This is a genomic window from Sphingomonas benefaciens, from assembly GCF_052907485.1.
On the sequence record NZ_JBREIC010000001.1, the window covers coordinates 228181 to 338447 of the forward strand.

The window sequence follows — 110267 nt, forward strand, 5'->3', positions numbered from 1 at the left end:
CGACAAGGCGTTGGCGGTAGGCGGTGCGGGGCAGCCGAGCGATGATCGCGGCGTGGTGCGCGCGGTAATGGCGCTGGCGCGGTCGCTCGACCTGCCCGTGATCGCCGAGGGCGTGGAGACGGAGGCGCAGCGCGCCTTGCTCGCCGCGGAGGGCTGTGCCTATGTTCAGGGCTTCCTGCTCGCGCCGCCGCTCGACGAGGCGGCGCTGATCCGATTGCTGGAGACGCCTCGATGATCGCGCTGCTGCTCGCTGCCGCCACCGCCGCCCCGGCGACCGATCCCCGCGCCGGCATCGAACGCGCGATGCAGGATAGCGCCACGGCCTGGACACGCGGCGACATCCCGCGGTTTCTTGCCGTCTACGCGGAGGATGCGGTGTTCGTCACCAAGACGGGGCTGGTGCGCGGCAAGCGGGCGATCGCGGCGCGCTACGATGCCGGCTACGGCAAGGACCCGCGCAAGCGCGGTGCGCTGTCGTTCCGCATGCTCGGCAGCCGGCCGATCGACCCGACCCACCAGATGCTCTGGGCGCGGTGGACGCTGACCTACCCCGGCGGCCGCACCGACAGCGGCATGACCTCGCTGGTCTTCGAGCGGCAGGCGGGCGGTTGGAAGATCATCGCCGACCACAGCAGCTGAGCCTGGCCGGCGGCCGGCTCAGCCCGCCGCCTTCGCCAGCCCCTTCGACAATTGCAGCGCGCCGTGCAGCCGCGCCTTGGCGTCCGGCCAGGCCCGCTGCAGCACCAATTTGCTGTCCGGCCTGAGCTTGGCGACGCCGTTGAGCCGCTCGACATAGGCGAGCAGGCCGCGGACGTTCGGCGGCGTGTCGTTGTGGAAGGCGACCAGCACCCCGCGCGGGCCGACGTCCATCTTGGCGATGCACGCCTTCTTGGCATTGAGCTTGATCTCGATGACCCGGATCAGATTGTCGGTCGCGTCGGGCAGGGGGCCGAACCGGTCGATCATCTCCGCCGCGAACGCCTCGATCTCGCGGCTCTCGTCCAGCTCGTTGAGGCGCCGGTACAGGCCCATGCGCAGGTCGAGGTCGGGCACGTAATCGTCCGGGATCAGGATCGGCGCATCGACGGTGATCTGGGGCGAGAAGTCACGCGGGCGATCGCTGGCGAGGCCGCCGGCCTTGGCGTCCATGATCGCTTCTTCCAGCATCGACTGGTAGAGTTCGTAGCCGACCTCCTTGATATGACCGGACTGTTCGTCGCCGAGCAGATTGCCCGCGCCGCGGATGTCGAGGTCGTGGCTGGCGAGCTGGAACCCCGCGCCGAGCGAGTCGAGGTCGCTCAGCACCTTCAGCCGTTTCTCCGCCGTGTCGGTCATCTGCCGTTCGGGCGGGGTGACCAGATAGGCATAGGCGCGCGTCTTTGACCGGCCGACGCGCCCGCGCAACTGATAGAGCTGGGCGAGGCCGAAGCGATCGGCGCGGTTGACGATCATCGTGTTGGCGGAGGCGATGTCGATGCCGCTCTCGATGATCGTGGTGGAGATCAGCACCTCGAACTTCTTGTCGTAGAAGGCGCTCATCCGCTCCTCGACCTCGGTCGCGCTCATCTGGCCGTGGGCGATGACGTAGCGGATCTCCGGCACCTCGTTGCGCAGGAATTCCTCGAGATCGGGCAGGTCGGCGATGCGCGGCGTGACCAGGAAGCTCTGTCCGCCGCGATAATGTTCGCGCAGCAATGCCTCGCGCAGCACCACCGGGTCCCACGGCATGACATAGGTGCGCACCGCGAGGCGATCGACCGGCGGCGTCTGGATCACCGACAGTTCGCGCAAGCCGGACATCGCCATCTGCAGCGTGCGCGGGATCGGCGTCGCGGTCAGCGTCAGCATGTGCACGTCGGCGCGCATCGCCTTCAGCCGTTCCTTGTGGGTGACGCCGAAGCGCTGCTCCTCGTCGACGACGACCAGCCCGAGCCGCTTGAACTCGACGGTCTTGGCGAGCAGCGCGTGCGTGCCGATCACCACGTCGATCGATCCGTTGGCAAGGCCCTCCTTGGTCGCCTTCACCTCGCTCGCCGTGACCAGTCGCGACAGGCGGCCGATCTCGATCGGAAAGCCCTCGAACCGCGCGCAGAAATTGTTGAAATGCTGACGCGCGAGCAGGGTCGTCGGGCAGACCACCGCGACCTGCATGCCGGCCATCGCCGCGACGAAGGCCGCGCGTAGCGCGACCTCGGTCTTGCCGAAGCCGACGTCGCCGACGATCAGCCGGTCCATCGGCTTGCCCGCCGCCAGATCGCCGAGCACGTCGTCGATCGCGCGGTCCTGGTCGTCCGTCTCCTCATAGGGGAAGCGGTCGACGAAGCTCGGATAGCCGCTGGGGTCTGGCTCGGCGATCTCGCCCGGGCGCAGCGCGCGTTCGGCGGCGGTGCGGATCAGCTCGCCGGCGATCTCGCGGATCCGCTCCTTCATCCGCGACTTGCGCCGCTGCCACGCCTCGCCGCCCAGCCGATCGAGCGCGGTCGCCTCCTCGCTGCTGCCGTAGCGCGACAGCACTTCGAGGTTTTCGACCGGCACGAACAATTTGTCGCCGCCGGCATATTCGACCGCGACGCAATCGTGCGGGCTCTGGCCGACCGGGATCGAGGTCAGGCCGAGATATTTGCCGATGCCGTGGTCGCTGTGGACGACGAGGTCGCCCGGCGTCAGCGTTGCCAGCTCGGCGAGGAAGGCGTCCGCCGACTTCTTGCGCTTCGCCCGCCGGATCAGCCGGTCGCCGAGCATGTCCTGTTCGGTCAGCACCGCGACGTCGGGCGCGGTGAAGCCGTGGTCGAGCGGCAGCACGACCAGCGCCACGCCGGCGCTCTTGCCGGTATCGGCGACGCCCAGCGCCTGCTGCCAGGTTTCCGCCGCCCTGGCGCCGGTCAGGCCATGATCCTTGAGCAGATTGCCCAGCCGCTCGCGCGCGCCGACCGAATAGCTGGCGAGGATCGGCTTCTTGCCCTCCTTGCGCAGGCGGCCGATGTGCTGGACGACCGCCTCGTAGACGTTGGCGCCGCCCGAGCGTTCGGGCGCGAAGTCGCGCGCGCCGTCGACGCCGAAGTCGAGCACCGTTCTGCTCTCCGGCTCGTGGAACGGCGTCGTCACGTGCATGTGCCGCGCCTCGACCGTCTCGCGCCATTCGCGTTCGCCGAGGTAGAGCGCGGTCGAGCCGAGCGGCCGGTAGCTGCCCGGCTGCGCGCCCTCCGCCCGCTGCCGGTTCTCGTAATAATCGGCGATCGCCTCCAGCCGGCCCTCGACCGCGCCCGCCACACCCGCGTCGCGCACGATCACGTCGTCGGGCCCGAGATGGTCGAACAGGGTCGCCAATTTGTCCTCGAACAGCGGCAGCCAATGTTCCATGCCCGCCAGCCGTCGCCCGTCGCTGACCGCCTGATACAGCGGGTCCCCCGTCGCGGTGGCGCCGAACTTGTCGCGATAGCGGCTGCGGAAGCGCTTGATCGAATCCTCGTCGAGCAGCGCCTCGGATGCGGGCAGCAGCACGAAGCCGTCGATCCGCCCGGTGGTCCGCTGGTCCTCCGGGCTGAACGTCCGCACCGTCTCGATCTCGTCGCCGAAGAAGTCCAGGCGCAGTGCCTGTTCCTCGCCGCTCGGATAGAGGTCGACGATGCCGCCGCGCACCGCATATTCGCCGTGGTCGTGCACCGTGTCGGTACGGACATAGCCGTTCGCCTGAAGCAACTGCGCGAGCTTGTCGCGGTCGATCCGCTCGCCGGGCGCCAGCCGCGCCACCAGCTGCCGGATGCGGAACGGCGTCAGCACCCGCTGCGTCGCGGCATTGGCGGTGGTCAGCAGCAGCTGTGGCGTCTTCACCTGCCGCTGCAGCCGATGCAGCGCCGCGACCCGCTCCGCCATGATGCGCAGCGTCGGCGAGGCGCGATCATAGGGTAGGCAGTCCCATGCTGGCAGGCCCAGCACTTCGAGCTCGGGCGCGAAGAAGGCGGCGGTGCTGGCGATCGCCCGCATCTGCGCCTCGTCGGACGCGACGAACACGACGCGCCTGCCCTTCGCCGCTGCGGCGCGCGCCAGATCGGCGAGCACCGTGGGCTGGAAGCCATGCGGCACGCCCGACAGGGTCAGGATGGTCTTGGCGGTAAGGATCGTCTGAAGGTCGGGCATCGTATCTTTCGTCATGCCGGACTTGTTCCGGCATCCACGGTGCCGCGTAAGCCCAGCGCTGCGGCGCTAGCGGATCGGTGGACCCCGGAACGAGTCCGGGGTGACGACGGAAATCAGTGGTGCGTCAACGCGCCACCGGCACGTAGGTGATCGCGCGCATGCGATCCATCATCGGCCCCTGCCAACGGTCGGGGCAGGGCAGCGATCCGATCGCCCAGCCCATGATGTCGACGTCCTGCTCCTCGAGCAGCGCCTCGAACCAGTCGAGCTCCGCCGGCGAAAGGCGCGGCCCGTGCGCGTCGAAGAAGCCGCCGATCATCAGATCCGCCTCCTTGGTGCCGCGGTGCCAGGCGCGGAACTTCAGGCGTTTGAGGCGGGTGGCGTGATCCATGCAGCATTCCCAATGGCGTAACGCCCGGCGGGTGCTGGCGGCACACGTCGGGTCGGCTATAGCGGTCATGTAGTCATGCGCCCGCTCATCCTCAATCCGCTGTTCGCCGAAGTCACCGCGCTGAAGGGTGTCGGCCCCGCGCTCGCCAAGCCGCTCGAACGGCTCGGCCTCGCGCGCGTCGTCGACGTCGCCTTCCATCTGCCGAGCGGCTGGATCGACCGGGTGGCGCGCGACGAACTCGACGAGGCCGACGCCGGCCGCATCATTGCGATCCAGCTTACCCCGGTCGATTATCGGACCAGCAGCGGCCGCGGGCCGACGCGGGTGCAGGCGGTCGATGCCCGCGGCAATTATGTCAGCCTCGTTTATTTCGGCGGCTCGTCCGGCTGGGTGAAGAAGCTGCTGCCGCTGGGCGAGCCGCGCCGCGTGTCGGGCAAGCTGGAGCAATATGGCCAGACCCTCCAGATCATCCACCCCGACCTGGCCGAAGCCGACGAGCCGTTTCGCGCCCGCGAGCCGATCTATCCGCTGTCCGAAGGGCTGACCTCGCGTCGCCTCGCCGCGCTGGCGCAGCAGGCGGTCGAGCGCGCGCCGGAGCTGGCCGAATGGATCGAACCCGGCCTGAAAGGGAAGCGCGGCTGGCCAGAGTGGCGCGACGCTTTGACCGCGATCCACGACGACCCTGCCGACAAGGTCGCGCGCGAGCGGCTCGCCTATGACGAGATCTTCGCCAATCAGCTGGCGATGACGCTGGTCCGCGCCGACACCCGCAAGCGCCGCGGCCGCGCGCTGCACGGCGACGGGCGGCTGCGCGACCTGCTCAAGCTGCCCTACACGCTGACGGGTGCGCAAAGCCGCACGATCGCGGAGATCGAGGGCGACCTCGCCCAGACCGCGCCGATGCTGCGCCTGTTGCAGGGTGACGTCGGCGCCGGCAAGACGTTGGTCGCGGCGATGGCGCTGCTAATCGCGGTGGAGGCGGGCGCGCAGGGCGCCATGCTCGCGCCGACCGAGATCCTCGCCCGCCAGCATTATGAGACGCTTCGCAAGACGCTCGCCGGCCTGCCGCTCAACGTCGCCGTGCTGACCGGCCGCGACAAGGGGCGCGCGCGCGAGGCGACGTTGATGGGTCTGGCGAGCGGCGAGATCGACATCCTCGTCGGCACGCACGCCATCTTCCAAGAAGCGGTCGCCTACAAGGATCTCGCGCTCGTCGTCGTCGATGAGCAGCACCGCTTCGGCGTCGCCGAGCGGATGATGCTGCAGGCCAAGGGGCGCACGCCGCCGCACCTGCTGGCGATGACCGCGACGCCGATCCCCCGAACTTTGACGCTGGCGCAATATGGCGAAATGGACGTCAGCCGTCTCGACGAGATGCCGCCCGGCCGCCAGCCGATCGAGACGCGCGTGGTCAGCGAGGACCGGCTCGACGAAGTGGTCGAGGCGCTCGGTCGCCATATCGCGGATGGGGGGCAAGCCTATTGGGTTTGCCCGCTGGTCGAGGAAAGCGAGAAGAGCGACCTCGCCGCCGCGGAGATGCGCGCCGAACAGCTGCGGCTGCGCTTCGGTGAGCGCGTCGGCGTCGTCCACGGCCGCATGAAGGGGCCGGAAAAGGACGCGGTGATGGAGGCGTTCGCCGGCAACCGCCTGTCCGTGCTGGTCGCGACCACGGTAATCGAGGTCGGCGTCGACGTGCCCAATGCGACGCTGATCGTGATCGAACATGCCGATCGCTTCGGTCTCGCCCAGCTCCACCAGCTGCGCGGTCGGGTCGGGCGGGGCGGGGGGCTGTCGCGGTGCCTGTTGTTGCGCGGGTCGACGCTCAGCGAGACGTCGCGGGCACGGCTGGCGCTGATGCGCGACACCAACGACGGCTTCCGCATCGCCGAGGAGGATTTGCGCCTGCGCGGCAGCGGTGAATTGCTCGGGACGCGCCAGTCCGGCGAAATGGCCTTCCGCCTCGCCACGCCGGAGATGCTGACCGACCTGATGCAATGCGCGCAGGACGACGCGCGCCTGCTGATCGACCGCGACGGCGGGCTGGAGGGCGCGCGCGGCGAGGCCGCCCGGATCGCCCTCTACCTGTTCGATCGCGATGCGGGCGTGGCGCTGCTCCGGTCCGGCTGACGCGGGCGGGCACCGCGCCGCCGCTCAGCCATGGTGCCCGTGATGACCGCCACCGCCACCGCCATGCGGCGCATGTGGGGCGTGCGGCGGCGCATGGAAGGCGACGCGCGGTGCCGGCCCGTGCGAAGGGCCGCCCCAGGCGTGCCCGCCCATCGCCATCGCATCCGGCCGGGGCGCCGGCGGACGCTGGTCCCAGCCGCCGCCATGGGCCGGCGGTGGCGCGCCATGCCAGGCCGGCGGCGACGCGGGCGCGGCCATCCCCCCGTCGCGCTGCCCTGGCGCCGCGCTGCCACGATGCACGACCGGCATCGGCGCCGCATCGGCCGATCCGTCGATCCGTGCCCCGCCATGGACGGCCGGCATCGGCGAAGCGGCCGCAAACCCCTGCGGCCGCGCGGCGGCAAAGGATCGGTCGCCGCCGCCCGCTGCTTCGCCGTGCGATTGCCAACCGTGCGGGGCTGGTCCGCGGTCGAACGCCAGCGGGCGCGCGGTCGCGACCACCGGCGGCTGACCGTGATTGGCGCGCGCGAACAGCCGCGGATCGCTGCGTGCGGCGGCGAAATGGGCGAACTGGTTGGGCGTCGCGGCGACATGGGCCTCGTGCGCGGCGATCCAGTCCTGCCGGCCCGGGCGGGCCTGCACGCCGCCGGGGCCGCCGTTGTAGCTGACTCGGGTGATCCGGTTGATCACCACGTCCTGCTGATAGACGTTGGTGATGTGGACGTTGGTCACGTTGTTGACGACGCGATTGTAGAAGACGTGGCCGCGGTTCCAATAGCCGCCCTGATAGCCGAAGCCGGTATAGCCGAAGCCATAGGGCACGCCGCCGTAGAAGCCGACGTGCGGGCCCCAATAGCCGCCATGGAAGATATAGGCGCCGCCGCTCCATCCCCACCACGGCGGCGTCCACAACAGGCCCGGCCGGGGCGCACGTACCCAGGTGCCGGGCACCCAATAATAGGCATCCTCGATATCGTCCCAGGCCCAATAGCCGGGCGTCCAGATGAAGTCGGCACCGGGCAAAGGCGGCTGGACGTAGACGGGCAGCGGCGGCGGCGGCGTGCCGACGCTGATGTCGATCGACAGTTGCGCCGACGCCGGCGGGGCAGCGAGCAGGCCGGCGGCCAGACCCAGTGCCGCGAACTTCACAATCTTCACGCTAACCGCTCCTCACCCGTATCGGGCGGGCAGATTGGGCATGGCTCGGCTGAACACTTTATGACGGATCGGCCCCATGACGAAGATGTCATGGCGAATTCATGATGTTGCGCGGTGATGTTTAGAGTTGGGGTGAGAGTATAGGCGCAAGTAGTTGCTGCGGCCGGAGGGTAAACGTGACTGGAAACCTGTCCTACAGGCGCCGACCATGTTAGTCGGTAGCCTGGCTCTTTCTCATCGCTGTTTCGGGATCAGGCTGCTCGGCCCGTTGCGGTGAGGTGTCACAGGTGCGACTTTTGAGACTTTCCGGCGCGCCGTCGCATGGGGGCGCCCGTCCGACCACCCACCTCGCCGCGCGTCAGGGCTGCATCGCAGCCAGCACGGCGTGATATTGGCCGGCGGCGATCGGGCGTTCGAACTGGCAGCCGATCCGCCCGCCCAGAGCCCAGCGCACCGCGACGGGCATCTCGCCGACCAGCGGCAGCTGCACGCGAATCCATTCGCCGACGCTGACCGGCGCATCGCTGCGGATCATCAGGCCGCCCGGCGACAGATTGACGACGAGCACCGTGACCGTACGGCGATCGGCGAGCAGCACGCGGCCCCGGAAATGGACCTCGTCGCGGGGTTCGGCCCGCCCGTCGTACGTCTGGTTCAACGCTCCGAGCACATGCTGGCGCCTCATCACGATCTGCCCATTCAGACCGTTGTGGACGTTTACTAAAGACGCACCCTTTACAGAGACTTACCGCAGCACTCGGTTCGTCGCATCAGCCGGCGATCAGCAGCCCGTGGTTCTTCTTGCCGGCCGACAGGCGGACCGGCTCGGGCCCGACGGTGATCACCTGCGCCTCGTCAGTGATCTTGTCGGTGCCGAGTCGGGCGCCGCCGCCGGCAATCAGCCGTCGCGCCTCGCCCTTCGACTTGGCGAAGCCAAGCGCGATCAGCGCGTCGACGACGCCGATCGACCCGCCGGCGACGGTAACGGTCGGCAGGGCCCCGCCGCTCGTGCCTTCCTCGAAGGTGCGGCGCGCGGTCTCCGCCGCCTCCTCCGCGGCGGCGCGACCGCGGCACATGGCGGTCGCCTCGTTGGCGAGCACCTTCTTCGCCTCGTTGATCTCGGCGCCCGGCAAGGCCTCGAGCAGCGCGATCTCCTCGAGGGGCAGGTCGGTGAACAGCCGCAGGAAACGGCCGACGTCGCGATCGTCGGTGTTGCGCCAGAACTGCCAGTAATCGAAATGCGAGAGCTGGTCCTCGTGCAGCCAGACCGCGCCGGCCATCGTCTTGCCCATTTTGCCGCCGTCGGCGGTGGTGATCAGCGGCGTGGTGACGCCGAACACCTCGATCCCGTCCATCCGCCGGGCGAGCTCGATACCGTTGACGATATTGCCCCATTGGTCGCTGCCGCCCATCTGCAACCGGCAACCGTGGCGATGCGCCAGCTCGCGGAAGTCATAGGCCTGCAGGATCATGTAGTTGAATTCGAGGAAGCTGAGCGATTGCTCCCGGTCGAGGCGCAGCTTGACCGAATCGAAGCTGAGCATGCGGTTGACGCTGAAATGCTGGCCGACCTCGCGCAGGAAGGGGATATATTCCAGCCGGTCGAGCCATTCGGCATTGTCGAGCATCACCGCGTCGGTCGGCCCGTCACCGAAGGTCAGGAAGCGCTCGAAGATGCGCTTGATCGAGGCGACGTTGGCCTTGATGCCGTCCTCGCCGAGCAGCTTGCGCGCCTCGTCCTTGAAGCTCGGATCGCCGATCTTGCCGGTGCCGCCGCCCATCAGCACGATCGGCTTGTGCCCGGTCTGCTGCAGCCGGCGCAGCAACATGATCTGGACCAGGCTGCCGACGTGCAGCGACGGCGCGGTCGGGTCGAAGCCGATATAGCCCGGCACGACCCCCTTGGCGGCGAGCGCGTCGAGCGCATCGGCGTCGGTCAGCTGGTGGATGTAGCCGCGCGTCGAGAGCGTGTTGAGCAGGTCGGAAGCGTAGGTCATGCGCGCAGCCGTTACACAGCCGGTGCGGCCCCGTCACCTGTCGCGACGATCGCGCACGGCGGCGGCTAGCGCCGCGGCAGCTGGCTTTGCGGATCGACCGGAGTGCGCCCCTTGCGCAGCTCGAAATGCAGCTCCGGCCGCTCGGCATAGCCGGTGTCGCCCGACAGCGCGATGGTCTGGCCGCGCTTGACGCTCTGGCCGCGCTGGACGAGCAGCTTGCTGGCATGGCCGTAAACGCTGGTCCAGCCATCGCCGTGCTTGACGATGATCAGCCCGCCGAGCGCGGCGATGCCGTCGCCGGCATAAGCGACGACGCCATCGGCGGCGGCACGCACCGGCGTGCCGATCGGCACGGCGATCTTGATGCCGTCATTGCGCTCGCCGCTGCGGCCCGGACCGAAGCGGGTGACGACGGCGCCGTCGACCGGCCAGAGGAAGCCGCCGCGCGCAAGCTGCGCCGGGGCGGCGACGACGGCGGACGGCGGCAGGACGCGCCGCGGCGTCGCCACCGGCTTGGCGGCGGCCTGGCGCGGGGCGGGGGCGGGCTCGCCACCGGTCAGGATGTCGTCGATGTCGAGCTTGAAGGCGGCGGCGCGCTCGGCGGTGGAAGGCGCACGGCCGGGGTCGCCGGGGATCAGGATGCGCTGGCCGGCGGCGAGGATATAGGGTTCCTGCAGCGCATTGGCGGCGACGATCCGCGACCATTCGACGCCATAGGCGCGGGCGATGGCGATGCCGGTCTCGCCCTGGCGGACGAGGTGGTAGCGGCCGCCGGGGATGACCAGCTGCTCGCCGGCACGCACCGGAAAGGGCGGGGCGAGGCCATTCGCGCGCGCGATCGCCGCCGCACCCGCACCGGTGCGCTCGGCGATGCGGCGCAGCGAGTCGCCGGGGGCGACGGTGTAGCGCTGGTCCGCGATGACCTTGGCGTCCGGCGTCACCGGCCGCGCCTCCCACGCCGGGCGGGCGGTACGGGGCATGCTGACCGGCTGGTCGGACTGACGCGACGGCAGGTCGTTGTCGCGCTCGACGGGAGGAGGGCGGTCGTCGGCCGGATAGGCAGGTGGCGGTGCCGGCTGGTAGGGACCGGACGGTGGTGCGTCGACGCTCGGAATGCAGCCGGCGAGCGCCAGCGTCAGCGAGGCCAGACCGGCGACGCCCGACCGCCGCATCATGTCAGCGCCGCGGCTCGAGACGGTTGCGGCCGCCCAGATAGGGCTGGAGCACGGTCGGTACCGCGACCGACCCGTCCTCCTGCTGGTAATTTTCGATCACCGCGACCAAAGTCCGCCCGACGGCGAGGCCGGAGCCGTTGAGCGTATGGACGAACCGGTTCGCCTTCTCGCCCTCCGCCCGGTAGCGTGCGTTCATCCGCCGCGCCTGGAAGTCGGTGCAGGTCGAACAGCTCGAAATCTCGCGATAGCGCGCCTGGCCGGGCAGCCAGACGTCGAGGTCGTAGGTGCGCGCCGCGGAAAAGCCCATGTCGCCGGCGCACAGCAGCATGCGCCGATAGGGCAGTTCGAGCGCGTCGAGCACGCCCTCGGCACAGGCGGTCATCCGCTCGTGCTCGTCGTCCGACGCCTCGGGGGTGACGATCGACACCATCTCGACCTTGTCGAACTGATGCTGCCGGATGTAGCCGCGGGTGTCGCGCCCGGCGGCACCTGCCTCGGATCGGAAACAGGGGGTCAGCGCGGCGAAGCGCAGCGGCAGCTCCGCCTCGCTCAGGATCGCCTCGCGGACGATGTTGGTCAGCGACACCTCGGCGGTGGGGATCAGCCAGCGGCCATCGGTGGTGCGGAACAAATCCTCGGCGAATTTGGGGAGCTGACCGGTGCCGAACACCGCCTCGTCGCGGACGAGCAGCGGCGGCGCCACCTCCTCATAGCCATGGTCGCGGCTCAGCCGGTCGAGCATGAACTGGCCGAGCGCCCGCTGCAGCCGCGCCGCGTCGCCGCGGACCAACGTGAAGCGCGCGCCGGCGATCGCCACCCCCGTTTCGAAGTCGAGGCCGATCGCCGGGCCGATCGCATCATGCTCGCGTGCCGGGAAGGGGAAGTCGCGCGGCGTGCCGCGGCTGTGCACCAGCACATTGTCATGCTCGTCGGCGCCGGCGGGCACGTCGGCGGCCGGGCGGTTGGGCAGGGCGGCGAGCGCGGTGTCGAGAGCTGCCGCGGCGTCCGCCTCGCGCACCTCCAAACCGGGCAGGGCGTCCTTGAGCGCGGCGACCTCGGCCATCAGCGCCTGCGCCCTGGCCTCGTCCTTCTGTGCCTTGGCTTGGCCGATGCCCTTCGACAGTTCGTTGCGGCGGGTCTGCGCGTCCTGCGCCGCGGCGATCGCGGCACGGCGCGCGTCGTCGAGCGCGACGAGTTGGTCGGCCTGCGGGGCGGCGCCGCGGCGGGCGAGATCGGCATCGAAGGCGGCGGGGGCTTCGCGAATGGCGCGGATGTCGTGCATGATGGCGACGGCTATGGCCGCGCCTCCTTTGCCGCGCAAGCCGGCAACCGTGCCCGGTCACCGGCGTTACCCTGTCGGTTCAACGATCAGGAGATGAGAGATGCAGGTCCCGCACAACGCCTTCGTGCTGGTCGCGGACGGGCGCAAGGCGCTGTTCTTCCGCAACGAAGGCGACAGCGATTATCCCAACCTCCAGGTCGAACATGCCGAGGAACATGCCAATCCGGCGGATCGCGACCAGAAGACCGACGCGGCCGGCGGTGCCAGTTCGACGCAGAGCGGCGCCGACGCGCCGGCGGTGGCGCAGGGCGGATCGAACCACGCCAGCGGCGGCGGTGCGCAGTTTGCCCCGTCGCGCGGGTCGATGGGCGAGACCGACTTCCACCAGCAGGAGGAGGATCGCTTCGCCGCCGAGACGGCCGAGATGCTGAAGAAGCGGGCGCTGTCGAACGCCTTTGAGACTCTGATCATCGTCGCGCCGCCCAAGACGCTGGGCGAGCTGCGTAAGCATTACCATAAGGAGGTCAGCAACCGCCTCGCCGGCGAGCTGGCCAAGGATCTGACCGGCCATACGGTCGCGGACATCGAACAGGCGCTGCATAACGCCTGACACGGCGTCATTAGGATAAACGAAGGGGCCGCCGGACTATCGTCCGCGACCCCTTCGCCCCCTCGAAACGATTCCGCTCAGGCAGCGGCGGGCTTGGCCAGCTTGCGGCGCGCGACCAGGGCCGCGGCGGCGGCACCGAACAACAGCACCATCGGCGGCGCCGGCACCGGGGCGGGCGGGCCGCCCGACGAGCCCGGCGGGCCCGGCGGCGGGCCGTGGTGGCCGCTCGACGTCCAGCCGCCGTTCGACGACCAGCCGCCGCTGGTGCTCCAGCCCTTCGAACTCGAACCGTAATTGTTCTGACCCTGACCCTGGCCCTGACCCTGGCCCTGGTTCTGGCCCTGGTTCTGGTTCTGGTTCTGTCCCTGATTCTGGCTTTGCTCGTTGTTATTGGTGTTGGTGTTCTGATTGTTGTTGGTGCTGGTGTTCTGATTGTTGTTGGTGCTCGTGTTCTGATTGCTGTTGTTATTGTTGTTGGTGCTGGTGTTCGAATTGTTGTTGCTGTTGTCGATGCCGATATCGACATTGGCACCGCCAGTCGAACTGGAGCTCGACGTCGAGCTGGACACGTTCCCCGAGGACGAACTCGACACGTTGCCCGACGATGACGAGCTGCTCGAACTGCTGCTGGAGGTCGAACCGCCGCTGGAGGTCGAGGAGATGACGACGCTGCCGCTCGATCCCGACGAGCTGCCCCCGCCGAAGAAGCCGCCGCCGAAGAAGCCGCCCCCACCGCCGCCCCAGCCGCCGCTGCCGCCGACCACCACGGGGACGCCGCCACCGCCGCCGCTGACGAAGCCCTCACCGCGCGGCAGGGGCAGCGGCACCGGCGCCGCCTGGCTGGCGACGGTGACCACAGCAGGGGCGCAGCTCGCCGTTGTGGTGGTGACGATGCGGCGACGGACAGCGCCGCGGTGCATCGCGACTTGGCGCCGCACCACGCGCTTGGCGACCGGATGTTTGACGTAGGTCAGTTTGCTCGGACGTTCCGCGACATGCACCGCGCCGCCACCGATCAGCGCCCCGCCGCATGCGCAGGCGCATAATTTTGCCAAGGCCATTCGCACGGACATGTCATTCTCTTTCGCTGCCGGCGCTGGAGCACCGTCCGTCCCGTCGTGACGATCGCTCGCCCATGCAGCAGCAAGTGCAAATCAAAGGTTTAAGTGCAAGTTCGTTAACCACCTTAGTGCGTGTCGAGACGGGATTCGCGCAGGCCCGCCAGCGGGTTAACGCGTTAATGTGCCAAGGCGAGACATCGTCGGCGTCGGCGGATTGACGTCGCGACGGCCGGAAGCGCGGAGCGTAATCGCCTTGCGCCGCGCCAATCAGCACGATTTGCAATTAAATGTCGCGAAATGGCAGCAATCGGCAACTCTGCTCGCTTGTGGCCGAGGCCCGGCATGATTATAGGCGCGATCACCATTGGGGGCGGTCCCTGGGCACTCGGGGCCGGAGGGAGAGTGGTATGGTAGCGCAATTGCATCGCGTACACGACGATACGGCCAACCCATTGCCGGCAAACGATGCCGAGGACGGCTATCGGCCAAGCGCCGATGAGCCGTTCATGAGTCTGCGTCAGCAGGCCTATTTTCGCGCCAAGCTGATCCGCTGGAAGGAAGCGATCCTGCAGGACGCGGCCGGCACGCTCAATCAACTGCAGATCGACTCGCTGCGCGAGCCTGATCTGACCGATCGTGCGTCGAGCGAGACGGACTGGTCGATCGAGCTGCGCACCCGCGACCGCCAGCGCAAGCTGATCGCGAAGATCGATGCGGCGTTGCGCCGGATCGAGGAAGGCGAATACGGCTATTGCGAGGTGACCGGTGAGCCGATCAGCCTCGGCCGGCTGGAAGCCCGTCCGATCGCAACGATGACGCTGGAGGCGCAGGAGCGTCACGAGCGCAGCGAGAAAGTGTCACGCGAAGATTGAGCGGCGAATTGCCCCCGATCGGCGATCACGCGCCCTCGGCCGCCGATCTCGCGAATCGTCGGGGCCTTCCGCGCGAGCCGGTTGCGTTGTCTGCTGCGGTGCGGTTCGAAGGCGACTCTCATCCCCATGACGTTTTGGTCCGCAATCTATCGGCCGATGGCGCGATGATCCTGTGCCCCCGGGTCATGGAGATCGGCACGACGCTCACTCTGTCGCTGCCCGCGGTCGGCGAGGTGGCGGGTACCGTCGCCTGGTGCGCGGAACAGCGGATCGGCGTGGCATTCGCGGAACCGATCGATCCGTCTCAAGCTAGCGGCTGACCGATCGGACGGTGAAAGCCCCTCCCGCAGCGGGGGAGGGGCACAACGGTCAGAGCTTCGACAGCTCTTCCTTAAGGCGCAGCTTCTGGCGCTTGAGGTCGGTCAGGATCGCCGCGTCGGGCATCGGGCGGTGGACTTCATCGGCGATGCGGCGATCGAGCGCGGCGTGCTTCGTTTCCAGAGCCTGTTGATGCGCGGTATGCATATCGGTGTACCTTCTGAATGCATCGTTGGGGGACGCAGTAAACCACTGTGGCGGCCAAATGTCCTCCCCTGATTCGGCCGAACGCGACGACCGGCGGCGACGATGCGGTGACCCGTCGGCGGCTGCAGGAGCGATGCGTATGCTTGCTGGCGGATGGTCCCGACCGTAGAGAAGAGGGGCAAGGGGGCATCATGGACGACGCGCAGATCATCGCCAGGCTGGACCTTCTCCGCACCGAGCATCGCGATCTCGACGCGGCCATTGCCGCGCTGGCGACGACGGCAACGCCGGATCAGCTGCAAATCGCGCGACTGAAGAAGCGCAAGCTGCGGCTGAAGGACCAGATCAGTGCCTTGGAAGACGAATTGATCCCGGACATTATCGCGTGACGGCGACCCGGATCGGTACAGATGGGGCCATCTTGATGCTGGGACGGAATGCCGGCCTATGCCACCGGTGACCGTATGACGATCCGTCGCCGCGAATCACCGATCCACACCCGCTTGCTCGACACGCTCTATACGGAGGCGATGCTGCTCGCCGACGAGGCGCGCGGTTATTTCGACGAAGACGGCCGTGCCGAGCGCGACGCGCTCGATCCCCTGGTCCGGGTCGGCTTCTCGTGCGAATCGCTGAAGGTGACGACCCGTCTGATGCACGTCATCGCCTGGCTGCTGACCCAGCGCGCGGTTGACGCGGGCGAGATGCGCGAGCGGGATGCGCTCGATCCGGCACGGCGGCTGGGCCATGCGCCGCAGTTCGACGCCGACCTGTTGCAAGCGCTGCCGCCGCGTGCCCGCTCGCTGGTCGCGGCCAGCGCCGATCTCCACCGCCGCGTCGGCCTGCTCGATGCGGCACAGGATATGATGGCGGCGCCGAGCCCGGTGCATGGCCTGCACGACCGGCTGGCGCAGGCGTTCTGACTAGAGCGCGCCCGGCCCGATCATCGATCAGCGACGAAGCCGATCGTGGGCGGCGCGATATTCGTCGCTGAGTCGCGCGACGAGATCGGCGGCCGGCATCACGTGATCGACGACGCCGATGCCCTGACCGGCGCCCCAGATGTCGCGCCAGGCCTTGGCCTTGCTGCCATTGCCGCCGCCGAAGTCCATCGTCTTGAGGTCGCCTTCGGGCAGATGGTCGGGATCGAGTCCCGCTGCCTCGATCGACGCACGCAGATAATTGCCGTGCACGCCGGTGAACAGGTTGGAATAGACGATGTCCGCCGCCCGCGCCGCGACCACCGCATCCTTATAGGCGGGAGCGGCATTGGCCTCGTCGGTCGCGATGAAGGGCGAGCCGATATAGGCAAGGTCGGCACCCATCGCCTGCGCGGCGAGGATCGCGCCGCCGGTGGCGATCGATCCGGACAGGGCGAGCGGGCCATCGAACCACTGGCGGATCTCCTGCACGATCGCGAAGGGCGACAGCCGGCCGGCATGACCGCCGGCGCCGGCCGCCACGGCGATCAGGCCATCTGCGCCCTTTTCCACCGCCTTGCGCGCAAACCGGTCGTCGATGACGTCGTGCAGCGTGACGCCCCCCCAGCCGTGCACCGCGGTGTTGAGATCCTCCCGCGCGCCGAGCGAGGTGATGACGATCGGCACCTGCCATTTGGCGCAGGTGGCGAGATCCGCTTCGAGCCGGTCGTTGGACTTATGGACGATCTGGTTGACCGCAAAGGGGGCCGCCGGCGCGTCGGGATGGTCACGATTGTAGGCGGCCAGTTCCTCGGTGATCCGATGCAGCCATTCGTCGAGCAGCGTCTGCGGCCGCGCATTGAGCGCCGGAAACGAGCCCACGATCCCCGCCTTGCACTGCGCGATCACCAGGTCCGGGTTGGAGATGATGAACAGCGGCGAGCCGATGACGGGCAGGCGCAGGCGATCGAGCGGGGCGGGCAGGGTCATGATCGGTTTTCTAGCGCAACGGATCACCCTGTCCAGCGCACGATGGCCGTGCCGAGCGCTTGCGAGGCGCCGGCAAAGGTGTAGGAACACGCTCATACACTGACTGAGGATGTCCGTCGCTCATGAAGCTCTCCGTCTCGAAGCTCTCCTTTGCTGCTGCACTCGCCTTTTCGGTCTCGGCCCCCGCCCTGGCGGCGGGTTCGCTGCCCAAGACGGTGGTGCCCGTGCTCTACGACATCACCGTCACCCCCGACGCGCAGGCAATGACCTTCTCCGGCAGCGAGACGGTGACGGTCGACGTCAAGAGCGCGACGCGGACCATCGTGCTCAACGCCGCCAATCTGACGATCACCAACGCCACCGTCGATGGCAAGCCGGCGACCTATGCGCTCAACCCGGAAGCGCAGCAGCTGACGCTGACGCTGCCCGCGGCGGCGGGCGTTGGCCGCCATCAGGTCGCGCTGCGCTGGACCGGGACGATCAATCAGTCGGCCTCCGGCCTGTTCGCGATCGACTATACCAATCAGGACGGGTCCAAGGCGCGGATGCTCGCGACCCAGTTCGAGGCGCCGGACGCGCGCCGCTTCGCGCCGATGTGGGACGAGCCCGCGTTCAAGGCGAAGTTCCGGTTGAAGGCGGTCGCGCCCAAGGGGCAGCTCGCCTTTTCCAATATGCCGGCGACCAACATCGCCAGCCAGGCAGACGGCAAGCAATTGTACAGTTTCGCCGAGACGCCGGTCATGTCGAGCTATCTGCTGTTCCTCGGCATGGGCGATCTCGAGCGCAAGACGGTCAAGGCCGGCAACGTCGAGATCGGCGTGATCTCGCGCCGCGGCGTCGTCGATCAGGGCGATTACGCTTTGGCGTCCGCCAAGCGCCTGCTGACCTATTACAACGATTATTTCGGCACGCCCTATCCGCTGCCCAAGCTCGACATGATCGCCGGTCCGGGATCGAGCCAGTTCTTCAGCGCGATGGAGAATTGGGGCGCGATCTTCTATTTCGAGCCGGAGCTGCTGTTCGATCCCAAGCGGGCGACGGAAAGCGGCCGCCAGCGCATCTTCACCGTCGTCGCGCACGAGATGGCGCACCAGTGGTTCGGCGACCTCGTCACCATGGCCTGGTGGGACGATCTGTGGCTGAACGAGGGCTTCGCGTCGTGGATGGAGGGCAAGGCCTCCAACGACCTCAATCCGTCGTGGAATGCGGGTGCGGAAGAGGTCGCCGGCGCCCGTGAGGCCGCGATGGGCATCGACGCGACGGCGGCGACGCATCCGATCATTCGCAAGGTCGAGACGGTCGACCAGCTGGCCGAGGCCTTCGACGGCATCACCTACTCGAAGGGGCAGGCGGTGATCGGCATGCTCGAATCGACGCTCGGTCCCGACGCCTTCCGCAGCGGTATCCGCCGCTACATGGCGAAGTACAAATACGGCAACACGGTCACCGACCAGCTGTGGGAGGAGCTTTCGGCGGCGTCGGGCACGCCGATCGCCGGCATCGCGCATGACTTCACCTTGCAGGGCGGCGTGCCGCTGGTCAGCCTGACCAATGCGCGCTGCGTCAACGGCACCACCAGCGCGACGCTGGCGCAGGGGCGTTTCGGTCTCGACCAGCCGTCCAAGACGCCGCAGACCTGGCACGTGCCGCTCGTTGCGGGGACGGTCGGCGGGGGCGAGACCCGCGCCGTGGTCACCGGGCCGGCGACGACGATCACCGTGCCGGGCTGCGGGACGCTGATCCTCGACAAGGGCAAGGGCAGCTACACGCGGGTTCTCTACGATCAGGCCGGCCACGACGCGATCGTGCGCGACTATACCAAACTGTCGCTGCGCGACCGGCTGGGCACGCTGGGCGACGATTATGCGCTCGCCGCCGGCGGCTATCAGGACCTGTCGCGCTTCTTCGACGTGATGGGGCAGGTGACGCCGGCCGCCGATCCGATGGAGCTGGAGGTGGTCGCCGGTCGGCTCGGCAGCCTCAGCGGGCTGTTCGCCAACACGCCGCTCGAACAGCCGCTGCGCGAGCGCACGGTCAAGGTGCTGGGACCGGTGCTGCAGCGGGTCGGCTTCGCCGCCAAGCCGGGCGAAGCGGCACCGATCTCCAACCTGCGCGAAACGCTGGTCGGGCGGTTGGGCGCCAACGGCGATCCGGAAGTGACGGCACAGGCGCGGCGCTACGTCGCGCAACTGGCGACCGATCCGACGGCGATCCCGCCCGCGATCCGCAGCCCGATCCTGTCGACCTTCGCAATCAACGCGACGCCGGGGGAATGGGACCAGCTGCTCAAGCTGACCATGGCGGAGACCAACCCGGTGGCGAAGAATCGCTACGTCGGGCTGCTTGGCTATACCCGCGACACGGCGGTCGCTCAGCGGGCGCTGGAACTGCTGCGCAGCAATCAATTGACCACGCCACAGAAGGCCTCGCTGCTGCGCAGCGTTTCGGCCTTCCACCCCGACATGGCGTTCGACTGGGCGGTGGCGAACCGTGACCTGGTCAACGGCTTCGTCGAGGAAAGCCAGCGTGCCGGCTATATCGTCGCGCTCGGCGGGGGATCGAACGACCCGGCGATGCCCGGCAAGATCCAGGCCTATGCCGACCAATATATTCCGGAAGCCTCGCGCGGCGGCGTCAAGCGGACCTTGTCGAGCATCGCCGTCCGCAAGGCGGCGGCCGATCGCCTGCGTCCGGCGGTGGCACGCTGGCTGGGGCAGTGAGGCCGGTGCGCAAGCGCGAGTCTTGACAGAATTGACGCCTGGACGGTGATTCTCCGCTCCCGACGGCAGCCGGTCGCGGAGGCGGTTGAACGGTGAGAAAGAGCGTCGGTGAGCCTAGGCACACCGACGCTCTGTAGGACAGTGGTTTCTTCGACCTTCCCGCCGGCGGTGGTGGCAGCGTGTCGGCGCCGACGGAGCGGGGTTCCACGCGACGTCGCGTTTGCTAAGCCCGCTCCGCCGGCCCGTTCCCCGTAAGCGAGAGAATATTCAGCCTAATTGAACCTCGCTCGAGGGTGCTGCGCGCGGGCAGGCGTTATCGCGCCGGCAGCCCCGTTACGCGCGCCATGCCGTCGTCGCCGAACGACACCAGCCAGTTGCTGCCATCCTCGCAGGTCGCAGCCCATGCGGGCAGGCCGTTGACACCCTGCGGCTGGCGGCGGGTACCGGCCACGCCCTGACATTGGTGGCCGGCATCGCGGATCGCGCGCAGCATCACACCCTGGCGCTGACCTTCCGACAGTGCGCCGACCTTGGCGGCGAAGCCACCCGGCTTGGGGGCTGCGGCAGCGGCTTGATTGCCGGCGGGTGCCGGCTCCGTCGAGTTGCAGGCGCTTGCGAGTAGCGCCAGCGCCATCGGCGCCAAGAGTCCGATCGTCCGGTTCGTCATCATCGTGCCTCCCTTTGCATACGATGCAACAACGCCTGTCCGAGCCAAAGGCCGCGTGTCGCCCCGCGGCGCTGACCCGCGCGCATGACACTATAGTGTCCGATTTATGAAGGCGACTGTCGCGTAACGGTAGCCCAACTGACACGGACGGCTGCCACAGCGCTGAGGAAGATGTGACACGAATTGTGACGTGTGAAGGAGCATCTTCTTGTCAGTACAGATGAACACCGCCGGCGTCGCCAAGGCCTATGATCGTTGGGCGCCGGTCTACGACCTCGTCTTCGGCCCGGTGTTTCGCCAGGGCCGCGCCGCGGCAATCCGGGCGGCGGAAGGCGTCGGCAGGCGCATCCTGGAGGTCGGCGTCGGCACCGGCATCTCGCTGCCCGGCTATTCGGCGGATAGCCGCATTGTCGGCGTCGACATTTCCGAGGACATGCTGGGCAAGGCGCGTGATCGGGTCCGCCGCCTGAAGCTCGACAATGTCGAGGCGATCGAGGTCGGCGATGCCGAGGCGCTCCATTATCCGGACAACGCCTTCGACTGCGTGGTCGCGCAATATGTCGTGTCCGCGGTGCCGCACCCGGAGCGGGCGCTCGACGAATTCGCCCGTGTCTGCCGCCCCGGTGGGGAGATCGTCGTCACCACCCGCGTCAGCGCCAGCGGCGGGATGCGCGGCAAAATCGAAAAGGGGCTGATGCCGATCACCAGCCGGCTCGGCTTCCGCACCGACTTTCCGTTTTCGCTCTATGAGGATTGGGCGGCGGGGCGTGCCGACGTGACGCTGATCGAGGCGCGGCCGATCCCGCCGCTCGGTCACTTCTCGCTCGTCCGTTTCGCCAAGACCGCCTCGGTACAGGATCAGGTGCAATGACCAATTTCCGCGCGCAGCTCGCCGAACAGCGGTGGGACGATCATCGCTATTATCATCACAGCCTGGTCAACCAGAGCCTTCACTTCGTCAGCGCCTGCACGTTCCTGACGGCCTATGCCTTGCTGTTCGTCGACACCGCGGTGGCGAGCCTGCTCGCCTGGGGAGTGGCGATGACGAGCCGCCAGGCGGGGCATTTCTTCTTCGAGCCCAAGGGCTACGACCATAAAAACGACGCGAGCCACGAACATAAGGAAGAGATCAAGGTCGGCTACAATCTGGCGCGCAAGGTCGTGCTGATGAGCCTGTGGGCGGCGATCCCGGTGGCGCTGTTCCTGGCGCCGACGCTGGGCGGGCTGCTGGCCGCGCCGGACGGGTGGCAGACGACGCTGCGCCGCGTCGGGACCGCCTGGCTGTTCCTCGGCGCGGGAGCCATCGTCTTCCGCTCGGTGCAGCTGTTCTTCCAGCGCGACATCGAGACCGGGCTGGTCTGGGCGACGAAGATCGTCACCGACCCGTTCAACGATTTCAAGATGTACAAGAGTGCGCCCGGCCGATTGCTGCGCGGCGAGCGGTTCGACGACCCCGACGCGGTCGCACACGGCTGACGCGTCGGCATCGTGGCGGAGCGGGAGGGGCGGCGCCGCGGCCGCCCCTTCTCGTGTCAGCGGCGGCCCAGCCGCACGGCGATCGATTCGCGCAGCAGCCGCCGCCGCACCAGTTTGTTGGTGATGCCCTCGGGATGCCAGAACCAGCCATCCGCCTGCATCGCCCGTACCGCGACGACGAAACGTTCGACGATCTCCGCGAACAGCGTGTCGTCGATGTCGAGGCTGAAGATCAGCCGCCCGGTGCCGACCCAGCTCAGTGCCAGCCCCTCGGCGCGGAGGTAATATTGCAGCATCCAATTATAGGCCGATGGCGCGTCGTAGAGGACGGTCCAGATCGTCTGGAGATTGGCGACCCGCACCGGCAACTTCTCCGCGGCGAGCGCGGCGTTGAGCCGGGCCGCGCGGTCGTGCCAGCGTTCGTCCAGACCGTCGTACAGCGCCTGCCCCTCGGGCGTGTCGAGGTACCGCAGGAAGGCGTTCATCGCGCCCATGACATAGGGATGGGCGTTGAACGTGCCGCGCGCGAAGCAGATGTCGACGGGGCGATCGTCGCGCCAGCGCTTCATCAGCGCGGCGCGGCCGGCGAGCACACCGACCGGCAGGCCGCCGCCGAGCGTCTTGCCATAGGTGACGAGATCCGGCGTGACCCCGAAATATTCCGCGGCACCGCCACGCGCGAGGCGGAAGCCGACGAACACCTCGTCGAGGATCAGCACGATGCCGTTGCCGCGGCACACCTCCGCCAGCCGGCGCAGCCAGGCGCCATAGGCCTCGCGATCCGCCGCCGCCGTGCGGCCGCCGTCGACCAGCTGGCCGTCGGATGGCGCGGCGCCATTGGGGTGCATCGCCTGCAGGGGGTTGACCAGCACGCAGGCGATGTCCTTGCGGCTGGCGAGCACGCGCAACGTCTGCTCCGACTGATCCGCGAGCGTCAGCGTGCCGTCGGCGGGAACGGGGTTGCCGATCCCCGGCTGCACGTCGCCCCACCAGCCGTGATAGGCGCCGGCGAAGCGGACGATGCGGCGACGGCGGGTGTGATAGCGGGCGAGCCGCACCGCCTGCATCACCGCCTCCGTACCGGACATATGGAACGAGACCTCGTCCATGCCGGATATCGCGCAAATGCGGGCGACATTGTCGGCCGTCACCGGGTGCAGCCCGCCGAGCACCGGACCCAATTGCTCGACCAGCGCCGCGCCCTCCCGGATCATCCGCTTGTACGCCTCATAACCGAGCAGGTTGACGCCGTAGGAGCCGGTCAGGTCGATCAGCCGGTTGTCGTCGAGATCGTAGACGCATGGCCCCTCGGAACGGGCGAGGAAGGCACCGGTGCCAAGCGTCTCGCGCACGCGGCGGCTGAACTGGAAGGGCACGCGATAGACGCCGGTGAACTGCAGGTCGGACAGGCCGTCGCGGGCTTCGCGGGTAAGGGCGAGCGTCCTGGCGAAGCGCTCCGCGTACAGGGCGCCGAGGCGCTCGAAGCCGGCGTGGCGGCGGCTGGCGATCTCCTCGGGCGCGTCGTCGGCGCGGAAGAAGCGATCGGGGCCGTATTCGTAAAAGGGGATCAGGCCGGCGATACGCTTGGCCATGCGGACATGGCCGCCGAGCGAGCGATGCTTGGCGCGCGACAGCGCGAGACGCTGGCGGCCCTTGGTGGCGGCGAGCAGACCGGCGCCCGCGGCGATCGGATAGAGGAGGAGCGACATGACCGCGCTTGAGCGCATCCGGGTGACGTCACGATGACAGCCCCGAAGGGCCTGATGCGGCTGCTGTTACAGGAGGACATTAATTTCCTGCTCACCAACCGCCTGCCGCGGCGATTCGCCACCCGGATGGTCGGGCGGATCGCTGCGGTCGAGCATCCGCTGGTGGCGCGGCCGGCGCTGGCGCTGTGGCGCTTTTTCGGCGGGGTCGATCTGTCGGATGCGGCGACGACACGCTTCCGCTCACTGCGCGATGGCTTCACGCGGGCGCTGCGGCCGGGCGCGCGGGCCTTCGATCCCGATCCGGCGACGATCGCCTCGCCCTGCGATGCGATCGTCGGTGCGCATGGGCGGATCGACGGCGATCGCCTGTATCAGGTCAAGGGCTTCCCCTACCGGCTCGGCGAGTTGATCCCCGATGCCGCGGTGGCGGACAGGTTCCGCGACGGCAGCTTCGTGACGCTGCGGCTGACCGCGGGCATGTACCACCGCTTCCACGCGCCGCACGATCTGACCGTGGAGGGCGTGACCTATCTTTCGGGCGACTGCTGGAACGTCAATCCGATCGCGCTCAAGCGGGTCGAACGGCTGTTCTGCCGCAACGAGCGGGCAGTGATCGAGGCGCGGTTGGCGGACGGCACGCCGCTGCTGCTGGTGCCGGTTGCGGCGATCCTGGTGGCGAGCATCCGGCTGTCCTTCCTCGACACCGAGCGATCGTTGCGGGACGTCGGCTCGGCGCGGGTGGCCTGTGACGCGCGCCTCAGCAAGGGCGACGAAATGGGCTGGTTCGAACATGGTTCGACCATCGTCGTGTTCCTGCCGGCCGGCGTCGGGCTGGCGCCGGGTCTGGTCGAGGGGCAGGCGATCCGGGCCGGCAAGGCGCTGGCGTCGCGCTAGCCGTTGCGCTCGCGGCGCAGCTGGTTCCAATAGTCGAGCCGTTCCTGCAGGCGCTTCTCGAAGCCGCGACCGCTCGGCGCGTAGAAGGTCTGCGGCGGCAATTCGGCCGGCCAGTAATTGGCGCCCGAGAAGCCGTCCGGCGCGTCATGATCATAGGCGTAATCGGCGCCATAGCCGATCTGCTTCATCAGCTTGGTCGGTGCGTTGAGGATATTGTCCGGCGGCATCAGCGATCCCGTCTCCTTCGCCGTCCGCCACGCCTTCTTCTGCGCCATATAGGCGGCGTTCGATTTGGGCGCGGTGGCGAGATAGAGGCAGGCCTGGGCGATCGCCAGCTCGCCGTCCGGCGAGCCGAGGAAGTCGTAGGTGTCCTTGGCGGCGATACACTGGACCAGCGCCTGCGGATCGGCGAGGCCGATGTCCTCGACCGCGGCACGGGTCAGGCGGCGGAGCACGTAGAGCGGCTCCTCGCCGGCGGTCAGCATGCGGGCGAGATAGTAGAGCGCCGCCTGCGGATCGGAGCCGCGGATCGATTTGTGGAGCGCGCTGATCAGATTGTAATGCCCCTCACGGTCCTTGTCGTAGACCGCCACGCGCCGCTGCAGGAAGGCGGACAGGCCGGCGGGATCGAGCGGCGCGGACAGGTCGACGGAGAACAGGGTTTCCGCCTGGTTGAGCAGGAAGCGGCCGTCGCCGTCGGCCTGCGCGACCATCGCCGCGCGCGCCTCCTGGGTCAGCGGCAAGGGGCGGCCCTCCAGCGCCTCGGCGCGGTCGAGCAGCTTGCCGAGCGCCTCGGCACCCAGACGGTGGAGGATCAGCACCTGCGCCCGGCTGAGCACCGCGGCATTGAGCTCGAACGACGGATTTTCCGTGGTCGCGCCGACCAGGGTGACGGTGCCGTCCTCGACATAGGGCAGGAAACCATCCTGCTGCGCGCGATTGAAGCGGTGGATCTCGTCGACGAACAGCAACGTGCGCCGGCCGAGGCGGGCGTGGTCGCGGGCCTCGGCAAAGGCCTTCTTGAGGTCGGCGACACCCGAGAAGACGGCGGAGATGGCGACGAAGCGCAAGGACACGGCGTCGGCGAGCAGGCGCGCGATGGTGGTCTTGCCGGTGCCCGGCGGACCCCAGAGGATCATCGACGACAGCCGCCCGGCGGCGACCATCCGCCCGATCGCGCCGTCGGGGCCGGTGAGATGCTCCTGCCCGACGACCTCGTCGAGCCGCTGCGGGCGCAGCCGGTCGGCAAGCGGGGCATCGGCCGCGGCCGGGGCGGGGGTCGGCTCCGGTTCGAGGCCGGTGAGCAGGTCTGCCATGGTGCCGAGATAGGGTGTGGCGGCGACGCCGTCACCTGGGCTGGCAGCCGGAAGTTCTCGAAAGTCGCGCGTATACGCCATGGTCCCAGCATAATGAGATATATCGCAGACAGTCTTGACTCTTTTGATCTGCGATATATCTTCGCGACATGGGACGACAGGAGACCATGATGTTCGGACACAGACACGAAGGGCACCGCATGGGGCGGGGCCATGGCCACGGACGCGACCATGGCTTCGGACCGCGCGGCGGCTGGGAGCAATGGGGCGAGCGGCTGGAGCAGGGCTTTGCCGAGCTGTTCGGCGAGCACGGCCGGGGAGGCGGCGGCGGGCGGCGGCGGATGTTCGACGGCAGCGAACTGCGCCTCGTGCTGCTGAAGATGATCGCCGACACGCCGCGCCACGGCTACGAACTGATCAAGGCGGTCGAGGAGCTGACCGGCGGCGCCTATGCGCCGAGCCCCGGCGTGGTCTATCCCGCGCTGACCATGCTCAACGAGATGGAGCTGATCGAGGAGCAGGCAAGCGAGGGCGCGCGCAAGCGCTTCGCGGTGACCGAGGCGGGACGGGCGCATCTGGCGGAGCGGGCCGAGCTGGTCGCCGCGCTGATGGCCAGGCTGACCGGGCTGGGCGAGCATCGGGCGCGCACCGACCGCGTGCCGATCCGGCGGGCGATGCGCAACCTGCGCACCGTGCTGCAGAACCGGCTGGAGGCCAACGATCTGTCGGAAGAGGCGGCACATGATGTCGCCGAGCTGATCGACGAGGTCGTCCGCAAGATCGAGCGGCTGAAATGAGCGTCTCGGTGGCACGCGTGCCGACCCATTCGGCCAGCCGCTATCTCCAGCAGCTCGCCAAGCATTGGAGCCACAAGATGGAGGTCCGCTATTCGGAGGAGGAGGGCGAGATCGCCTTTCCCAACGGATCGCGACTGCAGATGCGGGCGGACAGCGAAACGCTCGACCTGATCCTGACCGTGGCGGAGGGTGAGGACGAGGCGCGGATGCGCGAGGTGGTGGCGAGCCACCTCGACCGCTTCGCCTTTCGCGAGGCGCCGCTGACCTTCGACTGGCGGGCGGGATAGGTCGGACCCTCGCTCATCACCGTCATTCCCGCGAAGGCGGGAATCCAGATTGGCTGACGTCAGCATTTAGTCCGAAACGTCAGCGGTTCTGGATCCCCGCCTTCGTGGGGATGACGACGTTGCGGGCGTTAGTGCTCAGCGCGTTGCCGTACGTAGCTTTTCAGCCTGAAGCTTCAAATACGCGTCGAGCACCGCCTGATTCGCCGTATCCCATTTGTAGCCGGCCGCGGCGGCGTGGCCGGCGTGACCCATGTTGGTGCGGAGCACGGGATCGCCGGCGATGCGGGCGATCGCATCGGCATAGCCGGCAATGTCACGGGGGCTGACCAGATAGCCGGTGACGCCGTCCTCGACGAGGTCGACCGCGCCGGTCGCGCGCGCGGCGACGACCGGCACGCCGGCGGCCATCGCCTCGGTGGTGACGTTGCCGAACGTCTCCGTAATGCTGGGATTGAAGAAGATGTCCATCGACGCGACCGCCCGGCCCAGCGCGTCGCCCGACTGGAAGCCGGCGAACACCGCACCCGGCGCGGCCTCGGCGAACCATGCCTCCGCCGGGCCCTTGCCGATCACCAGCGCCTTGTGGCGCACCCCGCGACGGCGCAGTTCGGCGAGCACGTCGGCAAAGACGTCGAGGCCCTTTTCCTTAACCAGCCGGCCGAGGAAGCCGATCGCCACCTCGTCGTCGGCGATGCCGAGCGACCGGCGCCAGTCAGGGCTGCGGCGGTCGGGACGGAAGCGGTCGTGGTCGATGCCGCGCGACCACAGCGTCATCGGCGTGGTCACGCCCCATTCGCGCATCGTCGCGCCCATGCTGGGGCTGGGCGGCATGACCAGACCGACGCGATTGTAGAAGCGCGTCATGATCGCCTTGATCAGCGGTTCGATGAAGCCGATCTTGTAGTAGCGGAAATAGGTTTCAAAGCGGGTGTGGAACGAGGCGACGACGGGCACGCGGTGCCGCCGTGCCCAGGTGACCGCGCCGTGATTGAGGAACTCGGGCGCGGAGACGTGGACGATGTTGGGCGCGAAGGCCTCCAGATCGGTGCGCGTCGCCGCGGGCAGATATCGGCCCAGACGATATTCGGCGCGGCCGCCCGGCATCGGGATCGCCGGCACCGAGACGAGATCCCCGGTCGGCGGAAAGGCGGGCGGATCGATGGTCGGCGAATAGACGCGCACCGTCACGCCCTGGCGCAGCAGATGCCCGACCAGCAGGTTGAGCGCCTGATTGGCGCCGTCGCGCGTGTAATTGTAGTTGCCGCTGAACAGCGCGACGCGAAGATCCGACGGTTGCATGACGGCGTCGGCCATAGCGCGGCGATTGCGGCACGACTATGTCGGGGCGCAACCGACGAGGGAGTTGACGACCATGGCCGACCTATCCGCCTTTCCGATCACGCAGCGCTGGCCGGCGCAATATCCCGATCGCATCCAGCTCTACTCGCTGCCGACGCCCAATGGCGTCAAGGCGTCGATCATGATCGAGGAGACGGGCCTGCCGTATGAGGCGCATCTGGTCGATTTCGCCAAGGACGACCAGAAGTCGGACGCCTTCGTCTCGCTCAACCCGAACGGCAAGATCCCGGCGATGATCGATCCGGAAGGGCCGGGCGGCGTGCCGCTGACGCTGTTCGAAAGCGGTGCGATCCTGCTCTATCTGGCGGAGAAGACCGGCCAGCTGCTCGGCCAGGGGCCGGCGGACCGGTGGCAGGCGATCCAGTGGGTGATGTTCCAGATGGGCGGCGTCGGTCCGATGTTCGGCCAACTCGGCTTCTTCAACAAATTCGCCGGCAAGGATTGGGAGGACAAGCGGCCGCGCGACCGCTACGTCGCGGAGGCGCAGCGGCTGCTCGGCGTGATGGACCGGGTGCTGGCCGATCGCAGCTGGTTCCTCGGTGACCATTATTCGATTGCGGACATCGCCATGCTGGGCTGGGTGCGCAACCTGATCACCTTCTACGAGGCGCGCGAGCTGGTCGGCTTCGACCAGTTCGGCAATGTCGCGGCCTGGCTGGAGCGGGGGCTGGCCCGACCGGCGGTGCAGCGCGGCCTCAACATCCCGCCGCGAGGATAGGCCTAGCGGAAATCCTCCCCGCTCGCGGGGAGGGGGCCGCCGAAGGCGGTGGAGGGCTTTCCACGGGCGTTGCGCTGCGTGGACGGCCCCCTCCGTCAGCGCTGACGCGCTGCCACCTCCTCGTGCCGGGGAGGATTGCTGTTCCCTAATCGTTCCTGCGTCGCTATATCCGCCGCCATGGCGAAGCCCCAGAAACGATATGTCTGCCAGGCCTGCGGATCGGTGTCGCACCGCTGGGCGGGGCAGTGCGCCGATTGCGCGGAATGGAACACCTTGGTCGAGGAAGCGCCCTCGGTGGTCACGCCGTTCCACGCCAAGCACAATCTGCAGAGCGGCGGGCGGGCGGTGCAACTGGTCGGGCTCGACGCGGACATCGCGCTGCCCGAACGGATGGCGACGGGGATCGCCGAGCTGGACCGGGCGCTCGGCGGCGGCTTCGTCGAGGGATCGGCGACGCTGATCGGCGGCGATCCCGGCATCGGCAAGTCGACGTTGCTGTTGCAGGCGGCGGCGAAGCTGGCGAGCGCTGGGCGGGGCGTGGCGTACGTCTCCGGCGAGGAAGCGGCGGACCAGGTGCGGCTGCGGGCGCGGCGGCTGGGGCTGGGCGCGGCGCCGGTGCAGCTGGCGGCGGCGACCTCGACCCGCGACATCCTCACCACCCTGTCGATGGGCGCGCCGCCGGCGCTGCTGGTGATCGATTCGATCCAGACGATGCATTCCGACACGATCGAGGGCGCGCCCGGCACGGTCAGCCAGGTGCGCGCCTCGGCGCAGGAGCTGATCCGCTTCGCCAAGGAGCGCGGCACCGCGCTGGTGCTCGTCGGCCATGTCACCAAGGACGGCAGCATCGCCGGGCCGCGCGTGCTGGAGCATATGGTCGACACCGTGCTCGCGTTCGAGGGCGAACGCAGTCACCAATATCGAATCCTGCGCGCGATCAAGAACCGTTTCGGCGGCACCGACGAGATCGGCGTGTTCGCGATGCAGAACGAGGGGCTGAGCGAGGTGTCCAACCCCTCGGCGCTGTTCCTGACCAACCGCGAGGAGGGGGTGACGGGGGCGACCGTCTTCCCGGCGCTGGAGGGGACGCGGCCGGTGCTGGTCGAGATCCAGGCGCTGACCGTCCGGCTGGCGAGCGGGGCGACGCCGCGTCGCGCGGTGGTCGGCTGGGACAGCGGCAGGCTGGCGATGATCCTCGCCGTGCTGGAGGCGCGCTGCGGCCTCTCCTTCTCCTCGGCGGAAGTCTATCTCAACGTCGCCGGCGGCTATCGCGTGCAGGACCCGGCAGCCGACGTCGCAGTGGCGGCGGCGTTGGTGTCCGCGCTATCTGAACGGCCGGTACCGGTCGATGCGGTGGCGTTCGGCGAGATTTCCCTGTCGGGGGAGATCCGCCCGGTGGCGCATGGCGCGTTGCGGCTAAAGGAGGCGGCGAAGCTCGGCTTCGAACGGGCGCTGGTGCCGGTGGCGATGACCAAGGGTGGCGAGGACGGCGGGCTGAAGCTGGCGGGATTCCGCACGCTGGCACAATTCGTCGACCATATGCTCGGCCGGGGATGAGGCGAAGGGGGCGGGCGGCTGGGCCGCGCCGCCCCGCTGGGCGTCTCGATACGGCCGCTATTCCTTGAAATGCGGCGGGCCGAGATCGTCCGGCGCCTGCTCGACCGTGCCGGCACGGCCGGTCAGCGGATAGCCGTCGCCGCCGCCGGCGTCGCTGTTGAGATCGTCGCCGGGATTGCCGCCGCCGGCGGACGATCCGCTGCCGTGCACCTCGCCGGTCTCTGGGTCGAAATAGGCGCGGCGGCCGTTGTCGGCGGGCAGGTTCGGATCGCGCGGCGGCGGTGAGTCGCCGGGGCGCGCGCCGACCGTGCCGCTGGGGTTGTCGCGTCCCATCGCGGCCTCGCGCTCGCGATTATAGTCCTGGCCGAAGGTGCCCTGATCGGCGTCGAACGGGCCGCGGTCGCCGCGCTCGGGATCGACCTTGCTGTCGTTCATCATCGTCTCCTCGGGTCTGCCGGGGTCAACGTCCCGCAGGGTCAGGAATATCCATGGGCCGGGCAGGGGAACGGCGGGCGGGGTGCCGGGGCCTTTCCTTTTCGCGCCGGCGATATATATACCGATCGATATGGAAAGTGATCTGGCCCTGGCGCCGGCCCCCGCGTCCAAGGGGCGGCCGCGCGAATTCTGCACCGATGCCGCGCTCGCCGCGGCGCTGCGCGTATTCTGGAGCAAGGGCTATGAGGCGGCTTCGCTCACCGACCTGACCGAGGCGATGGGGATCACCCGGCCGAGCCTCTATGCCGCCTTCGGCAACAAGGAGGCGCTTTTCCACAAGGCGCTCGACCTCTACGAGCAGGAGAAGCTGGCCTATACCCGCCGGGCGCTGGAACAGCCGAGCGCGCGGGCGGTGGCGGAGCATATCCTACGTGGCGCGCTGGCGGCCCAGATGGGGCGCGACGAGCCGCACGGCTGCCTCGGCGTGATCCACTCCATGGCCTGCGGCGACGAGGCGCAGGCGATCAAGGCGGCGGTCATCGCACGGCGCCAATCGTCGCAGCAGGCGCTGGTCGACCGCTTCGCCCAGGCGCAGCGCGATGGCGACCTGCCCGCGACGATCGATGCGACCGGCCTGACCCATTTTCTCTATGCCCTGTTGCAGGGGATGGCGGTGCAGGCGTCGTCAGGCGCGACGCGCGCCGATCTGGAGCGGGTGGTCGATACCGCGCTGCAGATCTGGCCGGGCCGCTGAGCGGAGCGCCCGACGGGCGAAAATCTTTTTCTACCGACCGGTACATAATGCTTGACCGAGGGTGAACGGGCTTCTATACCGATCAGTATAGAAGATCGGTAGCAAGCGAAGCGAACCGCCGGTCGGCTTTCGGCAAGATGACAGGTTGACCGCGGCAAGCGCGTCCCTCCCGACGGGAGCGGCGGGGTCGGCGCGCAACTGGCGAAGAGGGAGGTACACATGGCCTATCTGGCATTCGCGGAGCCCGGCATGGCAGGCTATGCCCGCGTCGAGGCGGTGCGGCGGCTGACGCTGGTCGAGGACCGGCCGAGCCTGAGCGAATTGGAGCGGTCGGTGATCGCGCTGGCACGCCGCGACGGACCGTCGAGCCTGCGCGCGCCGGGCGTGCTGTCGCGGCTGCTCGAATGGGTGTTCGGCATCAAGGCGAGCACGCAGCTCGCCGATCCGAAGCTGGAGGCGCTGCGCCGCATCGCGGTGCTGAGCTGGCGCCGCGGCTATTCGGTGCCGTCGGCCGAGGTCCGCGCCTTCCTCGCCTCGGGCTATTCGCCGGCGGAATATGAGCTGGTCGTCGACGGCATCGCCGCGGCGCGCGAGGCGGAGGCGCATCGCCGCGCCTGAGCCGACCGGCTGTCGTACCCCCTCACTGCGATCGCGTCCGCGCCACGGCGCGGCGCCATCCCTCGACTAAATGCGCGCGCTGCGCGTCCGCCATCCCCGGCATGAACCGCTGCCCCCGCCGCCAGGTCGCGGCCAGCGCGGCGCGATCGGGCCAGACGCCGGTCGCCAGCCCCGCCAGAAAGGCGGCGCCGCGCGCGGTGGTTTCGAGATGCTCCGGCCGCTCGACCGGCACCTCCAAAAGATCGGCGAGGAATTGGCAGAGCCAGTCGTTCGCCGCCATGCCGCCGTCGACGCGTAGCGCGGCCGGCGCATCGCCGCCGTCGTCGGCCATCGCCTGCATCAGGTCGCGCGTCTGATAGCCGACCGCCTCCAGCGCCGCGCGGGCGAGATGCGCCTGGGTGGCGCCCAGCGTCAGGCCGAAGATCGCGCCGCGCGCCTCCGGGTCCCAATAAGGCGCGCCGAGCCCGACGAAGGCGGGGACCATATAGACGCCATGGCTGTCGGGGACGGTGGTGGCGAGGTCGTTGGTCTGACTGGCATGGGTGATGACGCCGATGCCGTCGCGCAGCCATTTGACCGCGGCGCCGGCGACGAAGATCGATCCCTCCAACGCATAGGTGGTGCGGCCGTCGAGCCGCCAGGCCGGCGTGGTGAGCAGGCGGTTGCCCGACGCGACCGCCTCTTCGCCGGTGTTGAGCAGCAGGAAACAGCCAGTGCCATAGGTCGACTTGGCCATGCCGGCCTCGAAACAGGCCTGGCCGAACAGCGCCGCCTGCTGGTCGCCGGCGATGCCAGCGATCGGGATCGCCGCGTCGAACAGGCCGGCGGCGGTGTCGCCGAAGACATGGGCATTGTCATGGACCTCGGGCAGCAGCGCCATCGGCACCCCGAACAGGCGGCAGAGATCCGCGTCCCAGGCGCCGGTGTGGATGTTGAACAGTAGGGTGCGGCCGGCGTTGGTGACGTCGGTCGCATGCACCGCGCCGCCGGTCAGCCGCCAGAGCAGGAAGCTGTCGATGGTGCCGAAGGCGAGCTCGCCGCGCTCCGCCCGCGTCCGCACGCCGGGCAGCGTGTCGAGCATCCAGGCGAGCTTGGTGGCGGAGAAATAGGGGTCGAGCAGCAGGCCGGTCCGGGCGCGGACCATGTCCTCATGCCCCTCGGCGCGCAGCCGGGCGCAGACATCGGCGGTGCGGCGATCCTGCCAGACGATCGCGCGATGGACGGGCGCGCCGGTTGCGCGGTCCCACAGCACCACCGTCTCGCGCTGGTTGGTGATGCCGATGCCGGCGATGCCGGCCGCGCCGACGCCGCTGTCGGCGATCGCGCGCCGGGCGACGGCGAGCGTGTCGCGCCAGATGTCGTCCGGATCGTGCTCGACCCAGCCGGGCTGCGGATAATGTTGCGCGAATTCGACCTGAGCCGTGGCGACGGGTTGCGCGCGCACATCGAAAACGATCGCGCGCGTCGAGGTGGTGCCCTGATCGATCGCGAGGATATGCTGCGGCGGTGCCACGCGGGCCTCTCCCTGTCGGCTTTGCGGTTGACCGGGCCTGTGTCATGCTGGCGGGCGTGAGCGTCAATCGAAAGCTGGCGGCCGCCGCGCCGGACACGGTCGACCTGCTGGTCGTCGGCGGCGGCATCAATGGCGTCGCGATCGCGCGCGATGCGGCCGGACGTGGCCTGTCCGTCTTGCTGGTCGAGCAGGACGATCTGGCCAGCCATACCTCGTCGGCGTCGACCAAGCTGATCCACGGCGGCCTGCGCTATCTCGAATATGGCGAAATCCGGCTGGTGCGCGAGGCGCTGATCGAGCGGGAGACGTTGTGGGGGATGGCGCCGCACATCATCTGGCCGCTGCGCTTCGTGCTGCCGCAGACCCATTCGCCGCGGCCGGCGTGGATGGTGCGCGCGGGGCTGTTCCTCTACGACCATCTCGGCGGGCGACGGCGGCTGCCGGCGACCGAGACGATCCGGCTCGACCGCGATTTGCGCGGTGCCGGATTGAAGGACGGCGGCCGCGCCTTCGTCTATTCGGATTGCTGGGTGGAAGACAGCCGGCTGGTCGTGCTGACCGCGCGCGATGCGGCGGATCGCGGCGCGACGGTGCTGACGCGGACGCGGTTCGAGGGGGCATCGCGCGACGGCGACGGCTGGCAGGCGCGGATCGCGGGCCGGGCGGTACCGCTGCGCGCGCGCGCGCTGGTCAATGCGGCGGGACCATGGGTGGCGGAGGTGCTCGGTCGCCTGCCGCACGGCTCGAGCGATCGCGGCGTCCGGCTGATCAAGGGCAGCCATATCGTCGTGCCGCGCCTGTACGAGGGCGAACACGCCTTCCTGCTGCAGAACCCGGACGGGCGGGTGGTGTTCGCCATCCCCTATGAGGGGCGGTTCACTTTGGTCGGCACGACCGACGTCGCATGGAGCGGCGCGCCGGGGCCGGCGGCGATCGATGCCGACGAGACGGCCTATCTGCTCGCGACGATCGCGCGCTATTTCACCGGCGCGGCACCGGCGGTGGTGTGGAGCTATGCCGGCATCCGGCCGCTGTACGACGATCATGCGGCGAACGCCTCGGCGGTGACGCGCGACTATGTGCTCGATCTCGACGGCGACGCGACGAGCCCGCCGTTGCTCAGCGTGTTCGGCGGCAAGATCACCACGCACCGCCGGCTGGCGGAACAGGCGATGGACCGGCTGGCGGGCTGGTTTCCGGCGGCGGGACCGGCCTGGACGCGGGGCGCCGTCTTGCCGGGCGGCGACTTCGCCGCCTTCGACCCCTTGGTGGCCGCGCTCGCGGCCCGCTATCCGCGATTCGAGGCGGGCTTCCTCAGGCGGCTGGCGCGTGCCTATGGCACCGGGGCCGAAGCGATATTGGACGGCGCAGAGGTGCCGGCCGATCTGGGCGATGACCTGGGCGGCGGGCTGTGGACGCGCGAGGTCGATCATCTCTTCGTGCACGAATGGGCGCGGACGGCGGAGGATGTGCTGTTCCGGCGCAGCAAGCTCGGCCTGCACGTGCCGGAAGGCACGGCGGATCGGCTGTCGGCCTATCTGGCCGCCGTCATCCGCAGTTGACGCGCAGGCATCGCTCCCGCAACCGGGACTGCAATACAGACCCATCCCCAGGGAGAGAATCATGACCTCGCGAGGCTTTACGCCCTTCGCCTGCCGGCGCGCCGCGCTGCTGTTGACGCTCGCGCCGATCGCGCTGCTGCCGGGAGCCGCGATCGCGCAGGCGGCCGCGCCGGCCGCCGCCACGGCCGCGGTGGTGACTGCGCAGCCCGACGGCGTCGCGGTGCGATTGGGGGCGGAGACGATCCGCGTCGTCGCGCTGACCGACGCCATCCTGCGCATCCGCATCGGCCAGAACGGCGCCATGCCGGAGGATGCGAGCTGGGCGGTCGACGCCGCGGTCCGCAAGCAGCGGGCGCGGGTGACACCGACCGCCGACGGCTTCACCACCGCCGCGTTGCGCGTCGCCTTTGCCGCGGACGGGCGGATGACGGTGACCGATCCGGCCGGCAAGGTCATCTCCGCCGACGCCGCGCCCTTCCGCCGCGACGGCAAGGGCTTCGGCTTCGCCAAGGCGATGCCACAGGGCGAGCATTATTTCGGGCTGGGCGACAAGACCGGTGGGCTCGACCGGCGCGGCAAGAGCTTCGTCGACTGGAACACCGACGCCTTCGGCTTCACCAGCGCGGAAGATCCGATCTACAAGTCGATCCCCTTCTTCATCGGCGTCGGCGGCGACGGCGGCAGCTACGGCATCTTCCTCGACAACAGCTGGCGGACCTGGTTCGACTTCGGCCATCGCGACGACGGGGTGCTGGCATTCGGCGCGCCCGACGGGCCGGCGGATTATTATCTGATCGCCGGGCCGACCACGGCCGAGGTGACGCGGCGCTATACCGATCTGACCGGCAAGGCGCCGCTGGTGCCGCAATGGGCGCTCGGCTACCAGCAGTCGCGCTACAGCTACATGACCGCCAACGAGCTGAAGCAGGTGGCGGCGCGGCTGCGCCAGGAGCGCGTGCCGACCGACGTGCTGTGGCTCGACATCGACTTCCAGGATCGCAACCGCCCGTTCACCGTCAATACCCAGGCCTTCCCCGACATGGAGGGGATGATCCGCGACCTGGGCAAGGACGGCTTCAAGGTCGTGACGATCACCGACCTGCATGTCGCGCACGCGCCCGACCAGGGCTATGCGCCCTACGACAGCGGCACCAAGCAGGACCGGTTCGTGCATCGCGCCGACGGATCGGTCTATGTCGCGCCGGTGTGGCCGGGCCCGTCGGTCTTTCCCGATTTCACCCAGACGGCGACCCGCGACTGGTGGGGCGGCCTGTTCGCCAAGCAGGTGTCAGACGGCGTCGCGGGCGCGTGGAACGACATGAACGAGCCGGCGATCTTCGAGACGCCGACCAAGACCATGCCGGCCGACGTCCGCCACCGCATCGCCAGCGACGATTTCGCCAGCCGCATCGCGACCCACGCCGAAATCCACAACGTCTATGGCATGGAGAATACGCGCGCGACCTATGACGGGCTGCGCAAGCTGGCGCCGAACGAGCGCGCCTTCGTGATGACGCGGGCGAGCTATGCCGGCGGCCAGCGTTATGCGGTGACTTGGACCGGCGACAATCTGGCGACCTGGGACCATCTGAAACTGTCGGTGCAGCAGATCATCAACCTTGGCCTGTCCGGTTTCTCCTATGGCGCGGCCGACGTCACCGGCTTTGCCGGCGGGCCGAGCCCGGAACTGTCGACCCGCTGGTTCGAGATCGGCGCCTTTTACCCGGTGTTCCGCGACCATTCGGCCAAGGGCACGCCGCGCGTCGAGCCCTGGGTCGACGGGCCGGAGCATCTGGCGATCCGCCGGCGTTTCATCGAGGAACGCTATCGGCTGATGCCCTATCTCTATGCGCTCGCCGACCAGAACAGCCGGCTGGGCGACCCAATCCTCCGGCCGGTCTTCTACGATTATCCGTCGGCGTTGCGCATGTCGTGCGACCAGAGCTGGGCGTTCACCGTCGGCCGCTCGCTGCTCGTCGCGCCGCCGCCGCGGCCGGACCAGCCGATCGCCTATGACGTCTGCCTGCCGGCGGGCGGCTGGTACGATTATTGGACCGGCCAGCGCGCGGGCACGCCCGAGACGCAGGAGGCGGGGCAGATCCAGTCGGCCAGCCAGGCGACCGGCGAGGCGACCGCCCGCGGCGACCGCGTCACGGTGACGCCGCGGCTCGATTACCTGCCGGTCTTTGTCCGGGCCGGCACGATCCTGCCGCGCCAGCCTTTGGTGCAGAGCACGAGCGAAACGCCGAACGGGCCTTTGCAGCTCGACGTCTATCCGGGCGACGATTGCCGCGGCGACCTTTATGCCGACGACGGCCATTCGATGGACTTCCGCAAGGGCGTCTATTTGCGCCAGGCGGTGCGCTGCACGGTGACGCCCGATGGGCTGACGCTCAGCTTCGCCGCGCGCGAGGGGCGGTTCAAGCCGTGGTGGTCGGCGATCACCGTCGTCGTCCACGGCTGGCAGGGCGAGGGCGTGGTGACCGGCGCCCGCGGCGTGACGGCGGCCGCGGATGCGGCGAGCCGGACGCTGCGCTTCACCCTGCCCGATCAGCGCCGGCCGGCCGATCTGGTCATCGCACGGCGCTGATCGGCCACGGCGTGCCGCGTCGCCGCTCGACAGCGGCGGGCGGCGCGGGCAGTCAGGAGGGGAAGGGGATGCCATGCTCGCGATCGGTTTGATGTCCGGAACGTCGCTCGACGGGATCGATGCGGCGCTGATCGAGACGGACGGCGAGGCGGAGGTGCGCGCCATCGCCTTCCGCGGCGAGCCCTATTCGGATGCCGCGCGCGAGCAGCTGGCGGCGGCGACGGCGCTGGCGCTGACCTTCGACCGGCCGCGGCAGAGCCCCGATATCGTCGCGGCGGGCGAGTTGATCGACCGTGCGCATGCGCTGGCCGTCCACAAATTGCTGCGCGACGCGGGGGTGGCGGCGGCCGACGTCGCGGTAATCGGCTATCATGGCCAGACGATCGCGCACCGGCCCGACCGCGGCTGGACCTGGCAGATCGGCAGCGGCGACACGCTGGCGCGGGCGACCGGCATCACCACGGTCAGTGACCTGCGCAGTGCCGATGTCGCCGCGGGCGGGCAGGGGGCGCCGCTGCTGCCCGTCTATCACGCCGCTTTGGTGGCGGACCTGGCCAAGCCGGTCGCGGTGCTCAACCTCGGCGGCGTCGGCAACATCACCTATGTCGGTGCGGACGGGTCGTTGATCGCATTCGATACCGGCCCGGCAAACGGGCTGATCGACAGTTGGGTCGAGGCGGAGAGCGGCGCGCGCTACGACGCGGAGGGTGCGCTGGCGGCGGCGGGGCGGGTCGACGAGACGGTGCTGACCGCGATGCTCGACCATCCCTATTTCGATGCACCACCGCCCAAGTCGCTCGATCGGAACGACTTCACCATCCAGCCGGCACGTGGCCTGGCGGCGGCGGACGGGGCGGCGACGCTGACCGCCTTTACCGCGGCGACGGTCGCGGAGGCGCTGACCCTGCTGCCCGAACGGCCGCGGCAGCTGATCGTCGCGGGCGGCGGCCGGCACAATCCGACGCTGCTGCGGATGATCGGCGAGCGCACCGGATTGACGCCGGTGGCGAGCGACACGCTCGGCTGGAACGGCGATGCGATGGAGGCGGAGGGCTTCGCCTATATGGCGGTGCGGACGCTGAAGGGCCTGCCGATCAGCTTTCCCGGCACGACCGGCGTGCCGGCGGCGATGCCGGGCGGGGTGGTGAGCCGGGTTTAGGCGGCGCGTTCGTCGGCCGTCATTCCGCGCCGCGGCGGTCGTCCTTTCGACTGGCGTCATTCCCGCGCAGGCGGGGATCCAGAAACGCGACGGCCGCGCCTCTTGCGCTGAGGTCGGCGTGTCTGGATCCCCGCCTGCGCGGGGATGACGGTCTAGGTGCGGGGGCGCCCTGCCGCTCTAGTGTAGGGCAGCGGGCGCGGAGCCCGGCTGCCCTACCGCTTCGGCATCTCGCGGACGGCGACGTTCTGCGGGCAGCCGTCGATCTCGCGCAGCACGGCATAGAAGGCTTGAGCCATCGGCATCTCGCCGAGCTTGCGGGGCTTTGCCTTTGGCGTGCGGGAGCCGACCTGCGAGGCCTGGGGGCGTTCGCACTGACGGGGAGGCGGCTTGGCGGGCTTCGCGGACTGCGCCAGGGCCGGTGGCGCGACGAGCAGGACGAGGGGGAGCAGAACGCGCATCGGAAACCTCCTGTGCCGCGATCCTAACACGTCCGATCCGGTCCGACTAGCGTTTGCGGGTCAGTTCGCGCATCGCATCGTCGAGGCCGGCGAGGGTGAGCGGATACATGCGGTCGGTCATCAGCCGCCGGATCAGCCCGATCGACGGCGTATAGCCCCATTGCGCTTCGGGAATCGGGTTGAGCCAGACCGCGGCGGGGTAGGTGGCGGCGAGCCGCTGCAGCCACGTCGCCCCCGCCTCCTCGTTGAAATGCTCGACCGATCCGCCCGGCTGGGTGATCTCATAGGGGCTCATCGACGCGTCGCCGACGAAGACCAGCTTATAATCGTGGCCGAACTTATGAAGCAGGTCGGCGGTCGCGGTGCGTTCCTGGAAACGGCGGCGATTGTCCTTCCACACGCCCTCATAGGGGCAATTGTGGAAGTAGAAGAATTCGAGGTTCTTGAACTCCGCGGTCGCGGCGCTGAACAATTCCTCGCAGAGCCGCACCCAAGGGTCCATCGAGCCGCCGACGTCGAGGAACAGCAGCACCTTGACCGCATTGCGCCGCTCGGGCCGCATGCGCACGTCGAGCCAGCCCTGGCGGGCGGTGCCCTGGATCGTGCCGTCGATGTCGAGTTCATCCGCCGCGCCCTCGCGCGCGAAGCGGCGCAGGCGGCGTAGCGCCACCTTGATGTTGCGGGTGCCGAGTTCGCGGGTGTTGTCGAGGTTGCGGAAGTCGCGCTGTTCCCAGACCTTGATCGCGCGCTTGTGGACACTCTCGCCGCCGATGCGCACGCCCTCGGGATTGTAGCCGCTGTTGCCGAACGGGCTGGTGCCGCCGGTGCCGATCCATTTGCTGCCGCCCTGGTGGCGGCCCTCCTGCTCGGCGAGTCGTCGCTGCAGCGTCGCCATCAGCTCGTCCCACGAGCCGAGCGCCTCGATCCTGGCCATCTCCTCCGGGCTGAGATAGCGCTGCGCCACCGCCTTCAGCCAGTCGGCGGGCAGCTCGGCGGGGGCGGTGCCGTAGCTCGCCTCCAGGCCGCGGAAGACATGCGCGAAGACCTGGTCGAAGCGGTCGAGCAGGCCCTCGTCCTTCACATAGGTGGCGCGGGCGAGATAGTAGAAGGCGTCGGGGCTCGGCTCGATCACCTCCGCCTCCAGCGCCTCGAGCAGCAGCAGATGCTCCTTGAGGCTCGCCGGGATGCCGGCGCTGCGCAGCGCGTCGAGGAAGGTCAGGAACATGGCTGACGGTCTAGCGGCTTTGCCGATCGTCGCGCCAGCCCCGCCGGCGGATCGGCATGACCGCTATTTCGCCGCCACCACCGGCAGTTCGATCGCGCTGCCGTGCGCGCCGCCGTAATCCACCGTGATCGTCGCCTTGCGGTAATCGCCCGGCCGGGCGTTCATGATGCTCGGCACGAAGGTCTGCGGGTTGCGGTCATAGAGCGGGAACCAGCTCGATTGGACCTGCACCATGATCCGATGACCCGGCAGGAAGACGTGGTTGGCGTGCGGCAAGACGATGCGATAGCGCAGCGCCTGATTGGGCGCGATCGGCTTCGCCGTCGCAAAGCCCTCGCGATAGCGGCCGCGCAAGATGTCCATCGCGACCGGCAGCTGATAGCCGCCCATTTCCGGCTTGTCGGTATATTCGGCCGGATAGACGTCGATCAGCTTGGCGACGAAATCGCCGTCGCTGCCGGTGGTGCTGGCGAGCAGATCGACGACCGCCGCGCCGGAGATCGCCACCGGCCGGGTCAGCGCCGGGGTCTGCCAGACGAGCACGTCGGTACGATCGGAGAAGGGGCGCTGATCGTCGACCAGCCACTGCCGCCAGGTCGATCCGGTCGCATAGGTCGGCCGGATCGGGCGCAGGCGATAGGGGATCGGCTTGGCCGGATCGGAGACGTAGCTGTCGCGCCCGTTCGCCGTTGACGCATTCCAGTCGAGCGCGCCATTGCCGGCGAAATAGAGCTTGGTCATCGGCGCGGTGCAGGTCGCGTCGCAGGCGAGCGGCCAGGTCGGCAGCGTCTGCCAGCGGTTGCTGCCGGTCTGGAAGGCGGTGACCGGCGCCAGCGTGTCGCCGGCGCCGTCGCCCTTCAGATGCGCGTCGAGGAAGGGCAGCAGCACCTCGCGCCGGAACCACAGACCGGTGTCCGAATCGAAGCGGATCGCGCCCAGCGTCGATCCGTCGCCATTTGCGCCGCCATGCGCCCAGGGACCAAGGACGAGATGGTTGACGTGGTTCGGATCGACCTTGCTGACCGCGCGATAGGCGGCGATGGCGCCGTAGATATCCTCCTGGTCCCATTGCGAGGCGACCCACAGGGTCGGCACGGTCTGCGGCTGCTTGGGCAGGATGTCCTCCAGCGCCTGCGCCTGCCAGAACGCGTCATAGGCGGGATGGGCGAGCATCCGGTTGATCCAGGGCAATTGCTGCAGGCCGTGACTGCGGACGAAATCGCTCGCCGAGCCGGCGCGCAGGAAGACGTCGTAATCGTCATAGGCATCGCGCCACAGGTCGCCGGCATTGCCCTTCGCCGCGTCCTGCCCGTAATAATAATCGAAGCCGATCAGGCGGAAGGCCCCACCGTGGAAATCGTCGTCGTTCATCCAGGTGTTGATCACCGGGTTCATCGGCACCGACGCCTTCAACGCCGGATGCGGCTTCACCAGCGCCATCGCCGCCATCATGCCGTCATAGCTGGTGCCGATGATGCCGACGCGGCCGTTGCTGTTCTTCAGGTTCTTCACCAGCCAGTCGATCGTGTCATAGGCGTCGGTGCTGTGATCGACCTTGGTGCCGTTGAGCGGCCCGATCAGCGGGCGTTCGTTGACGTAATCGCCCTCCGACCCGTATTTGCCGCGCACGTCCTCGTAGACGCGGATGTAGCCGGCATCGAGCAGCATCGCATCGGAGGCGCGCACGGTCATCGCGCCGTGCGACGAGCTTTCCCGCTGCGTCGCGCTTTCCGCGCCATAGGGGGTGCGCTGCAGCACGATCGGCGCGTCGGTCAGCCCCTTGCGCTGGACGATCACCGCGTGAAGCTTGACCCCGTCGCGCATCGGAATGTCGACGCTGCGCCGCTCGAAATCGAAGGCGCCGTCGACCGGCTTGAACGTCTTGGGGATGTCGGAGCCGAGTTGCTGCGCCTGGCCGCCGGCCGCGAGTGCCGCAGCGAGCAGGGGGGCGGCGAGCAGGGACAGGGTAAGGGCGCGGCGCATCGGCAGGTCCTGTAAGCTTTTGTTGCTACAGGGATGACACAGGCGCGACGGGCGTGGAAGCGGCTAATCCATGTCGGTCGCACGAGCGCCCGTCGCGAAGCGGACCTAGCGCCGGCCGGCACCGGGGACATAGGCGTCGATCAGGGCGCCGACATAGTCAGGGTTGCGCGCCGACAGGCCGGCGGCGGCGCGTCCCTCGCCGTAGATGAAGCCCTTGATCGCGTAGATGCTGCCGCCGAGCCCGTCATTGTCGCGGAACCAGACCTTGACCTCGCTCCAGTCGTTGCCGGGCGAGACGTCGTACAGCGTGACGTCCTGTTCGGCATGGCCGCGCTCGCCATTCTGGCGCGACCAATTGGCGTGAGTGAGCATCAGCACGCGCCGCTCGACGATCCGGCTGACCACCGCGACATGGCCGAGCGGCAGGCGCGCCGTCTTGGCGAAGACGATGACCGAACCGACCGCGGGGCGATGACCACGCTCGTAGCGGCCTTCGGCCTGGTCCCACCAGGTCCAGGCATCGCCGTAGATCTGGATGCCGGAGGCGGCGCGGGCGAAGGGGACGCATTGGCCGACATAGTCGAGCAAGCTGCTCGCCATCGCGGCAGGCATGGTCGCCACCGCCACGATCGCTGCCACGGCCGAGATGCCGCATTTGGGAAGAATGCCCCGCATGACGCCTGCCATAGTCCGGCGGAGGTGACTGGCGGGTTGGCAGTTATGGTTAACGCGCCTCCGGGACGACCGGATGGAGGTCGGTCGCGGAGCAACGTCTTGCGCTCCAGACGTTACGAAAGCGTAATGGGATCAGTGGCGTTTGGCGGTATGGTGCAACTTAAAAGCGGAGTGCCGCGCCAATGCCGCACCAATGCCACTGCGCCGCGCCTGCCGTTCAGCGTCCCTGCCGCTTCGCCATGAAGGCGAGCCGCTCGAACAGCATCACGTCCGCCTCGTTCTTCAGCAGCGCGCCATGCAGCGGCGGGATCGCCTTGGTCGGATCGCGGTTCTGCAGCACCTCGAGCGGCATGTCCTCGTGCAGCAGCAGCTTGAGCCAGTCGAGCAATTCGCTGGTCGACGGCTTTTTCTTGAGCCCGGGGACGTCGCGCACCTCGTAGAAGAGATCGAGGGCGCGGCTGACCAGCAGCTTCTGGATGCCCGGGAAATGGACGTCGACGATCGCCTGCATCGTGTCGCGGTCCGGGAAGCGAATGTAGTGGAAGAAGCAGCGACGCAGGAAAGCGTCGGGCAGTTCCTTCTCGTTGTTCGAGGTGATGACCACGACGGGCCGTTCGGTGGCGCGCACCGTCTCGCCGGTTTCGTAGACGTGGAATTCCATGCGATCGAGTTCGTGGAGCAGGTCGTTGGGGAATTCGATGTCCGCCTTGTCGATCTCGTCGATCAGCAGGACGGGCGGCGTCGGATTGGTGAAGGCCTCCCACAATTTGCCTCGCCGGATGTAATTGCCGATGTCGTGGACGCGCGGGTCGCCGAGCTGGCCGTCGCGCAGCCGTGCGACCGCATCATATTCGTACAGGCCCTGATTCGCCTTGGTGGTCGACTTGACGGTCCATTCGATCAGCGGCGCGCCGATCGCCTGCGCGATCTCATAGGCGAGGACGGTCTTGCCGGTGCCGGGCTCGCCCTTGACCAGCAACGGGCGACGCAGCGTCACCGCGGCATTGACCGCAACCTTCAGATCGTCGGTCGCGACATAGCTCTGGGTGCCCTCGAAACGCTGCATGCCCGGTCCTTCTGGAAGATCGGGTATGGCGATAGGCGCGATGGCGGGGCGACGCAAATCCCGTCGGCCGGGGTGGTCAGCCCTCGCGGGCGCTGGCGCGGGCCTCCAACAAATTCCACAGCGCGCGGTGCTGCGCGAACAATTGCTGCGCGCCGAAGCAGACGGCGCGTTCAGTCGCTGGCGAGGCACCGAGTTCCGCAACCCGCGCGGCGGTGACCGTTTCCGGCGGAAAGCCGAGCGCCGGTGCCTCGATGCCGAAGCGGCTCGCGGCCTGATCCAGCAGCGCGCGGATCACCGCCCAGTCGACGACGAGCGCGGCGACGGCGCCGGTGGCGCAGCCCCGCCGTTCCGATCGGGCGAGCATCTCGATGGCGTGGCGGCTGGTGAGCAAAGCGGTTTCGCTTTCCGCCTGACCGGGGGTCGAGGGCAGGGGGCCAGCGGCGGCGGCGAGATGCGCGATATAGCTGCGCTCGCCGACGAAGGCCTGCGCGATCGATTCGAGCCAGTCGCACGCATCGGGCTGCGCGCAGGCGTTACGTGCGTCGGCCGCGAGACCGGGATGGTGGCCGTGCACCGCACAGAGCGCATGCACCGCATCCGACAGGTCGCGCGCGGGCGGCGATTGTCCCAGCAAATGGGTCACATAGGGATGACAGGCGCTGCCATCGGTTGCGGACAGGCGGAGGACGGCTGTCCAAGCGCTCGTGTGCCAGGCCGTTCGTGCCGTGTCCAACATGCTACCCCGATGCGAGCATTGCGGCGGGCACCGTTGCCCGACCCGTCGCTTGTCGACTTCCGACCTATACGAAGCAAGTAAAGACGCGGTTGATGACGCGCTAACCAAAGCCCAAGAAAGCTTTACCGCGGCGAGCCGTGGCGTATGAACGCCGTCACGAGGGGTGGGGGCGACAGGGATGCGGGCATGGTTGGTGGGAGTGGCATGGGCAACGGCGGGGCTGATCGTGGTGAACGCTGATGCCCAGGTCCGCGCGCCCGCCGCGGTGGACGCCGACGTTGGCGCGCTGACGCTGCGGCGCGTCTTCGCCAGCCCCGACCTATCGGGGGCGCAGCCAAGCGAATTGCGCCTGTCGCCGGACGGCAGCCTGCTCACCTTCCTGCGACCGCGCGCCGACGAGAAGGAGCGCAGCGACCTATGGGCGCGCGACACCCGCACCGGTGCCGAGCGGATGCTGGTCGACAGCAAGACGGTCGGCAGCGGCGCCGCGTTGAGCGAGGCCGAAAAGATGCAGCGCGAGCGCGCGCGGATCGGCGGAGCCAAGGGGATCGTCACTTATGACTTCGCGCCCGACGGCCGGTCGATCCTGGTACCGATCGACGGCGATCTCTACCTGGCATCGCTCGACGGCGGCGTTCGTCGGCTGACCGACCGGCCGGGCGGCCAGCTCAACCCGGTGATCTCCCCCAAGGGCGCCTTCGTCAGCTTCGTGCGCGACCAGAATGTCTTCGTCCAGCCGCTCGACGGCGGTGCGGCGCGCGCGCTGACCACGGCGGGCGGCGGCACCGTCCACTTCGGCGAGGCGGAATTCGTCGCGCAGGAGGAAATGGACCGCCGCACCGGCTATTGGTGGAGCCCCGACGAACGCTACGTCGCCGTCGAACGGTTCGACGAAGCGCCGGTCCATGTGGCGACGCGCGCGTCGATCGGCGCGACCGGGACCAAGACCTACGATCAGCGCTATCCGGCGGCGGGCACGCCCAACGTGCTGGTCGAGCTGCATGTAATGCGGCCGGACGGCTCGGGCCAGGTTAAGGTCGACCTCGGCGCCGATCCCGACATCTATCTGGCGCGGGTCGACTGGACGCCCGACGGCAAGACGCTGCTGGTCCAGCGCCAGAGCCGCGACCAGAAGACGCTCGACATGCTCGCCGTCGACCCGACCACGGGCCGCTCGCGCGTGCTGTTCACCGAACGCGCGCCCGCGACAAGCTGGCTTCACCTCAGCGACAGCTACCGGCCGCTCGGCGACGGCAGTCTGATCTGGCGCTCCGAGCGCGACGGTTATGGCCATCTCTACCGCTGGCAGCCGGACGGGCGCTGGACCCAGCTGACCGAAGGGCGGTGGGTCGTCACCGGGCTGGTCGGCGTCGACGAGCGTGCCGGGCGCGTCTACTTCCTGGCCAACAAGGACGACGTGCTGGAGCAGCATATCTATGCCGTCGATCTCGCCAGGCCGAAGATCGTCACCCGGCTGACCGAGGCCGGCTGGACCCATGCCGCGACGATGGACGCGGCGGCCAGCCGCTTCATCGTCCGGCGGTCCAATCCGGCGCAGCCGACGCAGGTCTATCTGGCCGATACATCGGGCAAACGCGTCGCCTGGATCAACGAGAATGCGATCCGGCCCGGCCATCCCTATTATCCCTTCCTTGCCAGCCACCGGCCGACGCAGTTCGGCACGATCAGGGCCGCCGACGGCTCGGTGCTACACTGGGAGATGATCACCCCGCCGCTTGAGCAGGGCAGACGCTATCCGGTGTTCTTCCAGCATTACGGCGGCCCGGGCAGCCAGACGGTGACGCGCGGCTGGCAGGGGGCGCTGCCGCAATGGCTGGTCGATCAGGGCTATATCTTCTTCCAGATCGACAATCGCGGCTCGCCCAATCGCGGCCGGGCGTTCGAGAACCAGATTTATCACGCGATGGGCACGGTCGAGGTCGCCGACCAGAAGGCGGGCGCGGACTATCTGAAGACGATGCCGTTCGTCGATCCGGCCCGGATCGCCACCTATGGCTGGTCGTACGGCGGCTATCTGTCGCTGAAGATGCTGGAAAAGACGCCGGGCGTCTATGCCGCGGCGGTGGCCGGGGCGCCGGTCACCGACTGGCAGCTGTACGACACGCATTACACCGAACGCTATCTCGGCGATCCCGCCAAGGATCCGCAGGGCTATGCCGAATCGGCGGCGGTGGCGGATGCGTCCAAGATTCGCGAGCCGCTGCTGCTGATCCACGGCATGGCCGACGACAATGTCTTCCTCGACAATTCGACGCAACTCGCCGCGGCACTGCAGGGCAGCGACACGCCGTTCGAGATGATGTTCTATCCCGGTCAGACGCATCGCGTCGGTGGACCGGGGATCAGCGAGCATCTGTGGCGAACGATCCTCGACTTCCTCGACCGCAACGTGAAGAACGCTCCCGCGCCTGCCGCGGCGCATTGACCGGAGCCCCGCCATGCCGCTGATCGCCCTTGCCCTGCTCGCCGCCGCGCCGGCGACCTGTTCGCTGACCCAGCCCGACGCCTGCCTGACCACGGCCGAGCTGCTCGCGGCGCCTGGGGCGACCGACGCCATCCGTGCGGTGGTCGGCGGCCAGCGCGCCAATCTGCTCAGCGATGGCCTGCCCCCGGTCGCCGACCAAGCGCTGGCGGTGCTGGGCGGAGAGGCGGACAAGCCGCAGCGGATCGGCGGCGCCTGGCTGTTCACCGCCTGCCGCCAGGATGCCTGTGGCGAAAAGGGCGCCGTGGTGGTCGATGCGGCCGGCAAGATCGCCGCGGTCGGCGTGGTTCATGGTGCCTGCGGCGTCGAGGTGCAGAAACCCGGCTGCGGCCGCCGGCTGTCGTTGTCGCTCTACGGCGGCGACGCGATGGTCCGTTACCGCCGTGCCATCGTGGAATGGGCGGAAAAGGTCAGCGATGCGGGACGGCTCGACGTCTATGAGGATGGCATCAACGAGCCGGTGATCGCGATCGAGGGCGAGTTCGACGGCGACCGGCTGCCCGATCGCGCCGCCGTGGTCGCCAATGCCGGCGGGCAAGGATATCGTCTGGAGGTGGTGCGCGGCGCCGACCCGCGGCATCGCGCGCTGGTCACGGCGGTTTCCGACCCCAACGGCTTCCAATTGGCGCAGGGCGACCATGGTACGTTGCGCTTCGGCCCGAACGCGGCGATGCAGGCGCGGTGGGCCGGCGACCATTATGTGACCGGCAAGTGACGAACCGGCGCCGCCGCTGCGCGGTCGGATGCGCGAAGGCAGCTAAGCAAGGAGCATGGCGATGCTGAAGGCAACGACCCGGCGCGCGCTGCTGGTCGCGATCGGGGCGACGATCGCCGTGCCGGCGGCGGCGCAGCGCCGGCCGCCGCTGGTCCTGGCCGCGGCCAGTCTGCAAGGATCGCTCGACGCGGTCGCCGACGCCTGGGCCCGCCAGGGCCATCCCCGTCCGGTCATCTCTTATGCGGCTTCCTCGGCCCTGGCCCGGCAGGTCGAGGCGGGCGGGTCGGCGGACCTGTTCCTCTCCGCGGACCAAGCGTGGATGGATGCCCTCGCCGCCAAGCGGCTGATCGTGCCGGCGAGCCGCGCGACCCTGTTGGGCAATCGTCTGGTCATCGTCGCGCCGGCGACGCGTGACGTCCGCATCCCGCTCGCACCGGCGGCCCTGGCGCGGACGCTGTCGGCCGGGCCGCTGGCCATGGCCGATGCGCCGGTGCCGGCGGGTCGCTATGGCGAGGCGGCGCTGCGCGCGCTCGGCGTGTGGCAGCAGGTCGCACCGCATGTCGTGCGCGGCGACAGCGTCCGCGCGGCGTTGACGCTGGTCGAGCGCGGCGCGGCCCCGCTCGGGATCGTCTACGCCACCGATGCGCAGGCGTCGCCTCGAGTCCGTATCGCCGGCGTCTTTCCGGCGCGCAGCCATCCGCCGATCACCTATCCGGTCGCGCGGCTGGCCACGTCGAGCAATCCGGAGGCGGAGGCGTTCCGCCGCTATCTGCACGGCGGGACGGCGCAGGCGATCTTTCGCCGCTATGGCTTCACCGCGGCCCGTTAGAGCGTGCTGACGTCACAGGAATGGGCGGTCGTGGCGCTGTCGCTCAAGGTCGGCGGCACCGCCATCCTGGCGACGCTGCCCGCCGCCTTCGGCCTTGCCTGGCTGCTCGCCCGCGCGCGTTTTCCCGGCAAGCTGCTGCTCGATGCGGTCGTGCACCTGCCGCTGGTGGTGCCGCCGGTGGTCACCGGCTGGGTGCTGCTGCTCGCCTTCGCACCGGCGGGGCCGATCGGTGCGCCGTTGCAGAGCTGGTTCGGCGCGAGCGTGCTGTTCCGCTGGACGGGCGCGGCGATCGCCGCGGCGGTGATGGCGCTGCCGCTGATGGTGCGCGCCATGCGGCTGTCGATCGAGGCCGTCGACCGGCGACTGGAAAGCGCCGCTCGAACCCTGGGGGCGACGCCGGCGCGCGTGTTCTGGACGATCACGCTGCCGCTCAGCCTGCCCGGCGTGCTCGCCGGCGCGGTGTTGGGCTTCGCCCGTTCGATCGGCGAATTCGGCGCGACGATCACCTTCGTCTCCAACGTGCCGGGGCAGACCCAGACTCTGCCCCTGGCGATCTATTCGGCGCTGCAACAGCCTGGCGCGGAGACGATGGTGTGGCGGCTATCGGGGATCGCGGTGGCGCTCAGTCTGATTGCCCTGCTGGTCTCCGAGCTGCTCGCGCGGCGTGTGCGGCGGGGCCTGCATGTCCTTTGAGATCGACGTCGCGCGGCGGCTGGGCGAAGTAGAGGTGGCGCTGTCGCTGGTGGCGGGGCCGGGGCTGACGGTGCTGTTCGGTCCGTCGGGGGTCGGCAAGACCAGCGTGCTCAACATGGTCGCCGGTCTGCTGCGCCCGGACCGTGGCCGGATCGTGGTCAACGGGCGGGTGCTGTTCGACGCCGCGACCAGAATCGATCTGTCCCCGGAGGCGCGGCGCGCCGGCTATGTCTTTCAGGAGCCTCGGCTGTTCCCGCACCGGCGGGTTCGCGGCAATCTGCTGTATGGCGCATCGGACGAGTACGGCCTGGCGCCGCTGGCGGCGATGCTGGGGATCGGCCATCTGCTCGACCGCTGGCCGCGGACGCTGTCGGGGGGCGAGGCGCGACGGGTGGCGATCGGCCGCGCATTGCTGCGCGATCCGGCATTCCTTTTGCTCGACGAGCCGCTGTCGTCGCTCGATCGGGCGCGGCGGGACGAGATCATGGCGGCGATCGAGCGCGTGCGTGACGCCGCCGGACTGCCCATCCTGATGGTAACGCACGATCTGGAAGAAGCGGAAAGACTCGCGACCCGTATCATTCGGGTGTGATATTAGATCAGAGGTCGCACCGTTTAAACCGCTGTGACGACGATCAGCAATTGCCGGGCTTGCTCATCGTGCCCTATCGAGCAAGACGGATCGGTTGCGATCATCGCTATGTACCTCCCTTGACTCGCTCTCACAACTTTCCACGGCCCGAAGCCACCGGGGGTGTCGGGACAAGTTCTTTACGCTGTCCAGCTTGGCCACGTCATCCATTGAGCGCTTGTTGCAGATCGCTTTTCCCGCAATGCGCTGAGGTGGCCGGAAGGGGCATGCCGCTGCCGGCCGGTCGCTTGCAGTGAGCCGAAGCTCGGCCCGCGCGGACCGAGCTCTGATCGCGATTCATGGCCCCCGATCAGCGGCGCATAGACGCGATCGCGAGCCCACCACCCATGACCAGCGCGTCCTCGACGAAGCCGGTCGCGGTCTGGCCCCAGCGCTTCATCGCTGCCTTCCGCAATGCAATGCCCGCGTAGGACGCGCCGATCGCCGTGACCGCGGCCAGTGCCGCGGCCGCCATACGTTGCTGCTTAGGCGCGAAGGCCGCACCGGCATAGGCCGCGGTCAGCGTCCGGCCGATCAGCCCGGCGGGCACCGTACGGTCTGGCGCGGTCTTCATCTTGTCGCCGGCCATCTCGCTCGCCGCGGCGATGATCGCTCCCGAGGTGCCGAGCGGCCCGCGAAACAAGGCGCGTCCCGGTGCGTCGGCGGGCAATGTGTCACGCTGCGCGGCAGTGGCGACGGCCGCCAGTGGGGTCATCGCGCGCTGGCCCGCGACGAGGCCGATGAGAAACGAGCGGAGCATGGCGGGACCTTTGGGTAGGGAATGACAGCCAATTCAACTCGCGACGGACGCCGTGGTTTCCCGCTCACGCGGCGCGCCATGCTCCCTTCGGTGCGAGCAGGACGGCCAGCAGGTAGAGTCCGCCGGTGATCAGCAGCAGGTTGTTGTAGCCGGTGAACAGCGAGGCATATTCCAGACAGCCGCCGACGATCGTGCCGAGCAGGTTGATGGCGAGCGCCGCCTGGGAATCACCGGCGTCGCGGAAGCGCTTGGCGAAGGCGACGTTGGCAAGGAAGATCGGCAGGAAGGCGAGCACCGTGGCGGCGATCAGGCGCGGCGCATAGGGGAGCGGCAGTAGCCATTCGGGACGGATCACCCAGGCGAGCGCCAGTGACGCGGCGATACCGGCGAACACCACCGGCAGGCGCGGCGTACGAACACGGCGGGTCGTCTCGATCGCGGCCAGCACGACCAGCAGTACTCCGGCAAAGACCAGTGCGTTGACCAGCCAGGTCGTGCCGAACAGCAGCGCGAAGGTCGCCACGTTCTTGGTCTCGAGCAGCAGGAATGCCGCGCCGAGGAAGAACAGGTCGGCATAGGGTCGCATCTGGCCGAGCGGTCCGCCAAGCAGCCTAACGGCGACGAGCGAGGTCAGCAGGATGGCGATCAGTGTGACGGCGTAGAAGGGTGGGAAGGCATCGCCGCGGAAGTAGAGGAACGGCCGATCGTCGGTCGCGGGTGCGACCACCGTGGCGTCGTGCGGGCGCCAGCGACCGGCGCACCGCTGGCGCGCGGGATCGAGCGCCACGCTGATCACCGCCTGTGCATCGCCGAAGGTGTCGACGCAGGGCGCATGGCTGAAAGCGGCTGCGGCGGTCCCCGCGAGGCGGTTGATCAACCAGGGTTCTCGATAATAATTGTACATCGCGAACGCGCCGCCAGGTTTCAGGTGGCGGCGCACCGAAGCCATCGCCTCTTGCGTGAACAGGAACGATTCGAGGCGGATCTGCGAGGCACCGCTGACCAGGGTCAGCGAATCGGGCAGTGCGAACAGGATCAGATCGTAGCGTTTGTCGGTGCTCTCCAGGAACGCGCGGCCGTCATTGGTATGACGCACGACCTTGGGATCGGCATAGGGCCGGTCGATGTTCCGTTCCGCCCCGATCGCCAGGATGCGCGGGTCGATGTCGACGGCGTCGACGTGTGCCGCGCCCTGGCTCAGCGCGATCGCGACGTCCGAACCCGATCCGGCGCCGACGATCAGCACGTCTTGCATCGGATTGCCCGGCAGGCGCAGGTACGGCGTCTGGTAGATCCGCTCGCCATGGTCCAGCTTCCAGCGGGCCGGCGCCATCAATTGGTGGGGAACGCCACTGACGTTGATCTGCAGGAAGCCGGGGCCGTGGTTCGGCTGCTCCTCGGTCGTCACCTTGTAATAGGGCGACCAGCTGGTGCCGGGCGTGAAGGTTTCGACGCCGAGCACGAGGACGATCGTCGCCGCAGCAACACCGGCGATGAGCCGGTTGCCGGGCTGCGTCAGCACCAGCGCGGTGCCGGCGGCGATGATGCCCCAGGCGAGCGAGGGCGCGTGAGCGACGCTGAGCAGCGTGAACACCGCAATGCCGACCAGCGACCCCATGATATCGTAGCGATAGGCGGTCAGTGGATCGAGGCGCGCGAAACAGCGCCCGACCAGCTCCGCGGGACCGGCCAGGATCGTCGCGGTGAGCGCGAACAGGATCGGCAGCACCAGCCACGCCGGGGGCCCATGCAGCTTGAGTGAGGTGAAATAGATGATGTCCGCCCCGCTCCGTTCGATCGTAACCGGAAAGGTCAGCACGCCGAGCACCAACAGCGCGAGCAGCGGCAGCGTCAGCGGCCATACGGACCAAGGTTTACGCGAGATCAGGAAGCCCGCTCCGACGCCCAGGAACGAGCCGAGCAGGATGAAATTGGAAAAATAGGACAGGTGGACGACGTTGGCGCCGAGCCAGCGGATCAGCGCGAGTTCCAGAAACAACATCAGCGCGCTGGCGGCCACCAGCCGACGCGCAACGCCGCTGGTGCCGTCGCTCGCCGGAGCGGCCCGCCGGTTGCCTGTGATGCTCATGTCGCCGAAGGTCGTGTCCACGCGTTCCCCCCTGTAATCAGCAGCCAGCCTAGAACCGGGTGGTTAACGACGCGCTAAAGATGTCCGCCTGCTGCTGGACATGGCCAAACGAAAAGGGGGCGGCCCGTTGCCGGACCGCCCCTTTGCTCGCGAAAGATGCAGGACGCGTGTGGCCGAGCCACCCGCGCGATCCGTCGCGCTTAGCGCTTCGAGAACTGGAAGCTGCGACGCGCCTTGGCGCGGCCGTACTTCTTACGCTCGACGGTGCGGCTGTCGCGGGTCAGGAAGCCCGCCCGCTTCACCGGGGTGCGCAGCGCCGGCTCATACTTGGTCAGCGCCTGGCTGATGCCATGCTTGACCGCGCCGGCCTGGCCCGACAGGCCGCCGCCCTTGACGGTGCAGACGACGTCATACTGACCTTCGCGTTCGGTGATGCCGAACACCTGGTTGATGACGAGGCGCAGCGTCGGACGCGCGAAATAGATTTCCTGGTCACGACCGTTGATCGTGATCTTGCCGGTGCCGGGCTTCAGCCAGACACGGGCGACCGCATCCTTGCGGCGACCGGTGGCATAGGCGCGGCCCTGCTTGTCGAGCTCCTGCGCGCGCAGCGGCGCGGTCTGCGTCGGCTCGTTCAGCTCGCCGGCGAGATAGGCGTCGGCGCGGGTGTCGGAATCGGCCTGCGCGGCCTCGCGCTGCTGGTTGAGCGCGGCGCCGAGATCGGAAAGGGACTGGCGGTTGTCGGACATTATGCGCCCACCTTGTTCTTGCGGTTCATGCCCGCGATGTCGAGGACCTCGGGGTTCTGCGCGTCGTGCGGATGCTCCGAGCCGGCGAAGATGCGCAGGTTGCGCATCTGCTGGCGACCCAGCGGGCCGCGCGGGATCATGCGCTCGACGGCCTTTTCCAGCACGCGCTCGGGGAAGCGACCTTCCAGCACCTTGGCGGCGGTGACGCCCTTGATGCCGCCGGCATAGCCGGTGTGCTTGTAATAGACCTTCTGCGCGGCCTTGTTGCCGGTGAAGCGGATCTTGTCGGCGTTGATGACGATGACGTTGTCACCGCAATCGACGTGCGGGGTGAAGCTCGGCTTGTGCTTGCCGCGCAGCACGTTGGCGATGATCGTCGCCGCACGGCCGACCACCAGGTCGGTGGCGTCGACGATGTGCCACTTCTTCTCCACCTCGTGCGGCTTGGCCGCCTTGGTGGTCTTCATGAGCGCCTTCATGGCGGGACCTTTCCGGTTCGAAACGAGACGCGCCGCCTGTGACGGGCGGCGCGAACGACCGGGCTATTGCTGGAAGGGCATCGGAAAGTCAAGCAAAGTGCGGCTTTGCTGACGGGTAAAATGATACCCGAATGGGTTATGGGCGACGGGCGGCGCCTCAGCCGGTCAGGCAATCCCTGACCCAGGCGGCGCCTGCCTCGTTGGTCTCGACCGTCCAATGTTCGATCGCGGGCAGGGTATAGCTGTGCAGGTCGGCGATCCGCGCCACGACCGCATCCACCCGCTCGGGCAGCGTCTTGAACTGGGCGAGGGCCTCGTGGCTGCTCTCAAGCGCATCTTGCCAGCGATAGAGCGACAGGCAGGGCGCGAGGATGTTGATACAGGCGACCAGCCGTTCCACGACCAGCCGGCCGCCGATCGCGCGCGCCTCGTCCAGATCGGCGAAGGTCGCCTGGACCAGCGCGATCGCCGTCACGCCAGGCGCAACGCGGGCCGCCGCCCGACCGCATGCGCGGCAGTGACCGCGGCGATCAGCAGCAGTGCGGCATTCGCCTGATGCGCAACCGCGACGACGATCTGGACGCCGCTGGCAAGCGTCGCGATGCCGAGCAGGATCTGCAGCGTGACCAATGCGATAACGACGAAGCCGGCGCGTGAGCCGGCGCGGGTCGCGGCGACCGACAGCCAGACCAGCCCCGCCGCGGCGACGAACGCCCACCAGCGGTGGATGAACTGGACGACGACGGGATTGTCGACGGCATTCTGCCAGGCCGGGCTGACCATCGGCACGCCGCTCGGGAACAGGCTGTCGCCCATCAGCGGCCAGCTGGAGAAGGCATAGCCGGCATCGAGGCCGGCGGTGAACGCACCCCAGCAGATCTGCACGAACAGCAAGGCCAGCGCCGCGATGCCGACCGTCGTCAGCCGCGCCGGCGCCGCCAGCGGATCGCGATCGCGCGCGGCAAGATCCAGCCCCGTCCAGACGATGCCGGCCAGCAGGGTGAGCGCGGTCAGCAGATGGATGGCGAGGCGGACGTGGCTGACGTCCGTCCGCACCGACAGGCCGCTCGCCACCATCCACCAGCCGATCGCCCCCTGCAGCCCGCCGAGCGCGAGGATCGCGGTCAGTCGCCAGCCATAGCCGGCCGGGATGCGCCGGCGGATCGCGAACCAGATCAGCGGCAGCGCGAAGGCAAGGCCGATGACGCGGCCGAGCAGGCGATGCGCATATTCCCAGAAGAAGATCGCCTTGAACCCGGCCAGCGTCATGCCCTGGTTGAAGGCGGCATATTCGGGGATGCGCTTGTAGCCGGCGAATTCCGCCTGCCATTGCGCCTCGGTCAGCGGCGGGATGATGCCGCTGATCGGTTTCCACTGGGTGATCGACAGGCCCGACTCGGTCAGCCGGGTGATCCCGCCCACCACGACCATCGCGACGATCAGGCCGGCGACGATGAACAGCCAGAGGGCGAGGGCACGGGGCCGGGTGCGCGAGAGGAAGGCGGCGCTGGGCTGAAGCATGGCGCCGCCATACGCCCATTTCGCCGTCCTCACCAGCGATCGCGGCGCACCCGGCACGATTATCCGCGGAACGATGTCGCGCCCGACCGAAACGCGGTCGGCGCTTGCTATAGTGAGGGCGGCATCGGGAGAAACACAGTTGAGCTTGGCCCAGAAGTGCCGCCTTGGCGGCTTCGTCATCCTGACAACCGTTTTTCTGGCAGCCCTTATCGCCGGATTTGGCGTCAATGCCATTCGTGTCGGCGGTCCGAGTGGCATGCGCATCCAACAGGTGAATGATCTGCAGGCGGAAATTTTGCCGCCGCCGGCCTATATCATCGAACCGTATCTGGTCGCGACGCTGCTCATCCAGCAGCCGGAGACGCTGGCGGCACGCCGGGTGGAGCTCGGCCGGTTGGAGGCCGCCTATCGCGGCAGCGTCGCACGCTGGCGCGCTGCCTCGCTCGATCCGCGGCTCGCCAATTTGCTGTTTCGTGGCGTCGTGCCGTCGGCGGACCGCTTCTGGCGCGAGCTCCGTCTGGAGATGCTCCCCGCGATAGAGCGGGGCGACAGGGTCGCGGCGCAAGCCAGCTATGCCCGGCTGACCACCGCCTATCAGCGCCACCGTCAAGGCGTCGACCGGCTCGCGGCCGCGGCGGGTGCGGCGCACGGCATGATCATGGCGAATACCCATGCGACCCTGCGCACCATGATTGGCATGCTGCTCGCGCTCGGCGTGCTCGTGACGGCGCTGCTGGTGGCGGCCGTCGCCTATGTGATTGGCAAGGTGCTGCGCCCGATCGGCGAGACGGCGGTGGCGATGCAGACGATGGCGGCGGGCAATCTGCGGCTGACCCTGGTCGGCAGCGATCGTCAGGACGAGATCGGCGCGATGGTAAAGGCGACCGAGGTCTTCCGCGCCGCCGCCCGGGCGCAGGTCGATCATGGTACGGCCCAGAAGGCGGTGGTCAGCGCCCTGGCGACGGCGTTGCAGCGGCTGGGCGAGGGCGACGTCACCCATCGCGTCGGCGACGGCCTGCCCCAGGAGTATCACGATCTGGCGCGCTCGTTCGATACGGCGATGGAGCAGCTTTCCGACACGCTCCGGCGCGTCGAGGCGTCGGCCGTCGCGGTCCGCACCTCTGCCGGTGAGGTCAATATTGCGGCGGGCGATCTGTCGCAACGGACCGAGCAGCAGGCCGCCTCGCTGGAGCAGACCGCGGCGACGATGGACGAGATCACCGGCGCGGTGCGCGAGACGGCGTCGGGGGCGAACCGGGTCAGCGAGATCATGCGTCTGGCGCGGGAGGAGACCGAGCGCTCCGGGCTGGTCGTCCGGCAGGCGACCGAGGCGATGGCGGCGATCGAGCGGTCCGCGCAACAGATCTCGCAGATCATCGGCGTCATCGACGCGATCGCCTTCCAGACCAATTTGCTTGCGCTCAACGCCGGGGTGGAGGCCGCGCGTGCCGGCGATGCAGGCCGGGGTTTCGCCGTCGTCGCGTCCGAGGTACGGGCGCTCGCCGGCCGGTCCGCCGACGCGGCCAAGGAGGTGAAACAGCTGATCGGCGCGTCGAGCCAGCAGGTCGGGGTCGGCGTCGATCTGGTCGGCGAGACGGGCCGCGCCCTGGCCGCACTGGTGATGCGCGTCGCGGAAGTCACCGATCTCACCGCCGAGATCGCCGCGTCGGCCGAACGCCAGTCGACCAGCCTGCAACAGATCAACATCGCGGTCGCGGAGATGGACGGCACGACGCAGGAGAATGCCGCCATGGTCGAGGAGGCAACGGCGGCGGCCACCCATCTCGCCGGCGAGGCCGAGCGGCTGACGCAGGAAGTCGGCCGCTTCCGGCTCGACACCCGGCCGCGGCCGTCGGGGCTTCCGATTGCCACAAGCCCCGAGCAACGGCCGCCGGCCGGGCGGCGTCGCGTCGCGCTCCGGGCGGTGTGACGCGAGCCTGATCCGCCCGGCCGCCGGCTCCGCATGACCACGAACTGGCAAAGAAAACACGGGACCGGGTTCGATGTGATGTTGTAACCTGGCGCGACTAAGCCTAGATGGTCGCACACGATGACGACCATTCTTCATCCGCGCCGCTGGGGGCTTGGACTGGATCGCATGGCGATCGCGCTATCGGGCCTCTGCGTCGTGCATTGCGTCGCCAGTGCGGTGCTGCTCGCAATGCTGTCGGCGGCGGGTGGTCTGCTCCTCAACCCGATCTTCCACGAAGTCGGGCTGGTCTTCGCAATTCTGCTCGGTGCGATCGCGCTCGGCCGCGGGATCGCCGAGCATGGCTATTGGATGCCCGCTGCGATGGGCGCGTTCGGCCTCGGCATCATGGCGGGGGCGATGAGCCTGCCGCACGACGGCGGCGGTGCCGAGACGCTGTGGACCGTGATCGGCGTCGGCCTGCTCGCGTTCGGCCACGATCTCAATCGCCGCGCCACCGCCTGAGGCGGGCGAGGGTAGCTTGCCCCGACCCGGCCGCATCCCTAAATCGCCGCCATGGCGCACACCCATCACGAACCTCAAGGCGAAGAATTGGCCGACGTCGCGCGTGCGACGCTGGAACGCGCCGGCGAACAGTGGACGCAGATGCGCGCCGCGGTGTTCGGCGCGCTCGCCGGTTTCGACAAGCCGGCCAGCGCCTATGATCTGGCGGAGGCCGTATCGGCCGATCAGGGACGTCGCGTCGCGGCGAACAGCGTCTACCGCATTCTCGACGTCTTCGTCGCCGCCAATCTGGCGCGCAAGGTGGAGAGTGCCAACGCCTATGTCGCCAACGCCCATCCCGATTGCGTCCACGATTGCATCTTCCTGGTGTGCGATTCCTGCGGGCAGATCGTGCACCTTGACGACGATTCGCTGACCCGCGGCGTCCGCTCCGCGGCGCAAGATGCCGGATTCTCGCCGGTTCGCCCGGTGATCGAGGTGCGCGGCACCTGCGCCGCCTGTCGTCGCGCGGCGTGACCGGGATCAGACCGGCAATCGACACTCTCCGCCATTACGAGTAAGCGGGTCCGATGGCCGACCTTCCTGACACGCCGCTGCTCGATACCGTCAATACCCCGGACGACCTTCGCCAGCTGAAGCCCGACCAATTGCGGCAGCTCGCCGACGAATTGCGCGCGGAGACGATCTCGGCGGTGGGTACCACCGGTGGCCACCTTGGGTCGGGGCTGGGCGTGGTCGAGCTGACCGTCGCCATCCATTACGTGTTCGATACGCCGACCGACCGTCTGATCTGGGACGTCGGTCACCAATGCTATCCGCACAAGATCCTGACCGGCCGCCGCGACCGCATCCGCACGTTGCGCCAGGGCGGCGGCCTGTCCGGCTTCACCAAGCGGACGGAGAGCGAATATGATCCGTTCGGCGCGGCGCACAGCTCGACCTCGATCTCGGCGGCGCTAGGCTTCGCCACCGCCAACCGCCTGACCGGCTCGCCCGCCAAGGCGATCGCGGTGATCGGCGACGGTTCGATGTCGGCCGGCATGGCCTATGAGGCGATGAACAACGCCGAGGCCGCCGGCAATCGCCTGATCGTCATCCTCAACGACAACGACATGTCGATCGCGCCGCCGGTCGGCGGCCTGTCCGCCTATCTGTCGCGGATCGTGTCGAGCCGCGAGTTCCTCGGCGTCCGCGACGTGCTGCGCAAGCTCGCCCGGCGCCTGCCGCGGCCGCTGCACAAGGCGGCGCGCAAGACCGACGAATATGCGCGCGGGCTGACCATGGGCGGCACGCTGTTCGAGGAACTGGGCTTCTACTATGTCGGGCCGATCGACGGCCACAATCTCGAGCATCTTATCCCGGTGCTCGAGAATGTCCGCGACGCGCCGGAGGGGCCGATTCTCGTCCATGTCGTCACCAAGAAGGGCAAGGGCTATGCCCCGGCCGAGGCGGCGGCGGACAAATATCACGGCGTACAGAAGTTCGACGTGATCACCGGCGCGCAGGCCAAGGCGCCGCCGGGGCCGCCGGCCTATCAGAATGTGTTCGGTGACCAGCTGGTCAAGGAGGCCGAACGCGATCCGACGATCGTCGCGATCACCGCGGCGATGCCGTCGGGCACCGGCGTCGACCGTTTCGCCAAGGCCTTTCCCGACCGCACCTTCGACGTCGGCATCGCCGAACAGCATGCGGTGACCTTCGCGGCGGGCCTCGCCGCGCAGGGGATGCGGCCGTTCTGCGCGATCTATTCGACCTTCCTGCAGCGCGCCTACGATCAGGTCGTCCACGATGTGGCGATCCAGAACCTGCCGGTGCGCTTCGCGATCGACCGGGCCGGCCTGGTCGGCGCCGACGGCGCGACCCATGCCGGCAGCTTCGACGTCACCTATCTGGCGACCCTGCCCAATTTCGTCGTCATGGCCGCGGCGGACGAGGCGGAGCTGGTTCACATGACCCATACCGCCGCCTGTCACGACACTGGCCCGATCGCGGTCCGCTATCCGCGCGGCAACGGCACCGGCGTGGCGCTGCCCGAGGTGCCGGAGCGTCTGGAGATCGGCAAGGGCCGGCTGGTCCGCGAGGGCAAGACGGTGGCGATCCTGTCGCTCGGCACCCGCCTCGGCGAGGCGTTGAGGGCGGCGGATGTGCTGGAAGCCAAGGGACTGTCGACCAGCGTCGCAGACCTGCGCTTCGCCAAGCCGCTCGACGAGGCGCTGATCCGCCGCCTGCTCACCACGCACGAGGTCGCCGTGACGATCGAGGAAAATGCGGTCGGTGGCCTCGGCGCGCACGTGTTGACGATGGCGAGCGACGCCGGCCTGATCGACGGCGGCCTGCGTCTGCGGACGATGCGCCTGCCCGATGTGTTCCAGGATCAGGACAAGCCCGAGAAGCAATATGCCGAGGCGGGCCTGGACGCCGATCATATCGTCGAGACGGTGCTGAAGGCGCTGCGCCATAACAGCGCCGCCGTGCCCGAGGGCGCGCGCGCCTGAGCCGGCGTGCCGTCCCGCGATAGGAGCGGGACGGCGCGACCGTCACCCGCCTAGCGTAACTCCGGGCACGACGGCCGCGGCCAGGCCGTTGCGGCCCGGTCGCGCCGCAGGTCGGCGCCGCTGCGCGCCGTCGGCTCCGGTCCGTCGCCGAGGCCGCGCCACAGCGCCGCGTTGAAGGCGGCGGTGTCGAGATGATCCTCGGTGCGGAAGTTCTGGCCGCGCATCGCCGCCGTCCACCAGTCGGCGTTGCGCCCCGGGCAGCCGACGGTCGCCGCGATGCGCGGCGCGAAGCGATCGGCGGGGATCGGCAGCTGTGTCGTATGGAGCACGTCGGCCGCCTCGGCCCGGTAGGTCCAGTCCGCCTGCGCCGGGTCGAACAGATCGGCCATCGGCATCGCCAGTCCGTCGTTGAGGCCGAGCGGCTTCAGCCCCAACACCGCCTCGATCGTGCGGAGCACGTTGACCGTGGTGTAGCGCGTCGACACCAGTGCCTGCTGGCGGACGTAGGGTCCGACGACATAGGCGATGCTGCGCCGTGCATCGACGTGATCGGCGCCGTTCTGCGCATCGTCCTCGATGACGAAGATCAGGGTCGAACCGGCGGCGCGGCTGTGCGCGATCCGCTCGACGACCAAGCCCAGCGCATAGTCGTTGTCCGCCATCTGCGTTTCGACCGTGTTCACTCCGTCGATCGCGCTGTCGAAATCGCCGAAATGATCGTGGCTGAGCCGCAGCAGCGTCAGCGCCGGCAGTGTACCGGCCGCATCCGCGGCGTCGAACTCCCGCTGCCATTCGCGCACCCGCCAGAAGTCGGCGAGCTTCTGGTCGAAACCGCGGAAATACGGGTCGCTGCGACTGGCGAGCAGGCGATCGCCCGGCGTGTAGATGCGCCGGTGCGTCGTCCACGGCTCGCGGATCACCGGCACCGCCCCGGGTTCGCCCGTGTCGTAGATCGAGGCGTCGGAGAAACCGTAGTTGCGCACCGACAGCCCGGCGCGGATCGCCGCATCCCACAGGAAACCTTGGCCGGGCTTGTCGTCGTCGTCCGGGTCAGGCGCGGTCAGCAGCGCCGGCCCGGGCATCAGGTCCGGGTCGGTCGACAGCTTCGGGTTGGTGGCATGGCGTTCGGCCGCGGTCTGCTGGGTATAGACGAAGCGATCCGCTTCCTCCGCCTCATAGGCGAGGCCGCGCTTGGCGTAGTTTACGGGCGCGGTCTTCTCCAGCAGGTCCGGCGCGCGTGCCGCGGTCGACCAGGTCCAGCCGGTGCTCGATTGCTCGCCCGAGTCGTAGAAATTGTCGAGCGTGACGAACTGGCGCGCCAGTCGGTGATGGTTGGGCGACAGCGCCCGGCCGAGGATGGCGAGGTGCGGATCGCCGTTGCCGATCTCCAGGTCGCCGAGCACCTGGTCGTAGGTGCGGTTCTCCTTGATGATGAACACGACGTGCTGGATGCGAGCGCGGATCGCGGCCATGCGCGCGTCCGCGGCGGCGCGCGCCGCCGCGTCGGGCAGGCCGATGTTGCGGGCGACCTGCAGCGTGGTCGCGGCGAGGGCGGCGTCGCCGGGCATGGGCAGTTCGAGCAGCCCGGCCTTTTCGAGCTGGAAGATATATTGGTTCGCCGCGCCGCAGGCGTCGGGCTGGCCGCGATAGATGGCGAGCCGCGGTGCGCAGCCCTGCGGATTGGGGCCGGGCGGGCTCTTGCGATTGACGACGAAGACGCGGCGGCCCGCTGGGCCGGTGGCGACGGCGCTGGGATACCAGCCGGTCGGGATCAGCCCGGTCACCGTGCCGCCCCCCGGCGCCGGCGCGACGACCGCTACGGCGTTGATCCCGCCCAACGTCACCAGCAATCGTCCGTCGGGTAGCTGCGCGAGCCCGTTCGGATTGAGGCCCTTGCCGACCGGGACGGCGGAAAGTCCCTCCGGCAGCGTCAGCCTGGGTTCGGCCGCGAGCCGTGCGCTGGCAAGGTCGACGATGGCGAGGCGGTCGGCATTGTCCTCCGTCGCGAACAGCCGATGCTGGCGCGTATCGACCAGCAACGCCGTCGGTTCGCCGAGGGTGGAGACGCGACCCGTCACCCGCACGCCGCCCCCGTCGATCGCCAGCGCGACGAGTTGACGATCGCGCGGGGCCGAAACCCACGCACGACCGGCATCGGTCCAGAGGATCGCAAAGGGGTTCTCGCCGCCTGCGACGCCGCTTTGGCGGGGATCGATCTTGCCGGGGCGAAGATCCTGTTCCGCCAGCACGCGCCGCTCCGCCAGATCGACCAAGGTCACGGAGTCGTTGTAATAATTGGCGACCAGCGCGCGTCGGCCGTCGGGGCTGATGGCGACGCCCGCCGCCTGTGGCTTGACGTCCGCGCCCAGTCCTGCCGCATGGCCGAGTGGGATCGATCCGGCCGCGGCGAATTGCTGGCCGCGGCGCGCGAACAGATAGAGCCGGTCGTCGACGCCGCCGCCGACGGCGAAGGCCCGCCTGTCTGGCGTCCAGGCAATGCCGCCGAAGCTGTTGGGCACCTGCAGCGTCTGGATCAACCGGCTGCCGCGACCGTCGATCCGGTAGCGGAAGACATATTGCGTCGACCGGGCGGCGGCGATCTTGCCGTCGGCACCGTTGAAGCGGTTGAAGCCGCTGGTCAGCACCAGCATCTCGCGCCCATCCGGGCTGACCGCGATGGCGGCCGCGCCATCGACCATCGTCGCAGAGCCAGAGCCGACCGCGAGCGGCGCGAAGCGGGCGCCGGGTGCAGCCGTCGGCGTCAAGACTTGGCCCGTCGGCAGGGCTTGTCCTTGCGCTTCCGGTTGCACTTGACCGGCGGCAGCGGGCCCGGCGACGAGAACGGCAACGGCATAGAGCAGGCGCAACGGAAACCTCCGGATGGCAATGCGCTTTGCTATCGCGGTTTTGTGACAGGTTAAATCGTCCGTCGCGAAGGAATGTGACGCGACGGTCGGCGGATGTCGCCGGCGCGGCGACGGAACCAGCCGAGACAAACTGCGCTGTACCGCGATGCAGCAGGACGATGACAGCGCCGCGGCCCGGCACCGCGCAGTACCGAGCGGCCGGGTGGCGCGCCTCGGCGCCTTCGGGCGGCTGGCCGGTGGCGTCGCGGGCGGGATGCTCGCCGAGGGCGCCAGGCGGCTGGCGAGCGGCGAACGACCGCGGATGAGCGACCTCGTCCTGACGCCGGCCAATGCCGCGCGGGTTGCCGACCGACTGTCGCATCTGCGCGGCGCGGCGATGAAGCTGGGCCAGATGATCTCGATGGACGCCGGCGACGTGTTGCCGGCGGAATTGTCGGCGATCCTCGCCCGGTTGCGGGACCAGGGCTATCGCATGCCCCCGCAGCAGCTCGACCGGGTGCTGGCGCAGGAATGGGGGCGGGACTGGCGGCGGCGTTTCCAGCGCTTCGACGCGACGCCGATCGCCGCCGCCTCGATCGGCCAGGTGCATCGGGCGACATTGCCCGATGGCCGCGTGCTGGCGATCAAGGTGCAATATCCCGGGGTGGCGGACAGTATCGGCTCCGACGTCGACAATGTCGCGACGCTGCTCCGCGTTTCCGGCGTCCTGCCGGCCAGCCTCGACCTGTCGCCGCTGCTCGCCGAGGCGAAGCGCCAGCTGGCCGAGGAAGCGGATTACGTCCGCGAGGGCGAACAGATGCGCGTCTATGGCGAGCGGCTGGCCGGCGACGCCCGCTATGTCGTGCCAGACCTGGAGCCGACACTCACGACCAAGCGCGTGCTGGCGATGCGCTTCGTCGAGGGGCGGCCGATCGAAACGCTGGCGGATGCCCCGCAGGAGCGGCGCGATGCGGTGATGACGGCGCTGATCACGTTGGTGCTGCGCGAGCTGTTCGCGTTCGGCACGATGCAGACCGATCCCAATTTCGCCAATTACCGGTGGCAGCCGGAAACGGGCGCGCTGGTGCTGCTCGACTTCGGTGCGACCCGCGCGGTGCCGGCGGAGACGGCCGGGGCCTATCGGCGGCTGATCGAGGCCGGGCTGGCGCGCGATCGCGACCTGATCCGCGACGTGGCGGTGGAAACCGGCTTCATCGGCCGTGCCGCCGCGGACGGACACCGTGCGGCGATCGACCGGATCATCGCGGCGATCGACGACGCGCTCAACCGGCCGGGCCCGTTCGACTTCGGCGACCGCGCCTTCGTGCCGGTGGTGCGCGAGGAGGCGCGGGCGATGATCGCCGACCGGGCCACCTGGCACGTGCCGCACGTCGAGACGCTGTTCGTCCAGCGCAAGGTCAGCGGCACGGCGTTGCTGGCGGCGCGGCTGAAGGCGCGGGTCGACGTGCGCGGGCTGGCGGCGGCGGCGGTCGCCTGACGATATCGCGGCGCCGGCCGATGAAGGGCCGGCGCTAGCGCGCCTCCAGCGCGATCCCCGCCAGATTCTGCGTCCGCCGGAGATAGCGGAGACGCCATCGTCCCGGCGGCTTGGGCGCGGCGCGGAATGTCGCCAGATGGTGCGCGCACGAGGGCGGGCACCGCACGGTGCCGTTCGCCTGCGCGATCACCGCCGCCGCGTCGCCGAGCAGCACGACGTCCGCCGCGCCGCTCGCCACCGCCGCCTGCAGGGCCGCGATCAGCGCCAGCCATTCCGCCTCCATGCTGCTGCCGATGCCGAGATCGCGCCGCACCGTCGCGACGCCGCGCACGACGACGGCGATCGCCATGCCGGCGGGGGCCGGCCGGCTGCTGCCGTCGAAAAAGACCTTCACCCCAGCCGCCATGTGCCCGGCGCCAGGCCGTCCAGCGTCCAGTCGCCGATCGACCAGCGCACCAGCCGCAGCGTCGGCAGACCGACCGCGGCCGTCATTCGCCGCACCTGCCGGTTGCGGCCTTCGCGGATCGTCAGGCGCAGCCAGTGATCGGGAATGGTCGCGCGGAAGCGCACCGGCGGGTCGCGCCGCCACAGGTCCGGCGGCGCGATCGCCTCGACCTCCGCGGGGCGGGTCGGTCCGTCGTTCAGCGTCACGCCGTGCCGCAGCCGGGCCATGGCGCTCTCGTCGACCGCGCCTTCGACCTGGACAAGATACGTCTTGGGCAGCTTGAACCTGGGATCGGCGATCCGCGCCTGCAGGCGGCCGTCGTCGGTCAGCAGCAACAGCCCCTCGCTGTCGCGATCCAGCCGTCCCGCCGGATAGACGCCCGGCAGGTCGACCAGCCCCGACAGCGTCGGCCGCGCGGTCGGCGATTTGGCATCGGTGAACTGGCTGAGCACGCCATAGGGTTTGTTGAGCAGCACCAGCCGCGTCATGCCGCGACGATGCTCTGCGCCACCGCCTCGGCCACCTTGATGCCGTCGACCGCCGCCGACAGGATGCCGCCGGCATAGCCCGCGCCCTCGCCGGCGGGAAACACCCCGGCGGTGTTGAGGCTCTGGAAATCCTTGCCGCGGGTGAAGCGGACCGGGGAGGAGGTGCGCGTCTCGACGCCGGTCATCACCACGTCGGGATGATCGTAGCCGGCGATCTGCCGCCCGAAGACGGGGATCGCCTCGCGCATCGCCGCCACCGCATAGTCGGGCAGGCAGGAGGCGAGGTCGGTCGGCGTCACGCCGGGGCGATAGGAAGGCACGATGTCGCCCAGACCGGTCGACGGCTGGCCGGCCATGAAGTCGCCCAACCGCTGCGCCGGCGCCTTGTAGTTTGATCCGCCGGCGACGAAGGCGCGCTCCTCCCAATGGCGTTGCAGCGCAAGGCCGGCAAGCGGATCGCCGGGAAAGTCGCGCGCCGGGTCGATCGCGACGACGAAGCCCGAATTGGCGTTGCGCTCATTGCGCGAATATTGGCTCATGCCGTTGGTCGCGACCCGCCCCTCCTCGGACGTCGCGGCGACGACGGTGCCGCCGGGGCACATGCAGAAGCTGTATACCGTGCGCCCGTTCGAACAATGGTGCGAGATATGATATTCGGCGGCGCCGAGGATGCGGTTGCCCGCCTCGCTGCCGAAGCGCGCGCGGTCGATCCAGCTTTGCGGATGTTCGATCCTGACGCCGATCGAAAAGGGCTTGGGCTCGACGAAGACGCCCGCCGCATGCAGCATCGCGAAGGTGTCGCGCGCGCTGTGGCCGACCGCGAAGACGACGTGGCTGGTTTCCAGATAGCCGCCGTCGCTGAGGTGCAGGCCGCGCAGCTGCCGCCCGCCATCCGCCGCGACCGCGACGTCGATCCCGTCGACCCGCGTCGAGAAGCGATATTCGCCGCCCAGCGCCTCGATGCTCGCACGCATGCTCTCGACCATCGTCACCAGGCGGAAGGTGCCGATATGCGGATGCGCTTCGGTCAGGATCTCGGGCGGGGCGCCGGCCTTGACGAATTCCGTCAGCACCTTGCGGTTGAGATGGCGCGGGTCCTTGATGCGGCTGTACAATTTGCCGTCGGAGAAGGTGCCGGCGCCGCCCTCGCCATATTGCACGTTGGATTCCGGGTCGAGCACGCCGCGCCGCCATAGGCTCCAGGTGTCCTTGGTCCGCTCGCGCACCACCTTGCCGCGTTCGAGCAGGATCGGGCGGAACCCCATCTGCGCGAGGATCAGCGTCGCGAACAGGCCGCACGGCCCCGCGCCGATCACCACCGGCCGCGGCGCACCGCTCGGCGCGGTGGCGACCGGATAATAGGACGTGTCCGGCGTCGGACGCACGTTCGGATCGGCGGCGAAGGCGGCGAGCACCACCGCCTCGTCACGCACCGTCACGTCGACCGCATAGACCAGCGCGATGCGGCCGCGCGCGCGGGCGTCATGGCCGCGCCGCGCGACGGCGAAGTCGATCAGCTCGGCGGGCTGCAGGTCGAGCCGCGCGAGGATCGCGGCGGGCAGGTCATCCTCGGCATGATGGAGCGGCAGTTTCAATTCAGTGACACGGATCATGGCGGCGCCATACACCGCCGCCGCGATCGCCGCCAATCGCCTTGCATCGCCGAACGCTGGTGCTGCAACGGTCGCTATGCGGGCGCCGGCCGATGCGCCGCCGGGGGAGGGAGGGCGGGGCGATGCCGTCGCTTCCCCCCTAGCCGCCGCGCCTGCGCATCCCTATCGATACGATCATGGGGCTCACCGCACTCGACATCATCGTTCTCGTCCTCGTCCTCGGCGCTGCGGTGCTCGGCGGCCTGCGCGGGTTCGTCACCGAAGTGCTGTCGCTGTTCGCCTGGGTCGCGATCGTCGCGATGCTCAAGCTGTTCCACATCGCGCTCGCCGCCACGCTGGCGAGGACGATCGGCACGCCATCGGGCGCGGCGGTCGCCGCCTTCGCGATCATCGCCGGCGGCACCTATGTCGTCGGCCGGCTCGTCGCCACGGCGATCGGCAAGCGCACCCGCACCTCGATCCTCGGCCCCGTCGACCGGGCGCTCGGCTTCGGCTTCGGCGCGCTCAAGGGATTGATCCTCGCCAGCCTCGGCTTCCTGCTCGCCGCTCTGGTCGTCGACACGGCGCGGGGCGGCGCCAGTCACCGTCCCGAATGGATGACGCAATCGCGCAGCTATCCACTGCTCAACGCAACCAGCGCCGGCATCGCCGATTTCGTCGACCGTCGCCGCCGCGGCCTGCCCGTCTTCGGCGCCCGGACGCCCGATCCTTCTCCGTCAGCGAGTGACGCCCCGTGAACGCCCCCCTCTACAATGCGGACATCCTCCGCCTCGCCGCCTCGATCCCGCACCACAAGCGGCTCGAACACGCCATGGCCACCGCCGAGAAACGCTCGCCGATCTGCGGCAGCCGCGTGACCGTCGACGTCGGCGTCGACGACGCCGGCCGGGTCAGCGAGGTCGGTCTGCTGGTCCGCGCCTGTGCGCTCGGCCAGGCATCGGCCTCGCTGCTCGCCGCCAACATCCTCGGCCGCACGCCGGAGGAGCTCGCCGCGGCGCGCGACGGGCTGACCGGCTGGCTGGCGCGCGAGGCGGAACGGCCGGATTGGCCCGGCCTCGAGGTCTTCACCCCCGCGCTCGACTATACCGCCCGTCATCCGTCGATCCGCCTGGCGTTCGAGGCGGCGGCCGAAGCGGCGGCGGCGGCGCGCGAGGCGCATGCCCATGCATGACGCGGGCGGAACCGTCTCGCTGCTCCGCGACGGCATGGTGCTGCTCGGCGCCGGCCTCGCCTTCGTCCTGCTGTTCCGGCGCGTCGGCCTCGGCGCGACGCTGGGCTTCCTCGTCGCCGGCGCGGTCGTCGGCCCGCATGTCCTCGGCCTGGTCGGCGACGCGGAATCGAAGATCGGCGTCGCCGAACTCGGCATCACGCTGCTGCTGTTCGTCGTCGGGCTGGAACTGAATCCCAGCCGCCTGTGGCGGATGAAGCAGGAGATCTTCGGCGTCGGCCTGCTCCAGGTCGTCGCCTGCGGCCTCGCCATCACCGGCATCGTCTTCCTCGCCCGTTTCTCGGGGCCCGCCGCGCTCGCGCTCGGCCTGCCGCTGGCGCTGTCGTCGACGGCGCAGGTGCTGCCGATGCTGCAATCCGCCGGGCGGCTGCGCACGCCCTTCGGCGAACGGGCCTTCTCGATCCTGCTGTTCCAGGACCTGTCGATCGTGCCGCTGATCACGATCGTCGCGGCGATGAGCCGCAATCCCGCCGACGCCCATGCCCCGCCGGGCTGGCTGCTCGCCATCTACACCGTCGGCGCGGTGATCGGCCTGATCCTCGCTGGCCGTTTCCTGCTCCGCCCGCTGTTCCGCCTGATCGGCAATCTCGGCGAGCGCGAGATGTTCGTCTTCGCCGCGCTGTTCACCGTCATCGCCAGCGCCGCGGTGATGGAGGCGCTCGGCCTGTCGACCGCGCTCGGCGCGTTCATTGCCGGCGTGATGCTCGCCGACAGCCCCTACCGGCACGAGTTGGAGGCGGACGTCGATCCGTTCCGGTCGATCCTGCTCGGCCTGTTCTTCCTTGCCGTCGGCATGATGCTCAATCTGCCCGCGATCGCCGACCGGCCGGCCTTCGTGATCACCATGGCGCTCGCCCTGATCGCCACCAAGACGTTCGTCATCTTCCTGATCGGTCTGGCCTTCCGCATGACCTGGCGGAGCGCGCTGGCGCTCGGCCTGCTGCTCAGCCAGGGCGGCGAGTTCGGCTTTGTGCTTTTCGCCCAGGCGCAGGCCGGGCTGCTGATCGCCCCCGATGCGGCCAGCCTGTTCGGCGCGATCGTCACCCTGTCGATGGCGACCACGCCGTTCCTGATGGGCATCACCAAGCGCTTCCGCGAGGAGCCGATCGCCAAGGATCAGGAGCGCGACGGGCCCAAGGCGGACGGCGCCAACGCGATCATCGTCGGCTACGGGCGGTTCGGCCAGACGGTCGGCCAGATGCTGCTCGCCAGCGACATTCCGGTGACGCTGATCGACACCGACATCGAGATGATCGACATCGCCGGCGAGTTCGGCGCCAAGGTCTATTACGGCGACGGTACCCGGCTCGACCTGCTGCGCCAGGCGGGCGCGGCGGAGGCGGAACTGATCCTGTTCTGCATCGACGGCGATCAGATTCAGCCCGATACGCTGGAAGCGGTGCACGAAGCCTTCCCGAACGCGGAGATCTACGTCCGCGCCTATGATCGCCGCGCTTTGGTCAAGCTGAAGCAGGGGCCGGCCAAATACGTCGTCCGCGAGGTGCTGGAGTCCGCGGTCAAGATGGCGCGGCTGGCGCTCGACGGGCTCGGCGTCTCGGAAACCGACATCAACCGCGCCGAGCAGATGTATCGGTCGCGCGACAAGGAGCGGCTGCGCATCCAGATCGAGGCTGGCGACATCCGTGCCGCCCGCGCGCTGGTCGCGGAGCAGCAGCCTTGGGGGAACGACCGCTGATGCTCGGCTTGCTCGCTGCTTTGTCGGGTGCGCTGGCGGTCGCCGCCGGGGCGTTCGGTGCGCATGGCGCGACCGGCGCGGCTCAGGAATGGCTGAAGACCGGCGGCCATTACCAGCTAATTCACGCGGTCGCGGCGCTGGTCGCGCTGCGGATGGCGGCGCGCGGGCCGGCATGGCTGTTCGTCGCCGGCGGGGCGATCTTTGCCGGCACGCTGTACCTGATGGCGCTCGGCGCCCCGCGCTGGCTCGGCGCGGTCACACCGATCGGCGGCGCGCTGCTGATCGGCGGCTGGCTGTGGCTGGCATGGCAGCTGCGCGGTGCCTAAACCGCTGTCCTACAAGGGCGCCGTTCGCTAGACCGGTCGGCACACGCTCTTTCTGATCGTCCATAAAGCTGACGGCATGCCGCATCTCACTGTCGAAGCAGCGGACATTGCACGGTCAGGCGTCAATTCTGTCAAGACTCGCGGTTTTGCCGCGCGACTTCCGGCACTTGTCCGAGCAGTAGATCACGCTGTCCCAGTCGCGCGCCCACTTCTTGCGCCAGCTGAACGGCCGCCCACACGCTGGGCAGACTTTGGTCGGCAGGTCCCGCTTGGCGACGCCGTTGGGCATCAGCGGGTTTGGGCGTCGAGGAAGCGCTCGACCGCGGCGAGGTCGACCGTCTTGTCGAGATAGGTCTGGCCGATCCCGCGGGCGAGCAGGAAGGGCAGGGTGCCTGCCGCCATTTTCTTGTCGTGTCGCATATGCGCGACCAACGTTGCGCCGGCCGCCGGGATCCCCGCCGCGGCGAGCCCGTCGGGCAGGCCCACCGCCCGGAAATGGCCGGCGACCCGATCGGCGTCGGTCGCGCTGCACAGGCCCTGCGCCGCGGAAAAGGCAAAGGCGAGGGCGCAGCCCGCCGCGACGCCCTCGCCATGCAGCAGCGCCTGCGAATAGCCGGTCTCCGCCTCCAGCGCATGGCCGAAGGTATGGCCGAGGTTGAGCAGCGCGCGGATGCCGTTGGTCTCATGCTCGTCCGCGGCGACGATCCGCGCCTTGGCCGCGACGGCATGGCCGATGGCATATTCGCGCGCCGCGGCGTCGCCGGCGAGCAGCGCCGCGCCGTGCGATTCGCACCAGGCGAAAAAGTCCGGATCGTCGATCAGCCCGTATTTGACCACCTCGGCATAGCCCGCCCGCATTTCCCGCGCGGGGAGGGTGTCGAGCACGTCGGGATCGATCAGCACCAGCGACGGCTGGTGGAAGGCGCCGATGAGGTTCTTGCCCGCCCGCGTGTTGATCGCGGTCTTGCCGCCGACCGAGCTGTCGACCTGCGCGAGCAAGGTCGTCGGCACCTGCACGAAGCCGCATCCGCGCTTCAGGATCGCGCAGGCGAAGCCGACCAGATCGCCGATCACTCCACCACCCAGCGCGACGACGTGATCGCCGCGCTCGATGCCGAGGTCGAGCAGCCGGTCGCACAGCGATTCCAGCTGCGCCCAGCTCTTGGTCTTCTCGCCGGGCGGCAGGACGATCGCCTCGCTCGCGATCCCGGCCGCGTCCAGCGACGCCTGCAAGGTGGCGAGATGCCCGCGCACATGCTCGTCGGTGACGATCGCCATCCGCCGCCCCCGCGCCAACGGTGCGAGATGCGTGGCGGCGCGGGCGAGTACGCCGGCTTCGATCAGGATCGGATAGCTGCGGTCGCCGAGCGCGACGGTGACGGTGCGGCTCACCGGCGGCCCGCCGGGCGCAGCGCCTTGAGGATGGCGGCGACGGTCGCCTCGTGCGGAGCCTTGTGACTGGTGATGTGGATATGCGCCTCGGCATAGATGGGGTTGCGGACGGCGGCGAGCTCGCTCAGCACCTGGTGCGGATCGCGATTGCGCAGCAGCGGGCGGGTGTCGCGGCGGCGGACGCGCTCGGCGAGCACGGTCGGATCGGCGTTCAGCCAGATCGCCGTGGATTCGCTGAGGATCAGCGCGCGCGTCTCCGGGTTGATGAAGGCGCCGCCGCCGGTCGCGATCACCTTCGGCCGGCCGTCCATCAGCCGGGCGATGACGCGTCGCTCGCCGTCGCGGAAATAGGGTTCGCCGAAGCGTTCGAAGATCTCCGCGACGGTCATGCCCGCCGCCTCCTCGATCGCATGGTCGGCGTCGACGAACGGCAGCGACAGGCGTGCGGCAAGGCGGCGGCCGACGGTCGACTTGCCGACCCCCATCAGCCCGACGAGCACGATCGGTCGGGTGGCGGCACCGGCCGATCCGGCGTCGTGGGGAAGAGCGCTTTGCAACATGGTCCGCCGCGCTATACAGCGGCGCAGGACGGGGCAAAAGCTCTGCTCCGTGTTTACGTGACTTAAGGTACGCTATGTCCCGCCTCGCGATCACCGCCGTCGTGCTCCTCGTCGTCATCGTCGGTGGCCTGTTCTTCCTCGCCGGCCGCGCGTCGGAGCGGCCGCAGACCCATGTCGAGAAGGCCGTCACGCTTGCCAATCTCAGCTAGGGCGCGCGTCGGCGCCGCCGCGATCGCGCTGGCGGCGACCGGCATTGCCGCCTTTGGTCCGGCGATCGGCCAGGACCGGCCCGAATCGATCCTGCCGCCCGGCTTCGGCGAACCTGCCGCGCAGCCGAGCCCGACGCCGCGCGCGACCCAGGCCGCGCCGGCCGGCGTACCGCTACCGGGCCCGACCGGCGTCGCGACGATACAGCCGCTGCCCGGCCTCAGCCCGACGCCGACGCCGAGCGCGACCCCCAGCGCGACGCCGACGATCGATCCGCGCACGCTCGCGCAATATGAGATGCCGGCTTATGCCCGCCGCTCGCTCGACATGGTCGGTCCCGCCGGCCCGCGCGAGGGCGCGCTCGGCGCCGACACATTCGACAAGACCGATGGCCGTTTCGCCGAGGGGCTGATGCGCCGCATCGCCGCGCCTTTGCCGTCGCGCTGGATGTCGATCCTGCTACGTCGCACGCTCGCCGCGCAGCTTTCCACGCCGGCACGGGTCGACGGCGCCGATTTCGCGGCGGAACGCGCCTGGTTGCTGCTGCGCATGGGCGAATCGACCGCGGCGCGCGCTGTGGTCCAGTCCGTCGACACCGGCAATTACACGCCCAAGCTCTATCAGGTCGCGATGAGCGCCGCACTGGCGACGGGCGACCCCGCCGGCCTGTGCCCGATCGCCGATGGTGGCGCACGGCTCGCCCCGGCGCGGGGCTGGACGCTCGCCCAGGCGATATGCGCCGGCCTGCGCGGAGAGGCGGCGCAGGCCAAGTCGCTGCTCACCGCCGCCCGCCGCCGTAACGTCGCCACCGGCATCGATTTGCAATTGACGCAGAAGGTCGTCGGCGCCGCGCCCGGCGGCGGCCAGGCGGTGACGATCGAATGGGCCGGGGTCGACCGGCTCGACGACTGGCGGTTCGGCCTCGCCGCCGCGACCGGCGTGACGATCCCCGACACCCTGTTCGGCAGCGTCGGACCGCAAGTCCGCTCCTGGTATGCGCTGGCGCCCGGCATCGGCCTCGCCGACCGGATAGCGCCTGCCGAGGCTGCCGCTGCCCAGGGCGTGCTGTCGAATGCGGCCTTGGTCGACCTCTATGGCGCGGTCGATGCCGCCGACGACATGCCCGGCACCGCCAGCGCCGCCGCCAGCGACCTGCGGACGGCCTATGTCGGGGCCAGCGCCGATGCCCGGCTCGGCGCCTTGCGTCAGCTGTGGGGCGGGCAGACGCCGTCTTACGCGCGGCTCGTGCTGACCGCGCGGGCGGCCGCGCGCCAGCCGGTGCGGCTTGGCGTTGCCGATGCCGACCGGATCGTCGCGTCGCTGTTGACCGCGGGGCTGGACCGCGGCGCGGCCCGCTGGCGAGCGGCGGTGCCCGAGGGCGGCGACGGATGGGCGATGATCACGCTCGCCGACCCCGACACCGACGCGCGCGTCGGCTATGGCGTGCTGTCGCGTTACGCCGGCAGCGGTGACGCAGCGCTGAAGCAGCGTCTGTTCTTTGCGGGCCTGGCTGGGCTCGGCCGCCTGTCGTCCGAGGATGTCGAGCGGGCGGCGCAGGCGCTCGACGTGCGGATCGGGGCGGAGACGTCGTGGACGCGCGCGATCGACCGCGCCGCGGCGGATGGCGACCGGGGCGGCGTCGTGCTGCTCGCGGCGATCGGCATGCAGACGCCGCACTGGCGGGGCGTTCCCCCGGCCATGCTCTACCGGATCGTCGGTGCCTTGCGGGCGGTCGGCCTCGATGGCGAGGCGCGGATGATCGCGGCGGAGGCGCTGGCGCGGGTGTGAGCGACCGGGCGCTGATCGACCGGTTCCTCGAGATGCTCGCGGCGGAGGCGGGCGCCGCCGCCAACACGATCGCCGCCTATCGCAGCGATCTTTGTCTCGCTTCGCAGGCGCTGAACGGCGCGCTGACCGATGCCGACGAGGCCGCGCTGCAACGGCTTACTGCCGAATGGAGCGGTCTGGCGCGGGCGACGGTGGCGCGCAAGGCAGCAGCGTTGCGACGCTTCTTCGCCTTTCTGGTCGACGAGGGGCATATCGCCGGCGATCCCACCGCGGCGCTGCCGCGCCGGGGCACGGCACGGCCGCTGCCCAAGGTGCTGAGCCATGCCGATGTCGACCGGCTGTTCGCGGTGATCGGTGAACGAATCGCAGCCGAACGGCCGCTACCCGGCGACCTGCGGCTCGCCGCCTTGGTCGAACTGCTCTACGGGTCGGGGCTGCGGGCGAGCGAGTTGGTGTCGCTGCCGCGCAATTCCGTCCATCCCGACCGGCCGTTCCTGATCCTGAAGGGGAAGGGCGGTCGCGAACGGCTGGTGCCGATCTCCGATCGCGCCCGCGCCGCGGTCGCTACCTGGCGTGCGCATGTCGCGACGGATCGCCCCTGGCTGTTTCCGTCGGGTCGCGCACATATGTCGCGGATTCGCCTCTATCAGTTGATCAAGGCGCTCGCCGCCGACGCCGGTATCCCACCCGACCGGGTCAGCCCACACGTCCTCCGCCATGCCTTCGCCACGCATCTGCTGGCGGGCGGCGCGGATCTGCGCGCGTTGCAGGCGATGCTCGGCCATGCCGACATCGCGACCACTGAAATCTACACCCATGTCGACACCGGCCGGCTGGTCGAGCTGGTCAACACCCGCCACCCGCTCGTTGACGCGAGCCCGGCGCGGGCTTAACCGCCTGCCGATGCCGAGCTTCCTCGATTTCGAAAAACCGATCGCCCAGCTGCAGGGCCAGATCGACGATCTGCGCGAGACCGCGGCCGACGGCAACGTCGATATCGCCGCCGACGTCGCGCGGTTGCAGGCCAAATCCGACAAGCTGTTGCGCGATACCTTCGCGAAGCTGACGCCGTGGCAGAAGACGCAGGTCGCGCGCCATCCGGAACGCCCGCATTTCCGCGACTACGTTGCCGGCCTGTTCGACGAATTCGTGCCGCTGGCGGGCGACCGCGCCTTCGCCGACGACCAGGCGATCATGGGTGGCTTCGCCACGTTCCGCGGTCGCCGGGTGATGGTGATCGGCCACGAGAAGGGCTGGGACATTACCAGCCGACTCAAACACAATTTCGGCTCCGCCAAGCCGGAGGGCTATCGCAAGGCGATCCGCCTGGTCGAACTGGCGGCGCGCTTCGGTCTGCCGGTCGTAACCTTAGTCGATACCGCTGGCGCGTTTCCCGGCGTCCAGGCGGAGGAGCGCGGTCAGGCGGAGGCGATCGCCCGTTCTACCGAGGCGTGCCTCAATGCCGGCGTACCGGTGATCGCGGCGATCGTCGGCGAGGGTGGCTCGGGCGGTGCGGTGGCGCTGGCCGCCGGCAATCGTGTGCTGATGTTCGAACATGCCGTTTATTCGGTGATCAGCCCGGAAGGCTGCGCCGCGATCCTGTGGCGGACGTCGGACAAGGCACCGGATGCGGCGGAGGCGATGAAGATCACCGCGCAGGATCTGCGTGGCTTCGGCATCGTCGACACGATCGTGCCCGAGCCGGTCGGCGGCGCGCATCGCGATCATGCGGCAGCGATCGCGGCCCTGGGCGATGCGTTGGACCAAGCGCTACAGGGTCTTGCCGGCATGGATGCGGCGACCCTGCGGGCGGATCGTCGCCGCAAGTTCCTGGCCATCGGCCGGCTGTAACGCCGCCGTCGGACGCGGGAGGCGCTCGGCCCGGAGCGACATGAAAAGGGCGGCGGATCATGACGATCCACCGCCCCGGTCATATCGTACCTGATCGTCCGCTTAGCTGACGGTCATGTTGCTCGACACGTTGGTGAAGGTCGTCTTGAGCTTGTTGCCCAGGCCCTGCATCGCGGCGATGGCGGCAACGGCGATCAAAGCGGCGATCAGGCCGTATTCGATCGCGGTCGCGCCCTTGTTGTTCTTGATGAACTTGCGAATCGTCTGCATTCCGGTCTCCACTATCAAATCACTTCAGTCACCCGGCTGAACCGGTGACACCGGAGCAGCGGAACGGGAAATAGCGGGTGAGAGGTTGCGAAAGCTTTAAAGTTGCGGGAAATTCAGTTGGCGGCCTGCACCTTGGTGCTGACATTGCCCCACAGGCTGGTGTTGGCGTTGGCGACGCCCTTCAACGACGCGATCATCGCCACGACGATCAGCGTCGCGATGAGTCCGTATTCCACGGCCGTCGCGCCGCGCGGGTCGCGGCCGAGCCGGGTCGATCCACGCCTCAGACGGCGAAGGGCAGAGCGCAGCGTCATGCCCGGTCTTTTCGCAGCAAGGCCTTAACGAATGACTGAAATCGGGGCCGATTCGGGGCTGGTCAAGGACTTACCCCTGCTGGTCGTCGCCGCGGCGCTAATCGATCCGCGCGGCGACGTACTGTTGCAGCGCCGCCCAGAGGGCAAGGCGATGGCCGGCCTATGGGAATTTCCCGGCGGCAAGGTGGAGCGAGGCGAAACGCCGGAGGCGGCGCTGGTGCGCGAACTTTACGAAGAATTGGGCATCGTCGTCGCGCCGGCGGCCCTCTCGCCGCTGACCTTCGCCACCGCCGATCTCGGCGCGCGGTCGCTGATCCTGCTGCTCTACGGCATTAGAAGCTGGGAAGGTTCGCCGCGACCTCTGGAAGCGCCCGAGTTACGATGGGTCGCGCCAGTAGCGATGCATACGCTGCCGATGCCGCCCGCGGACCTGCCGCTCGTCGAATACCTCGCCGGCGATTTGCAGCTGAGAGGTTGACCGGGACCAAAAAAGCCATCATCAGCCCGCCTCCACCGCATCGAGGCCCGATGGCGGAGTGGTGACGCAGAGGACTGCAAATCCTTGCACCCGGGTTCGATTCCCGGTCGGGCCTCCATCCTTGCCGAAAAGGCTTGGATTTCTGCGGTGTTAGGCGCTTTTGGTGTCTAACCCTGGATCGAGGTTAGACACTTCCCACCGCGAAAGTGCTGCCACGGCAGCGTCTGCCATGCGCTTCTGATTGGCTTCTCGGGTGTAGAGCGCGACCTCGTCGTCGTTGGTGTGACCCGACATCGACTTCATCGTCTGATTGCCCATGTCGAGCTCCGCCATGCGGCGCATGGTCGCCTTTCGCAAGCCGTGAGCGGTGCACAGTGGCAGGCCAGCTTCGTCGCACCAGTCGCGCATCCGGTTGCCGAAGCCCTTCGTGCTGTAGGGGCGACCGTGCTCCGTCAGCAGGAATGTCAGCGCCGTCGGGTTAGGCGGCATGGCGACGATCGCCTCCAGCAGCTGGGGCGCGATGGCGATCCAAAGTGTCTTGCCGGTCTTGGACTGCGTGATGCGGAAACGACCGTCCTGGATGTGCTGGCGGCCGAGGTGGATCGAATCGACCTTCCGCTGGTCGGTCCAGAGCATGAGTTCCATCGCGAGCCGTGCCGCTGTGCCGAGCGGGTGACGTGCGCGGTATAGCGCGATCTCATCCTCCGTCCAGGTATGGAAGCCGCGCGTGCGCTCGCCCGGCGCCACCTTGATCCGGTCGGTATGTTCGACCGGATTGTCCGCGCGGATGCCGAGCTTCACCGCGAAAGCGAACATCCGCATCAGTTCCTTGCGGAGCTTGCGCGCTGCCTCGATGCCGCCCCGCTGCTTGTTCCCGGTGCCGGTCTTCTTCCGCGTGCGTGCGATGATCGCGTCGAGGTGGTCGAACCTGACGTCCCTGACCAGGCGGTGCTCGTTGCCCTCCACGAAACGTTCGAGGATTGAGCGGACGCGGTCCTGCGTCGTCTTCGTCGGGCCGAGCCGTTCCGGCGTGGCCACGTATCGCGTGAACAGGTCCAGGACGCTGCCTGGGATGGCGCGATCGAGCCGCGCCTGTTCGGCGGCCTTGCGAGGCGCTTCCGGGTCCATGCACGCCGCATATTCGATCCGGAAGTCTTCAGTGCCGAGTGCCGCTTTGAAGTAGTGCGACGGATAGCCCTTGCGGCGAAACCGAAGGCGCTCCTTGCCGTGGCGGTCCTTGAAGCGCGTCACGAACTCAGGGAGAAACCGGTTGCTCTTGAGCAGGCGGCGGTTGGTCATACCGGCAGAACATCGTCCCACGAGTTGCGATCCGCGGTGGGCGCGGCCGTCTCGCTAAGGATGACGATCCTTCCGTTCGGCTCAATCTCTATGCGCCCGACGCGCATTCCGGCCGCCACAGCGCCTTTGAGCGCTCGGGTGACGTCTTCCTGCCTGAAACGGGCACGCGCGCTCATGCCGCCTCCGCCAGCCGCACGGCGGCCATGGAACGCTCCACGTCGACCTCGCCGACGACCAGCGCAGCGCCGACGTGGACGCGCTGCAGATAAGCGAGCGCCTCATAGAGCTCGGCGAGCGCCGTCGCGTCCTCCGAGGCATCGGCACGCTCGGCCCGCGCGCGCTGGCGGCGGGCGGCGGTGGCGAGGTCGTCGGCAAGCTCGAAGCAGAAGGCGCCGAAGAAGCCGGTGCGCTCGTCGAACGCGGGCAGCGGCGGGCGCGCCGGATCGACGATCCAGCGCCATTGCGCGACCAGGCACTCGGCAAGGTGGATCGCGCGATCGGCGCCGGCCTGCTCGATCTGCCCCTGCTCGACGAAGCGGGGGAGGGCGGCCTCGCGGTCGCGCAGCAGCCGCAGCGCCGCGCGGGCGCAGTCGCGGCGGTAGCGCGGGTCGGCGAAGCGGGGGGCGGTCATGCCGCCAGCTTCCTCGCGCGATACGCCTGGCCCTCGGCCTTCAAGCTCGCGAAGCGGTCGATGATCTTCGCTGGGCTATCGTAGGGCGAGGTGACGCCGTGGTGGGCGAGGATGACCTCGCGGGCGTCGAAGATTGTCAGCGCCTCGTCATACGTCGGAACGTGGAGAGGCCAGCCGTCGACATAACGATGACGAGCCGGCATGACGGCCTCTAATTGGCGACGTTCCACCCCAAGACGCTTCGCACGCTCGACGCCTTTGGCGAGTTTGGGGGTCAGCAAGTCCGGAGCTACATCGCCGAGCCAGCGCTGCGCCTGGAAGCTGAAGGTGCTCGAAACCTCGAGCCCTACTTATTCCCGATACATCGGCAGGTTGTCGGGATACCGCGCGCCGACGGTCAGATCGCCTTCGTTGCCCATGATGCACCAGCGGCAGCTGTGGCGGCTGCCGCCCAGCGCATAGGTTGGGGAAAGGGGAATGCCCCGCCTATGATTGATCTCGAAGACCTGCTCCTTCGTGAGTAGAATCCCCGGATTCCAGACGAGCATGACGGTGCCGGCCTTTGCAGCACGGCTGTTCGGTTTGATGAACCTGGTGTCGATCTTCGCGACTGGCGTCGCCCGCCGAGCGCGGCTCTCTTCTCGACGTAGACCCGTGACTTGCACCACAGTCTCGCCAAGGTGGCGACGCATGGCGTTCGGCCCCATGACCGATATCTTCTGTTCGCTCTGGCAGAACTTGTTGTCCGGCGTGCTCCATGGACCGCGGAGGTTGTAGCATCGCATCTCGACGTAGGCCGCGAGGCCCAGCTGCCAGCGATTGCCAAACCGGCGCCAAAGGTCACCCGAGGTGTTGCGCTCGATGCGCAATGGCAATCCCAGAGCAGCGGCTTGGGCGCGAACCTGATCTTCATTGAACGGCCATTCCGCGCGCCCGAGGGGTGGTCGAGGAGGTGGTCGCGCAGGTCAAGCAGACCTCCCTGCTCGCGATCGGCGCCGCGCTGCTGAAGCTGCTCACCCGATGAGCCACACCGGGCGCGTGGTCGCGGTCGACCGCGCCTCCGTGCCCGACACCGCCGCTCCCGCCTGGCGGGTCACCGTCGAGCGCGACGGCGATGCGGTGTGGCGGTGCTTCTTCCTCTCGCTCGACGGCCCGCGGCCGACCGTCGACCAGCGCATCAGCTGGGGGCCGCATCATGCGTGGTGGGGCGATGAGCGGGCAAGCAAGTCGTTCGAGTCTGATCCCAACGCCCCGCTGCGCTGATCCCCTGTTCAACACCGAAGGACCACCACCATGGCGAACACTCTCTACCCGAAGTTCAAGCAGACGCACGCGGCGACCGGCATTGGTCTCGTGTCGAACACGATCAAGGCGCAGCTGGTCGACACCAGTGCCTACACCTACTCCGACGCTCATCAGTTCCTGAGTAGCGTCCCCGCCGCGGCGCGATACGGCAACCCGGCCACCCTCCTGAACAAGACCGTCAGCCTGTCGGGCACCACCGCGGTTTTCGACGCGGACGATTCCCTTTTCACATCCGTGCCGGCCGGCTCCAGCGGCACGACCGACAAGGAAGAGGCGATCATCATTTACCGCGATACCGGCGATCCGACGACGTCCGACCTCATCTACTACATCGACACGGCGACCGGCCTGCCAGTGACGCCCAACGGCGGCAATATCGTGGTCAGCTGGAATGCCAGCGGCATCCTCTCTTTCTCCTGATCCGACCGACGAGGGGCACGTCCATGCCGATCCAGAGCGTGCCCCCGATCGCGGCGGGCTATTCCTATCGCGTGCGCCTGCAGGTGACCGGCGAGGAACCTGTGTTCCCTCTCGGTTGCCGCCTGCGGGCGCAGGTGCGCCCCTATGTCGGCTCGCCCGACGTCGCCGGCACGCTCACGACGGAGAATGGTGGCATCACCCGCATCGACGACAGCACCGTCGAGCTCGACCTACCGGAAGGCCTAACCAGCAACATCGGCAACGATGCCGCGTGGCTCGACCTTGCCCGAGCCGACCTCGACCCTGACGAGTGGATCCCGGTGCAGATCAAGCTGCCGGTCCTCGTGCCCGTCACCGAGCCGGAGGCGTGATGCGGACGATCGTCGTCGACCAGCTGCGCAAGCCGGCGCAGATCATCGCCAGCGGGGGCCTGACGGCGGTCCTGCTGCCCGCCCCTCCGCGCGAGGCTGACGGGCGGCTGACGATCCGGCCGCCCCGCTTGGATGCCGGCACTGCTCTCTTCCCGCCGGTGCTGACGTCCGGCCCGGTCACGATCGCCCCGACCGCGCTCGGCAGCGGCGTCGCCGCGTTCTCGCCGCGCGTCATCGCCGCGGGCACCGCCATCCTGCCGCCGGTGCTGTTGTCGACCGGCAACCCCTTCGCGCCTGACATCCAGCCTGGCGGGGTGGCGGTCCAGCCGTTCCTGCGCGCCAGCAACGCCGCGATTTTCGCGCCGATCGTCACGGCGCCTGCCGCCGGCGCGATTCTGCCGCCCCTGCTCGCATCCTCGGCCATCACGCCCTCGCCGGCCGTTCAGCCGAGCGGCGTGGCGGTCGCGCCGACGCTCCTCGCCTCAGCCGCCGCCTTCTATGCGCCCGCCGTGCAGACGGTGGCTGCCGGCAGCATCCTCGTTGATTTGCTGCCGTCGACCGTCTCGCCGTATCCTCCGGCGATCACGGCAGGCGCGGTAACGGTGTCACCGCCGGCGCTGGCCGCCGGCGGGCAGCAGTTCGCGCCATCGGTGCAGCCGGGAGCCGCGAGCGTCGCGCCGCCCGCGCTGGCGACAACCGCCAGCTTCTATGCCCCGTCCGTCCTGCCGGGGGCGGCCACCGTTGCGCCACCCGCGGCGGCATCGAGCGCCGTCTTGCGCACGCCAGCGGTGGTGCCGGGCAGCGCCAGCGTCATGCCGGCACCGCTCGCCTCAACGTCGCTGGCGCGCGCGCCTTCGGTCGCGGCAGGCGGGGCGAACAGCGGCCTCAACCCCTTCACGGTGACCGATGGCGACAGCTGGTTCGGTTCGCCATCGGAGCAATATCCTGCGAACGCGCCGTATCCCGGCAAGCACATGGGCGCCTATTTCGCGGCAAACCCGAGCCATGCGGTCCAGAACATGGCGCTGAGCGGATCGGGGCTCCAGCATCTGCGGGATGACGTGCCGGCGATCATCGCCGCCAAGCCGTATGTCGTGGTGCTGTCATGTGGCCGCAACGACTTCATGAACGACACCTCCGGCCAGGGTTATACCGACGCCCAGCTGCTCGAGGCCTATTCGACGACCTATCGCGGCATCATCGACGACATCAAGGCGGAGCTGCCGGCGGTGGCGATCGCCGTCGCAACGCTAACCGAGAACCATGACGCCCAGGGCGACGTCACGGGCGTCACCGCCCGCTACAACAACAACCGCAAGGCGCTGAACGCGACCATCCGCCAGTGGAAGAGCGATGGCGCAATTGCCCAGGTCATCGACATCGGCGCCGACGCCGTCATCGGCCGAGACGGCGGCATGCTCAGGGGATCGCCGGAATCGTCTGACGGCCTCCACCTGACCGAGGGCGCTCAGCCGGCCGGCGAAGGCTACGCCATCCCGATCTTCGCCGCTGCCATGGACGCCCTCTACGCGGCGACGCCGCTCCCTGGATCCTCGGAAGGAACCTACGTGTCCGATTATGCACTGACCGGCTCGCCGAGCGTCACCGAAGGCAACAGCGGCACCGTCATTGCCGCCTTCACTGTGACCCGCACTGGCGCCCTGACCCGGTCGGGCACCGTCGATTGGGCGGTGACCGGCAGCGGCACGAACCCGGCGAACGCCAGCGACTTCGTCGGCGGCGCCTTCCCGTCCGGCACCCTCGCCTTTGCGGCTAACGAGAGCAGCAAGACGATCAACGTGCCGATCCAGGGCGACACCGGCCAGGAGCCGGACGACACGTTCACCGTGACGCTCAGCAACGCCCAGACCGCCGGCAACATCACCTCGGCGACCGCGACCGGCACGATCGTCAACGACGACGTCGGCGGAGGCGGGTCGGTCACCTATGCGGCGGGCACGCCGGGCTATTTCCAGAATACCGGTGGCGCGACCCAGACGGTTGCCAATCAGGCGCTGCAGGCCGGCCGCCTCGCGCTGTTCGTGAAGTCGGATTACGACCGCGCGCCCAACACCATCGTCGTGAAGCGCGCCGGTCAGGCCGACATCTCGCTGACCAAGCAGGGCAGCAACACCGCCTCGAGCGTATGGCTGGGCGACATCCCCGCCGACGCCTCCGATTACAGCATCGTCTTCACCCGCACGACCTCGCCGACGGCGCTGATCATCCAGGGCTTCATCCCGATCTTCATCAAGGGCGCGAACGGCACGCCGACGCAGTATTTCGAGCAGACGTTCGGACCCGGCAACGACACCAGCGTCACCATGACGAACACGCTGACCCTGCCGGCCAACGGCCTCGCGCTGCGCTTTGCTATCAACGACATCGGCAACGCCAACAGCGGCCCTGCCACGCTGACGAACAATGACGGCGGCACCACTATCGCGAGCGGCAACTTCACCAACTTCGACGGCGGCCCGACCGTCTACACCGTCGCCACCCTCCCCGCGAGCGTGCGGCCGTCCGTCGGCTTCGCCGGCAGTTCGTCCTATATCCGCATGACTGCGATCGCGTTCGGGCCATGACGCGCTCCTGCATCTGCCCGTCCTGCGGCTACAATCTGGAGCGCGAGCAGCTGATCACCGATGGCCCGTTCACCTATGACCCCACCTGCCCGGCCTTCCTCATCGACGGGGAGCCGGTGCAGTGCCGGCCGCAGGTGCGGGAGGTGCTCGGCAGCGTCATGCAGGCACGCGGCCGAACGCTGTCGTTCGAGGTGCTGGCGGAGCGGATAGGGTCCGATGCCGTTCGGCCGAACCGGCTTATCGACGTCGCGCTCTATCAAGCGCGGCGCATCTTCGCTGCCTCGCCGTATCCGTGCCCGGTCCAGCGGGTGCGTGGCGCAGGCCTGCGCTGGGCGTTGTCCGCGCGATAGCACGAACGATCGCAAACACAGAAAAGCCGCCGCCCCTTGCTCGGACGGCGGCTTCTCTCAGCCAGATAAAAAGGGGAAATCAGGCGAAACGAACGGTCATGTTGACGTTCTTGCGGCGACGCATCGCAAAGCCAACCGCGCCCATGCCCAGGATCATCAACGCCCAGGTGGCCGGCTCAGGAACAGCGGCGGCGACAGTATCAAACTGCAGCGATGCACTCCTGCTTTGAGAGCTGCCGAACAGCAGCTGGTCCGGTGCAGATGCGCTGAAGGTCGTCGGCGAGGTGACGCGACCGCTCAACGTGATCGATTGACCACTTTGAAGTGCGGCCAAACCGGCGGCGTTAAACTGAAAGCTGACCAGCTGATTGCTTTGCGTGCCAGTTAGCGAGCCGCTCGAAAAGACGGTGCCAGTGCCGAGCTGGCCGAAACTGAAACCCGAGGTCGACGTGATCGTATACACAGCCGAGCTGTTTTGCTGAAGCAGCAAATTTGCAGCGTCGAGTATCAGAGTTGCGCTCGAAACAGTCCCGGTGAACGTTGGGAGATTGAATGTAAAGAAGTTGCGGAATTCGCCAACATTACAATCACCCGCGCCGCAGTTGCCCGCAGCGTAATTGTTCGTCGCAGAAATGCCGTTGTTGCCTCCAGACTGATTGTACCAGCCCCGACCGGAAGCAGTGATCGTCGTCGCAGCCGAAGCCGACGTCGCACCTGCGACAGCCGTTAAGGCAGTCATCGCGAAAAGGAACGTCTTCATTGTCTATCCCCTCTGCGCCACGCGGGAGAGCGGGCTGGGAGACTATTAATCTGCCGTTCACTATTTAGATAGACCCCCGACGGAACTAATTCCGATCGTGCCATATTGGCTCATTAACCAACGTTACCTCCTCTCAAGCGCGACCGCTCCAGCATCAGCTTCGGAGTCGCCGAACCAGCGCCTGCCATCCGCGCTCATCCACCGGAAAGAAGTCGACAACAGTGATCACCATGTCCGTTGGTCGGAGGTGCGCGCCCTTCGATCCGCACTTGGTGCATCGGAAATGCCGCCAGGCGCCGGCGTCCAGCGCGATCGGCCAGCGATGCGCGCGAAACCACAGGCAGCATGCGTGCGGGTCCGCGATTCCGACATGGGAACACGGCCCGTTGATGCAGGTCAGGTGGATGTTGACCCCATGACGTGACCAGTCGTGGATGGTCCGAAACTTCTTCGAGCCCATGCCAGATCAGCGCATCGCTCCGACCGCCGTGGTCGCGAGTTCGCGGAAGACCTTGTGCCAATAGTCGCCTGCCTCGGGCCACGGCCAGTCGTCGAGGGTGCCGCGCCGGCGGCTTTCCCATAACGTTTCGGCGACATGCTCGATCAGTGCGTCGTGATCGTTCGCGGTGCAGAGGCGGCAGCGATGGTCAGGCATCGGACCACAGATCGCGGACGCCGAGCGCGCGTTCGTCCAGACCGTAGAAGTCCGCCAGCCGACGGTGTTCGTCGGGGCGCAGCGCGGCAGGCTCGCCCTCCACCACGAAGCGACGCAGATAGCCGTCCCAGCGGCCCAGCATGCGCGACAGCGCGGCGTAGCTGTGCGGGCTTGCGTCGACCACGCGCGCAAGGGCGGTGCGGGGATCGGGATCGCGCATGTCGATCCGCATGCGGGGGGAGGGCGGTGCCGCCCGTGCCGGCCGACGCATCAGTAGCAGAGCCAGTCGAGCTCGGCGTCGTCCACCGCCTCGAACATCTCGCCGCTGGCCTGCATCTCGTTGAGGTGCCGACGGACGTCGTTGGGAGCCCCGGCGCGCGGGAAGCGGCGATCGGCCTTCGCGGCCTTGACGAGCTCGCCGATCGTGCCCTCGCGGTCGACTTGGTCGACCAGCCACGCGCCGAACGCCGGGCGCACCTCACCATACCGATCCCTGACTGTGTGCATGATTGAACCTCCGACTCGATAAGCCCTTGGAGGGTAATCTGTTCCGCCTTTGTTCTCAGTCGTCTACGGGTTGTGGCTAGCCGCGGTTGGAAATTAGCCCTGACACCTTGCTTCGCAGCGATCCGTCGGATGACTTTCTACATTATCAGACGCCCGACGCTCGCGAGTAGCGAACAAACTGCATATGTTGGTATGAACGCCGACGATGGTCGTCGGCCCGAGTTCCCTAGTATTGGGCGTAGGTCTGTCGGACAGGGCGGTATGCCGAAGAGAACGAACCAATTCCAAGACATAGTCTCTGATCTTTATCGTACTCTGGCGCCAGAAGGTGCGGAATTCGAGGAATCCGCTATGGTAGCCGAGCCGGACGGAACACGTCGTGAGGTAGACATCCTCATCAGGACGAAGGTCGCCGGCTCCGATCTTTCTTTGGCTGTCGAGTGCCGAGACTATTCGCGAGCTCAGTCAGTTGAGTGGATAGATAGCTTGATCGGTAAATATCAGAATTTACCTATCGACAAAGTCCTCGCCGTGTCGAGTTCCGGCTTCACTGCCGCCTCAACGCTGAAGGCAGCGCGACATAGGATGCATTGCTTAGCAGCCGACGACGCTGCTGATGTTGATTGGGCAGCAGAATTCACAAAGCCGTGGAAGTCGCTTCATTACACATTGCAAATCTGCCACGTTGCCGCCCAGACGAAGGACGGCACTAATGTCTCGCACACTGAGATTACCGAGGATAATCGGTTAATACATGATGATCTGCTTTCCGAGCGATTGTATCCCACCTTATACAAAGGGATAACGGACAATTGGTTGGATAGAATAAAGGATGAGCACGACAAAGCTGTAGTAAAATACTGGGATCAAATCGGCGACGGCGGTCAGAGGTATGCTGAATTTCTGTTCGACGGTGATTATAGTATATTTATGCCCGAACGCGTCATAAAATTCGACCAAGTTTTGGTTGGTGTGCTGGCGAATTTGGTTTGGAAAGAGATAGAGCCTTATTCCCGTGTTTTGCAGGACCGCGTGGCGACCAGCATTGTAGACGGGGATAATAGGCTAACTATTATAAATACGAGAGGCGGGGATCATGCCGGAACTATATTCCGCACTGAAAATAAGCGCGATATTTAATGGCCGCCTAATGTAGCCGAAACGATATATCGATGTACGATAGCGTCCATTTCCCGTTATCCGCACGAACCCGATAACAGGTACAGCCGACCTGGGCTGCGCTGCTAAGCGCAGCGCGATGATAGCCAATCCGCTTCGGGAATAGTCCGGGACTTCTGGTTCCGCTTGTTTCCGCTCGTCTCCCATTCGTTCCGCGAAACGCTCGCTTGTGAACATCCAAAACAACGGTATTACGCGGGTTTCCCGAGAGGGGGCGCTTAGCTCAGCTGGTAGAGCGGCTCGTTCTGGGGGATGTCGTCGAATTCCCGGCGAAGGTCGATTAATCCGCGCCTTATCCAGCTCTTTACGGTCGCGACTGGCGTATCCAAGCGAAGAGCGATGTCGCGGCCGGACAACTCGTCAAAAAAAGCGAGATTCAAAGCTTGCCTTTTAGGCTCGGGAAGCTTCGCAATCGCTGCGATTGCGAGTCTGTAGTGGCCGCGTAAAACGGCATCCTCGTGAGTTCGTTGACTTTCATCAATGACAAACAGGGCGTCATCGATGCTTGCTGCTAGATGGCGGGAGTTTGAACGCAACCAATCTATCGAACGATTTCTCGCGATTGCGCAAATCCAAGTGATCGGTGATGACCGCTTGGCGTCGAAGGCAGCGGCCTTCAACCAAACCGTTCTAAACACGTCGGTCGTCACTTCCTCTGACGCGCTGTGATCATTGCAAATTTGCAGACAAGTTTGAAAAACTTTTGCTTTAGTGCGAGTGTAGAAGATTGAGAAAGCACGCTCGTCGGATGAGGCTACCAGAACGAGAAGCGATGTTAAGCTCGCATCTTCGCGCATTGTCGACGTGCGGGATGAAGTTGTATTGTCATCGCTCCGACAACCCATTGTCATGATCCCCCAGCTTCGCACCACGAACGGCTGGCGATCTTTCCGGCTCCAAACATTTTTGGTGCGAAACAGTACGCAATATGAGACGAGTGCCCTCGAGGGGGGGGTATTTGCGCGGGTATCGCGCGGGTATTTCTCACACCTTTCGCTCTAGAACGACGCGAGCCTCGCGTTTTGCAGTTGGGGCGGCGGAGGGCACCTCCTCCGCTGATGTCCGCTATTGGGGGTGAGCGGACATTTGCATCAGCGACTTATTAGGTCGGCAGTGGCCCTGAGTTCGGCGGCTCGTCGAAGGTTCAATCGGCTTTGGCACCTCGCCGCTAAAATGTCTGTTCCGCCGCCGCCGAACGATGTTGCTCCTTCAAGTTGACACTGGGTCAAAGCATACCGCCGCCAGGATTCTTGTGAAGATCGTAGCGCGTCCACGAGCGACGGAGGCCGGCTGCTCGATATCGCATCGGAGTACTGGCGATCGATGGCATTAGCGGCATGCAGCGTGTGAGCCAAAGCGTCCTCTAGAACTGCTGCGGAACGGCGCTCGGCCGCTAGGGCGCATCCCAGCTCCTCCGCTTCCGTCCCGCTGTTATTACGCGCACATGAAGCTGTTGAAGCGGCAAACCGCCCAGCACGGCTCTCGCTCGGGCTAATCGCAGGGATCATCACTGTAGCCACGATAACGGCCACAGCCGTGATTTGGAACGGATGCCGCATCTAGCAATGGTAAAAGCGTAGCGCGTTTCCGCAAGTGGGCGTGAGCAGCCACTCCGCTCCGAGCCAAAAAGCGGCGCATGACGGTTAGACATTTACCCTTGGGCGCCGCAGTCCGCCGTGGGTACAGCCTCAGGGGTTAGACACCCCGAAGCCGCAGAAAACTGCGATTTCGCAAGGCCCGGTCGGACTCGTTAGCCACCATTGCAGGTAGGCGGTGGCGACCCGGCTTCCAGGCTCGGTCGCGACACTGAATGTCCGCTATTGGGGGGAAGCGGACGTTGGCTATTGTGGTTTTTGGTCTGCTATGTAGCGTATCGTGAGCGAGCCGGACGGCCTTCCCTGACCCGCAAAGCGTCGGCGGGTCTGCCCCTCAATCTCTGCGGTATGCACCGTAACGAGCAAATCGTTGGGCGAAATCCAGCGCATGTCCGGCTGGGGGGAGGTGATTAGACCGGTACTCAGGTCCTCCACAAAGAACCAACCGTTATCGCCATGCGGGGCGGCATCAACGCGGACCCGCAGCGCATTACTCTCTCCGTTGTTGTAATCAGTCTCGATGAGTGTGGCGCTGTAAGGTGACGGCGATGCAGCGTGAGTGGTCCATTTTCTCTCCGACTGTTGGACGCAAGCAACAAGGCACAGGGAGAGGGCTGGAACTGCGCTAGCGATCTTCATGCCGTCTATATACCGGCCAAAGCGTACGTCCGCTATTGGGCGAAAGCAGACGTGGGTATCGAGCGGGTATTTTCGCCGAGCGCAGCCTCGAAACAAGCGTTAAGCTGCGGGCTGGCGGCTACCACGCCGGAGGCCACCCCCGCCTTGAATCTTGTTCGTCGCTACGCGCAGTTGCATGCTGAATGATCGAATGATGAGAATGAGGCGGTAGCGCCGAGGGCATCAATCGTGTCGATCCACCTGCATATATATGATCGACGTGTCTTTATCCTTCTGAACTTGCCGTGGGTGTGTGAGGCTGGCTATCGGCGGAAAATAGCCGACCAAATATTGCTTCTTGATCAACAAGGGACTCTTGCAAGCCCCTTATTAGGTGGATAGTTTGCTGTGAAAACACATTCCACTCGTCTTTTACCTTGGTATTTGGCCATTGAATAAGATGATATCTAAATTGTTCGTGAGATGAGATCGACTTGACTTTTAGGTCGATAGCGATGTCTCTCTCGGACTTGTTTGTGCTAGCCAGCAACGGCTTCAAAACGAGATTCTCTTTGGCGATCTTGAAGCTGGTGACAGAGGCTGAGAATGACTGATGCAAGGCAGCGCGGTGCCGCAGGTAAGCGTCCTTCCCCTGAGACAAGGCGGCGATAATCATATGTCCATCTTCGCGAACTCGCGCAGACAATATCAAGAGCTCGCGGCATGGGTCCGATTCGTACATATTGTTCGCGTAGGGTGCCAAATGCCGGAAAGCAAATTCATTATACGTTTACCGGGAATAGCCTGGTTTCGAGGTATCGAGCATTGTCAGTATTCAACACTTTATAACTAGCGTTTAGCAGGATTTGGCATCCGCCGATCTGTTGAGGGTATCGAGGGGGTGCCGCTCGCTTCCAGGTGCCTCGGCGCTTATGTAGGCCTGCTAATAAGTGCAGCGCGCTGCGGAGGGCATCTCCGCCGCGAATGTCCGCTATTGGGGGGGGGCGGCGGACGTTCGCGAGACCAAAGGCCGAGGGTCGAACGTCAGTATTATCGCTTTTGCCACCGCGATTGGACGATGTTCCACTGTTCGTCGGCAAGGCTGAAACCGTAATAGCTATTCGCCGCTTCTCGGACGTCAGTGATTCCGTTCGCTTTGGCGCTCTCAATCGCCTCATCGATCAATTCAGTCGATCGGTCACCTGGTGCCGGACGAAACCACCGACGCAATCGAGTTAGCAAGTTATCCGGGGGTCTCACGCTTCTCCGGTGCATCAACCCATTTGAGAATGCCACGATTAACTCCGAAGGTACGCAATCAGGCAAAATAGCAGAATAGAGGCACGGGTCTGACGACCGTCTTTGGGCGTGAGCAGCCACTCCGCTTCGAGCCAAAAAGCGGCGCATAACGGTTAGACATTTACCCTTGGGCGCCGCAGTCCGCCGTGGGTACAGCCTCAGGGGTTAGACACCCCGAAGCCGCAGAGAACTGCGCTTTTGCAAGGCCCGGTCGGGCCTCCACGCCACGCGACGGCAGCGGCGTTCGCCGAGCCGGCGTCGACGTATGGTATCGTTGCGCTGACGGTCGCGACCCATCATCGCGCGGGCTTTCGCCGTTAGTAGGAAGAACCGCGACTGGCGGGATCACGCTATAATGCGAACACCGACGACGGTGGCATTGCGATTTAACTAAAATTTCATGGCTGCCGGTCTACCGGGATACGTGTCCGATATGGACATGACGGGGTGGGAGTGGCGAGAGACATACGCCGGATGTGGCACAACAATCAACGTAAGCCGCAGGCTGTGCCGCAGCGAACGTAGATAGAATCGGCGGATGCGGCAGGCTTGACCTGCCGCGGATCGCACGCCTTCATATTTAGGGAATGACTAATGTCGATCACCATCGTGACGGCCAATGAGGATCTGTGCCTGCCGTCGATCGGCACCTGCGCCGCGGACTTGCGCCAGGCGTTCGACGAGGGCGGCGCCGTGCGTCTCGATCTGTCCTCCGTCCGGACGCCCGACCTCAGCGTCGTGCAGCTCGCCTGCGCCGCGCGTGCCAGTGCCGCGAAGATCGGGCTGGACTTCGGCTTGAGCACGCCGGCCGACGCGGCGCTGCGGGCCTTGCTCATCCGGGCCGGCCTGATGACCGACGCATCCGCTGACGACCTGCAATTCTGGTTCCATGGAGAAGCGACCCAATGACTGCTGCGATCCTGACGGTGGACGACAGCGCCAGTTTGCGCATGGCGATCCGCATCGCACTGACCGGGGCGGGCTATGCCGTGACCGAAGCGGTCGACGGTGAGGACGGTTTGACCAAGGCGGCGGAGACGCGCTTTGATCTGATCGTCACGGACCTGAACATGCCCAACATGGACGGTCTGGCGATGATCCGTTCACTGCGCGCGCAGCCCGCGCAGGCCGGCATCCCGATCATCTTCCTGACGACCGAATCGGATGCCGCCATGAAGGCACAGGCGAAGGATGCAGGCGCGACGGGCTGGCTGGTCAAGCCGTTCGAAGCGGAACAACTCATCCGCGTCGTGCGCAAGGTGCTCGGCCGGTGACCGCAGAGGATCCGGTCGCGACCTTCCGCATCGAAGCGGCCGAGCTGCTCGAGCAGATCGAGCAGAGTCTGCTCGACCTCGGGCATCGTCTCGATGATGCCGGCCTGATCAATGCGGTGTTTCGCGGCCTGCATACGCTGAAAGGTTCGGGAGCGATGTTCGGCTTCGACGCGCTCGCTGCCTTTACGCATCATTGCGAGAGCGTGTTTGATCGGGTTCGTAAGGGCGAGGCTCGCGCCACCCCGGAGCTGGTCGCGGTCATCCTTTCGGCGCGCGACCATATGCAGGCGCTGATCGACGGTGACGCGCCGGACGCTGACGGGCGCACGATCCTCGACCGGCTCGCCGCGGCGGTCGCCGGTGCGGACGGTGGCGCCACGTCGGTGGGGCAAGATCACGGCTGGCAGCTGTCGTTCCGGCTGCCGCCGAACGCCATGGCCAATGGTACCAACCCGCTGATGCTCCTGGACGAACTGCGCGAGCTGGGTGAATGCCGCATCGTCGCGCGGACGGATGCCGTGCCCCCGCTGGCGGATCTGGTGCCGGAGGAATGCTGGATCTGCTGGGACGTGACGCTGGTCGGCGACGTGCCGCGTGAAGCGATCGAGGACGTCTTCTTGTTCGTCATGGACGACATGACACTGGAGATTGCGCCGCTCGCCGCGCCAGCCGTCGGCCCGGAGGAAGCGCCTATTGCCGTTCCTACCCCGGCGGAGGCGCCGACCATAGTCGCGGCGGCCGCGGCTCGGGAAAGCGTCCGTGTCCCCGCCGAACGGCTCGACGAATTGATGGATCGGGTCGGGGAATTGGTGATCGCGCAAAGCCGCCTGTCACAGCTGGCCGGCCAGCGCCACGATCTGACGCTGCGATCGGTGGCGGAAGAGATCGAGCGGCTCGCCGGCGAATTGCGCGACACGATGATGGTCTTGCGCATGGTGCCTGTGTCCTCGCTGTTCGGCCGCTTCCGTCGGCTGATCCACGACCTTGCGCGCGATACCGGCAAGGACATCGCGCTGGCCACCGAGGGCGAGGCGACCGAGGTCGACAAGACGGTAATCGAACGGCTGTTCGATCCGCTGGTCCATATCGTCCGCAATGCCTGCGATCATGGCCTCGAGATGGCAGCGGATCGCATCGCGGCGGGCAAGCCGGCGACCGGCCAGATCCGGCTCGCCGCGCGGCAGGCGGGCGGCGAGGTGCTGATCACCGTCGCCGACGATGGCCGCGGCGTCGATCGCGAGCGGGTCCGCGCCAAGGCCGTGGCGAATGGGCTGATCCAGCCCGGCCAGTCCCTGACCGACGACGAACTGCTCGCGCTGATCTTCCACCCCGGTTTCTCCACGGCGGCCCAGGTCACCAATCTGTCCGGCCGCGGCGTCGGCATGGACGTGGTCAAGCGCACGATCGAAAGCCTGCGCGGCGCGATCGAGCTGGTCAGCCGGCCGGGCGAGGGATCGACTATCACGCTCCGCATTCCGCTGACCCTCGCGATTATCGAGGGGCTGCTGGTGCGCGTGGGAGGGGGCCATTACGTCATTCCGCTCGCCGCGGTTGAGGAATGCCTCGAACTGCCGCTGTCGGAGGATTTGCGCTCGCGCGGGCGCAGCGTCATCACTTTGCGCGATCGGCTGGTGCCATTCCTGCGCCTGCGTGAACTGTTCGCCACGGGCACCCGCCCCGATCCGCATCAGAAGATCGTCGTCGTCGCCACGGGCGGCGAGCGGGTCGGCCTGGTCGTCGATCAGATCGTCGGCAGCCATCAGACGGTGATCAAGTCGCTGTCGCCGTTCCACCGGCATGTGGCGAGCTTCGCCGGCGCCACGATCCTGGCCGACGGTGGTGTCGCCCTGATCCTCGACGTGGCGCAACTCGTCGCACTGGCCCAGCCCCAGGAGGAGAACGCCCGTGCCGCAGGTTGATGCACACGTCGCGCCGCAATCCGACGCCGTCGCGTGGAACGCGCAGGGCGAGTTGCAGGTGCTGATCTTCGAGCTCGGCGGGGAAACCTTCGCGCTCGAGGCGGTGCAAGTGCAGGAAATCATCGACCTGTTGCCGGAAACTGCCATTCCGGGGGCGCCGCCACTGGTCGGCCATGTCATCAACTTTCGCGGCAGAATCGTGCCGGTCGCCGACCTCAGCCTCGCCTTTGGCATGGAGCGGGCCGCCGCCAGTCCGGACAGCCGGATCGTCGTCATCGACCTGCCATTGGACGGCGAGCCGACGCTGATCGGCCTGCGCACCGACCGCGTGCACGAGGTCGCGACCTTCGCCCAGGCGCTGGCGGAGGAGGTGCCGGCGGTAGGTATCAGCTGGCAGAAGCAGCACATGCGTAGCCTGGTGCGCTGGCGCGGCGACCTCGTCGTGCTGCCGGATCTGCAGGCGATCTTTCTGAAGGCATCGCACGACGGCGGCGTTGCCGCTGCCACTCACTGACACAACGGTCGAATTGGGAAAGTTATCATGCGGGCAACGATCAAGCTGAAGCTGGGGGTGACCTTCACGATCCTCGTATTGCTGTTCCTCGCCGTCGTGGCGATTAGCATTTCGAAGCTGAACACGATGAACGAGGCAATCTCGGACGTGATCGCCGGGCCGGCCAAGCGACTGTCGATCACTCAGCAGATCGACACCGATCAGAGCCAGATCCTCGCCGATCAACAATCGCTGATTCTCAACAGCGATGCGACCGTGATGAAAGGCTATTACGACAAGGTGGTCCGGCGCGAAGCGGAGATGGAGCAGTTGATGGCCGACGGCCGTCGCCGCGCCACGGAACGGGGCAAGCCTTTGTGGGAAGACATGCATGCCAAGTGGGTGGCGCTGAAGCCGACCTTCGATCGCGTCCGTGACCTTGGCTACGCCAACAAGAACGACGAGGCGGCCCAACTGTCCAATACCGAGCAGGCGAAGCTGATGGACGCCTTCATGAACGCGATTTCCAATCTTGCCGACTTACAGCGGACGATCATGAAGGAGGCGGATCAGGGCACCGACGAACTCTATGTCCAATCGCGTGAGATCATGCTGGTCGCCGGCCTGCTTGCCTTGGTGATCGCCGCGGGCAGCGCCTTCTACATCGCGCGTCTGGTCACCCGCGGGCTGAACACAGTTTCGACGGCGATTGAAGCGGTAGCGATCGGCGATCTCGACCAGGATCTCGCGGTGCGAAGCGATGACGAGATCCGCGACCTGGTCGAAACGGTGAATCGTATGACGGCCAATCTGCGGCAGAGCGCGCAACTGGCCGACGCGATCGCTGGCGGGGACCTGACCGTGCAGCACAAGCCCCTGTCGGACAAGGACAAGCTGGGCCATGCGCTGGTCACGATGGTGGAGCGGCTGCGTACCGTCGTCGGCGATGCCACGGCGGCGTCACAGAATGTCGCGGCGGGAAGCCAGCAGCTTTCGTCGTCGTCTGAGCAGGTGTCGCAGGGTGCGACCGAACAAGCCGCCGCAGCGGAAGAGGCGTCCGCATCGATGGAGCAGATGGCGGCCAACATCAAACAGAATGCCGACAACGCCACCCAGACCGAGAAGATCGCCCGTCAGTCGTCGCAGGATGCCGAGGTGAGCGGTGCCGCCGTACAGCAGGCAGTAACGGCGATGCGGACGATCGCCGAGAAGATCGGTATCGTCCAGGAGATCGCCCGCCAGACCGATCTGCTGGCGCTCAACGCCGCTGTCGAAGCCGCTCGCGCCGGCGAGCATGGCAAGGGCTTTGCGGTGGTCGCCGCCGAGGTTCGCAAGCTCGCCGAGCGCAGCCAGACGGCAGCGACCGAGATCAGCGGCATGTCGACGCAAACCGTCACGGCCGCAACGCAGGCAGGCGAGATGCTAGTGAAGCTGGTGCCGGATATCCGCCGTACGGCCGAGCTGGTCGCAGAGATTAGTGCTGCCTGTCGCGAACAGGACATCGGCGCCTCGCAAATTAACGACGCCATCCAGCAACTCGACACCGTAACCCAGCAGAACGCCGCCGCCTCAGATCAGATTTCGGCGACCGCCGACCAACTCGCCGGCCAAGCCGAAAGTTTGCAAGAGAGCATGGCGTTCTTCCGCACGGAGGCAGGTGCGGCAAGGCAGGTGGCAGCGCGCAAGGCGCCGCCGCGGTCCGCGACCGCGACGCCAGTCCGCAAGGCTCGTGCGCTCGCCCGATCGGCGACCGTTGGCGATCAACAGGCTCGCGCGCGCGGCTTCGCGCTCGACCTCACCCCGGGCGGACCGGATGGTGAGGACAACGAATACGGCCGCGCCGCGTGAGGGCGAGCAAAGCCAATGCGGTCGAACGAGAGATGCCGCCTTTTCCGATCCTTCCCGCACGCGACACGGCGCGTGCGGGCCAGCTGACCGCCCGTGCCCTCCGTTGTGAGACCATCCGATGCTGACCCTGTTCAATCACCTTTCGATATCGAAGAAACTGACCCTCTGCCTAGGCATGATCGTTGCGATCACCATGGGTGTCGACGGGATCATTCTGGCGAACGCCGGTCAGGTCCGCGCGACGACGGAGATCAATGAGCATACCTCCAAGGTCATCGCCACCGCCAACCAGCTGGTCACCGACATGGTCGATCAGGAGACTGGCTATCGCGGCTATTTGGTGTCGGGAAACCAGGCGTTTCTAAAGCCCTATCATGACGGCTGGGACGGTTTTGCCCGCGCCTGGAGCGACGTCAAGTCGCTGACCAGCGACAATCCGGTGCAGCAAACCAGGTTGGAGGATATCCGCCGCCTGGCCGCCAGCTGGCACAACGACGTGGCGGAGAAGACCATTCGCATCATGGCCGATCCGCGCCAACGCGAGACCGCACGGGCGATGGAGGCGAGCGGTACCGGGAAGGCCGCGATGGATCAGCTCCGCGCCCGCGTCGGCGAGATGGTGGCGACGGAAAACGCCCTCCTCGCCGAGCGCCAGCGCGCCCAAGCCGCCGCCTTCGCGACGATCAACACGGCGATCCTGATCGGCATGATCGCCAGCGTCTTGGCTGCGTTCGGAATCGGTATCTTGATGACGCGCACCATCGCGCGCCCGATCGCGATGCTCACCGGCGGCTTGGCGCGCCTCGCCGAACCGCTGACGCTCCAACGTCGTGACGAAATCGGTCGGATGCAGGGCAGTGTCGCCGCCGTCGAGGGTGCCTTCGACCAGATGTCCAGCGTCCTCAATGCGGTGTCGCTTGGCGACACCTCGGTTGGCATGAGTCAGCGCTTTGGTGGTCTAAGCGATCAGCTCGGCAGCAATCTCGATGCCTTGCGGAGCAATTTCGAGGGGATCGCGCGGGTCGCGGAATCGATCGCGGGCGGCGATCTGACAATCGATCACCGGCCACTCTCCGACAAGGACCGGCTTGGCCGCGCCCTGGCCACGATGGTCGAGCGACTGCGTGGTGTGGTCGGCGAGGCGACCACGGCGGCACAAAATGTCGCGGCGGGAAGCCAACAATTGTCCGCCTCGTCCGAGCAGGTCAGTCAGGGTGCGACGGAACAGGCCGCAGCCGCGGAAGAAGCCTCCGCTTCGATGGAGCAGATGGCCGCCAACGTGAAACAGAATGCCGACAATGCGGCGCAGACCGAGAAGATCGCGCGTCAATCGTCGCAGGATGCGGAGCAGAGCGGCGCGGCGGTCCAGCGGGCGGTGATCGCGATGCGGACGATCGCTGAGAAGATCGGCATCGTCCAGGAGATCGCGCGTCAGACCGATCTGCTTGCCCTGAACGCGGCGGTGGAGGCGGCGCGGGCGGGCGAACACGGCCGTGGCTTTGCGGTGGTTGCCGCGGAAGTGCGGAAGCTCGCCGAGCGCAGCCAAACCGCTGCGACCGAGATCAGCGGTATGTCCTCGGATACCGTTACCGCCGCCAGCGAAGCGGGTGAGATGTTGATCAAGCTGGTCCCCGATATCCGCCGTACCGCGGAACTGGTCGCTGAAATCAGCGCCGCCTGCCGCGAACAGGACATCGGCGCCTCGCAGATCAACGAAGCAATCCAACAGCTCGATGCGGTAACCCAGCAGAACGCCTCCGCCTCCGATCAAATCTCGGCGACGTCCGAGCAATTGGCGGGCCAGGCCGAGGAACTGCAGGAGAGCATCGCCTATTTCCGTACCGAAGCGGGGGCAACGGCACCGGTCCCGCGCCATGCCGTATCCCGTGCACGGACCGCTAAGCCTGGTCGGAAGGCGCGCGCCGCCGGCCGTCAGGCCACGGTCGCGGATCAACAGGCGCGCGTCCGCGGCTTTGCGCTCGACCTCTCGGCTGGCGGCCCCGACGGCGAGGATGCCGAGTTTGGACGCGCTGCATGACCGACGCGGGGGAAATTCAGGTCGTCGTCTTTGGTCTGGGGGACGAGCAGTTCGCGCTGCCGGTCGTCAGCGTGCGCGAGATCCTCGATCACCAAACCGCCTTCCGCGTCCCGAACGCGCCTGTCTGGCTATGCGGCCTGATTGACGTCCGCGGCCTGTCCGTGCCGGTCGTCGACCTGCGCCAACGGCTTGGCCTCGCGCCCGCGAAAGCGACGCTGGCGACGCGCATCCTGGTCGTCGAGTTGACGCTGGACGATGATCATGCACTGACGCTCGGCCTGGTCGTCGACCGGGTCATCGACGTCAGCAGCTTCGATCGCGGCGCGATCGAGGCGTCACCGGATGTCGGGATACGCTGGCGGTCGGATCATATCGGGGGGATTCTGCGCCGCGGGAGCGGCTTCATCGTCCTGCTCCACTTGCGCCATATCGTCGCGGCCGACGTCGACCTGCTGATCGCGCCGATCGACGAGGCGGCATGAGCAGCAGCCTCGCCGCCCTTCCCGCAGACGGAGTCAGCCTGCCACCCGACGATCCATTGTCACCTGCGGATTTTCGCCGGCTGGCCGACTATATCCATGCAGCGTCCGGGATCCATCTGCCGCCGGCGAAGAAGACCATGATCGAGGGGCGGCTGCGGCGCCGTGTCCGGCATCTGGGCTGTGGAACCCTAGCGAACTATTGCGCCTGGCTGTTTGACGAAGGCCATCTGGGTGACGAAGTCGAATCGTTGCTCAATGCAGTAACCACGAACAAGACCGATTTCTTCCGCGAACCGCGGCATTTCACCTATCTGGCCGAGGAAGTGCTGCCGCGCTGGCGCGATGCCGGGGCCCAGCGCCTGCGGGTATGGAGCGCCGCCTGCTCGACGGGGCCGGAAGCCTACACGTTGGCCATGCTGCTCGACGCCTTCGCCCAGGATCACGGCGGCCCGGACTATGCGATCCTTGCCACCGATCTTGACACCGAGGTGCTCGAGATCGCGAGACGTGGGGTCTATCCCGGCGCGCTGTTCGATCCCGTGCCGCCGCTGCTGCGCGCACGTTATTCGCTGCCCGCGCGCGATCCGCGCCGGGACGAGCGTCGCATCGTGCCGTCACTGCGCACGGCGGTCGGCTTCGCCCGGCACAATCTGATCGACAGCCACTATCCGATCGGCGCGCCGATGAATCTGATCTTTTGCCGCAACGTGCTGATCTACTTCGACAAGGAAACGCAAGCGCAGGTCGTGCGGCGACTCGCACGCTGTTTGGTTCCGGGTGGCCTGCTGGTCCTCGGCCATTCCGAAACGATCGCCGGGCTCGAATTGGACGACGAATTGGTCGCCGTCTCGAACACCGTCTTCAAACGCGTCTGACATGAGCAAGAAGATCCGCGTCCTGATCATCGACGACAGCGCGAGCGTGCGTCAGGCGATGACGGCGATCCTGTCCGCCGATCCGGACATCGAGGTGATCGCTGCGGCCGCCGATCCGTTTGCGGCGGCGCGCTATATACAGGGCGAGGTGCCCAACGTCATCACACTGGACGTCGAGATGCCGCGGATGGACGGCATTACCTTCCTGCGCAAGTTGATGACGCAATGCCCGGTGCCGGTGGTGATGTGCTCGTCGCTGGTCGACGAGGGGTCGGACACATTGCTCCAGGCGCTGGAGGCGGGAGCGGTCGACGTCATCCTGAAGCCGCGCCTGGGCGTCGCCGATCATTTGGTCGAGGCGCATCTGCAGATCCGCGAGGCGGTGAAGGGCGCGGCGAGTGCCAGGCTCGGCACGCGGCCGGTGCTCCGCCCGGCGGCGCGCCTGTCGGCTGACGCCATGCTGCCGCCGCCGAACGGCCGCGCGCTCAGCCGGACGACGGAAATGGTCGTCTGCATCGGCGCCAGCACGGGAGGAACGGAGGCCCTGCGTGCCGTGCTGGAGGCGCTGCCGGCCAATTCGCCCGGCATCGTCATCGTCCAACATATGCCGGAAAGCTTCACGCGCGCCTTCGCCCGGCGGCTGGACGGGCTGTGCGCGGTCGACGTCAAGGAGGCCGAACATGGCGACACGGTGATGCGCGGCCGGGTGCTGATCGCGCCGGGCGGCCTGCGTCACACCATGTTGGAACGCCACGGCGCCCGCTATGCGGTGGCCGTGCGCGAGGGGCCGCTGGTGTCGCGGCACCGGCCCAGCGTCGATGTGCTGTTCCGTTCCGCGGCGCGCAATGCCGGCGCCAATGCCGTCGGTGTGATCATGACCGGCATGGGCGATGACGGCGCACGCGGCCTGTTGGAAATGCATGAGGTCGGGGCGCGCACCTTCGCACAGGATGAGGAGACGTCGGTGGTATTCGGCATGCCCAAGGAGGCGATCGCGCGCGGCGCGGTCGATCGCGTCGTGCCGCTGGAGGCGATCGCCCGCGAGATGCTCCAGGCGACGGCACGATGAGAGACGAATGATGACGATGATCGAGAACTCGACCCACATTCCTCTGCCGATTGCGGAAATGGCCGACCAGCTCGACGAGATGGTCGCGGACCTCGAATTGCGCTTTCGCGGGGTCGGTGAGACCTTGGCGCAGGCGATTGAAACCATCGACCGGATGGGCGCCGATCTTGACGATATTCAGGCCTCGCTGGCCCCGGAGGTGGTCGGCACGGCGATCAAGCGGCTGCGCAACGCGGCGCACCGGTTGAAGACATTGCCGGCGGCGCAGGAACGCCGTGCCGCGGAGATCCAGGTGCTGACCTGTCGCACGCGCGAGATGCGGTCGCTGCTCGCCGATGTCGGCGAGATCCTGCATCTCCTCGGCATTTACGGCATGAGCATCAAGATCGCCTCGTCCGGCGAAACGGCCTTCTTCAACTTCGTTGCGGGGATGGAGGGCAAGCTGGAGAGCGGGCGACGCGAGCTGCGCTATTTCGGCGACGAGCTCGACCGGTTCGGCAAGGTCATCGCCGACATGCGTCAGGCGGATCATCTGCTCGCGGTCGAATCCCGCAAGATCGGGCCGGAGGCGCCGGCCGAACTGACCAGCAATGCCGACGCACTGGAGGTTCAGCTGAAGACGGTGGCGCGGATGGCGCAGGACGTGAGCGGCGTGATGCGAACCGTTCAGGCCGAAGTGGCGCGCATGCTCGGCGCGATCCAGATCGGCGACAGTGTCCGCCAGCGGGTCGAACATGGCGCGACCATCTTGCGCATGCTGCTGCAGCAGGGCGACGATGCTGCACCGCCGCCGACGGTGGTGGCGACCATGGCGGCGCTGGTCGCCGCGCAGATGCGGGCGACCGCGCAGGACTTTTCCCGGGAGATCGGCGCGCTGATCGCCGCGATCGAGCAGCTCGGGCCCTTGACGACGCGGTTGCTGGGTCTGGTCGAGCGACAGGGCGCCAGCGGTGACGATGGCGATGTGCTGGTCCGTATCGAGCACGGCATCGCCGACGTCAGCCAGGTTACCGGGCAATTGTGCGAGGCGGATCGGCGGCTGGCGACGCTGGCCCAGTTCGTGCGGCGGACCTTCGCCGATCTGCTCGGCGGCCTGTCGCGGATCCAGCGGATCGCCCTCGACGTGCAGGACATCTCGACCAACACCCGGCTGCTCTGCCGCCGCCATGGCACGACCGGCCGCGCCGTGGCGGTGATCGCGACTGAGGTCGCCCCCTGCGCCAGCCGGCTCGACGCATCGAGTGCTGGTGTTGCCCGGTTAATCGCCGATCTGAAGCGGGTGGAACTGACCCAAGCGCAGGGCGATGGCGAGGAGGGCCGGGACGATCTGGCGCTGGATGCAGCGTTGAAGGTCGTGCGCCAGGCCTGCGCGAAGTCGGACCGCGCGGTCAGCGATGGCGGCGGCGAGGCCCGCGCGATCGTGACATCGCTGGAGCGGAGCGCCGACACACTACATGAGCAGCGTGTAGTGGTGGAGGCACTGGAGCGGGCTGCCGACCTCCTGACCGGGGTCCCCGTCCCGGAGGAGCGATCGGCGGATGAGGAGGAGGCGTTGCGGGCGGTGCTGGTCCGTGCCGCCTCGCTTTATACGATGGCGCGCGAGCGCGAAGTGCATGCGCCGTTCCTGCTGCCGGGCATGGCGGTCGTCGACGCCGACGCCGCGCTGGAGGATGATGACGGGCTGTTCTGACGTCGGGCGTCAGCGGTCCTGGCGGGGCACGACCCGTGCCGAATCACGCGGCAGGAGCATCGGACGCAACCGGATCCCCAGGCAGATCACGGTCGGCCAGAACAACGTATTGATGATGTCGGAGGTCGTATCCGGCCAGCGCCACGAGCCGAAGTGGAGCCGGTCCATGACCTCGTTGAACGTCTCGGCGAGAGCGACGACCGACAGGGGCACGAAGCTGCCCAGCGACCGCCGCGTCAGGACACGCGCGACCATCAGCACGGCAAGACCGGCGTGCAGGTGGAGGATCGTGTCGGGCAAGCCCGTGCCGTCGCCGATCCAGTCGATGAAACGGTGGTAGGTCGCCGGGATCATCGCCGCGCCTTAGGCGGTGCCGCCACGCTCGCCAACCCATATTGCCCATCCCCGGCTTGGCGGCGACCGGCGCGCACGATACAAGCCGTTGGATCACGAAGTGTATTGCGCAGCTAAGACAGTTGTGCGAGAGGGGTAAGCATGAACACGAGCATCGACGGCACGACCACCCAGACGATGCGCCACGCGATGGTGGCGAGCCAGCTGCGGACGAATGCGGTCAACGACCAGCGCGTGATCGCGGCGATGATGAGCGTGCCGCGCGAGATCTTCGTGCCGGAAGCTTCGCGGCTGCTCGCCTATCGGGACACGGCATTGCCGGCGGGCAGGGGCAGGGCGATCAACCTGCCGATGGTCACTGGTCGACTGCTCACCGAAGCCTATCTGACCGCCGACGATCGCGTCCTGCTGATCGGCGCGGCGGGCGGTTATGCGGCGGCGCTGCTCGCCTCGATCGTCGCCAGCGTCGTTGCGGTCGAGGAAGACGCCGAACTGGTCGCGATCGCGCGCGATGCCCTCGCCGGCACGCCGAACGTCGAGATCGTCGAGGGGTCGCTGACCGAAGGCTATGCCGCTGGCGCGCCCTATGACGTGCTGATCGTCGACGGTGCGATCGAACAGGTTCCGGATCTGCTGGTCAACCAGGTTCGGACGGACGGGCGCGTCGTCACCGGTCTGGTCGAGAAGGGCGTGATCCGGCTCGCCAGTGGGCGCAAGACCGATGGCGGTTTCGGTCTGACGCCGTTCATGGATAGCGACTGCGTCATTCTTCCCGGCTTCGAAAAGCCGAGTGGCTTTACATTCTGAGACAAGGGTTAGGGGGGGCATGCACGCGTTTCGGACAATCCTGGCCAGCGGTGTCGCGCTGGTCGCCGTGCCGGCGGGGGCAGAAACCCTGCGCGAGGCGATGGTCAAGGCCTATCAGGGCAACCCCACGATCACCGCGCAGCGCGCCGTTCAGCGGGCGACCGACGAGACGGTGCCGATCGCACGGGCGAGCGGGCTGCCATCGGTCAATCTGACGGGCGGCTATGTCGAGAACGTCCTTTCGCCTGGCGGTTCGAACCTCGGCAGCAACAACAACAGCTTCGCCAATCCCGCCCGCCAGGCGACGAGTGCCGCCCAGCTGAGCATCCCGCTCTATCGCGGTGGTTCGGTGCGCAATTCGATCGAGGCGGCGGAGACGCGGGTCGAGGCGGGGCGGGCGACGCTGCGCGGCACCGAATCCGATCTCTTCACCGCCGTGGTCGGCGCTTATGAGGACGTGATCCGCGACGAGGCGATCGTCAGTCTCAACCAGCAGAACGTCAAGGTGCTGGAGATCAACTTGCAGGCGAGCCGCGACCGGTTTCAGGTCGGCGATCTGACCCGCACCGACGTCGCCCAGTCGGAAGCGCGCCTGGCGCTGGCGCGGGGCCAGCTGCAGTCGGCGGAGGCGCAGCTGATCGCCAGCCGGGAAACCTATGTCCGCGTCATCGGCACGCCGCCGACCAGTCTGGAACAGCCGCCGGCGCTGCCCGCCCTGCCGGCGACGCCGAATGACGCCGTCCAGGACGCGCTGCGAAACAATCCGGTGCTGCTGGCGCAGCAGCGTTTGCGCGACGCGACCCGTTACGACATCGGCGTCGCCCGCGCGACGCGCTTGCCGCAGGTCAACGCCGTGCTCGGCGGCAATTATTACAGCTACCTCGGTTCGCTCGGTGCCGGCACCGGTGTGCGGGTCGGTCAGTCCGCGACCAGCGGCACCGTCGGCCTGGCGCTCAACCTGCCGATCTTCCAGGGCGGCCGTCCCGCGGCACAAGTTCGCCAGGCCGAGGCGCTGCACGCCCAAGCGATCGAAAATACGACCTCGACGGAACGCGCGGTCGTCGCTCAGACCCGCTCCGCCTATGCGGCATGGAAGTCGGCGCAGGAGGTGATCGCGAGCAGCGAGATCGCGGTCAATGCCAACAAGCTCAGCCTAGAGGGCGTCCGCGCCGAGAACAGCGTCGGCACGCGCACGATCCTCGACATCCTCAATGCCGAGCAGGAATTGCTCAACAGCCAGGTGACCTTGGTCACGGCGCGTCGTAACGCCTATGTCGCTGGCTTTGCGCTGATCGCCGCCATGGGCCATGCGGAGGCGCGGGACCTCGGGCTGGAGGGCGGATCGCTCTACGATCCGGTGGCCAACTACAATCGCGTTCGCGGCCGGATTTCCGATTTCGGCGACGACGGTCGGCCCGATCCGGTGGCCGCCTCGACCGCCAATACCCCTGCGCAAACCTCTGTAGTCACACGGCCTCTTGATCCAATGCTCGATACGCCGGTTGACAGAAGCCCTGCATTAACCACAGGTGCTGCGGCACCCAATCGCCAATAACGGCGGGCGCAACGCAGGAATCGAGATGATGGGGGACATCAGCGCGGAACCGTCGATGGAGGAAATCCTGTCCTCGATCAAACGGATCATCGCCGAAGAGAATGACGGTGCGCAGGTGCGGCCGCGCCGAACGCAGCGCGCGGTCGCGGCGTCGGTCGAGCACGAACCCGAAACCGACGAAATTCTGGAGCTGAGCGATCCCATGCCCGCACCGCGTTCTCCATCCGATCCCTCGCGCGGCACCGCACCGGTCCCTCCCGTGCAGCCGCAAGCCGAGCCGATGCGGGCGGCGGAGCAGCCACGGGCGATGGAGCCCCGCCCCGAACCCCGTATGGTAGCAGAGGCAGAGCCCGAGCCGATCCTGTCGCATCAGGCCGCTGCGGCGACGCGCGCGCCGCTGGAGACTCTCAGCCGGATGCTGGTCAAGCCGGAGCCGCAGGGTAACGGCACGCTGGAAGGTCTGGTGCGCGAAATGCTGCGCCCGATGCTACGCGAATGGCTCGACGCCCATTTGCCGGAGATGGTCGAGACGATGGTCGCGCGCGAGATCGCCAAGCTGACCGCGCCGACGCGCTGATCGACCGCCCCTTTCACCAGAGGTGGAAGGGGCCCGCATTTGCCCCGCCGCGCGGCATCTGCTTAGTTGCGCGGCATGAAGATCTTCCTTTCCGCGAGCCTGCTCGCCGTTGCCGCTGCCGCCCCTGTCGCGGCCCGCCAGATCACCATCGATGACGTCGCGACGCTCAGTCGCGTCGGCGCGCCGACCGCCTCGGCGGACGGTCATTGGCTGGTTTGGGCGCAGCGCGAAACGGACCTCGACGCCAATCGGGGGCGGTACGATCTTTGGCGGCTCGATCTGACGCGCAAGGGCGCGGTGCCGGAGAAGCTGCTCGCCGATCCGGCCGTCGACGAGAATGACCCGCAGATCGTCGGGGACACCGTCTATTACAGCGCGAACGACGCAATTTGGGCGGTGGCGGTGACCGGTGGTACGCCGCGCAAGCTGACTGACTTCACCGGCGGCTTCAATGGCTTCAAGGTGGCGCCGACCGGCGACCGGATCGTCGTCTGGGCTGATCGCCGCCCCGATGCGCCCAGCCTCGAGCCGGCGATGGTCAAGAAGGACGCGCGGGCCGGGCAGGCGCGTGTCTATGACAAATTGTTCGTCCGTCATTGGGATAGCTGGGTCGACGGCACCCATTCGCAGCTGTTCGTGCTGCCGCTGACCGCCGCCGGAGCGCCGGGCAATGGCGTCGCGGTCGAGCACGGCCTCGACGGCGACACGCCCTCGCGCCCGTTCGGCGGCGGCGAGGAGGTGGCGTGGAGCGCCGATGGCCGCACGCTCTATTTCGCGTTGCGCGTCGCGGGTACGACGGAGCCGCTGTCGACCAACCTCGACATCTGGCAGGCGCCCGCCGACGGCTCGGCCGCGCCGATCAATCTGACCGCGGCGAACCAGGCGACCGATACGCTGCCCACCGTGTCGCCCGATGGCAAGACGCTCGCCTGGGTGGCGATGAAGCGGCCAGGCTTCGAAGCGGATCGGCAGGTCTTGATGGTGCGCGACCTTGCCAGCGGGCAGGTGCGCGCGCTGACCGAAGGGTGGGACCGGTCGGTCGGGTCGATCTCCTGGTCGCCCGATTCGAAGCGGCTGCTCGTGACCGCGCAGGACACGCAGGAGATGCCGCTCTGGTCCGTCGACGCACGGACGGGCAAGCCGACCCGGTTGACGCAGCAAGGGCATGTCTCTGCCGTGGTAGCGACGCCCAAGGGCAGCGTGATCGCGATGAACAGTCTCACGGCGCCCGACGATTTCTACGCGGTCGCCGGGCCGGGCAAACGCACGCGGCTGACCAGCGTCAACGCGGCCAAGCTCGCCGGTATCGACATGCCGAGCGTGACGCGGTTCAGCTTCGCCGGCGCCAATAACGACCAGGTCTGGGGCTATGCGGTCCGACCGGCGGGCAGCACCGGCAAACTGCCGATCGCCTATATGGTCCACGGTGGCCCGCAGGGATCGAGCGACAACAGCTGGTCGTATCGCTGGAACCCGGCGGTGTTCGCCGGTGCGGGCTATGGCCTCGTCGCCGTCGATTTCCACGGCTCGACCGGCTACGGCCAGGCGTTCACCGACGCGATCAGCAACAATTGGGGCGGCTGGCCGCTCGAGGATCTGCAGAAGGGCCTCGCCGCGGCGACCGCCAAGTTCGACTGGCTCGACGGCAATCGCGCCTGCGCGCTCGGCGCCTCCTATGGCGGCTATATGATGAACTGGATTGAGGGGCGCTGGCCCGATCGGTTCAAGTGCATCGTCCAACATGACGGCGTCTTCGACGCCCGCGCCATGGCGTATGAGACAGACGAACTGTGGTTCGACGAATGGGAACATGGCGGCAAGGCCTATTTCCAGGACCCGGCCGCTTTCGAGAAGTGGAACCCGGTCAATTACGTCCAGGACTGGAAGACCCCGATGCTGGTGATCACCGGCGAAAAGGATTTCCGCATCCCCTATACGCAGGGGATCGCAGCCTTCACCGCATTGCAGCGACGCGGCATTCCGTCGCGGCTGGTGGTCAATCCCAACGAGAACCATTGGGTGCTGAAGCCGAACAATTCACGGCAATGGTATCACGAGGTGCTCGGCTGGATGGACAGGTGGACAAAGGACGCGCCTGCCCAGTGACGAGAGCGGCGCGGGCCGGGGGTGACGGGGGCATCGGCGCTGGCTAAGACCCGCTGCCTATGACCGAGCTTCCCAAGACCTTCGACCCCGCCGCCATCGAAACCCGCTGGTACCAGCATTGGGAGGAACAAGGCCTATTCCGTCCCGACCGGCCGGGGGCGGAGCCGTGGACGATCGTCAATCCGCCGCCCAACGTCACGGGCAGCCTGCATATCGGCCACGCGCTCGACAATACGCTGCAGGACATATTGACGCGGCACGCGCGGCTGAAGGGCAAGGATGCTTTGTGGGTGGTCGGTACGGATCATGCCGGCATCGCGACGCAGATGGTGGTCGAGCGTCAGATGGCGGCCAAGGGCAAGAAGCGCACCGACTTCGGCCGTGACGACTTCGTCGCCAAGGTCTGGGAGTGGAAGGCGGAGAGCGGCGGGCAGATCACCCGCCAGCTGCGCCGGCTCGGCTGCTCAATGGATTGGGCCAACGAGCGATTCACGATGGACGAAGGCTTTTCGAAGGCCGTGCTTAAGGTCTTCGTCGAGCTGCATCGGCAGGGGCTGCTCTACCGCGACAAACGATTGGTCAATTGGGACTCCGGCCTCGGTACCGCGATCAGCGACCTGGAGGTCGAGACGCGCGAGGTGAAGGGCAGCTTCTGGCGGCTGCGCTATCCGCTCGCCAACGGTTCCGGCTTCATCGAGGTGGCGACGACGCGGCCCGAGACGATGCTCGCCGACATGGCGGTGGCGGTGCACCCGGACGATGCGCGCTACACCGCGTTGGTCGGCCAGCAGGTGCGGCTGCCGATCACCGGGCGGCTGATCCCGATCGTCGCCGACGCACATGCCGATCCGGCGCTGGGATCGGGCGCGGTGAAGATCACGCCGGGCCACGACTTCAACGACTTCGATGTCGGTCGCCGTGCCGGTATCGAGGCGCGCGACATGCTCAACATGCTCGATGGCAAAGCGCGGATCGTCCAGACCGCCGACGGCCTGATCCCCGACGCGTTCCTCGGCCTGTCGACCGCAGAGGCGCGCGCGGCGGTGGTCGCGCGGCTGAAGGCGAACGGCGTGCTGATCCCGCACGTCGACAAGGACGGCGCCGAGCACGACGCCGAGCCACGCACGATCCAGACGCCGTTCGGCGACCGATCGGGCGTCGTGATCGAGCCGTGGCTGACCGACCAATG

The 110267-nt window shown here is 67.8% G+C and carries 113 protein-coding genes and 1 tRNA gene (2 of these 114 only partly in view); 62 read left to right on the plus strand and 52 right to left on the minus strand.

Annotation, left to right across the window (positions count from 1 at the left end):
- Positions 1 to 235: the 3' portion of a GGDEF domain-containing phosphodiesterase gene (locus ACU5AX_RS01030; protein ID WP_446689305.1), read on the plus strand. Its footprint begins 1421 nt before the window's first position; the window shows 235 of its 1656 coding nt (coding positions 1422-1656); the start codon falls outside the window, past its left edge; the stop codon is at positions 233 to 235.
- Positions 232 to 639, plus strand: coding sequence for a YybH family protein (locus tag ACU5AX_RS01035; protein ID WP_198353131.1), 408 nt, complete (start codon positions 232 to 234; stop codon positions 637 to 639). The genes ACU5AX_RS01030 and ACU5AX_RS01035 overlap by 4 nt, the downstream gene beginning before the upstream one ends.
- Before the next feature lie 18 nt (positions 640 to 657).
- Here the strand turns inward: ACU5AX_RS01035 and mfd are convergent, their stop codons facing one another.
- Together mfd and ACU5AX_RS01045 are read right to left on the minus strand one after the other, a co-directional pair.
- Entirely contained in the window at positions 658 to 4137 is a 3480-nt protein-coding gene (gene mfd / locus ACU5AX_RS01040) for a transcription-repair coupling factor (protein WP_446690434.1), read from the minus strand.
- A gap of 124 nt (positions 4138 to 4261) precedes the next feature.
- Complete coding sequence (locus ACU5AX_RS01045) at positions 4262 to 4528, minus strand: FAD assembly factor SdhE (RefSeq protein ID WP_446690435.1); 267 nt, start codon at positions 4526 to 4528, stop codon at positions 4262 to 4264.
- Positions 4529 to 4603: 75 nt separating this feature from the next.
- On the opposite strand from ACU5AX_RS01045, the gene recG reads away from it, so the two are divergent.
- Positions 4604 to 6655, plus strand: a complete 2052-nt coding sequence (recG, locus tag ACU5AX_RS01050) for an ATP-dependent DNA helicase RecG (RefSeq protein ID WP_446689306.1) — start codon at positions 4604 to 4606, stop codon at positions 6653 to 6655.
- A 24-nt stretch (positions 6656 to 6679) separates the two neighbouring features.
- On the opposite strand, the gene ACU5AX_RS01055 is transcribed toward recG, so the two are convergent.
- The 5 genes from ACU5AX_RS01055 to serS form a co-directional block, all read right to left on the minus strand.
- On the minus strand, positions 6680 to 7813 hold the full coding sequence (locus tag ACU5AX_RS01055) for a hypothetical protein (RefSeq protein WP_446689307.1): 1134 nt from the start codon (positions 7811 to 7813) through the stop codon (positions 6680 to 6682).
- A 358-nt stretch (positions 7814 to 8171) separates the two neighbouring features.
- On the minus strand, positions 8172 to 8498 hold the full coding sequence (locus ACU5AX_RS01060; protein WP_446689308.1) for a PilZ domain-containing protein: 327 nt from the start codon (positions 8496 to 8498) through the stop codon (positions 8172 to 8174).
- Positions 8499 to 8583: 85 nt separating this feature from the next.
- Positions 8584 to 9810, minus strand: a complete 1227-nt coding sequence (gene tyrS / locus ACU5AX_RS01065; protein ID WP_446689309.1) for a tyrosine--tRNA ligase — start codon at positions 9808 to 9810, stop codon at positions 8584 to 8586.
- 65 nt (positions 9811 to 9875) lie between these two features.
- Complete coding sequence (locus ACU5AX_RS01070; RefSeq protein ID WP_446689310.1) at positions 9876 to 10985, minus strand: peptidoglycan DD-metalloendopeptidase family protein; 1110 nt, start codon at positions 10983 to 10985, stop codon at positions 9876 to 9878.
- Position 10986: 1 nt separating this feature from the next.
- Positions 10987 to 12267, minus strand: coding sequence for a serine--tRNA ligase (serS, locus tag ACU5AX_RS01075; protein WP_446689311.1), 1281 nt, complete (start codon positions 12265 to 12267; stop codon positions 10987 to 10989).
- Positions 12268 to 12367: 100 nt separating this feature from the next.
- On the opposite strand from serS, the gene ACU5AX_RS01080 reads away from it, so the two are divergent.
- A complete protein-coding gene (locus ACU5AX_RS01080) occupies positions 12368 to 12877 on the plus strand; it encodes a host attachment family protein (protein ID WP_446689312.1) in 510 nt (169 codons plus the stop codon).
- 77 nt (positions 12878 to 12954) lie between these two features.
- Here ACU5AX_RS01080 and ACU5AX_RS01085 read toward each other — a convergent pair whose 3' ends face one another.
- Positions 12955 to 13950, minus strand: coding sequence for a hypothetical protein (locus ACU5AX_RS01085; RefSeq protein WP_446689313.1), 996 nt, complete (start codon positions 13948 to 13950; stop codon positions 12955 to 12957).
- A gap of 395 nt (positions 13951 to 14345) precedes the next feature.
- Here ACU5AX_RS01085 and dksA point away from each other — a divergent pair, with 395 nt between their 5' ends.
- Together dksA and ACU5AX_RS01095 are read left to right on the plus strand one after the other, a co-directional pair.
- Complete coding sequence (dksA, locus tag ACU5AX_RS01090; protein ID WP_198353124.1) at positions 14346 to 14810, plus strand: RNA polymerase-binding protein DksA; 465 nt, start codon at positions 14346 to 14348, stop codon at positions 14808 to 14810.
- Positions 14807 to 15130 (plus strand): PilZ domain-containing protein, encoded by a 324-nt coding sequence (locus tag ACU5AX_RS01095; RefSeq protein WP_446689314.1) that lies wholly within the window; start codon positions 14807 to 14809, stop codon positions 15128 to 15130. Before dksA ends, ACU5AX_RS01095 begins: the two co-directional genes overlap by 4 nt.
- Positions 15131 to 15179: 49 nt before the next feature.
- Here the strand turns inward: ACU5AX_RS01095 and ACU5AX_RS01100 are convergent, their stop codons facing one another.
- Complete coding sequence (locus tag ACU5AX_RS01100; RefSeq protein ID WP_198353122.1) at positions 15180 to 15335, minus strand: YdcH family protein; 156 nt, start codon at positions 15333 to 15335, stop codon at positions 15180 to 15182.
- Positions 15336 to 15526: 191 nt separating this feature from the next.
- On the opposite strand from ACU5AX_RS01100, the gene ACU5AX_RS01105 reads away from it, so the two are divergent.
- Together ACU5AX_RS01105 and ACU5AX_RS01110 are read left to right on the plus strand one after the other, a co-directional pair.
- Positions 15527 to 15724 carry a DUF465 domain-containing protein gene (locus ACU5AX_RS01105; RefSeq protein ID WP_198353121.1) on the plus strand — a complete coding sequence of 66 codons (198 nt, stop codon included), beginning with the start codon at positions 15527 to 15529 and terminating at the stop codon, positions 15722 to 15724.
- 75 nt (positions 15725 to 15799) lie between these two features.
- The gene (locus tag ACU5AX_RS01110) at positions 15800 to 16258 is read left to right on the plus strand and encodes a DUF1465 family protein (protein WP_232473849.1); all 459 of its coding nucleotides are present in this window, start codon (positions 15800 to 15802) and stop codon (positions 16256 to 16258) included.
- Positions 16259 to 16285: 27 nt separating this feature from the next.
- Here ACU5AX_RS01110 and ACU5AX_RS01115 read toward each other — a convergent pair whose 3' ends face one another.
- The gene (locus ACU5AX_RS01115; protein WP_446689315.1) at positions 16286 to 17245 is read right to left on the minus strand and encodes an NAD(P)H-dependent flavin oxidoreductase; all 960 of its coding nucleotides are present in this window, start codon (positions 17243 to 17245) and stop codon (positions 16286 to 16288) included.
- 122 nt (positions 17246 to 17367) lie between these two features.
- Here ACU5AX_RS01115 and ACU5AX_RS01120 point away from each other — a divergent pair, with 122 nt between their 5' ends.
- A complete protein-coding gene (locus ACU5AX_RS01120; RefSeq protein WP_446689316.1) occupies positions 17368 to 19965 on the plus strand; it encodes a M1 family metallopeptidase in 2598 nt (865 codons plus the stop codon).
- A 313-nt stretch (positions 19966 to 20278) separates the two neighbouring features.
- On the opposite strand, the gene ACU5AX_RS01125 is transcribed toward ACU5AX_RS01120, so the two are convergent.
- The gene (locus ACU5AX_RS01125; protein ID WP_446689317.1) at positions 20279 to 20635 is read right to left on the minus strand and encodes a hypothetical protein; all 357 of its coding nucleotides are present in this window, start codon (positions 20633 to 20635) and stop codon (positions 20279 to 20281) included.
- Positions 20636 to 20840: 205 nt separating this feature from the next.
- Between ACU5AX_RS01125 and ACU5AX_RS01130 the strand changes: the two genes are divergently transcribed.
- The gene (locus ACU5AX_RS01130) at positions 20841 to 21503 is read left to right on the plus strand and encodes a class I SAM-dependent methyltransferase (RefSeq protein ID WP_446689318.1); all 663 of its coding nucleotides are present in this window, start codon (positions 20841 to 20843) and stop codon (positions 21501 to 21503) included.
- Complete coding sequence (locus ACU5AX_RS01135; RefSeq protein WP_198353115.1) at positions 21500 to 22108, plus strand: hypothetical protein; 609 nt, start codon at positions 21500 to 21502, stop codon at positions 22106 to 22108. Before ACU5AX_RS01130 ends, ACU5AX_RS01135 begins: the two co-directional genes overlap by 4 nt.
- A 56-nt stretch (positions 22109 to 22164) precedes the next feature.
- Here ACU5AX_RS01135 and ACU5AX_RS01140 read toward each other — a convergent pair whose 3' ends face one another.
- On the minus strand, positions 22165 to 23817 hold the full coding sequence (locus tag ACU5AX_RS01140) for an aminotransferase class III-fold pyridoxal phosphate-dependent enzyme (protein ID WP_446689319.1): 1653 nt from the start codon (positions 23815 to 23817) through the stop codon (positions 22165 to 22167).
- Positions 23818 to 23850: 33 nt separating this feature from the next.
- Between ACU5AX_RS01140 and asd the strand changes: the two genes are divergently transcribed.
- Positions 23851 to 24711: an archaetidylserine decarboxylase gene (gene asd / locus ACU5AX_RS01145; RefSeq protein WP_446689320.1), complete on the plus strand. Its 861-nt coding sequence runs from the start codon at positions 23851 to 23853 to the stop codon at positions 24709 to 24711.
- Here asd and ACU5AX_RS01150 read toward each other — a convergent pair.
- A complete protein-coding gene (locus tag ACU5AX_RS01150) occupies positions 24708 to 26027 on the minus strand; it encodes a replication-associated recombination protein A (RefSeq protein WP_446689321.1) in 1320 nt (439 codons plus the stop codon). The two genes, asd and ACU5AX_RS01150, sit on opposite strands and share 4 nt — an antisense overlap.
- Positions 26028 to 26197: 170 nt before the next feature.
- Here ACU5AX_RS01150 and ACU5AX_RS01155 point away from each other — a divergent pair, with 170 nt between their 5' ends.
- Both ACU5AX_RS01155 and ACU5AX_RS01160 read left to right on the plus strand, forming a co-directional pair.
- Complete coding sequence (locus tag ACU5AX_RS01155; protein ID WP_198353112.1) at positions 26198 to 26824, plus strand: PadR family transcriptional regulator; 627 nt, start codon at positions 26198 to 26200, stop codon at positions 26822 to 26824.
- Positions 26821 to 27111 carry a DUF2218 domain-containing protein gene (locus tag ACU5AX_RS01160; protein WP_446689322.1) on the plus strand — a complete coding sequence of 97 codons (291 nt, stop codon included), beginning with the start codon at positions 26821 to 26823 and terminating at the stop codon, positions 27109 to 27111. Before ACU5AX_RS01155 ends, ACU5AX_RS01160 begins: the two co-directional genes overlap by 4 nt.
- A gap of 135 nt (positions 27112 to 27246) precedes the next feature.
- On the opposite strand, the gene ACU5AX_RS01165 is transcribed toward ACU5AX_RS01160, so the two are convergent.
- Positions 27247 to 28410, minus strand: a complete 1164-nt coding sequence (locus ACU5AX_RS01165) for a glycosyltransferase family 4 protein (protein WP_512701446.1) — start codon at positions 28408 to 28410, stop codon at positions 27247 to 27249.
- 73 nt (positions 28411 to 28483) lie between these two features.
- On the opposite strand from ACU5AX_RS01165, the gene ACU5AX_RS01170 reads away from it, so the two are divergent.
- On the plus strand, positions 28484 to 29188 hold the full coding sequence (locus ACU5AX_RS01170) for a glutathione S-transferase family protein (protein ID WP_446689324.1): 705 nt from the start codon (positions 28484 to 28486) through the stop codon (positions 29186 to 29188).
- Positions 29189 to 29365: 177 nt separating this feature from the next.
- Positions 29366 to 30745 carry a DNA repair protein RadA gene (gene radA / locus ACU5AX_RS01175; RefSeq protein WP_446689325.1) on the plus strand — a complete coding sequence of 460 codons (1380 nt, stop codon included), beginning with the start codon at positions 29366 to 29368 and terminating at the stop codon, positions 30743 to 30745.
- 57 nt (positions 30746 to 30802) lie between these two features.
- Here radA and ACU5AX_RS01180 read toward each other — a convergent pair whose 3' ends face one another.
- Complete coding sequence (locus tag ACU5AX_RS01180; RefSeq protein WP_446689326.1) at positions 30803 to 31180, minus strand: hypothetical protein; 378 nt, start codon at positions 31178 to 31180, stop codon at positions 30803 to 30805.
- A gap of 130 nt (positions 31181 to 31310) precedes the next feature.
- Between ACU5AX_RS01180 and ACU5AX_RS01185 the strand changes: the two genes are divergently transcribed.
- Together ACU5AX_RS01185 and ACU5AX_RS01190 are read left to right on the plus strand one after the other, a co-directional pair.
- Entirely contained in the window at positions 31311 to 31934 is a 624-nt protein-coding gene (locus ACU5AX_RS01185) for a TetR/AcrR family transcriptional regulator (RefSeq protein WP_446689327.1), read from the plus strand.
- Positions 31935 to 32153: 219 nt separating this feature from the next.
- Positions 32154 to 32552, plus strand: a complete 399-nt coding sequence (locus tag ACU5AX_RS01190; protein WP_446689328.1) for a hypothetical protein — start codon at positions 32154 to 32156, stop codon at positions 32550 to 32552.
- Between the two features lie 22 nt (positions 32553 to 32574).
- Here the strand turns inward: ACU5AX_RS01190 and glpK are convergent, their stop codons facing one another.
- Complete coding sequence (gene glpK, locus ACU5AX_RS01195; RefSeq protein ID WP_446689329.1) at positions 32575 to 34065, minus strand: glycerol kinase GlpK; 1491 nt, start codon at positions 34063 to 34065, stop codon at positions 32575 to 32577.
- A 56-nt stretch (positions 34066 to 34121) separates the two neighbouring features.
- On the opposite strand from glpK, the gene ACU5AX_RS01200 reads away from it, so the two are divergent.
- The 3 genes from ACU5AX_RS01200 to ACU5AX_RS01210 all read left to right on the plus strand — a co-directional run bounded on the left by ACU5AX_RS01200 (position 34122) and on the right by ACU5AX_RS01210 (position 39376).
- The gene (locus ACU5AX_RS01200) at positions 34122 to 35627 is read left to right on the plus strand and encodes a glycerol-3-phosphate dehydrogenase (protein WP_446689330.1); all 1506 of its coding nucleotides are present in this window, start codon (positions 34122 to 34124) and stop codon (positions 35625 to 35627) included.
- Positions 35628 to 35688: 61 nt separating this feature from the next.
- Entirely contained in the window at positions 35689 to 38217 is a 2529-nt protein-coding gene (locus ACU5AX_RS01205) for a glycoside hydrolase family 31 protein (RefSeq protein ID WP_446689331.1), read from the plus strand.
- A gap of 73 nt (positions 38218 to 38290) precedes the next feature.
- Positions 38291 to 39376 carry an anhydro-N-acetylmuramic acid kinase gene (locus ACU5AX_RS01210; RefSeq protein ID WP_446689332.1) on the plus strand — a complete coding sequence of 362 codons (1086 nt, stop codon included), beginning with the start codon at positions 38291 to 38293 and terminating at the stop codon, positions 39374 to 39376.
- Between the two features lie 212 nt (positions 39377 to 39588).
- Here the strand turns inward: ACU5AX_RS01210 and ACU5AX_RS01215 are convergent, their stop codons facing one another.
- The 6 genes from ACU5AX_RS01215 to ACU5AX_RS01240 form a co-directional block, all read right to left on the minus strand.
- Positions 39589 to 39834 carry a hypothetical protein gene (locus tag ACU5AX_RS01215; RefSeq protein WP_446689333.1) on the minus strand — a complete coding sequence of 82 codons (246 nt, stop codon included), beginning with the start codon at positions 39832 to 39834 and terminating at the stop codon, positions 39589 to 39591.
- Between the two features lie 46 nt (positions 39835 to 39880).
- Positions 39881 to 41059, minus strand: coding sequence for a vWA domain-containing protein (locus ACU5AX_RS01220; RefSeq protein WP_446689334.1), 1179 nt, complete (start codon positions 41057 to 41059; stop codon positions 39881 to 39883).
- A 63-nt stretch (positions 41060 to 41122) separates the two neighbouring features.
- Positions 41123 to 43042, minus strand: coding sequence for a CocE/NonD family hydrolase (locus ACU5AX_RS01225; RefSeq protein ID WP_446689335.1), 1920 nt, complete (start codon positions 43040 to 43042; stop codon positions 41123 to 41125).
- A 105-nt stretch (positions 43043 to 43147) separates the two neighbouring features.
- Positions 43148 to 43717, minus strand: a complete 570-nt coding sequence (locus ACU5AX_RS01230) for a CHAP domain-containing protein (protein ID WP_446689336.1) — start codon at positions 43715 to 43717, stop codon at positions 43148 to 43150.
- Positions 43718 to 43934: 217 nt separating this feature from the next.
- Positions 43935 to 44783 (minus strand): AAA family ATPase, encoded by an 849-nt coding sequence (locus tag ACU5AX_RS01235; RefSeq protein WP_446689337.1) that lies wholly within the window; start codon positions 44781 to 44783, stop codon positions 43935 to 43937.
- Between the two features lie 76 nt (positions 44784 to 44859).
- The gene (locus ACU5AX_RS01240) at positions 44860 to 45519 is read right to left on the minus strand and encodes a DUF6975 family protein (RefSeq protein WP_198353096.1); all 660 of its coding nucleotides are present in this window, start codon (positions 45517 to 45519) and stop codon (positions 44860 to 44862) included.
- A gap of 178 nt (positions 45520 to 45697) precedes the next feature.
- Between ACU5AX_RS01240 and ACU5AX_RS01245 the strand changes: the two genes are divergently transcribed.
- The 5 genes from ACU5AX_RS01245 to ACU5AX_RS01265 all read left to right on the plus strand — a co-directional run bounded on the left by ACU5AX_RS01245 (position 45698) and on the right by ACU5AX_RS01265 (position 50851).
- Complete coding sequence (locus ACU5AX_RS01245; RefSeq protein ID WP_446689338.1) at positions 45698 to 47965, plus strand: S9 family peptidase; 2268 nt, start codon at positions 45698 to 45700, stop codon at positions 47963 to 47965.
- A 13-nt stretch (positions 47966 to 47978) separates the two neighbouring features.
- Positions 47979 to 48737, plus strand: a complete 759-nt coding sequence (locus ACU5AX_RS01250) for a hypothetical protein (protein ID WP_446689339.1) — start codon at positions 47979 to 47981, stop codon at positions 48735 to 48737.
- Positions 48738 to 48798: 61 nt separating this feature from the next.
- Positions 48799 to 49566 carry a molybdate ABC transporter substrate-binding protein gene (gene modA, locus ACU5AX_RS01255; RefSeq protein WP_446689340.1) on the plus strand — a complete coding sequence of 256 codons (768 nt, stop codon included), beginning with the start codon at positions 48799 to 48801 and terminating at the stop codon, positions 49564 to 49566.
- A 3-nt stretch (positions 49567 to 49569) separates the two neighbouring features.
- Positions 49570 to 50259 (plus strand): molybdate ABC transporter permease subunit, encoded by a 690-nt coding sequence (modB, locus tag ACU5AX_RS01260; protein WP_446689341.1) that lies wholly within the window; start codon positions 49570 to 49572, stop codon positions 50257 to 50259.
- Positions 50249 to 50851 (plus strand): ATP-binding cassette domain-containing protein, encoded by a 603-nt coding sequence (locus tag ACU5AX_RS01265; protein ID WP_446689342.1) that lies wholly within the window; start codon positions 50249 to 50251, stop codon positions 50849 to 50851. The genes modB and ACU5AX_RS01265 overlap by 11 nt, the downstream gene beginning before the upstream one ends.
- Positions 50852 to 51200: 349 nt before the next feature.
- Here the strand turns inward: ACU5AX_RS01265 and ACU5AX_RS01270 are convergent, their stop codons facing one another.
- The 6 genes from ACU5AX_RS01270 to ACU5AX_RS01295 form a co-directional block, all read right to left on the minus strand.
- Positions 51201 to 51650 carry a DUF4126 domain-containing protein gene (locus ACU5AX_RS01270; RefSeq protein WP_446689343.1) on the minus strand — a complete coding sequence of 150 codons (450 nt, stop codon included), beginning with the start codon at positions 51648 to 51650 and terminating at the stop codon, positions 51201 to 51203.
- Between the two features lie 64 nt (positions 51651 to 51714).
- Complete coding sequence (locus tag ACU5AX_RS01275; RefSeq protein ID WP_446689344.1) at positions 51715 to 53739, minus strand: spermine/spermidine synthase domain-containing protein; 2025 nt, start codon at positions 53737 to 53739, stop codon at positions 51715 to 51717.
- Between the two features lie 200 nt (positions 53740 to 53939).
- A complete protein-coding gene (rpsI, locus tag ACU5AX_RS01280) occupies positions 53940 to 54488 on the minus strand; it encodes a 30S ribosomal protein S9 (protein WP_198353088.1) in 549 nt (182 codons plus the stop codon).
- A complete protein-coding gene (gene rplM / locus ACU5AX_RS01285; protein WP_198353087.1) occupies positions 54488 to 54967 on the minus strand; it encodes a 50S ribosomal protein L13 in 480 nt (159 codons plus the stop codon). The genes rpsI and rplM overlap by 1 nt, the downstream gene beginning before the upstream one ends.
- A 157-nt stretch (positions 54968 to 55124) precedes the next feature.
- Positions 55125 to 55442, minus strand: a complete 318-nt coding sequence (cutA, locus tag ACU5AX_RS01290) for a divalent-cation tolerance protein CutA (RefSeq protein WP_446689345.1) — start codon at positions 55440 to 55442, stop codon at positions 55125 to 55127.
- Complete coding sequence (locus ACU5AX_RS01295; RefSeq protein WP_446689346.1) at positions 55439 to 56488, minus strand: COX15/CtaA family protein; 1050 nt, start codon at positions 56486 to 56488, stop codon at positions 55439 to 55441. Before ACU5AX_RS01295 ends, cutA begins: the two co-directional genes overlap by 4 nt.
- Positions 56489 to 56744: 256 nt before the next feature.
- On the opposite strand from ACU5AX_RS01295, the gene ACU5AX_RS01300 reads away from it, so the two are divergent.
- The 4 genes from ACU5AX_RS01300 (at position 56745) to dxs (ending at position 61417) form a co-directional block, all read left to right on the plus strand.
- Positions 56745 to 58418: a methyl-accepting chemotaxis protein gene (locus tag ACU5AX_RS01300; protein ID WP_446689347.1), complete on the plus strand. Its 1674-nt coding sequence runs from the start codon at positions 56745 to 56747 to the stop codon at positions 58416 to 58418.
- Positions 58419 to 58538: 120 nt separating this feature from the next.
- Positions 58539 to 58922: a MerC domain-containing protein gene (locus tag ACU5AX_RS01305; RefSeq protein ID WP_198353083.1), complete on the plus strand. Its 384-nt coding sequence runs from the start codon at positions 58539 to 58541 to the stop codon at positions 58920 to 58922.
- 51 nt (positions 58923 to 58973) lie between these two features.
- Complete coding sequence (locus ACU5AX_RS01310) at positions 58974 to 59438, plus strand: Fur family transcriptional regulator (RefSeq protein WP_446689348.1); 465 nt, start codon at positions 58974 to 58976, stop codon at positions 59436 to 59438.
- 53 nt (positions 59439 to 59491) lie between these two features.
- A complete protein-coding gene (gene dxs, locus ACU5AX_RS01315) occupies positions 59492 to 61417 on the plus strand; it encodes a 1-deoxy-D-xylulose-5-phosphate synthase (protein ID WP_446689349.1) in 1926 nt (641 codons plus the stop codon).
- Positions 61418 to 61467: 50 nt separating this feature from the next.
- On the opposite strand, the gene ACU5AX_RS01320 is transcribed toward dxs, so the two are convergent.
- Positions 61468 to 64182, minus strand: coding sequence for a bifunctional YncE family protein/alkaline phosphatase family protein (locus tag ACU5AX_RS01320; RefSeq protein ID WP_446689350.1), 2715 nt, complete (start codon positions 64180 to 64182; stop codon positions 61468 to 61470).
- A gap of 247 nt (positions 64183 to 64429) precedes the next feature.
- On the opposite strand from ACU5AX_RS01320, the gene ACU5AX_RS01325 reads away from it, so the two are divergent.
- Positions 64430 to 65761 carry an ABC1 kinase family protein gene (locus tag ACU5AX_RS01325; RefSeq protein ID WP_446689351.1) on the plus strand — a complete coding sequence of 444 codons (1332 nt, stop codon included), beginning with the start codon at positions 64430 to 64432 and terminating at the stop codon, positions 65759 to 65761.
- A 34-nt stretch (positions 65762 to 65795) separates the two neighbouring features.
- On the opposite strand, the gene ACU5AX_RS01330 is transcribed toward ACU5AX_RS01325, so the two are convergent.
- From ACU5AX_RS01330 to ACU5AX_RS01340, 3 genes are read right to left on the minus strand one after another with little or no spacing between them, the layout of a single operon-like run.
- Positions 65796 to 66167 carry a reverse transcriptase-like protein gene (locus ACU5AX_RS01330; protein ID WP_446689352.1) on the minus strand — a complete coding sequence of 124 codons (372 nt, stop codon included), beginning with the start codon at positions 66165 to 66167 and terminating at the stop codon, positions 65796 to 65798.
- Positions 66152 to 66694 (minus strand): pseudouridine synthase, encoded by a 543-nt coding sequence (locus ACU5AX_RS01335; protein WP_446689353.1) that lies wholly within the window; start codon positions 66692 to 66694, stop codon positions 66152 to 66154. Before ACU5AX_RS01335 ends, ACU5AX_RS01330 begins: the two co-directional genes overlap by 16 nt.
- Entirely contained in the window at positions 66691 to 68307 is a 1617-nt protein-coding gene (locus tag ACU5AX_RS01340; RefSeq protein ID WP_446689354.1) for an NAD(P)/FAD-dependent oxidoreductase, read from the minus strand. The genes ACU5AX_RS01335 and ACU5AX_RS01340 overlap by 4 nt, the downstream gene beginning before the upstream one ends.
- Positions 68308 to 68483: 176 nt before the next feature.
- On the opposite strand from ACU5AX_RS01340, the gene ACU5AX_RS01345 reads away from it, so the two are divergent.
- Genes ACU5AX_RS01345 through ACU5AX_RS01360 form a run of 4 tightly spaced genes read left to right on the plus strand, consistent with a single transcriptional unit; the run spans position 68484 to position 71557 of the window.
- A complete protein-coding gene (locus ACU5AX_RS01345; RefSeq protein WP_198353076.1) occupies positions 68484 to 69044 on the plus strand; it encodes a CvpA family protein in 561 nt (186 codons plus the stop codon).
- Entirely contained in the window at positions 69041 to 69478 is a 438-nt protein-coding gene (locus ACU5AX_RS01350) for an iron-sulfur cluster assembly scaffold protein (protein WP_446689355.1), read from the plus strand. The genes ACU5AX_RS01345 and ACU5AX_RS01350 overlap by 4 nt, the downstream gene beginning before the upstream one ends.
- Positions 69471 to 71231, plus strand: coding sequence for a cation:proton antiporter domain-containing protein (locus ACU5AX_RS01355; RefSeq protein WP_446689356.1), 1761 nt, complete (start codon positions 69471 to 69473; stop codon positions 71229 to 71231). The genes ACU5AX_RS01350 and ACU5AX_RS01355 overlap by 8 nt, the downstream gene beginning before the upstream one ends.
- Complete coding sequence (locus ACU5AX_RS01360; protein ID WP_446689357.1) at positions 71231 to 71557, plus strand: DUF423 domain-containing protein; 327 nt, start codon at positions 71231 to 71233, stop codon at positions 71555 to 71557. The genes ACU5AX_RS01355 and ACU5AX_RS01360 overlap by 1 nt, the downstream gene beginning before the upstream one ends.
- A 115-nt stretch (positions 71558 to 71672) precedes the next feature.
- Here the strand turns inward: ACU5AX_RS01360 and ACU5AX_RS01365 are convergent, their stop codons facing one another.
- From ACU5AX_RS01365 to ACU5AX_RS01375, 3 genes are read right to left on the minus strand one after another with little or no spacing between them, the layout of a single operon-like run.
- The gene (locus ACU5AX_RS01365; protein WP_198353072.1) at positions 71673 to 71846 is read right to left on the minus strand and encodes a DUF2256 domain-containing protein; all 174 of its coding nucleotides are present in this window, start codon (positions 71844 to 71846) and stop codon (positions 71673 to 71675) included.
- Positions 71846 to 72949, minus strand: coding sequence for a 3-dehydroquinate synthase (aroB, locus tag ACU5AX_RS01370; RefSeq protein WP_446689358.1), 1104 nt, complete (start codon positions 72947 to 72949; stop codon positions 71846 to 71848). Before aroB ends, ACU5AX_RS01365 begins: the two co-directional genes overlap by 1 nt.
- On the minus strand, positions 72946 to 73509 hold the full coding sequence (locus ACU5AX_RS01375) for a shikimate kinase (protein ID WP_198353070.1): 564 nt from the start codon (positions 73507 to 73509) through the stop codon (positions 72946 to 72948). The genes aroB and ACU5AX_RS01375 overlap by 4 nt, the downstream gene beginning before the upstream one ends.
- Before the next feature lie 74 nt (positions 73510 to 73583).
- Here ACU5AX_RS01375 and ACU5AX_RS01380 point away from each other — a divergent pair, with 74 nt between their 5' ends.
- The 4 genes from ACU5AX_RS01380 to ACU5AX_RS01395 are packed head-to-tail and all read left to right on the plus strand — an operon-like array spanning position 73584 to position 77355.
- Entirely contained in the window at positions 73584 to 73718 is a 135-nt protein-coding gene (locus ACU5AX_RS01380; protein WP_269769645.1) for a hypothetical protein, read from the plus strand.
- A complete protein-coding gene (locus tag ACU5AX_RS01385) occupies positions 73702 to 75504 on the plus strand; it encodes an RAD23 family protein (protein WP_446689359.1) in 1803 nt (600 codons plus the stop codon). The genes ACU5AX_RS01380 and ACU5AX_RS01385 overlap by 17 nt, the downstream gene beginning before the upstream one ends.
- The gene (locus ACU5AX_RS01390; protein WP_446689360.1) at positions 75501 to 76397 is read left to right on the plus strand and encodes a tyrosine recombinase; all 897 of its coding nucleotides are present in this window, start codon (positions 75501 to 75503) and stop codon (positions 76395 to 76397) included. The genes ACU5AX_RS01385 and ACU5AX_RS01390 overlap by 4 nt, the downstream gene beginning before the upstream one ends.
- 10 nt (positions 76398 to 76407) lie before the next feature.
- Positions 76408 to 77355, plus strand: a complete 948-nt coding sequence (locus ACU5AX_RS01395; RefSeq protein ID WP_446689361.1) for an acetyl-CoA carboxylase carboxyltransferase subunit alpha — start codon at positions 76408 to 76410, stop codon at positions 77353 to 77355.
- A gap of 102 nt (positions 77356 to 77457) precedes the next feature.
- Here the strand turns inward: ACU5AX_RS01395 and ACU5AX_RS01400 are convergent, their stop codons facing one another.
- On the minus strand, positions 77458 to 77625 hold the full coding sequence (locus ACU5AX_RS01400) for a Flp family type IVb pilin (RefSeq protein WP_198353067.1): 168 nt from the start codon (positions 77623 to 77625) through the stop codon (positions 77458 to 77460).
- Positions 77626 to 77738: 113 nt separating this feature from the next.
- On the minus strand, positions 77739 to 77939 hold the full coding sequence (locus ACU5AX_RS01405) for a Flp family type IVb pilin (protein ID WP_198353066.1): 201 nt from the start codon (positions 77937 to 77939) through the stop codon (positions 77739 to 77741).
- Between the two features lie 31 nt (positions 77940 to 77970).
- On the opposite strand from ACU5AX_RS01405, the gene ACU5AX_RS01410 reads away from it, so the two are divergent.
- Positions 77971 to 78417: a (deoxy)nucleoside triphosphate pyrophosphohydrolase gene (locus ACU5AX_RS01410; protein ID WP_446689362.1), complete on the plus strand. Its 447-nt coding sequence runs from the start codon at positions 77971 to 77973 to the stop codon at positions 78415 to 78417.
- 44 nt (positions 78418 to 78461) lie between these two features.
- Positions 78462 to 78535: transfer RNA gene (locus tag ACU5AX_RS01415), tRNA-Cys, on the plus strand.
- Between the two features lie 32 nt (positions 78536 to 78567).
- On the opposite strand, the gene ACU5AX_RS01420 is transcribed toward ACU5AX_RS01415, so the two are convergent.
- The 5 genes from ACU5AX_RS01420 to ACU5AX_RS01440 form a co-directional block, all read right to left on the minus strand.
- The gene (locus ACU5AX_RS01420; protein WP_446689363.1) at positions 78568 to 79716 is read right to left on the minus strand and encodes a tyrosine-type recombinase/integrase; all 1149 of its coding nucleotides are present in this window, start codon (positions 79714 to 79716) and stop codon (positions 78568 to 78570) included.
- On the minus strand, positions 79713 to 79892 hold the full coding sequence (locus ACU5AX_RS01425) for a hypothetical protein (RefSeq protein ID WP_446689364.1): 180 nt from the start codon (positions 79890 to 79892) through the stop codon (positions 79713 to 79715). Before ACU5AX_RS01425 ends, ACU5AX_RS01420 begins: the two co-directional genes overlap by 4 nt.
- On the minus strand, positions 79889 to 80347 hold the full coding sequence (locus ACU5AX_RS01430; protein WP_446689365.1) for a hypothetical protein: 459 nt from the start codon (positions 80345 to 80347) through the stop codon (positions 79889 to 79891). Before ACU5AX_RS01430 ends, ACU5AX_RS01425 begins: the two co-directional genes overlap by 4 nt.
- Entirely contained in the window at positions 80344 to 80628 is a 285-nt protein-coding gene (locus ACU5AX_RS01435) for a hypothetical protein (RefSeq protein WP_446689366.1), read from the minus strand. Before ACU5AX_RS01435 ends, ACU5AX_RS01430 begins: the two co-directional genes overlap by 4 nt.
- Positions 80629 to 80697: 69 nt before the next feature.
- Positions 80698 to 81216 (minus strand): phosphoadenosine phosphosulfate reductase domain-containing protein, encoded by a 519-nt coding sequence (locus ACU5AX_RS01440; protein WP_446689367.1) that lies wholly within the window; start codon positions 81214 to 81216, stop codon positions 80698 to 80700.
- A 151-nt stretch (positions 81217 to 81367) separates the two neighbouring features.
- Here ACU5AX_RS01440 and ACU5AX_RS01445 point away from each other — a divergent pair, with 151 nt between their 5' ends.
- The 5 genes from ACU5AX_RS01445 to ACU5AX_RS01465 are packed head-to-tail and all read left to right on the plus strand — an operon-like array spanning position 81368 to position 85378.
- Complete coding sequence (locus tag ACU5AX_RS01445) at positions 81368 to 81610, plus strand: hypothetical protein (RefSeq protein WP_446689368.1); 243 nt, start codon at positions 81368 to 81370, stop codon at positions 81608 to 81610.
- A 30-nt stretch (positions 81611 to 81640) separates the two neighbouring features.
- A complete protein-coding gene (locus tag ACU5AX_RS01450) occupies positions 81641 to 82072 on the plus strand; it encodes a hypothetical protein (protein WP_446689369.1) in 432 nt (143 codons plus the stop codon).
- A 23-nt stretch (positions 82073 to 82095) separates the two neighbouring features.
- Positions 82096 to 82443 carry a hypothetical protein gene (locus tag ACU5AX_RS01455; RefSeq protein ID WP_446689370.1) on the plus strand — a complete coding sequence of 116 codons (348 nt, stop codon included), beginning with the start codon at positions 82096 to 82098 and terminating at the stop codon, positions 82441 to 82443.
- Positions 82443 to 85028 carry a GDSL-type esterase/lipase family protein gene (locus ACU5AX_RS01460; protein WP_446689371.1) on the plus strand — a complete coding sequence of 862 codons (2586 nt, stop codon included), beginning with the start codon at positions 82443 to 82445 and terminating at the stop codon, positions 85026 to 85028. The genes ACU5AX_RS01455 and ACU5AX_RS01460 overlap by 1 nt, the downstream gene beginning before the upstream one ends.
- Positions 85025 to 85378, plus strand: a complete 354-nt coding sequence (locus ACU5AX_RS01465) for a hypothetical protein (protein ID WP_446689372.1) — start codon at positions 85025 to 85027, stop codon at positions 85376 to 85378. The genes ACU5AX_RS01460 and ACU5AX_RS01465 overlap by 4 nt, the downstream gene beginning before the upstream one ends.
- Before the next feature lie 79 nt (positions 85379 to 85457).
- Here ACU5AX_RS01465 and ACU5AX_RS01470 read toward each other — a convergent pair whose 3' ends face one another.
- The 5 genes from ACU5AX_RS01470 to ACU5AX_RS01490 all read right to left on the minus strand — a co-directional run bounded on the left by ACU5AX_RS01470 (position 85458) and on the right by ACU5AX_RS01490 (position 87300).
- Positions 85458 to 86138, minus strand: a complete 681-nt coding sequence (locus ACU5AX_RS01470; RefSeq protein ID WP_446689373.1) for a PEPxxWA-CTERM sorting domain-containing protein — start codon at positions 86136 to 86138, stop codon at positions 85458 to 85460.
- 154 nt (positions 86139 to 86292) lie between these two features.
- Positions 86293 to 86598, minus strand: a complete 306-nt coding sequence (locus tag ACU5AX_RS01475) for a hypothetical protein (RefSeq protein ID WP_446689374.1) — start codon at positions 86596 to 86598, stop codon at positions 86293 to 86295.
- A 6-nt stretch (positions 86599 to 86604) separates the two neighbouring features.
- Positions 86605 to 86793, minus strand: coding sequence for a hypothetical protein (locus ACU5AX_RS01480; RefSeq protein WP_446689375.1), 189 nt, complete (start codon positions 86791 to 86793; stop codon positions 86605 to 86607).
- Positions 86786 to 87025 (minus strand): hypothetical protein, encoded by a 240-nt coding sequence (locus tag ACU5AX_RS01485; protein ID WP_446689376.1) that lies wholly within the window; start codon positions 87023 to 87025, stop codon positions 86786 to 86788. Before ACU5AX_RS01485 ends, ACU5AX_RS01480 begins: the two co-directional genes overlap by 8 nt.
- A gap of 38 nt (positions 87026 to 87063) precedes the next feature.
- Positions 87064 to 87300 carry a hypothetical protein gene (locus ACU5AX_RS01490; RefSeq protein WP_446689377.1) on the minus strand — a complete coding sequence of 79 codons (237 nt, stop codon included), beginning with the start codon at positions 87298 to 87300 and terminating at the stop codon, positions 87064 to 87066.
- Between the two features lie 261 nt (positions 87301 to 87561).
- Here ACU5AX_RS01490 and ACU5AX_RS01495 point away from each other — a divergent pair, with 261 nt between their 5' ends.
- Positions 87562 to 88440, plus strand: coding sequence for a restriction endonuclease (locus ACU5AX_RS01495; RefSeq protein ID WP_446690436.1), 879 nt, complete (start codon positions 87562 to 87564; stop codon positions 88438 to 88440).
- Between the two features lie 257 nt (positions 88441 to 88697).
- Here the strand turns inward: ACU5AX_RS01495 and ACU5AX_RS01500 are convergent, their stop codons facing one another.
- From ACU5AX_RS01500 to ACU5AX_RS01515, 4 genes are all read right to left on the minus strand, one after another.
- Positions 88698 to 89276, minus strand: a complete 579-nt coding sequence (locus tag ACU5AX_RS01500; protein WP_446689378.1) for an RNA polymerase sigma factor — start codon at positions 89274 to 89276, stop codon at positions 88698 to 88700.
- A gap of 294 nt (positions 89277 to 89570) precedes the next feature.
- Positions 89571 to 90038: a lysozyme inhibitor LprI family protein gene (locus ACU5AX_RS01505; protein ID WP_446689379.1), complete on the minus strand. Its 468-nt coding sequence runs from the start codon at positions 90036 to 90038 to the stop codon at positions 89571 to 89573.
- A gap of 282 nt (positions 90039 to 90320) precedes the next feature.
- A complete protein-coding gene (locus ACU5AX_RS01510; RefSeq protein ID WP_446689380.1) occupies positions 90321 to 90713 on the minus strand; it encodes a hypothetical protein in 393 nt (130 codons plus the stop codon).
- Positions 90714 to 90978: 265 nt separating this feature from the next.
- Entirely contained in the window at positions 90979 to 91368 is a 390-nt protein-coding gene (locus tag ACU5AX_RS01515) for a hypothetical protein (protein WP_446689381.1), read from the minus strand.
- Between the two features lie 1217 nt (positions 91369 to 92585).
- Here ACU5AX_RS01515 and ACU5AX_RS01520 point away from each other — a divergent pair.
- The 10 genes from ACU5AX_RS01520 to ACU5AX_RS01565 all read left to right on the plus strand — a co-directional run bounded on the left by ACU5AX_RS01520 (position 92586) and on the right by ACU5AX_RS01565 (position 103679).
- Positions 92586 to 92900, plus strand: a complete 315-nt coding sequence (locus tag ACU5AX_RS01520; protein ID WP_446689382.1) for an STAS domain-containing protein — start codon at positions 92586 to 92588, stop codon at positions 92898 to 92900.
- Positions 92897 to 93265, plus strand: coding sequence for a response regulator (locus ACU5AX_RS01525; RefSeq protein WP_446689383.1), 369 nt, complete (start codon positions 92897 to 92899; stop codon positions 93263 to 93265). The genes ACU5AX_RS01520 and ACU5AX_RS01525 overlap by 4 nt, the downstream gene beginning before the upstream one ends.
- Positions 93262 to 95184: a chemotaxis protein CheA gene (locus ACU5AX_RS01530; protein ID WP_446689384.1), complete on the plus strand. Its 1923-nt coding sequence runs from the start codon at positions 93262 to 93264 to the stop codon at positions 95182 to 95184. The genes ACU5AX_RS01525 and ACU5AX_RS01530 overlap by 4 nt, the downstream gene beginning before the upstream one ends.
- Positions 95171 to 95698 (plus strand): chemotaxis protein CheW, encoded by a 528-nt coding sequence (locus ACU5AX_RS01535; RefSeq protein ID WP_446689385.1) that lies wholly within the window; start codon positions 95171 to 95173, stop codon positions 95696 to 95698. The genes ACU5AX_RS01530 and ACU5AX_RS01535 overlap by 14 nt, the downstream gene beginning before the upstream one ends.
- A 27-nt stretch (positions 95699 to 95725) precedes the next feature.
- Positions 95726 to 97525: a methyl-accepting chemotaxis protein gene (locus ACU5AX_RS01540; protein ID WP_446689386.1), complete on the plus strand. Its 1800-nt coding sequence runs from the start codon at positions 95726 to 95728 to the stop codon at positions 97523 to 97525.
- A 175-nt stretch (positions 97526 to 97700) separates the two neighbouring features.
- The gene (locus ACU5AX_RS01545; RefSeq protein ID WP_446689387.1) at positions 97701 to 99563 is read left to right on the plus strand and encodes a CHASE3 domain-containing protein; all 1863 of its coding nucleotides are present in this window, start codon (positions 97701 to 97703) and stop codon (positions 99561 to 99563) included.
- Positions 99560 to 100045, plus strand: a complete 486-nt coding sequence (locus tag ACU5AX_RS01550; RefSeq protein WP_446689388.1) for a chemotaxis protein CheW — start codon at positions 99560 to 99562, stop codon at positions 100043 to 100045. Before ACU5AX_RS01545 ends, ACU5AX_RS01550 begins: the two co-directional genes overlap by 4 nt.
- Positions 100042 to 100920: a CheR family methyltransferase gene (locus tag ACU5AX_RS01555; RefSeq protein ID WP_446689389.1), complete on the plus strand. Its 879-nt coding sequence runs from the start codon at positions 100042 to 100044 to the stop codon at positions 100918 to 100920. The genes ACU5AX_RS01550 and ACU5AX_RS01555 overlap by 4 nt, the downstream gene beginning before the upstream one ends.
- A gap of 1 nt (position 100921) precedes the next feature.
- A complete protein-coding gene (locus ACU5AX_RS01560) occupies positions 100922 to 101989 on the plus strand; it encodes a protein-glutamate methylesterase/protein-glutamine glutaminase (RefSeq protein ID WP_446689390.1) in 1068 nt (355 codons plus the stop codon).
- A gap of 7 nt (positions 101990 to 101996) precedes the next feature.
- A complete protein-coding gene (locus ACU5AX_RS01565; protein WP_446689391.1) occupies positions 101997 to 103679 on the plus strand; it encodes a hypothetical protein in 1683 nt (560 codons plus the stop codon).
- A 9-nt stretch (positions 103680 to 103688) separates the two neighbouring features.
- Here the strand turns inward: ACU5AX_RS01565 and ACU5AX_RS01570 are convergent, their stop codons facing one another.
- Positions 103689 to 104033 (minus strand): hypothetical protein, encoded by a 345-nt coding sequence (locus ACU5AX_RS01570; protein WP_446689392.1) that lies wholly within the window; start codon positions 104031 to 104033, stop codon positions 103689 to 103691.
- Positions 104034 to 104174: 141 nt separating this feature from the next.
- Here ACU5AX_RS01570 and ACU5AX_RS01575 point away from each other — a divergent pair, with 141 nt between their 5' ends.
- The 5 genes from ACU5AX_RS01575 to ACU5AX_RS01595 form a co-directional block, all read left to right on the plus strand.
- A complete protein-coding gene (locus ACU5AX_RS01575; RefSeq protein WP_446689393.1) occupies positions 104175 to 104840 on the plus strand; it encodes a protein-L-isoaspartate O-methyltransferase family protein in 666 nt (221 codons plus the stop codon).
- 19 nt (positions 104841 to 104859) lie between these two features.
- Positions 104860 to 106395, plus strand: a complete 1536-nt coding sequence (locus tag ACU5AX_RS01580; RefSeq protein ID WP_198353037.1) for a TolC family outer membrane protein — start codon at positions 104860 to 104862, stop codon at positions 106393 to 106395.
- 28 nt (positions 106396 to 106423) lie between these two features.
- The gene (locus tag ACU5AX_RS01585; protein WP_446690437.1) at positions 106424 to 106972 is read left to right on the plus strand and encodes a DUF2497 domain-containing protein; all 549 of its coding nucleotides are present in this window, start codon (positions 106424 to 106426) and stop codon (positions 106970 to 106972) included.
- A 75-nt stretch (positions 106973 to 107047) separates the two neighbouring features.
- Positions 107048 to 109078: a S9 family peptidase gene (locus ACU5AX_RS01590; RefSeq protein ID WP_446689394.1), complete on the plus strand. Its 2031-nt coding sequence runs from the start codon at positions 107048 to 107050 to the stop codon at positions 109076 to 109078.
- A gap of 59 nt (positions 109079 to 109137) precedes the next feature.
- On the plus strand, positions 109138 to 110267 hold the beginning of the coding sequence (locus tag ACU5AX_RS01595; RefSeq protein WP_446689395.1) for a valine--tRNA ligase. It continues 1540 nt past the right edge of the window; only the first 1130 of its 2670 coding nucleotides appear in the window; it begins with the start codon at positions 109138 to 109140; its stop codon lies off the right edge, out of view.

Excerpts from the sequence above, each read along its gene's own strand:
- asd (WP_446689320.1), top strand. The coding sequence starts at position 23,851 with ATGACAGCCCCGAAGGGCCTGATGCGGCTGCTGTTACAGGAGGACATT.
- ACU5AX_RS01150 (WP_446689321.1), bottom strand. The coding sequence starts at position 26,027 with ATGGCAGACCTGCTCACCGGCCTCGAACCGGAGCCGACCCCCGCCCCG.
- ACU5AX_RS01140 (WP_446689319.1), bottom strand. The coding sequence starts at position 23,817 with ATGTCGCTCCTCCTCTATCCGATCGCCGCGGGCGCCGGTCTGCTCGCC.
- ACU5AX_RS01270 (WP_446689343.1), bottom strand. The coding sequence starts at position 51,650 with ATGCTCCGCTCGTTTCTCATCGGCCTCGTCGCGGGCCAGCGCGCGATG.
- tyrS (WP_446689309.1), bottom strand. The coding sequence starts at position 9,810 with ATGACCTACGCTTCCGACCTGCTCAACACGCTCTCGACGCGCGGCTAC.
- ACU5AX_RS01525 (WP_446689383.1), top strand. The coding sequence starts at position 92,897 with ATGACTGCTGCGATCCTGACGGTGGACGACAGCGCCAGTTTGCGCATG.
- ACU5AX_RS01510 (WP_446689380.1), bottom strand. The coding sequence starts at position 90,713 with ATGAAGATCGCTAGCGCAGTTCCAGCCCTCTCCCTGTGCCTTGTTGCT.
- recG (WP_446689306.1), top strand. The coding sequence starts at position 4,604 with ATGCGCCCGCTCATCCTCAATCCGCTGTTCGCCGAAGTCACCGCGCTG.
- ACU5AX_RS01360 (WP_446689357.1), top strand. The coding sequence starts at position 71,231 with ATGCTCGGCTTGCTCGCTGCTTTGTCGGGTGCGCTGGCGGTCGCCGCC.
- ACU5AX_RS01495 (WP_446690436.1), top strand. The coding sequence starts at position 87,562 with ATGCCGAAGAGAACGAACCAATTCCAAGACATAGTCTCTGATCTTTAT.
- ACU5AX_RS01295 (WP_446689346.1), bottom strand. The coding sequence starts at position 56,488 with ATGCTTCAGCCCAGCGCCGCCTTCCTCTCGCGCACCCGGCCCCGTGCC.
- ACU5AX_RS01080 (WP_446689312.1), top strand. The coding sequence starts at position 12,368 with ATGCAGGTCCCGCACAACGCCTTCGTGCTGGTCGCGGACGGGCGCAAG.
- ACU5AX_RS01210 (WP_446689332.1), top strand. The coding sequence starts at position 38,291 with ATGCTCGCGATCGGTTTGATGTCCGGAACGTCGCTCGACGGGATCGAT.
- ACU5AX_RS01520 (WP_446689382.1), top strand. The coding sequence starts at position 92,586 with ATGTCGATCACCATCGTGACGGCCAATGAGGATCTGTGCCTGCCGTCG.
- ACU5AX_RS01265 (WP_446689342.1), top strand. The coding sequence starts at position 50,249 with ATGTCCTTTGAGATCGACGTCGCGCGGCGGCTGGGCGAAGTAGAGGTG.
- ACU5AX_RS01155 (WP_198353112.1), top strand. The coding sequence starts at position 26,198 with ATGTTCGGACACAGACACGAAGGGCACCGCATGGGGCGGGGCCATGGC.
- ACU5AX_RS01165 (WP_512701446.1), bottom strand. The coding sequence starts at position 28,410 with ATGCAACCGTCGGATCTTCGCGTCGCGCTGTTCAGCGGCAACTACAAT.
- ACU5AX_RS01500 (WP_446689378.1), bottom strand. The coding sequence starts at position 89,276 with ATGCGCGAAGATGCGAGCTTAACATCGCTTCTCGTTCTGGTAGCCTCA.
- ACU5AX_RS01455 (WP_446689370.1), top strand. The coding sequence starts at position 82,096 with ATGCCGATCCAGAGCGTGCCCCCGATCGCGGCGGGCTATTCCTATCGC.
- ACU5AX_RS01460 (WP_446689371.1), top strand. The coding sequence starts at position 82,443 with ATGCGGACGATCGTCGTCGACCAGCTGCGCAAGCCGGCGCAGATCATC.
- ACU5AX_RS01560 (WP_446689390.1), top strand. The coding sequence starts at position 100,922 with ATGAGCAAGAAGATCCGCGTCCTGATCATCGACGACAGCGCGAGCGTG.
- ACU5AX_RS01540 (WP_446689386.1), top strand. The coding sequence starts at position 95,726 with ATGCGGGCAACGATCAAGCTGAAGCTGGGGGTGACCTTCACGATCCTC.
- ACU5AX_RS01105 (WP_198353121.1), top strand. The coding sequence starts at position 15,527 with ATGGACGACGCGCAGATCATCGCCAGGCTGGACCTTCTCCGCACCGAG.
- ACU5AX_RS01420 (WP_446689363.1), bottom strand. The coding sequence starts at position 79,716 with ATGACCAACCGCCGCCTGCTCAAGAGCAACCGGTTTCTCCCTGAGTTC.
- dxs (WP_446689349.1), top strand. The coding sequence starts at position 59,492 with ATGGCCGACCTTCCTGACACGCCGCTGCTCGATACCGTCAATACCCCG.
- ACU5AX_RS01380 (WP_269769645.1), top strand. The coding sequence starts at position 73,584 with ATGTCCCGCCTCGCGATCACCGCCGTCGTGCTCCTCGTCGTCATCGTC.
- ACU5AX_RS01485 (WP_446689376.1), bottom strand. The coding sequence starts at position 87,025 with ATGCGGATCGACATGCGCGATCCCGATCCCCGCACCGCCCTTGCGCGC.
- dksA (WP_198353124.1), top strand. The coding sequence starts at position 14,346 with ATGGTAGCGCAATTGCATCGCGTACACGACGATACGGCCAACCCATTG.
- ACU5AX_RS01305 (WP_198353083.1), top strand. The coding sequence starts at position 58,539 with ATGACGACCATTCTTCATCCGCGCCGCTGGGGGCTTGGACTGGATCGC.
- ACU5AX_RS01590 (WP_446689394.1), top strand. The coding sequence starts at position 107,048 with ATGAAGATCTTCCTTTCCGCGAGCCTGCTCGCCGTTGCCGCTGCCGCC.
- rpsI (WP_198353088.1), bottom strand. The coding sequence starts at position 54,488 with ATGTCCGACAACCGCCAGTCCCTTTCCGATCTCGGCGCCGCGCTCAAC.
- ACU5AX_RS01580 (WP_198353037.1), top strand. The coding sequence starts at position 104,860 with ATGCACGCGTTTCGGACAATCCTGGCCAGCGGTGTCGCGCTGGTCGCC.
- ACU5AX_RS01300 (WP_446689347.1), top strand. The coding sequence starts at position 56,745 with ATGCGCATCCAACAGGTGAATGATCTGCAGGCGGAAATTTTGCCGCCG.
- ACU5AX_RS01330 (WP_446689352.1), bottom strand. The coding sequence starts at position 66,167 with ATGGCGGCTGGGGTGAAGGTCTTTTTCGACGGCAGCAGCCGGCCGGCC.
- ACU5AX_RS01570 (WP_446689392.1), bottom strand. The coding sequence starts at position 104,033 with ATGATCCCGGCGACCTACCACCGTTTCATCGACTGGATCGGCGACGGC.
- ACU5AX_RS01215 (WP_446689333.1), bottom strand. The coding sequence starts at position 39,834 with ATGCGCGTTCTGCTCCCCCTCGTCCTGCTCGTCGCGCCACCGGCCCTG.
- ACU5AX_RS01235 (WP_446689337.1), bottom strand. The coding sequence starts at position 44,783 with ATGCAGCGTTTCGAGGGCACCCAGAGCTATGTCGCGACCGACGATCTG.
- ACU5AX_RS01545 (WP_446689387.1), top strand. The coding sequence starts at position 97,701 with ATGATCGTTGCGATCACCATGGGTGTCGACGGGATCATTCTGGCGAAC.
- ACU5AX_RS01180 (WP_446689326.1), bottom strand. The coding sequence starts at position 31,180 with ATGAACGACAGCAAGGTCGATCCCGAGCGCGGCGACCGCGGCCCGTTC.
- ACU5AX_RS01205 (WP_446689331.1), top strand. The coding sequence starts at position 35,689 with ATGACCTCGCGAGGCTTTACGCCCTTCGCCTGCCGGCGCGCCGCGCTG.
- ACU5AX_RS01355 (WP_446689356.1), top strand. The coding sequence starts at position 69,471 with ATGCATGACGCGGGCGGAACCGTCTCGCTGCTCCGCGACGGCATGGTG.
- modA (WP_446689340.1), top strand. The coding sequence starts at position 48,799 with ATGCTGAAGGCAACGACCCGGCGCGCGCTGCTGGTCGCGATCGGGGCG.
- ACU5AX_RS01505 (WP_446689379.1), bottom strand. The coding sequence starts at position 90,038 with ATGCGGCATCCGTTCCAAATCACGGCTGTGGCCGTTATCGTGGCTACA.
- rplM (WP_198353087.1), bottom strand. The coding sequence starts at position 54,967 with ATGAAGGCGCTCATGAAGACCACCAAGGCGGCCAAGCCGCACGAGGTG.
- ACU5AX_RS01575 (WP_446689393.1), top strand. The coding sequence starts at position 104,175 with ATGAACACGAGCATCGACGGCACGACCACCCAGACGATGCGCCACGCG.
- ACU5AX_RS01475 (WP_446689374.1), bottom strand. The coding sequence starts at position 86,598 with ATGGGCTCGAAGAAGTTTCGGACCATCCACGACTGGTCACGTCATGGG.
- ACU5AX_RS01340 (WP_446689354.1), bottom strand. The coding sequence starts at position 68,307 with ATGATCCGTGTCACTGAATTGAAACTGCCGCTCCATCATGCCGAGGAT.
- radA (WP_446689325.1), top strand. The coding sequence starts at position 29,366 with ATGGCGAAGCCCCAGAAACGATATGTCTGCCAGGCCTGCGGATCGGTG.
- ACU5AX_RS01190 (WP_446689328.1), top strand. The coding sequence starts at position 32,154 with ATGGCCTATCTGGCATTCGCGGAGCCCGGCATGGCAGGCTATGCCCGC.
- ACU5AX_RS01220 (WP_446689334.1), bottom strand. The coding sequence starts at position 41,059 with ATGTTCCTGACCTTCCTCGACGCGCTGCGCAGCGCCGGCATCCCGGCG.
- ACU5AX_RS01160 (WP_446689322.1), top strand. The coding sequence starts at position 26,821 with ATGAGCGTCTCGGTGGCACGCGTGCCGACCCATTCGGCCAGCCGCTAT.
- ACU5AX_RS01410 (WP_446689362.1), top strand. The coding sequence starts at position 77,971 with ATGACTGAAATCGGGGCCGATTCGGGGCTGGTCAAGGACTTACCCCTG.
- ACU5AX_RS01365 (WP_198353072.1), bottom strand. The coding sequence starts at position 71,846 with ATGCCCAACGGCGTCGCCAAGCGGGACCTGCCGACCAAAGTCTGCCCA.
- ACU5AX_RS01430 (WP_446689365.1), bottom strand. The coding sequence starts at position 80,347 with ATGACCGCCCCCCGCTTCGCCGACCCGCGCTACCGCCGCGACTGCGCC.
- ACU5AX_RS01550 (WP_446689388.1), top strand. The coding sequence starts at position 99,560 with ATGACCGACGCGGGGGAAATTCAGGTCGTCGTCTTTGGTCTGGGGGAC.
- ACU5AX_RS01070 (WP_446689310.1), bottom strand. The coding sequence starts at position 10,985 with ATGATGCGGCGGTCGGGCGTCGCCGGTCTGGCCTCGCTGACGCTGGCG.
- ACU5AX_RS01555 (WP_446689389.1), top strand. The coding sequence starts at position 100,042 with ATGAGCAGCAGCCTCGCCGCCCTTCCCGCAGACGGAGTCAGCCTGCCA.
- ACU5AX_RS01395 (WP_446689361.1), top strand. The coding sequence starts at position 76,408 with ATGCCGAGCTTCCTCGATTTCGAAAAACCGATCGCCCAGCTGCAGGGC.
- ACU5AX_RS01250 (WP_446689339.1), top strand. The coding sequence starts at position 47,979 with ATGCCGCTGATCGCCCTTGCCCTGCTCGCCGCCGCGCCGGCGACCTGT.
- ACU5AX_RS01275 (WP_446689344.1), bottom strand. The coding sequence starts at position 53,739 with ATGAGCATCACAGGCAACCGGCGGGCCGCTCCGGCGAGCGACGGCACC.
- ACU5AX_RS01125 (WP_446689317.1), bottom strand. The coding sequence starts at position 20,635 with ATGATGACGAACCGGACGATCGGACTCTTGGCGCCGATGGCGCTGGCG.
- mfd (WP_446690434.1), bottom strand. The coding sequence starts at position 4,137 with ATGCCCGACCTTCAGACGATCCTTACCGCCAAGACCATCCTGACCCTG.
- ACU5AX_RS01450 (WP_446689369.1), top strand. The coding sequence starts at position 81,641 with ATGGCGAACACTCTCTACCCGAAGTTCAAGCAGACGCACGCGGCGACC.
- ACU5AX_RS01245 (WP_446689338.1), top strand. The coding sequence starts at position 45,698 with ATGCGGGCATGGTTGGTGGGAGTGGCATGGGCAACGGCGGGGCTGATC.
- ACU5AX_RS01565 (WP_446689391.1), top strand. The coding sequence starts at position 101,997 with ATGATGACGATGATCGAGAACTCGACCCACATTCCTCTGCCGATTGCG.
- ACU5AX_RS01110 (WP_232473849.1), top strand. The coding sequence starts at position 15,800 with ATGACGATCCGTCGCCGCGAATCACCGATCCACACCCGCTTGCTCGAC.
- ACU5AX_RS01345 (WP_198353076.1), top strand. The coding sequence starts at position 68,484 with ATGGGGCTCACCGCACTCGACATCATCGTTCTCGTCCTCGTCCTCGGC.
- ACU5AX_RS01480 (WP_446689375.1), bottom strand. The coding sequence starts at position 86,793 with ATGCCTGACCATCGCTGCCGCCTCTGCACCGCGAACGATCACGACGCA.
- ACU5AX_RS01445 (WP_446689368.1), top strand. The coding sequence starts at position 81,368 with ATGAGCCACACCGGGCGCGTGGTCGCGGTCGACCGCGCCTCCGTGCCC.
- ACU5AX_RS01120 (WP_446689316.1), top strand. The coding sequence starts at position 17,368 with ATGAAGCTCTCCGTCTCGAAGCTCTCCTTTGCTGCTGCACTCGCCTTT.
- ACU5AX_RS01240 (WP_198353096.1), bottom strand. The coding sequence starts at position 45,519 with ATGTTGGACACGGCACGAACGGCCTGGCACACGAGCGCTTGGACAGCC.
- ACU5AX_RS01135 (WP_198353115.1), top strand. The coding sequence starts at position 21,500 with ATGACCAATTTCCGCGCGCAGCTCGCCGAACAGCGGTGGGACGATCAT.
- ACU5AX_RS01060 (WP_446689308.1), bottom strand. The coding sequence starts at position 8,498 with ATGAGGCGCCAGCATGTGCTCGGAGCGTTGAACCAGACGTACGACGGG.
- ACU5AX_RS01310 (WP_446689348.1), top strand. The coding sequence starts at position 58,974 with ATGGCGCACACCCATCACGAACCTCAAGGCGAAGAATTGGCCGACGTC.
- ACU5AX_RS01170 (WP_446689324.1), top strand. The coding sequence starts at position 28,484 with ATGGCCGACCTATCCGCCTTTCCGATCACGCAGCGCTGGCCGGCGCAA.
- ACU5AX_RS01335 (WP_446689353.1), bottom strand. The coding sequence starts at position 66,694 with ATGACGCGGCTGGTGCTGCTCAACAAACCCTATGGCGTGCTCAGCCAG.
- ACU5AX_RS01115 (WP_446689315.1), bottom strand. The coding sequence starts at position 17,245 with ATGACCCTGCCCGCCCCGCTCGATCGCCTGCGCCTGCCCGTCATCGGC.
- ACU5AX_RS01585 (WP_446690437.1), top strand. The coding sequence starts at position 106,424 with ATGGGGGACATCAGCGCGGAACCGTCGATGGAGGAAATCCTGTCCTCG.
- ACU5AX_RS01045 (WP_446690435.1), bottom strand. The coding sequence starts at position 4,528 with ATGGATCACGCCACCCGCCTCAAACGCCTGAAGTTCCGCGCCTGGCAC.
- ACU5AX_RS01085 (WP_446689313.1), bottom strand. The coding sequence starts at position 13,950 with ATGTCCGTGCGAATGGCCTTGGCAAAATTATGCGCCTGCGCATGCGGC.
- ACU5AX_RS01515 (WP_446689381.1), bottom strand. The coding sequence starts at position 91,368 with ATGATTATCGCCGCCTTGTCTCAGGGGAAGGACGCTTACCTGCGGCAC.
- ACU5AX_RS01225 (WP_446689335.1), bottom strand. The coding sequence starts at position 43,042 with ATGCGCCGCGCCCTTACCCTGTCCCTGCTCGCCGCCCCCCTGCTCGCT.
- ACU5AX_RS01375 (WP_198353070.1), bottom strand. The coding sequence starts at position 73,509 with ATGTTGCAAAGCGCTCTTCCCCACGACGCCGGATCGGCCGGTGCCGCC.
- ACU5AX_RS01035 (WP_198353131.1), top strand. The coding sequence starts at position 232 with ATGATCGCGCTGCTGCTCGCTGCCGCCACCGCCGCCCCGGCGACCGAT.
- ACU5AX_RS01325 (WP_446689351.1), top strand. The coding sequence starts at position 64,430 with ATGCAGCAGGACGATGACAGCGCCGCGGCCCGGCACCGCGCAGTACCG.
- ACU5AX_RS01465 (WP_446689372.1), top strand. The coding sequence starts at position 85,025 with ATGACGCGCTCCTGCATCTGCCCGTCCTGCGGCTACAATCTGGAGCGC.
- ACU5AX_RS01230 (WP_446689336.1), bottom strand. The coding sequence starts at position 43,717 with ATGCGGGGCATTCTTCCCAAATGCGGCATCTCGGCCGTGGCAGCGATC.
- serS (WP_446689311.1), bottom strand. The coding sequence starts at position 12,267 with ATGCACGACATCCGCGCCATTCGCGAAGCCCCCGCCGCCTTCGATGCC.
- ACU5AX_RS01400 (WP_198353067.1), bottom strand. The coding sequence starts at position 77,625 with ATGCAGACGATTCGCAAGTTCATCAAGAACAACAAGGGCGCGACCGCG.
- ACU5AX_RS01470 (WP_446689373.1), bottom strand. The coding sequence starts at position 86,138 with ATGAAGACGTTCCTTTTCGCGATGACTGCCTTAACGGCTGTCGCAGGT.
- ACU5AX_RS01490 (WP_446689377.1), bottom strand. The coding sequence starts at position 87,300 with ATGCACACAGTCAGGGATCGGTATGGTGAGGTGCGCCCGGCGTTCGGC.
- ACU5AX_RS01405 (WP_198353066.1), bottom strand. The coding sequence starts at position 77,939 with ATGACGCTGCGCTCTGCCCTTCGCCGTCTGAGGCGTGGATCGACCCGG.
- ACU5AX_RS01425 (WP_446689364.1), bottom strand. The coding sequence starts at position 79,892 with ATGAGCGCGCGTGCCCGTTTCAGGCAGGAAGACGTCACCCGAGCGCTC.
- ACU5AX_RS01100 (WP_198353122.1), bottom strand. The coding sequence starts at position 15,335 with ATGCATACCGCGCATCAACAGGCTCTGGAAACGAAGCACGCCGCGCTC.
- ACU5AX_RS01185 (WP_446689327.1), top strand. The coding sequence starts at position 31,311 with ATGGAAAGTGATCTGGCCCTGGCGCCGGCCCCCGCGTCCAAGGGGCGG.